At 45.6% G+C, this 115,343-nt stretch carries 107 protein-coding genes (2 of these 107 cut by a window edge); 43 read left to right on the forward strand and 64 right to left on the reverse strand.

Annotated features, from left to right (window positions below; all coding sequences use genetic code 11):
• The 6 genes from PBN151_RS00530 to PBN151_RS00555 form a co-directional block, all read right to left on the reverse strand.
• On the reverse strand, positions 1 to 2,068 hold the 5' portion of the coding sequence (locus PBN151_RS00530) for a DUF5696 domain-containing protein (RefSeq protein WP_139295246.1). Its footprint begins 581 nt before the window's first position; only the first 2,068 of its 2,649 coding nucleotides appear in the window; it begins with the start codon at positions 2,066 to 2,068; the stop codon falls past the left edge of the window.
• A gap of 4 nt (positions 2,069 to 2,072) precedes the next feature.
• The gene (locus PBN151_RS00535; protein ID WP_083544746.1) at positions 2,073 to 4,184 is read right to left on the reverse strand and encodes a YIP1 family protein; all 2,112 of its coding nucleotides are present in this window, start codon (positions 4,182 to 4,184) and stop codon (positions 2,073 to 2,075) included.
• A 16-nt stretch (positions 4,185 to 4,200) separates the two neighbouring features.
• Positions 4,201 to 5,091: a carbohydrate ABC transporter permease gene (locus PBN151_RS00540; protein WP_021254471.1), complete on the reverse strand. Its 891-nt coding sequence runs from the start codon at positions 5,089 to 5,091 to the stop codon at positions 4,201 to 4,203.
• 1 nt (position 5,092) lies between these two features.
• Positions 5,093 to 5,992 carry a carbohydrate ABC transporter permease gene (locus tag PBN151_RS00545; RefSeq protein ID WP_227774342.1) on the reverse strand — a complete coding sequence of 300 codons (900 nt, stop codon included), beginning with the start codon at positions 5,990 to 5,992 and terminating at the stop codon, positions 5,093 to 5,095.
• 66 nt (positions 5,993 to 6,058) lie between these two features.
• A complete protein-coding gene (locus PBN151_RS00550) occupies positions 6,059 to 8,977 on the reverse strand; it encodes an extracellular solute-binding protein (protein ID WP_175560579.1) in 2,919 nt (972 codons plus the stop codon).
• Positions 8,978 to 9,065: 88 nt separating this feature from the next.
• Positions 9,066 to 10,475 carry an ABC transporter substrate-binding protein gene (locus PBN151_RS00555; RefSeq protein WP_072727239.1) on the reverse strand — a complete coding sequence of 470 codons (1,410 nt, stop codon included), beginning with the start codon at positions 10,473 to 10,475 and terminating at the stop codon, positions 9,066 to 9,068.
• A 306-nt stretch (positions 10,476 to 10,781) separates the two neighbouring features.
• Here PBN151_RS00555 and PBN151_RS00560 point away from each other — a divergent pair, with 306 nt between their 5' ends.
• Positions 10,782 to 11,219, forward strand: coding sequence for a GNAT family N-acetyltransferase (locus PBN151_RS00560; RefSeq protein ID WP_072727240.1), 438 nt, complete (start codon positions 10,782 to 10,784; stop codon positions 11,217 to 11,219).
• A 101-nt stretch (positions 11,220 to 11,320) separates the two neighbouring features.
• On the opposite strand, the gene PBN151_RS00565 is transcribed toward PBN151_RS00560, so the two are convergent.
• The 3 genes from PBN151_RS00565 to PBN151_RS00575 form a co-directional block, all read right to left on the reverse strand.
• A complete protein-coding gene (locus PBN151_RS00565) occupies positions 11,321 to 11,653 on the reverse strand; it encodes a hypothetical protein (protein ID WP_021254466.1) in 333 nt (110 codons plus the stop codon).
• A 94-nt stretch (positions 11,654 to 11,747) separates the two neighbouring features.
• Entirely contained in the window at positions 11,748 to 13,172 is a 1,425-nt protein-coding gene (locus PBN151_RS00570) for an extracellular solute-binding protein (RefSeq protein WP_072727241.1), read from the reverse strand.
• 276 nt (positions 13,173 to 13,448) lie between these two features.
• The gene (locus PBN151_RS00575) at positions 13,449 to 14,513 is read right to left on the reverse strand and encodes a nucleoid-associated protein (RefSeq protein WP_021254464.1); all 1,065 of its coding nucleotides are present in this window, start codon (positions 14,511 to 14,513) and stop codon (positions 13,449 to 13,451) included.
• 150 nt (positions 14,514 to 14,663) lie between these two features.
• Here PBN151_RS00575 and PBN151_RS00580 point away from each other — a divergent pair, with 150 nt between their 5' ends.
• The 3 genes from PBN151_RS00580 to PBN151_RS00590 all read left to right on the forward strand — a co-directional run bounded on the left by PBN151_RS00580 (position 14,664) and on the right by PBN151_RS00590 (position 17,118).
• Complete coding sequence (locus PBN151_RS00580) at positions 14,664 to 14,819, forward strand: DUF1540 domain-containing protein (protein WP_005548696.1); 156 nt, start codon at positions 14,664 to 14,666, stop codon at positions 14,817 to 14,819.
• A gap of 289 nt (positions 14,820 to 15,108) precedes the next feature.
• Positions 15,109 to 16,269 carry a DUF3298 and DUF4163 domain-containing protein gene (locus tag PBN151_RS00585; protein WP_072727242.1) on the forward strand — a complete coding sequence of 387 codons (1,161 nt, stop codon included), beginning with the start codon at positions 15,109 to 15,111 and terminating at the stop codon, positions 16,267 to 16,269.
• Positions 16,270 to 16,563: 294 nt separating this feature from the next.
• Complete coding sequence (locus PBN151_RS00590) at positions 16,564 to 17,118, forward strand: acyl-CoA thioesterase (RefSeq protein WP_083544749.1); 555 nt, start codon at positions 16,564 to 16,566, stop codon at positions 17,116 to 17,118.
• 140 nt (positions 17,119 to 17,258) lie between these two features.
• Here the strand turns inward: PBN151_RS00590 and rplT are convergent, their stop codons facing one another.
• From rplT to PBN151_RS00610, 4 genes are all read right to left on the reverse strand, one after another.
• A complete protein-coding gene (rplT, locus tag PBN151_RS00595; RefSeq protein ID WP_021254461.1) occupies positions 17,259 to 17,618 on the reverse strand; it encodes a 50S ribosomal protein L20 in 360 nt (119 codons plus the stop codon).
• 44 nt (positions 17,619 to 17,662) lie between these two features.
• Positions 17,663 to 17,863 (reverse strand): 50S ribosomal protein L35, encoded by a 201-nt coding sequence (rpmI, locus tag PBN151_RS00600; protein WP_005548700.1) that lies wholly within the window; start codon positions 17,861 to 17,863, stop codon positions 17,663 to 17,665.
• 62 nt (positions 17,864 to 17,925) lie between these two features.
• Positions 17,926 to 18,426, reverse strand: a complete 501-nt coding sequence (infC, locus tag PBN151_RS00605) for a translation initiation factor IF-3 (protein WP_065290379.1) — start codon at positions 18,424 to 18,426, stop codon at positions 17,926 to 17,928.
• Between the two features lie 287 nt (positions 18,427 to 18,713).
• Positions 18,714 to 19,952 carry a glycosyltransferase family 2 protein gene (locus PBN151_RS00610; RefSeq protein ID WP_021254459.1) on the reverse strand — a complete coding sequence of 413 codons (1,239 nt, stop codon included), beginning with the start codon at positions 19,950 to 19,952 and terminating at the stop codon, positions 18,714 to 18,716.
• A gap of 853 nt (positions 19,953 to 20,805) precedes the next feature.
• Here PBN151_RS00610 and PBN151_RS00615 point away from each other — a divergent pair.
• Together PBN151_RS00615 and PBN151_RS00620 are read left to right on the forward strand one after the other, a co-directional pair.
• Positions 20,806 to 21,339 carry a phosphatase PAP2 family protein gene (locus PBN151_RS00615; RefSeq protein WP_021254458.1) on the forward strand — a complete coding sequence of 178 codons (534 nt, stop codon included), beginning with the start codon at positions 20,806 to 20,808 and terminating at the stop codon, positions 21,337 to 21,339.
• A gap of 94 nt (positions 21,340 to 21,433) precedes the next feature.
• Positions 21,434 to 22,627 carry an MGDG synthase family glycosyltransferase gene (locus PBN151_RS00620; protein WP_072727707.1) on the forward strand — a complete coding sequence of 398 codons (1,194 nt, stop codon included), beginning with the start codon at positions 21,434 to 21,436 and terminating at the stop codon, positions 22,625 to 22,627.
• A gap of 103 nt (positions 22,628 to 22,730) precedes the next feature.
• Here the strand turns inward: PBN151_RS00620 and trmB are convergent, their stop codons facing one another.
• Complete coding sequence (trmB, locus tag PBN151_RS00625) at positions 22,731 to 23,453, reverse strand: tRNA (guanosine(46)-N7)-methyltransferase TrmB (RefSeq protein WP_021254456.1); 723 nt, start codon at positions 23,451 to 23,453, stop codon at positions 22,731 to 22,733.
• A gap of 233 nt (positions 23,454 to 23,686) precedes the next feature.
• Here trmB and mnmL point away from each other — a divergent pair, with 233 nt between their 5' ends.
• The 5 genes from mnmL to PBN151_RS00650 all read left to right on the forward strand — a co-directional run bounded on the left by mnmL (position 23,687) and on the right by PBN151_RS00650 (position 27,422).
• The gene (mnmL, locus tag PBN151_RS00630; RefSeq protein WP_072727244.1) at positions 23,687 to 24,655 is read left to right on the forward strand and encodes a tRNA modification radical SAM protein MnmL/YtqA; all 969 of its coding nucleotides are present in this window, start codon (positions 23,687 to 23,689) and stop codon (positions 24,653 to 24,655) included.
• A 1-nt stretch (position 24,656) separates the two neighbouring features.
• Positions 24,657 to 25,244, forward strand: coding sequence for a tRNA 5-(aminomethyl)-2-thiouridylate-methyltransferase MnmM (gene mnmM / locus PBN151_RS00635; RefSeq protein WP_072727245.1), 588 nt, complete (start codon positions 24,657 to 24,659; stop codon positions 25,242 to 25,244).
• 106 nt (positions 25,245 to 25,350) lie between these two features.
• On the forward strand, positions 25,351 to 25,746 hold the full coding sequence (locus PBN151_RS00640) for a VOC family protein (RefSeq protein ID WP_072727246.1): 396 nt from the start codon (positions 25,351 to 25,353) through the stop codon (positions 25,744 to 25,746).
• A 21-nt stretch (positions 25,747 to 25,767) separates the two neighbouring features.
• Complete coding sequence (locus tag PBN151_RS00645; protein WP_072727247.1) at positions 25,768 to 26,736, forward strand: type I phosphomannose isomerase catalytic subunit; 969 nt, start codon at positions 25,768 to 25,770, stop codon at positions 26,734 to 26,736.
• A gap of 173 nt (positions 26,737 to 26,909) precedes the next feature.
• Positions 26,910 to 27,422, forward strand: coding sequence for an aminoacyl-tRNA deacylase (locus PBN151_RS00650; RefSeq protein WP_083544751.1), 513 nt, complete (start codon positions 26,910 to 26,912; stop codon positions 27,420 to 27,422).
• Positions 27,423 to 27,477: 55 nt separating this feature from the next.
• Here PBN151_RS00650 and PBN151_RS00655 read toward each other — a convergent pair whose 3' ends face one another.
• Entirely contained in the window at positions 27,478 to 29,331 is a 1,854-nt protein-coding gene (locus PBN151_RS00655) for a helix-turn-helix transcriptional regulator (protein ID WP_072727248.1), read from the reverse strand.
• Positions 29,332 to 29,520: 189 nt separating this feature from the next.
• Between PBN151_RS00655 and PBN151_RS00660 the strand changes: the two genes are divergently transcribed.
• Positions 29,521 to 30,351 carry a type II CAAX endopeptidase family protein gene (locus tag PBN151_RS00660; RefSeq protein WP_072727249.1) on the forward strand — a complete coding sequence of 277 codons (831 nt, stop codon included), beginning with the start codon at positions 29,521 to 29,523 and terminating at the stop codon, positions 30,349 to 30,351.
• A gap of 184 nt (positions 30,352 to 30,535) precedes the next feature.
• Here PBN151_RS00660 and PBN151_RS00665 read toward each other — a convergent pair whose 3' ends face one another.
• Entirely contained in the window at positions 30,536 to 30,850 is a 315-nt protein-coding gene (locus PBN151_RS00665; protein WP_072727250.1) for an ArsR/SmtB family transcription factor, read from the reverse strand.
• A gap of 205 nt (positions 30,851 to 31,055) precedes the next feature.
• On the opposite strand from PBN151_RS00665, the gene PBN151_RS00670 reads away from it, so the two are divergent.
• The 6 genes from PBN151_RS00670 to PBN151_RS00695 all read left to right on the forward strand — a co-directional run bounded on the left by PBN151_RS00670 (position 31,056) and on the right by PBN151_RS00695 (position 37,203).
• Complete coding sequence (locus tag PBN151_RS00670) at positions 31,056 to 32,276, forward strand: MFS transporter (protein ID WP_083544752.1); 1,221 nt, start codon at positions 31,056 to 31,058, stop codon at positions 32,274 to 32,276.
• A gap of 167 nt (positions 32,277 to 32,443) precedes the next feature.
• A complete protein-coding gene (locus PBN151_RS00675; protein WP_072727251.1) occupies positions 32,444 to 33,118 on the forward strand; it encodes a response regulator transcription factor in 675 nt (224 codons plus the stop codon).
• Entirely contained in the window at positions 33,115 to 34,500 is a 1,386-nt protein-coding gene (locus PBN151_RS00680; RefSeq protein WP_072727252.1) for a sensor histidine kinase, read from the forward strand. Before PBN151_RS00675 ends, PBN151_RS00680 begins: the two co-directional genes overlap by 4 nt.
• A 345-nt stretch (positions 34,501 to 34,845) precedes the next feature.
• Positions 34,846 to 35,760 (forward strand): ABC transporter ATP-binding protein, encoded by a 915-nt coding sequence (locus PBN151_RS00685; protein WP_072727253.1) that lies wholly within the window; start codon positions 34,846 to 34,848, stop codon positions 35,758 to 35,760.
• The gene (locus PBN151_RS00690; RefSeq protein ID WP_072727254.1) at positions 35,757 to 36,470 is read left to right on the forward strand and encodes an ABC transporter permease; all 714 of its coding nucleotides are present in this window, start codon (positions 35,757 to 35,759) and stop codon (positions 36,468 to 36,470) included. Before PBN151_RS00685 ends, PBN151_RS00690 begins: the two co-directional genes overlap by 4 nt.
• A gap of 1 nt (position 36,471) precedes the next feature.
• Positions 36,472 to 37,203, forward strand: a complete 732-nt coding sequence (locus PBN151_RS00695; protein ID WP_072727710.1) for an ABC transporter permease — start codon at positions 36,472 to 36,474, stop codon at positions 37,201 to 37,203.
• Between the two features lie 110 nt (positions 37,204 to 37,313).
• Here PBN151_RS00695 and PBN151_RS00700 read toward each other — a convergent pair whose 3' ends face one another.
• The 5 genes from PBN151_RS00700 to recQ form a co-directional block, all read right to left on the reverse strand.
• Complete coding sequence (locus PBN151_RS00700; RefSeq protein WP_072727711.1) at positions 37,314 to 38,258, reverse strand: DUF2167 domain-containing protein; 945 nt, start codon at positions 38,256 to 38,258, stop codon at positions 37,314 to 37,316.
• 257 nt (positions 38,259 to 38,515) lie between these two features.
• On the reverse strand, positions 38,516 to 40,324 hold the full coding sequence (locus PBN151_RS00705; protein WP_072727255.1) for a B12-binding domain-containing radical SAM protein: 1,809 nt from the start codon (positions 40,322 to 40,324) through the stop codon (positions 38,516 to 38,518).
• Between the two features lie 174 nt (positions 40,325 to 40,498).
• Positions 40,499 to 40,975 carry a DUF5680 domain-containing protein gene (locus PBN151_RS00710; protein WP_083544754.1) on the reverse strand — a complete coding sequence of 159 codons (477 nt, stop codon included), beginning with the start codon at positions 40,973 to 40,975 and terminating at the stop codon, positions 40,499 to 40,501.
• 100 nt (positions 40,976 to 41,075) lie between these two features.
• On the reverse strand, positions 41,076 to 41,438 hold the full coding sequence (gene csaA, locus PBN151_RS00715) for a chaperone CsaA (protein ID WP_072727713.1): 363 nt from the start codon (positions 41,436 to 41,438) through the stop codon (positions 41,076 to 41,078).
• A 173-nt stretch (positions 41,439 to 41,611) separates the two neighbouring features.
• Complete coding sequence (gene recQ / locus PBN151_RS00720) at positions 41,612 to 43,429, reverse strand: DNA helicase RecQ (protein ID WP_072727256.1); 1,818 nt, start codon at positions 43,427 to 43,429, stop codon at positions 41,612 to 41,614.
• 270 nt (positions 43,430 to 43,699) lie between these two features.
• On the opposite strand from recQ, the gene PBN151_RS00725 reads away from it, so the two are divergent.
• Positions 43,700 to 44,728: an RluA family pseudouridine synthase gene (locus PBN151_RS00725; RefSeq protein ID WP_072727257.1), complete on the forward strand. Its 1,029-nt coding sequence runs from the start codon at positions 43,700 to 43,702 to the stop codon at positions 44,726 to 44,728.
• Between the two features lie 254 nt (positions 44,729 to 44,982).
• Here PBN151_RS00725 and PBN151_RS00730 read toward each other — a convergent pair whose 3' ends face one another.
• A complete protein-coding gene (locus tag PBN151_RS00730) occupies positions 44,983 to 45,453 on the reverse strand; it encodes a GNAT family N-acetyltransferase (protein WP_072727258.1) in 471 nt (156 codons plus the stop codon).
• 165 nt (positions 45,454 to 45,618) lie between these two features.
• On the opposite strand from PBN151_RS00730, the gene PBN151_RS00735 reads away from it, so the two are divergent.
• The 6 genes from PBN151_RS00735 to PBN151_RS00760 all read left to right on the forward strand — a co-directional run bounded on the left by PBN151_RS00735 (position 45,619) and on the right by PBN151_RS00760 (position 51,817).
• A complete protein-coding gene (locus PBN151_RS00735; RefSeq protein WP_083544755.1) occupies positions 45,619 to 46,662 on the forward strand; it encodes a hypothetical protein in 1,044 nt (347 codons plus the stop codon).
• 96 nt (positions 46,663 to 46,758) lie between these two features.
• Entirely contained in the window at positions 46,759 to 47,292 is a 534-nt protein-coding gene (locus PBN151_RS00740; RefSeq protein WP_072727259.1) for an RNA polymerase sigma factor, read from the forward strand.
• On the forward strand, positions 47,292 to 48,701 hold the full coding sequence (locus PBN151_RS00745; RefSeq protein WP_072727260.1) for a DUF4179 domain-containing protein: 1,410 nt from the start codon (positions 47,292 to 47,294) through the stop codon (positions 48,699 to 48,701). Before PBN151_RS00740 ends, PBN151_RS00745 begins: the two co-directional genes overlap by 1 nt.
• Before the next feature lie 130 nt (positions 48,702 to 48,831).
• Positions 48,832 to 49,044, forward strand: a complete 213-nt coding sequence (locus PBN151_RS00750; RefSeq protein WP_021254431.1) for a hypothetical protein — start codon at positions 48,832 to 48,834, stop codon at positions 49,042 to 49,044.
• A gap of 178 nt (positions 49,045 to 49,222) precedes the next feature.
• Complete coding sequence (locus tag PBN151_RS00755; RefSeq protein WP_072727261.1) at positions 49,223 to 50,455, forward strand: aminopeptidase; 1,233 nt, start codon at positions 49,223 to 49,225, stop codon at positions 50,453 to 50,455.
• 183 nt (positions 50,456 to 50,638) lie between these two features.
• A complete protein-coding gene (locus PBN151_RS00760) occupies positions 50,639 to 51,817 on the forward strand; it encodes an MFS transporter (RefSeq protein ID WP_072727262.1) in 1,179 nt (392 codons plus the stop codon).
• Between the two features lie 169 nt (positions 51,818 to 51,986).
• On the opposite strand, the gene PBN151_RS00765 is transcribed toward PBN151_RS00760, so the two are convergent.
• The 4 genes from PBN151_RS00765 to PBN151_RS00780 are packed head-to-tail and all read right to left on the reverse strand — an operon-like array spanning position 51,987 to position 56,225.
• Positions 51,987 to 53,126 (reverse strand): toxic anion resistance protein, encoded by a 1,140-nt coding sequence (locus PBN151_RS00765; protein ID WP_072727263.1) that lies wholly within the window; start codon positions 53,124 to 53,126, stop codon positions 51,987 to 51,989.
• 23 nt (positions 53,127 to 53,149) lie between these two features.
• Complete coding sequence (locus PBN151_RS00770) at positions 53,150 to 54,835, reverse strand: vWA domain-containing protein (protein ID WP_072727264.1); 1,686 nt, start codon at positions 54,833 to 54,835, stop codon at positions 53,150 to 53,152.
• A 12-nt stretch (positions 54,836 to 54,847) separates the two neighbouring features.
• Positions 54,848 to 55,588 (reverse strand): hypothetical protein, encoded by a 741-nt coding sequence (locus PBN151_RS00775; protein WP_227774244.1) that lies wholly within the window; start codon positions 55,586 to 55,588, stop codon positions 54,848 to 54,850.
• Positions 55,589 to 55,640: 52 nt separating this feature from the next.
• Positions 55,641 to 56,225: a helix-turn-helix domain-containing protein gene (locus PBN151_RS00780; RefSeq protein WP_072727265.1), complete on the reverse strand. Its 585-nt coding sequence runs from the start codon at positions 56,223 to 56,225 to the stop codon at positions 55,641 to 55,643.
• A 291-nt stretch (positions 56,226 to 56,516) separates the two neighbouring features.
• Between PBN151_RS00780 and PBN151_RS00785 the strand changes: the two genes are divergently transcribed.
• Complete coding sequence (locus PBN151_RS00785; protein WP_139295248.1) at positions 56,517 to 57,338, forward strand: AraC family transcriptional regulator; 822 nt, start codon at positions 56,517 to 56,519, stop codon at positions 57,336 to 57,338.
• On the opposite strand, the gene PBN151_RS00790 is transcribed toward PBN151_RS00785, so the two are convergent.
• Entirely contained in the window at positions 57,279 to 58,526 is a 1,248-nt protein-coding gene (locus PBN151_RS00790; RefSeq protein WP_227774246.1) for an MFS transporter, read from the reverse strand. The two genes, PBN151_RS00785 and PBN151_RS00790, sit on opposite strands and share 60 nt — an antisense overlap.
• Positions 58,527 to 58,723: 197 nt before the next feature.
• Entirely contained in the window at positions 58,724 to 61,015 is a 2,292-nt protein-coding gene (locus PBN151_RS00795) for a hypothetical protein (RefSeq protein WP_072727268.1), read from the reverse strand.
• Between the two features lie 345 nt (positions 61,016 to 61,360).
• On the opposite strand from PBN151_RS00795, the gene PBN151_RS00800 reads away from it, so the two are divergent.
• From PBN151_RS00800 to PBN151_RS00820, 5 genes are all read left to right on the forward strand, one after another.
• The gene (locus tag PBN151_RS00800; RefSeq protein WP_072727269.1) at positions 61,361 to 61,630 is read left to right on the forward strand and encodes a YciI family protein; all 270 of its coding nucleotides are present in this window, start codon (positions 61,361 to 61,363) and stop codon (positions 61,628 to 61,630) included.
• 100 nt (positions 61,631 to 61,730) lie between these two features.
• Complete coding sequence (locus PBN151_RS00805; protein ID WP_072727270.1) at positions 61,731 to 62,360, forward strand: DJ-1/PfpI family protein; 630 nt, start codon at positions 61,731 to 61,733, stop codon at positions 62,358 to 62,360.
• On the forward strand, positions 62,357 to 63,295 hold the full coding sequence (locus PBN151_RS00810) for a helix-turn-helix transcriptional regulator (protein WP_072727271.1): 939 nt from the start codon (positions 62,357 to 62,359) through the stop codon (positions 63,293 to 63,295). The genes PBN151_RS00805 and PBN151_RS00810 overlap by 4 nt, the downstream gene beginning before the upstream one ends.
• Positions 63,296 to 63,370: 75 nt before the next feature.
• Positions 63,371 to 64,135: an effector binding domain-containing protein gene (locus tag PBN151_RS00815; protein WP_072727272.1), complete on the forward strand. Its 765-nt coding sequence runs from the start codon at positions 63,371 to 63,373 to the stop codon at positions 64,133 to 64,135.
• A gap of 132 nt (positions 64,136 to 64,267) precedes the next feature.
• Positions 64,268 to 64,747 carry a DinB family protein gene (locus PBN151_RS00820; RefSeq protein ID WP_072727273.1) on the forward strand — a complete coding sequence of 160 codons (480 nt, stop codon included), beginning with the start codon at positions 64,268 to 64,270 and terminating at the stop codon, positions 64,745 to 64,747.
• A gap of 87 nt (positions 64,748 to 64,834) precedes the next feature.
• Here PBN151_RS00820 and PBN151_RS00825 read toward each other — a convergent pair whose 3' ends face one another.
• The 3 genes from PBN151_RS00825 to PBN151_RS31680 form a co-directional block, all read right to left on the reverse strand.
• Positions 64,835 to 66,325, reverse strand: a complete 1,491-nt coding sequence (locus PBN151_RS00825) for an erythromycin esterase family protein (protein ID WP_083544757.1) — start codon at positions 66,323 to 66,325, stop codon at positions 64,835 to 64,837.
• 339 nt (positions 66,326 to 66,664) lie between these two features.
• Positions 66,665 to 66,832 carry a hypothetical protein gene (locus tag PBN151_RS31675; protein ID WP_227774249.1) on the reverse strand — a complete coding sequence of 56 codons (168 nt, stop codon included), beginning with the start codon at positions 66,830 to 66,832 and terminating at the stop codon, positions 66,665 to 66,667.
• Positions 66,829 to 67,077 (reverse strand): hypothetical protein, encoded by a 249-nt coding sequence (locus tag PBN151_RS31680; protein ID WP_072727274.1) that lies wholly within the window; start codon positions 67,075 to 67,077, stop codon positions 66,829 to 66,831. Before PBN151_RS31680 ends, PBN151_RS31675 begins: the two co-directional genes overlap by 4 nt.
• Positions 67,078 to 67,395: 318 nt before the next feature.
• Between PBN151_RS31680 and PBN151_RS00835 the strand changes: the two genes are divergently transcribed.
• The 6 genes from PBN151_RS00835 (at position 67,396) to PBN151_RS00860 (ending at position 73,089) form a co-directional block, all read left to right on the forward strand.
• On the forward strand, positions 67,396 to 67,797 hold the full coding sequence (locus PBN151_RS00835; RefSeq protein ID WP_072727275.1) for a gluzincin family metallopeptidase: 402 nt from the start codon (positions 67,396 to 67,398) through the stop codon (positions 67,795 to 67,797).
• 60 nt (positions 67,798 to 67,857) lie between these two features.
• A complete protein-coding gene (locus tag PBN151_RS00840) occupies positions 67,858 to 68,814 on the forward strand; it encodes a hypothetical protein (RefSeq protein WP_072727276.1) in 957 nt (318 codons plus the stop codon).
• Positions 68,815 to 68,819: 5 nt separating this feature from the next.
• On the forward strand, positions 68,820 to 69,938 hold the full coding sequence (locus PBN151_RS00845) for an ABC transporter permease (protein WP_072727277.1): 1,119 nt from the start codon (positions 68,820 to 68,822) through the stop codon (positions 69,936 to 69,938).
• 200 nt (positions 69,939 to 70,138) lie between these two features.
• Positions 70,139 to 71,098, forward strand: coding sequence for an ABC transporter permease family protein (locus tag PBN151_RS00850; protein WP_139295249.1), 960 nt, complete (start codon positions 70,139 to 70,141; stop codon positions 71,096 to 71,098).
• A 1-nt stretch (position 71,099) separates the two neighbouring features.
• Positions 71,100 to 71,768, forward strand: a complete 669-nt coding sequence (locus tag PBN151_RS00855; RefSeq protein ID WP_072727279.1) for an ABC transporter ATP-binding protein — start codon at positions 71,100 to 71,102, stop codon at positions 71,766 to 71,768.
• 43 nt (positions 71,769 to 71,811) lie between these two features.
• Complete coding sequence (locus PBN151_RS00860) at positions 71,812 to 73,089, forward strand: ABC transporter substrate-binding protein (RefSeq protein WP_072727280.1); 1,278 nt, start codon at positions 71,812 to 71,814, stop codon at positions 73,087 to 73,089.
• A 78-nt stretch (positions 73,090 to 73,167) separates the two neighbouring features.
• On the opposite strand, the gene hflX is transcribed toward PBN151_RS00860, so the two are convergent.
• The 4 genes from hflX to PBN151_RS00880 form a co-directional block, all read right to left on the reverse strand.
• On the reverse strand, positions 73,168 to 74,439 hold the full coding sequence (gene hflX / locus PBN151_RS00865) for a GTPase HflX (protein WP_072727281.1): 1,272 nt from the start codon (positions 74,437 to 74,439) through the stop codon (positions 73,168 to 73,170).
• Positions 74,440 to 75,361: 922 nt separating this feature from the next.
• Positions 75,362 to 75,946 (reverse strand): TetR/AcrR family transcriptional regulator, encoded by a 585-nt coding sequence (locus PBN151_RS00870; RefSeq protein ID WP_072727282.1) that lies wholly within the window; start codon positions 75,944 to 75,946, stop codon positions 75,362 to 75,364.
• Between the two features lie 46 nt (positions 75,947 to 75,992).
• Positions 75,993 to 76,616, reverse strand: a complete 624-nt coding sequence (locus PBN151_RS00875) for a hypothetical protein (protein WP_072727283.1) — start codon at positions 76,614 to 76,616, stop codon at positions 75,993 to 75,995.
• 277 nt (positions 76,617 to 76,893) lie between these two features.
• Complete coding sequence (locus PBN151_RS00880) at positions 76,894 to 77,439, reverse strand: hypothetical protein (RefSeq protein ID WP_072727284.1); 546 nt, start codon at positions 77,437 to 77,439, stop codon at positions 76,894 to 76,896.
• 285 nt (positions 77,440 to 77,724) lie between these two features.
• Here PBN151_RS00880 and PBN151_RS00885 point away from each other — a divergent pair, with 285 nt between their 5' ends.
• Positions 77,725 to 78,639: a polysaccharide deacetylase family protein gene (locus PBN151_RS00885; protein ID WP_072727285.1), complete on the forward strand. Its 915-nt coding sequence runs from the start codon at positions 77,725 to 77,727 to the stop codon at positions 78,637 to 78,639.
• Positions 78,640 to 78,661: 22 nt separating this feature from the next.
• Positions 78,662 to 79,948, forward strand: coding sequence for an MFS transporter (locus tag PBN151_RS00890; protein WP_072727286.1), 1,287 nt, complete (start codon positions 78,662 to 78,664; stop codon positions 79,946 to 79,948).
• Between the two features lie 89 nt (positions 79,949 to 80,037).
• Here the strand turns inward: PBN151_RS00890 and PBN151_RS00895 are convergent, their stop codons facing one another.
• Positions 80,038 to 80,355 carry a MazG nucleotide pyrophosphohydrolase domain-containing protein gene (locus PBN151_RS00895; RefSeq protein WP_021257581.1) on the reverse strand — a complete coding sequence of 106 codons (318 nt, stop codon included), beginning with the start codon at positions 80,353 to 80,355 and terminating at the stop codon, positions 80,038 to 80,040.
• 73 nt (positions 80,356 to 80,428) lie between these two features.
• Here PBN151_RS00895 and PBN151_RS00900 point away from each other — a divergent pair, with 73 nt between their 5' ends.
• The 3 genes from PBN151_RS00900 (at position 80,429) to PBN151_RS00910 (ending at position 82,472) form a co-directional block, all read left to right on the forward strand.
• A complete protein-coding gene (locus PBN151_RS00900; RefSeq protein WP_044355891.1) occupies positions 80,429 to 81,022 on the forward strand; it encodes an LOG family protein in 594 nt (197 codons plus the stop codon).
• A 481-nt stretch (positions 81,023 to 81,503) separates the two neighbouring features.
• A complete protein-coding gene (locus PBN151_RS00905; protein ID WP_072727287.1) occupies positions 81,504 to 81,914 on the forward strand; it encodes a YjdF family protein in 411 nt (136 codons plus the stop codon).
• Between the two features lie 219 nt (positions 81,915 to 82,133).
• Complete coding sequence (locus PBN151_RS00910; RefSeq protein WP_072727288.1) at positions 82,134 to 82,472, forward strand: RNA polymerase sigma factor; 339 nt, start codon at positions 82,134 to 82,136, stop codon at positions 82,470 to 82,472.
• 212 nt (positions 82,473 to 82,684) lie between these two features.
• Here PBN151_RS00910 and PBN151_RS00915 read toward each other — a convergent pair whose 3' ends face one another.
• On the reverse strand, positions 82,685 to 84,433 hold the full coding sequence (locus PBN151_RS00915; RefSeq protein WP_072727289.1) for a protoglobin domain-containing protein: 1,749 nt from the start codon (positions 84,431 to 84,433) through the stop codon (positions 82,685 to 82,687).
• 208 nt (positions 84,434 to 84,641) lie between these two features.
• On the opposite strand from PBN151_RS00915, the gene PBN151_RS00920 reads away from it, so the two are divergent.
• A complete protein-coding gene (locus PBN151_RS00920) occupies positions 84,642 to 86,270 on the forward strand; it encodes a gluzincin family metallopeptidase (RefSeq protein ID WP_072727290.1) in 1,629 nt (542 codons plus the stop codon).
• 171 nt (positions 86,271 to 86,441) lie between these two features.
• On the opposite strand, the gene PBN151_RS00925 is transcribed toward PBN151_RS00920, so the two are convergent.
• The 27 genes from PBN151_RS00925 to PBN151_RS01060 all read right to left on the reverse strand — a co-directional run.
• On the reverse strand, positions 86,442 to 87,494 hold the full coding sequence (locus tag PBN151_RS00925; RefSeq protein WP_072727291.1) for a hypothetical protein: 1,053 nt from the start codon (positions 87,492 to 87,494) through the stop codon (positions 86,442 to 86,444).
• A 71-nt stretch (positions 87,495 to 87,565) separates the two neighbouring features.
• The gene (locus tag PBN151_RS00930; RefSeq protein ID WP_227774251.1) at positions 87,566 to 88,477 is read right to left on the reverse strand and encodes an ABC transporter permease; all 912 of its coding nucleotides are present in this window, start codon (positions 88,475 to 88,477) and stop codon (positions 87,566 to 87,568) included.
• A complete protein-coding gene (locus PBN151_RS00935) occupies positions 88,413 to 89,384 on the reverse strand; it encodes an ABC transporter permease (protein ID WP_227774254.1) in 972 nt (323 codons plus the stop codon). The genes PBN151_RS00930 and PBN151_RS00935 overlap by 65 nt, the downstream gene beginning before the upstream one ends.
• Complete coding sequence (locus tag PBN151_RS00940; RefSeq protein WP_072727293.1) at positions 89,341 to 90,396, reverse strand: ABC transporter ATP-binding protein; 1,056 nt, start codon at positions 90,394 to 90,396, stop codon at positions 89,341 to 89,343. The genes PBN151_RS00935 and PBN151_RS00940 overlap by 44 nt, the downstream gene beginning before the upstream one ends.
• Positions 90,397 to 90,423: 27 nt before the next feature.
• Complete coding sequence (locus PBN151_RS00945) at positions 90,424 to 91,599, reverse strand: radical SAM protein (protein WP_072727294.1); 1,176 nt, start codon at positions 91,597 to 91,599, stop codon at positions 90,424 to 90,426.
• Complete coding sequence (locus tag PBN151_RS00950) at positions 91,596 to 92,771, reverse strand: hypothetical protein (protein WP_227774256.1); 1,176 nt, start codon at positions 92,769 to 92,771, stop codon at positions 91,596 to 91,598. Before PBN151_RS00950 ends, PBN151_RS00945 begins: the two co-directional genes overlap by 4 nt.
• 31 nt (positions 92,772 to 92,802) lie before the next feature.
• Positions 92,803 to 94,263, reverse strand: coding sequence for an ATP-grasp domain-containing protein (locus tag PBN151_RS00955; protein WP_072727295.1), 1,461 nt, complete (start codon positions 94,261 to 94,263; stop codon positions 92,803 to 92,805).
• Entirely contained in the window at positions 94,256 to 94,519 is a 264-nt protein-coding gene (locus tag PBN151_RS00960; protein ID WP_083544760.1) for an acyl carrier protein, read from the reverse strand. The genes PBN151_RS00955 and PBN151_RS00960 overlap by 8 nt, the downstream gene beginning before the upstream one ends.
• Before the next feature lie 221 nt (positions 94,520 to 94,740).
• Positions 94,741 to 95,613: a sugar phosphate isomerase/epimerase family protein gene (locus tag PBN151_RS00965; protein ID WP_021257595.1), complete on the reverse strand. Its 873-nt coding sequence runs from the start codon at positions 95,611 to 95,613 to the stop codon at positions 94,741 to 94,743.
• A gap of 182 nt (positions 95,614 to 95,795) precedes the next feature.
• A complete protein-coding gene (locus PBN151_RS00970) occupies positions 95,796 to 96,866 on the reverse strand; it encodes a Gfo/Idh/MocA family protein (protein ID WP_072727296.1) in 1,071 nt (356 codons plus the stop codon).
• A gap of 55 nt (positions 96,867 to 96,921) precedes the next feature.
• Positions 96,922 to 97,785, reverse strand: a complete 864-nt coding sequence (locus PBN151_RS00975; protein ID WP_072727297.1) for a sugar phosphate isomerase/epimerase family protein — start codon at positions 97,783 to 97,785, stop codon at positions 96,922 to 96,924.
• Between the two features lie 459 nt (positions 97,786 to 98,244).
• Positions 98,245 to 100,356 (reverse strand): endonuclease MutS2, encoded by a 2,112-nt coding sequence (locus tag PBN151_RS00980; protein ID WP_072727298.1) that lies wholly within the window; start codon positions 100,354 to 100,356, stop codon positions 98,245 to 98,247.
• A 554-nt stretch (positions 100,357 to 100,910) separates the two neighbouring features.
• Positions 100,911 to 101,867 (reverse strand): helix-turn-helix domain-containing protein, encoded by a 957-nt coding sequence (locus PBN151_RS00985; protein ID WP_083544762.1) that lies wholly within the window; start codon positions 101,865 to 101,867, stop codon positions 100,911 to 100,913.
• A 187-nt stretch (positions 101,868 to 102,054) separates the two neighbouring features.
• The gene (locus PBN151_RS00990) at positions 102,055 to 102,276 is read right to left on the reverse strand and encodes a hypothetical protein (RefSeq protein WP_139170625.1); all 222 of its coding nucleotides are present in this window, start codon (positions 102,274 to 102,276) and stop codon (positions 102,055 to 102,057) included.
• Positions 102,277 to 102,311: 35 nt separating this feature from the next.
• A complete protein-coding gene (locus tag PBN151_RS00995) occupies positions 102,312 to 102,989 on the reverse strand; it encodes a dCTP deaminase/dUTPase family protein (protein ID WP_227774258.1) in 678 nt (225 codons plus the stop codon).
• An 84-nt stretch (positions 102,990 to 103,073) separates the two neighbouring features.
• On the reverse strand, positions 103,074 to 103,376 hold the full coding sequence (locus PBN151_RS01000; protein WP_072727300.1) for a DUF1653 domain-containing protein: 303 nt from the start codon (positions 103,374 to 103,376) through the stop codon (positions 103,074 to 103,076).
• 30 nt (positions 103,377 to 103,406) lie between these two features.
• Entirely contained in the window at positions 103,407 to 103,571 is a 165-nt protein-coding gene (locus tag PBN151_RS01005) for a hypothetical protein (RefSeq protein WP_227774260.1), read from the reverse strand.
• Positions 103,572 to 103,758: 187 nt separating this feature from the next.
• Entirely contained in the window at positions 103,759 to 104,241 is a 483-nt protein-coding gene (locus PBN151_RS01010) for a hypothetical protein (protein ID WP_072727302.1), read from the reverse strand.
• A gap of 184 nt (positions 104,242 to 104,425) precedes the next feature.
• Entirely contained in the window at positions 104,426 to 105,418 is a 993-nt protein-coding gene (locus PBN151_RS01015) for a phage lytic cycle repressor MrpR family protein (protein WP_072727303.1), read from the reverse strand.
• 201 nt (positions 105,419 to 105,619) lie between these two features.
• Entirely contained in the window at positions 105,620 to 106,798 is a 1,179-nt protein-coding gene (locus PBN151_RS01020) for a DUF262 domain-containing protein (RefSeq protein WP_072727304.1), read from the reverse strand.
• Between the two features lie 501 nt (positions 106,799 to 107,299).
• Positions 107,300 to 108,052: a peptidoglycan recognition protein family protein gene (locus PBN151_RS01030; RefSeq protein WP_227774263.1), complete on the reverse strand. Its 753-nt coding sequence runs from the start codon at positions 108,050 to 108,052 to the stop codon at positions 107,300 to 107,302.
• Between the two features lie 37 nt (positions 108,053 to 108,089).
• Entirely contained in the window at positions 108,090 to 108,347 is a 258-nt protein-coding gene (locus tag PBN151_RS01035; RefSeq protein WP_021257608.1) for a hypothetical protein, read from the reverse strand.
• A complete protein-coding gene (locus PBN151_RS01040) occupies positions 108,334 to 108,681 on the reverse strand; it encodes a hypothetical protein (protein ID WP_021257609.1) in 348 nt (115 codons plus the stop codon). The genes PBN151_RS01035 and PBN151_RS01040 overlap by 14 nt, the downstream gene beginning before the upstream one ends.
• A 142-nt stretch (positions 108,682 to 108,823) precedes the next feature.
• Positions 108,824 to 110,758: a CBM96 family carbohydrate-binding protein gene (locus PBN151_RS01045; protein ID WP_072727306.1), complete on the reverse strand. Its 1,935-nt coding sequence runs from the start codon at positions 110,756 to 110,758 to the stop codon at positions 108,824 to 108,826.
• A gap of 24 nt (positions 110,759 to 110,782) precedes the next feature.
• Positions 110,783 to 113,311, reverse strand: a complete 2,529-nt coding sequence (locus tag PBN151_RS01050) for a discoidin domain-containing protein (protein WP_072727307.1) — start codon at positions 113,309 to 113,311, stop codon at positions 110,783 to 110,785.
• Between the two features lie 22 nt (positions 113,312 to 113,333).
• Positions 113,334 to 114,959: a discoidin domain-containing protein gene (locus PBN151_RS01055; protein ID WP_072727308.1), complete on the reverse strand. Its 1,626-nt coding sequence runs from the start codon at positions 114,957 to 114,959 to the stop codon at positions 113,334 to 113,336.
• Positions 114,960 to 115,343, reverse strand: partial view of a hypothetical protein gene (locus PBN151_RS01060; RefSeq protein ID WP_072727309.1) — the final stretch only. 981 nt of this gene lie beyond the right edge of the window; only the last 384 of its 1,365 coding nucleotides appear in the window; its start codon lies beyond the right edge, outside the window — the gene reads right to left on this strand; its stop codon occupies positions 114,960 to 114,962. It abuts the gene before it with no gap.

A 115,343-nucleotide genomic window follows, 5' to 3' on the forward strand; every position in this document is an offset into this window, starting at 1 on the left:
GACGCAATATGGGTTCATTCAGATTGAAGTTGGAATAGATCTCGCTTCCTGAATCCTGAATAGAGACACCATCATCCGCTGGCAGCTCTGCATGCTCCAAGTAACGGCTCATGACGGTTGGATACAACGCTGGCGACAATAATGAATGGGAGAATGCTTCGTAATTTTTCTTGAAATTAGCTGCATTGAATCGGAAAAACTTCAGCGAGATTCGACCAAGCGATTGTACGCTGTCCTTGGTTGCGTTCCACCCATCATCATTGTATACGCGTCCAAGCGAGAACTCCGGATACAGGGTTCCCCCTCGGGCCTGCAGCTGTTCACGCAGCCGGTTCAGTCCATCTCTTCCACCCAGCTCACGAACCGCCTTCACGTTGTTCGGCAGCTTATGCTGAATGCCTCCGTTCATCCATCCGGCATAATTCATCTGAACATTGGAGACTCCCCTAGTTGCAAGCTCCTCCACCATCTGACCGGCTTCATCGAATGTGGTGAGCGGCACTGGCGAATCATAAGAAACGCCCAAGAAGGTCTTTACTTTAGAAATCGAACCGATCGCCTCTACGTAAAATGGCGCATCCGCTGGCTTAACAGCCTTATCAGCCTGTTCGCGCAGCGGCTTCAGCTGGTATTTGCGCATTAAATAATCCCGGTATGCATTCGCCATCCCCGAATATCCTGCCTCTTCGCGATTCTGGAACATGTAGCGAATTTGCAGCTGTCCTGCGTATGGCTCTGCAGGCGTCTTAATAAGCTCCTCCCTGGCATTCAGCATCACTTTGTCCTTCGGCAATACGGTGAACTGGGGGCCAATCCAGTTATATTCATGCTGCCTTCCACTGACATCTGCATAAAGGGTCGACATCGCATCTCCGTCCTCGATGACCGCTAGAAAAGAGCTCGTGTCCCGCTTCATGCCGTAAATAGGCATACGAACCGTCTCATACGTATTCAACTGCTCTGTCTTGAAGAAGCTTGGATCCTCGCCATATACAGGAAGGACTAATCCTTGCGCGTAGTTCTTGCCATTATTGAAATGAATAAGTGAGCCCGAACCATCCGGCACGAACAAATAGCCATTCTCCTTCTTACCTGCCGCACCGAAGGAGGATAGAACATCGAGGGTATGCAGCCGGTATGGGGGCTGCGCCTTGATTGCCGAGGCATCCACACTCACCAGCAGGTGCTCCTCATCAAGCTTGTAGCGAAGCGGCACCGTAAAGGATGCACTGCCTCCGCCCTCTCCTTCAATTACACCGTTCTGCTCATTGTCGGACTTCAGATCCTCTTCGGTATATCCAGCCTTCTCAATCAGATCAAGCACTTTCTTGAGCGCTGACTTCGGAATCTCTCTACGTTCATAGATCCCCGTATCCTCATTGAGACGGAAGCGGGTCAACATCTGATTCCGATCCTTCTGGTCGAGCTTATTCAATATTTTCTCTTCCAGCCGCTGCTTGCTAATCTTGAGTGGAATCGCTTCTGCGCCGCGTTCCGGATTACCAAATTCATAGACGACGGTCATGCCGTCCGACTCCGATTGGATGGTGAAGGTCTTATGGACAACACTGTCATTGAAGCTGTCATAATCCTTCGTCTGTCCATTCGGCATTAAGTAGGTAAGTGACAGTTGGGCGCCAAGCTTGCCCTTGATTAACGGGCTGGCCATTCCGTCTTGTTCTCGATCCTGTGGATTCGTCCACCACACCGCAGCACTTCGAAGATCAATGACAGCAGCTTCTGCCGTGCTTTTGTTCACGTACAATTCCAGGACATCTGTTGCTGCCACTCGTTCCATGGTAGCTACCTGTTGTCGGGCTGCAGATAACTGGGTACTTGATGCCAGCGCAACCGTTCCCTTGATCGCTCCTAGCGATATGGATACACCGAAGTCCGGCATCGCTGCATCTCCCGTGCGCGGCAGGCTTCTCGGTTGGAACAGAACGAACAGGAGCAGCAGCACAGCCATAATCGCCCCAGCTATGCCTATGGTTCTCCATTTCCACTTCCGTCGCCGTGTGGGTGCGACAGTTCCAGAATCACGAGACTTGCGTAATGAGATTTTCAAGTCGTCACCCCTCTCCGATCCGGAATGAGATTTCTTGATATACGGTGGATACGAACATTATCATTTGCTGCCCCAAGCTGAATGCTAACAGACCGAGGAACAGGATGATCCCGATAACGACGAAGGTCAGGCCCATCGTGACAACTGTCTTCGATGCCGTATATTGATGCACTGTCAGCATGCCGACGAACAAGAGCAGGGCGCACCATATATAGCTGATCGATTCTAGCAAGTAGTAGAACGAGGTTTCCTCTTGCGTCATGATGTTGGATAGAATCAATAGTGGAATTTGCATGACAATTAACGGCATAAGCGCGTAGCCCGTTGCTGTTACAATCTCCTTGAACTTGCCCTCTCCATCCATTAACGTAGTCAATGACCAATTCGCAATACACCAGAGGAAGAATGGAATGACGGCAACCTGGACTTCCATCCATATACTGAACTGTGTCTCCAAGCTCTGAAAAATAATAAACCCGGTAAATTGCCGCTTAATAACCGATAAAATGATGAAGATGAGAAGCAAGAGCAGGGAAAAGCCCCAATGACCTGCCTGTTCATATTTCAATTCCCAGAAGGACTTGAATGGCCTAAACATCAGCTTCCAAGCAAATCGAATCTTACCTGGTTCAGAAGCAAGTCTGCCCTTCAACATCTGATTTCCCATAATCAGGCCAACAACGAGCACAATGCACAAGGTTGCGATGAGTCCGAATTGATCCCAGATCAACTGCTTGCGATAACTCTTGAATGCACGCGAGTAATAGTCTGGGCGCATCCCCTGGCGAAATTCATGGATGGCCTCCTCAGATTCGCCAGCCCGCAGCTTCGCCTTGCCAAGGCCAACATGCGCCATATCCAAGTTATTGTTCAGCTTCAATGCTTCTTCCCACGCGGCCTCGGCTTCTTCCTCATTGCCAACCTCCGTCAATTCAACCGCCTTGCGCAGTACGCGTCCATAACGAGTTGGCTCGAACACAATAATCTGATTCGATCCTTTATCAAGAATAAGCACCTTATCCCCTGACATCTCCAAGTCAATTGGAGCCTTGAATTGGCCAAACTTATCGCCATTCTGCCCGAAGATGTACAGCAGCTTGCCTTCCTTGTCATACGTAAAAATGCGGCCGCGCTTATTATCGAGCACACTATACATGCCAAACTTATCAGCAGTAACCGCAATTAAAGTGGAGAATCCGCCCATTGTGGCGCTGTTGCTGAAGTACAGATCCCCCATCGGCTTTTCGTAGCCCTTGCGCTTCAATACATCCACCCCAGAAGGGTTCAGGCGGCGAACGGGCTCGGTAGACATCTCATCGGCAGTGGTTACGTACATGAAGCCTTCATCATCCAGTGATATATTATTGAACTCGACTGGGATGAACAGTGCCATCTGCTTGCGCTGCTCCTTCGTCGCAAACTGCTTCCAGAACAGCTCGATCGGGTTATACAGAACTGGGTTCACGCCAATAAACCCATTGAATTCCCCTTCAGGCGACAATTCCATAATGCCGTCAAATACGCCCTTGCTCACGACATAAAATCGTTTCGTTCGGTCAACGACCAGCTTAATCGGAACATATTGCAGATCCGCCCGTATCATGTCCGACTTCGGCGTTCCCAGCGCACGTACGAAATTCCCCTCTGGTGTCAGCTCCACGATTCTCGCCTTGCCGGTATCCGCCACATAGATGCGATTGTCTTCCGTCACGAATAGGCCTTGCGGGCGTTCGAACGTATCCGTTGTCCCCTGGTTTGTAAACTTGCTTACAACCCACTTGGGCTTCAGCTTATCGCTCAACGCGATCAATCGGTTATTCCCTGTATCGAGAACATACATCGTCCCATCAGGGCCAATAGTCATATCCTCCGGCGAATTCAATGCGCCAACGCCAAGCGCTTCACCCGTCCAGCTCCGCGACGGTTCATATGGAAGCGGCGCCTTGATCGGCTTGCCGTCATATCCATAGTTATAGCCTTCATAGGGAGCCGCAGATGCTATGGCATCGAACAGAGAAATTCCCAGCATGGCGCAGATGACGAAGGCAAGCACGATTCGATATCCCGCCTGAGCAAGGCGGAACGGCAATGTTTGGTTGGGTTGATATAATAACATACGCTCCCTCCTTGGCTTACTCTTTCATGCCGGACGTCGACATCGTCTGCAGTACATTGCTCTGTGTAATGATGAAGATCGAGATTGGAACAGAGATGAGAATGAGCGTTGCTGCCATTGATGGCCCTGTACGGATAATGCCTCCCGCTAAGATTTGGCTGAATGCATAATCCAATGTCTTGAGCGTCTCACTGTACAGGAACAGTGAACCGGCCCCGCCGGCTCCCCCTACATTCCACAATCCTTGGAATGAGAAAATAATCAAAGTCAGCCATGCCGGCTTCACGATTGGCATGACAATGCTCCAGAAGATTCTCCACTCCGAGCATCCGTCCAGCTGAGCTGCTTCCAGCAGCGCATCCGGCACCTGCTCCATGAACTGCTTCATTAAGTACAAGCCGAGCGAGGAGCCAACCGCCGGCAAAATAATGGCCCAATACGTATCAACCAAACCAAGCCATGACATCGTCATGTAGTTCGTAATTTGCGTTACGGTCGCAGAGAACATCAAGGACAAGACGACAACCGTGAACAGAATCCCCTTTCCGGGGAACTTCTTCTTCGCAAGCGGGTATGCCGCCAGTGAGGCAATAATGACATGAAGCGCAGTACCGACAAATGCGATGAACAGCGTATTGAAAATGTATCTGGAAAAGGGCACCCATGTGCCCGACATGAGATGAAATAAATCCGCGAAGTTATTGAACGTAGGGTTGCGAACAAAGAAGTTAGGTGGAAATTGCAAAATTTCATTGATTGGCTTGAACGCATTATTGATGACGAACACAAGCGGCATCGCCATAAAAACACCGATGCAGCTCAAGAATAAGAACAGAAACACATCACCGGTACGAGAACGATTCACCTTGCGTCCGATACGCAGTCTCCATCGAAATATACGTCCCATCTTAATCCCCCACCTTCCGCAGCAGCTTCTGCACAATCAAGTTCGAGCCAAGCATAATCCCGAACAGCACCGTGGCAATGGAGGAGGCATAGCCCATCTCATAGCGCAGCGATCCGAAGTCCATTAAGTGAGTTACAATCGTATGCCCTGCATACTGCACGCTTGGGAATCCGGCGAGCGTCGTCGCCACTTCTGCCACAGCGAATGATGAAGTAATCTGGATGACTGCACCGAACAGCAGCTGAGGTCTCATGGAAGGCAGTGTAATGTACCATAGCTCCTGCCATCGATTCTTCACCCCATCGATAGCTCCCGCTTCATATAAGCTCTTATCCATACCCTGCAAGCCTGCAATGAAGGCTAGGAAGCTGGTGCCTAAGCTTAACCATAGCTGTACGATAATAATGATCGGCATAATATACTTCGTATCCTTCAGCCAGAGAATCGGCTCCAGAATGATGCGCCACTTCATGAGGAAAGCGTTGATATACCCGTAAGCATCGCCGCTGAACAACAGTGTCCAGACGATGAACGCATTGCCGGATAGCGCTGGAGCATAGAACACGAGGGTCGCGAATGTACGCACCTTCGGCGACAATTCATTGATAATCCAAGCCAGTACAAAGCAGGCAATATAACTGACTGGGCCAGTGATTACTGCGAACATCAGCGTATTTTTCAGGGCAATGAGGAACACATCATCCTGTACGAACAACCGAGCATAGTTTTGCCAGCCTACCCATTTCGGAAGTTCCAGCATGTTGAAATTGGTAAAGCTAATAATGAGCGACAACACTACCGGCAAGACCGTAAAAGTAAAGAAAATGAGGAAATACGGCGCGATCATTGCATATAATGTTCGATTGCGCCGCACCTCTGCCAATTTATGATTCAGGCGCATTCGCAGTTTAGAGGCAGGCTGCACCGACTTCGCAGATGCTGGAACAGGTCGATTCACTTCCATCGGCTATTGCTCCCCCTCTCGGATTGGCAAATTGAATTCTTTGCGCTTAATGGTCAATTCCTGATTAATAATGCGTACATATTCTTCTAGCGTCTCACGTACATCCGTTCCGTTATTGAATACCTCGAAGAATGCATTCTGCAAGTGGCGATCGAAGGAGTAAGAACCCGGAACCGCAGGCTTCCCAACAATCCATTTCCACTGCTCATTCAGTGTCGCCACTTCCTTCGCAGACCATGGCAGCCGCTTCAACGCCTCAACATTAGCCGCCGTATATCTGCCAGATTCGCCGAGTATAGACTCCATCTCTCTTCCGAAGGAGGATTGCGTATCCGCATTCGTCCACCAGCTCATGAACTTCCAAGCCGCTTCTTTATTCTTGGCTTTCTTGAACATGACAGAGCCCGTTGCTGACGACAGACTTTCCCGATGTACAACGTCGTCTGTTCCCTTCACACCCGGAATTGGAGCGAACCCCCATTCCCCACGAATCTCGGGAGCAAATACAGCTAAGGTATTGAATGTCGTGTAGTCTGCAATGCCAAGCGGTATCTCGCCCGTTCGGAAGCGATTCACAAACTCGAATTCGCGCGGCAGCTTGTAATGGGTATACAGCTCTGTCCAGCGACGGAATGCCTCCATTCCTTCCGGCCTGCCAATCGCAGTTGCAATGCCATCACCTTCGTAATAGCTGCCGCCCAATTGATAGAGGAGTGTATCGAAGGTCGGATTCGGCATTAGCCCGATTTGCATATTTCGCTTCTGCAGCTCCGGCACGAACGACATCATTTCTTCCCACGTATCCGGCACCTTCATGCCTAGCTCGCTAAGTACATCCTTGCGATAGAACAGCATTGGGAACAACTGCGTTTCAGGGATAGCAAATATGCCGTCCTTGAACTTGAAGCTCGCAAATGCACTGTCATGGAATCGCCCATATACCTCTTGGAAATTTGGATATTGGCTCAAATCCTCTAGCGCATTTCGCATCGCGAAGTCGATCACGTTGGCCGTTGCAATCGCTACGTCCGGCCCTTTGCCCGCAAGTGTTGCAGGAAGCAGCACATTCTCCCCGACAAGCTGCAGGTCAACTTGAATGCCGGTCTCCGGCGTGAAATAACTGTCAATTAAGGTTCGGATCAACTGTGCCTGATCGCGTCCGCCAGCTACCCATACCGTAATGTCCGTCTTCTTCCCGCCGCCTCCCAGATTGTAATCATCGGTGAAGGAATACCAGAACGACGATAATTCATGCTTCACGGATGCCCACAATCCCGCTCCCGCTTCAGGCAATGCCGTCTTCGGCGAGCTTACAAACAGATAATCAAGCGTTAACGGTTGCGTGTTCACACTAAGCATCCACGTTCCTAGTGACATAATGCCATCTTTGAAGCTGGTCAGCCGGGATGTAATCGTTTCTGGATGCTCGCCAAGATCCTGCAAGCGATAGCTTGTCGTTCGAAGTACTGTTGCATTTACACTAGCTCCCCCTGCTAGACGATCCATCTCATCCGCAACAAGCGACAATTGCTTGCTCTGCGCAAGGAACGTATCCGCCATCGTCGGGATCAAATCCTCAAGCGGGTAATCGCGAAATTGATCTGGAGCAGTGCCCGTAATCATAATCATTTTGCGATACAATCCGTTCAGCTCTTGAATGCTATCCTTCACGATGCGAACCATATCTGCGAGATCGCCCATCGTTACTTCCAGCCGCAGCTCATGCTGACCCTTCGTCAGATAGAATAAATAAGGCTTCCCCGTGCGCTCATCGCCTGCTGCCTTCACATCCCATGAAGTGCTCGGTGGAAACGTAATCTTTGCCGCTTCGGCAAATGGAAGCTCGCCATCGACCATCAGCTTACGTGTCACCTTAAGGCCGCGAGCTAAATCCTGTTTGTATTTGAAACCGATCTCATATAGTCCATCCGCAGGCACCTCTACCTTCCATGCGATCCATTGCCCGGGTGCCTTCCAATGGTCGCCTCCAATGGCATTCATGCGAATGCGGGATGCATCATAGGGCTCCACATCCGGGCCAGAGCGATCGTTAATCGGATATAGCGATGGGCTTGACTTATGGTAAGCCGACTCTCCTTGTACTTTAATCAGTGCATCGTTTGCCGGTTGATAGCCTTTCTCTGCATACTCCTTCTCTATGTCTGCATAAGACTTGGCTACACGCGGTTCCAATGTCACGCGCTCTACCATCATCGGTTCTCTTATCCCAATAAATTGGAGCGAATGCTCCCCCTCCGCCAAATAAATGCCAAGTGTGTCGGCATAGTATCCCTCTGCATCATTCAAGCTTCGTTCCGTCCAACCAGGCTGTTCGACTTGACGCGGTCTTATATCGTTATCGTTGCTGTCACGTTCGACGTCCTCTCTCTCATTGCCCCAAATTCGCGGATACAGCATCCGTTCCGCTTCTGCAAATGGAATATTTCCGTCCACCCGCAGCTCTCTCTCGATTGGGGAACCTGTTCCACTCTCAGGAAAATAACGAAGCTTCACATCGTACCATCCTTCTTCCTCCACATGAAACGTCCAGCCGAACGTCCCCATCTCCCCACTACGAATCACTTGTCCTGTTGAGCCCTCGTACGACGACTCTATAGGACTTCCCTCGCTTAGCGAATGATCCAATTCGCTCGCTAAGAGTTGAATCGGCTGCGATGCGATTGCAGATGGATTCCCCACTTTCTTCTGGTACGACTCATAACGAAGCAGCCCTTTCGGATTGGAGTCCGAAGAAGCACTTAGCCGCTTTACTGCACCGCTTGCTAACGCTGGTTCAATTGTTGAGCTCCGCGAGTCATTCGAGAACAGGGCTGCTCCTGTCCAAATGGCCCCTGCGGCAACTGCGACTCCCAACATCATGCTGATTCGCCGCTTCCATGTTGAGTCCATGTGTTTGCCCACGACGGTCTCTCCTTTCTCTCTCCAATCTTCTAACGCTACCAACATAAAACCCCCGCTGTGAGGCAGCGGGGGATGAATAACCGCACAACTATTTTTTGTTCATTATGGTATCAATCTGCTCTTGGGACGATTTCTTTATCTTCTCAATAGCGGATTCCGGTGTATCCTTTCCTTTGACAAAAGCTAGAACCGCTTCGGTGTATTTCTTGCCAAGGTCGCCGATATTGTCGTAATAGAGTGGTTGAACCTTCTCTGCCAGCGCCTGAGCAATCTCCACATCCTCTGGGCTTTGCAGCGAACTCTCGAAGCCCTCCATCCGGAATTCTTCTAATTGATCCCATGGCACCATGTCTTCAAAGATTTGCGCCTTCTCTTTGGCCTTCTTCACGTTAGCCGGCATGAACCACATCGTGAAGTTTGTAATCGGGTTTGCATAATCGGTTGCCTTCGGCCCTTTCGGATAATATACAAATCCATATTCATCCGTCATATCTTGGCGTGTAGAACCTTCCCAGATCTCTCCCGGCACGAATAGCGCTTTCCCGCTGTTGAACACTTTCTGCGATTCGTTGTAATCTTCGAAGTTGCCATTGCGGTTCGGCATTGCCACCTTGTGTGTCGTGTATAAATCGCCTAGGAATCGGAGCGCTTCCATTGCGTTCGGCTCACCGAGTGTAAATTGCAGCTTGCCGTCCTTGTAATCAATAATGCTTCCTGCATTCGAGTACACCGCTTGACGGGCTTGCACCGGCGCGTAGGATACAATTCCCCATTGATCGGTTGCACCGTCTCCATTCGTATCCTTCGTTGCTTTCTTGGCCATTTCCAAATATTTATCCCATGTCCACTCGCCCTTCTTCGCGAGCTCTTGCGGATCTTCCAGACCTTCGCGCTTCAGCATGGAGCGATTGAAGAATATGCCTGCTCCTGCTCCCGAATCTTCTAAGATCCCGTAGGATTTTCCTGCAAACGAGGAGAACTCCTTAATTCGCTTCGGCCATTTCGGATCGTTATAATCGAATAAATCGTCTACCGGCAGCAAATAGCCTTTGTTCGGCAAGTTAGGAAATGCCAAATATAAATCGAGGATAACAAAGTCCGCCGGCGCTTCTCCCGATAGTGCGCCTTGTGCAATCTTCTCTGCTCCTTCGCCCCACGGCACGGTAATCCATTCAATTTTCGTATTGTATTTCTTCTCTATTTCTTTCATCCGCTTATAGCGAATATCTTCAGCATTTGATTTGCCTTCCTCTAGCCCTTTGCCCCATGTCAGGAATCGTACTGGCTCTCCACCCATATCAAACGCGGGCAGCTCCTTTTTCTCTGACTTGGGTTCTTCCTTTGGTTCCTCTTTTTTTGGTTCTTCCTTCGGAACCTCTGTTTTGGGCTGTTCCTGCGGCGATTGAGCTGTATTCCCCCCAGAGCCCGAGCATGCAGTGACGAGTAGCATCGTTAGTGCAACAAGCATAATTGCGAACGCTTTCATTTTAGGTTTCATTGGTATCCCCCCTGCTTATTATGAACCCTATTCATCTGCTAGATAGCGATAGACAATAACCGCTAGCCTCGATTCATCCCCAACAGCTTCTCTCTATTTAGAATGATCATCCATAATGTCTATAAATTTTGGATGTATCCCCCTTAAGGTTATTCACATTATATGCTTTTATCTCTGGAAGCATTTTGACTATAGTTCACAGTAGTCGGCTTTTTTTCCGAAATCTCATGAAAAAATAATCGATGATCACCGCTCGATCATGAAAGTCATAAACTAAGAAAAACAAACGGAACAGAGGGAATGCCTATGATCCGACTTCGACGGCCTGCACTGGACGATGAAGCAATTATACAGCTTGTGAAGCGGGAGCTGCTCCCACACTCCCATCTGATTGCGAGCCATGAGCAATTATTGAAGGAAATTCCTGAACGGTTGAAGGTAGGGCCAACGTATGTCGCCGTTGATCGTCATAATCGAGCGATAGGATTTGTTCATGTATATGTAAGAGAAGGTACACTCATTATCGATATGCTGGCCGTTGCTCAAGATTCGCAGCATCGAGGCATCGGAAGGCAACTAATGAGAAAGGCTGAGCAATACGGGAAATACAAGCGCTGTACCCAAGCACGCATGATGGTCGATTACGGTAATGTCCAGGCAGAACGATTCTATGAACGCAGAGGGTATCGGTTCATTCGCTTTGTTCCCGCCGTGGTGTGCCATGAGATGGGAAAGAAATTGTAAGAGCGAGTAGCCCGGGCATTTGCCCGGGCTCACTGTCGACTCTTCTCTGCTTAGCAGGTAACTACGCTCTTCTATTTGCAGATCTTCCTTATGTCCGCATGTTATCTATAGTATCCATATCCTCCATAAAATCCGCCATATGACCCTGGTCCTCCGTACCCGGAATATCCGTAGCCGCCACTATACGGATATCCGCCTCCATAGCCACCATAGCCGCCAAATGCAAAAGGCGCCGTGCCGATTGCCAGCAAGTCAAATAAAACAAGCGGGATAATCGCTTTCGTCTTTACTTTTTTCCCTTTGCCTTGTTCCAGCACAAGCCGGTTGCCCTTCACCTCAAGCAGCTTGCCGCTTACGACGCTCCCGTCTTTATGCTTCACATAGATTTTCTGGCCGATTAAGCTTCTAGCCTGTTCTTTCGTCACACCACGCATAATACTCCCTCCTTCACCGGTGTACCCTACATGGTATGTCCGTTACGAACATACGGATTGGATATTGGCCTTGAATCTATGAATCTGTGCCACTTTACTTTGTATTTACCACGGAATCAATAATATTTTGCGCAGGCTTTTTCATTTTCTCCACTGCCGATTCAGGCGTATCTTTCCCTTTCGTAAATGACACGATGGCTTCATTGTACATTTTCCCTACATCACCAATGCCATCATGATAGAGTGTAATATTTTTCGTAGGGATATCCATAGCAACATCCACATCCTCAGGTGTCTGGAACACCGACTCGTTACTTTCTCTTTGGTTGTCCTTCAATTTATCCCACAAAATCCAATCCTCATAAATTTGCGCTTTCTCCTTCGCCTTCTTCACATTCGCCGGCATGAACCACATCGCCATGCCCGGGTTTGGACTTGTGTAATCAGTTCCTTTTGGACCTTTCGGGAAATATACATAGCCAAATTCATCGGCCATTTCTTTGCGGCCCCATGCCTCCCAAATTTCTCCGGTCACGAATAGCGCCTTGCCTGTATTGAACATCGCCTGGGTATCCTCATAGTCTGCCATGCTGCCGTTTTTGTTGGGCATAATAACCTTGTCTGTTGCAAATAAATCATAAACGAAACGCAGCGCTTCCATCGCATTTGGCTCACCCATTGTAAAAGTAAGCTTGTCGTCCTTCGTCTCCACGATGCTGCCGTTATTCGAATAGATGGCCTGACGGGCGAAAATTGGCGCATATGATACGATTCCCCATTGATCGATTTTTCCGTCGCCATTTAAATCCTGTGTCGCCTTTTTGGCCATTTCCTTAAAATGATCCCAGTTCCATTCATCCTTCTTCACGAGTTCATGAGGATCGGTCAGACCAAGCTTTTTCAGCATCGTTCGGTTATAATACATCCCGGCACCGGAATCAATGTTCTCGACAACTCCATATACTTTATCCTTATAAGCGCCAGAGCTGCGCAGCGAGGACGGCCACTTCGGATCATCGAAGTTGAATACATCATCGACTGTACGCAAGTACCCTTTTTCCGCTAAGCTTGGGAAGGCCAAGTACATGTTCATCAGCACAAAATCTGCCGGAGCCTCACCAGACAATGCGCCAGCAGCAATTTTGCTCTGACCCTCGCCCCAAGGGACAACGATCCACTCAATCTTCGTGTTGTATTTCTGCTCAATCTCCTTCATTCGCTTCAGACGCTCATCGCCCGCATTGGATTCGCCTTCCTTCGGCAAGCCACCCCAAGCCATAAACTTGACGGGTTCACCGCCCATATCAAATGCAGGGAGCTCTTTCTTATCTGGCTCTTGAACGCCTGGTGTCTCTTCCTTCTTTGTCTCCCCTTTCTTCTCCTCATTCCCTTGGCTCTGCGCTTCCTGCTTCTCCGGCTGCTTCGCTCCTTCTGTTGTTCCTCCCGCTCCGCCGCACGCAGATAAGAGCAGCATCGATAGCGTGACCAGCATAATTGACAGCGTTTTCAATTTTCTCATAAACTCAAGCCCTCCTCTTATTCTTTCCCTTCCTGTCTTCCCACTTCAAGGAAAAAATCATCGATGACATGACTTGATACTACATTCGTACCTATTGTTTTGAATTGCGATTTCTGCTGCTTCCTAGAGTTACATTATATTCAATCTGTGAAATTAACATTTTAAATATATTGCAATAAATTCGGCTTTTTGTTCTAAAACTACAAATATCCATGCAATCAAACAAAAATCCATACCAATTCTGGTATGGATGTAGTGGAATGAATCATACTCACTCTATTCTTCTTCGTTAAAGAATACTTTGTAATAGTGCATGCCACGCTCTTCATCATAACCCTTTTCAATGAAAGGAAAGCTCTCTGGCTTGAGCTTCATATCGATCCCCGTGTCTGTACGGATATTGTTCTTATGAGAGCGCTTGGCCTTCTTCAATGCAGGCTGCGAAATTGGAATTTCCGTAATCGGAGGCAGCTCATTGGCCTCCTCAAATGTTTCCTTATATGCCTTGAACAACGGTACAAGCTCAGGTTGCCCGATAACCTCTTCCGCGAATGCTTCCTCTTCGAATTGCTCATGCTTCGCAAAGTACTCCATCGTACTATTAATGAACATCAGCTTGTCCTTCTTCTCAGGGCGCTCTTCCGCAGCCGGAACGATGACATCTTCATAGAATTGCGTGCACATATCGATTGCCTTGTCCGTTAAATAATGCTCATCCTCAAGCAGCTTCACATTGAGGAAGTCCTCCATCCAATATTGTGCTGCCTCTCCGCCTTTGCCCGCTGACGTGTCAACGATGCCCAATACGTAACCAGAGTCCGCATACACGTTCAAAATAATGCAGCCCTTGTCGAGTTTGCGAATATTAATGCCCTGCTCCACCTGGAGTCCCAAGTCATCGGATGCTAGCTCATCAATTCGCATATATACATCCTTATTTTCGGACTTAAAGATCCCGATCGCATCAATACTGAAATTGTTGTACAAAATATTGTTCAGGTGCACAACGTACAGCTCGCCAGCCTTTATTTGCGGATGCGAGGATTGCTCATACAAATGATTCAGCATATGAACCGACTGTTCATGGAACGAGCCCGCCTGCTGGAATGTGCGGCTCGCATAGGTATACATTTCATTTAAAGGTAACTCAGCTTCATGATGGAACGTATAATGCATGTCAAACTTAAAGCTGGAGATAAAATATTTAAGCAGCGTCTCGCGTACGTCGTCATTCGGTATATGGTACAGTTCGTTCGATACACGAACTCCTTCATCTTTGGATTGGTTGCCCACCTTATGAATCACCATCTGGTGAATGTCTACCTTGGATAGATCGATCATGTAATTCCCACTCCTCTTCTCGAAGTCACATTCCTCTATTGTAACGAAAAAGGATAGGATTCGGAAACTACAAAATGATAGAAACTTCTCCTAGATGTATAAAAAGAGGTGCCCGCTGGCGAAGTTAGTAAGGAGAGGAGGTGAATAACGATGGCTAAGGACGTACTATGTGAAGTAAACTCCTGCAAGTACTGGGCAGCAGGCAACAAATGCGCTGCAACTTCTATTTATGTGGTGAACAATCGTGGCAAGCAAGCTGGCGATTCCGGTGACACGGACTGCAAAACATTCGAACCAAAGCTGTAAGGAGAATGGGGCGGCCGACACGCCGCCCTTGCTTACGCACGAATCACTCACAGTGATAATTATTCTCAACTATGGATGCGTTTATACACATCTATACACAATCCCCCTATTCCCTACGTTGTTCATCAATCATGAATACATCGTCATACATAAGGCGCTTTCAATGAATAGTTTGTTTCTTTTTCCCGCGTAATTGTTATTCTGCTGTAAAGTCTTCGATCTCACAAAGGTCTATACTAATAGAGCAGTCATCACAGAAGATCGTACACACGAAGGGATTGAAACATCAATGAACACGAAAAAGACAGTTGTTACACTTGCACTCTCCTGCACAATGATCGCAAACATGGGCACAGCAGCTTACGCGGCCCCCGTTGCAAGCAAAGCAGTCACTCCTACTCAAACAACAGCGACTCCATTAAACAATACATATACAACAAACAAAGTTGGGCTTGGTCTTACCTTGAAACAATTGCAGCAAAGCAAAGGCAAAGGCAAAATCGAATATACAGGCAAAAAAGCTACGATGATCGAGTACAAAGAAAAATGGTTCAACTTGAAACAGCCGATTACTGCTCAGTACATGCTGGACGATAACCAAAAAGTGTTCCAAGTTACGCTCGTATTTGACAATGAGATGGCAAAACAATTGACTCCGCAAATTTCCAAAGAGCTGGGCAAAGCATCTGAGCCAGTTTTGGATAAATCGGTACCTTCCGATTATGCGGCAAATTGGAAAATGAACGGCGTACTCTTTGATCTGCAAGGCTTTGGCAAATTGTCCGAAATGTACATATCCGCAATTCCAACACCAAAGGCAGCGAAGCAACCGATTAAAGCCACAAATAAATTTGTGCATGTCAATATGAGTGTACCTGTTCTATCAGGCTTGAAAGACAGCAAATACGAGGAGCAGCTAAATGATATTTTGATGCGTCATGCGATGAAGGAAAAAGCTGAAGTCTATGAAGCTTCCAAAAAAGTCGCTGAAGTGGCGAAAAAACAAAAAGCTTCCTTCGAACCGGCCGTGTTGAATTCTGAATTCCGCTTCGTGAAGAGCGGCAATGTCATGTCCCTGATTACCGACACGTACAAAATCACGAGCGCAGAGGCTAACGGCACCAGCCGTACGGACACGTATACCTTCCTGAATGAAGAGAATGCGCACGCCCTGCAGCTTGGCGATCTGTTCAACAAGGATACCGATTATAAAGCCTTGCTTGGCAATGTCGTTCGCAATCAAATTGCTCTGAAGAAGAACAAAGCTGATTTTAATTTCGAACAAATTAAAGAAACACAAAACTTCTATGTATCGAACGGGTGCCTCGTGCTGACGTTCGACCGTTATGAAATTGCTCCTGGAGCAGATGGCCCACAAAACTTCAAAATCCAGCTTGCTTCGATTCAGTCGAAGCTGTCTGACTCTTTCAAGCAGGCACTGAAGGCTTAATGAGAGCTTAGGAAGGCATAACCGGCCTCATTAGCCAATTGAGCACACGAGCAAACAGCAATAAGCATACTCTAACCGCAAATTTTGTTGGACTGGCATTCATTGTGTCAGTCCTTTTCTTTTTATGCTGAATTTGAATATGAGCTCAACTGTATATCAAGGTTATATCTATTGTATCTTGCGCCTGGCTCATTCTCTGCTCCAATCAAGACCTGCCTGAATGTCATTTTTTTCTTCCGCATGAATGAGACTGAACCCTTTATAATATACCTATGACTTCTTAGAAAGGGCGTAATGAAGGCTATGTCAGAACAACAATCAACAACTTCTTCACTTCCTGCACCCAAACACTGCAAGGAATCCCGCGTCTTCAAGACCGGTCGTGTATTCCCTAACGACGTCAACAACCATCAGACGCTGTTCGGCGGTAAACTGATGAGTCTGATTGACGAGACAGCATCCATCTCCGCGATGCGTCACTGCCGTCATAATGTCGTGACTGCATCCACGGATTCCGTAGATTTTCTACGGCCGATTCGTCCCACAGATTCCGTCTGCCTAGAGTCCTTCGTCACTCGGACAGGCAAGACTAGCATTGAAGTATTCGTCAAGGTCATTGCAGAGCAGCTATATACCGGCGAGCGTGTTGTTGCCGCTACCTCCTTCCTGACCTTCGTAGCACGTCATGAGGACGGCTCAGCTGCGTTTGTGCCCCCTGTTATCCCTGATACAGAGGAAGAGAAGCTGCTTCATGAATCGGCCACAGAGCGAGCAGAGCTTCGCAAAGTAAGACGTATAGCGAGTAAACAGTTAGCGGATAAGCTAACAACGAGCAAGTACTGGGAGTAAACAACACAACACTTTACTCCTTTCAATAACGAGAAAAGGAAGCATACGATCTGCAAATGATGCTTTCTTATCCCTATATGAAAAAAAGCAGCGTTTCGAATTAGTTTCGAAATCGCTGCTTTTCTTATATCAACGCACTCTTACGCGTTAACTTTTTCTTTTGCAACTGTAGCCAAGGAGTTGAACGCGTTGATATCGTTCACTGCCAAGTCAGCCAACATTTTGCGGTTCACTTCAACACCAGCCAATTTCAGGCCGTGCATGAATTTGCTGTAGGACAAGCCGTTCATGCGAGCCGCTGCGTTGATACGAGCGATCCACAATTTGCGGAAGTCACGCTTCTTAACGCGACGATCGCGGTAAGCGTACAGCAAGGATTTCATCACTTGCTCGTTAGCTGTTTTGAACAATCTGTGTTTGGAACCGAAGTACCCTTTTGCCAATTTTAATACTTTTTTATGACGACGACGTGTCGTAAATCCGCCTTTTACTCGAGCCATTTCGTATTAACCTCCCAATCGATTCGATGTTTCCGTATAATTGCTTATTTCAAGTTAGCCAATTGTTGCTTCATACGACGAACGTCGCCTGCTGCCATTACTGGGCTAGTAGCAAGAACGCGCTTCGTGCGGTTCGATTTGTGGGAAAGCAAGTGATTGCGGTACGCTTTGTAGCGGCGCACTTTACCTGTTCCCGTAATTTTGAAGCGGCCTTTCAAGCTGCTGTGCGTTTTCATTTTAGGCATTATCGTTTCCTCCTCAAGTTCGGTATTCTTATCCGCCGCCTTCTTCTGCGCGGCGGGCCGAATTAGCTGTTCGTCTTCGGCGCCAAAATCATAATCATGCTGCGGCCTTCCAGCTTCGGTGTACGTTCAACGATGCAAAGCTCAGTTGCTTCTTTCAGAACGCGCTCCAACACTTTCTTCCCGATATCAGCATGCGTGATTTCACGTCCGCGGAAACGAACAGAGCATTTCACTTTATCTCCGTCACGCAAAAACTTCAAGACATTGCGGAGCTTCGTATTGAAGTCGTGCTCCTCGATATTGGCGCGGAACCATACTTCTTTTACATCGACGATCTTCTGGTTCTTGCGCGCTTCCTTCTCTTTCTTCTGTTGCTCATAACGGAACTTTCCGTAGTCCATAATACGACATACAGGCGGTTTTGCCTGCGGAGCCACGTTTACCAAGTCCAAGTTAGCGTCGTAAGCCATTTGCAGTGCTTCGCGGAACGGCGTAATGCCAATCTGCTCCCCAGCTGCACCAACTAAGCGAACCTCTCTTGCACGAATGTCCTCGTTAATCAAATGATCCTTGCTAATGGTGTGCCACCTCCATAATCGAATTTCCTGCATCTAACTGGTTATCGCATAAAAAAGGGATGCAAGCTCATCGAGCCCACATCCCTCACATAGACATTCTAATCTAGTGAGCACTGCCTAGGCAGTGCGAGTCATAACCAGCCAACAACATGTCGGTCAGGTGAGAAGCGTGGGCTTCTTCTTTCCAATTGCAATATGTGTTTCAAATACTTGAATAATATATCACAGTGAACTGAACCAAGTCAAGCCACTGTTATTATTTTTTTCACGCCTTACACTTGCTTGCCTTGCATCTCTTCCAAGCGCACAACTCGTGTATGCTCAGTATGGCTCCATACCTTGTTGTTCTGAGTGAAGAATGCGTAGAACGTAATCGGCCACCAGGACAGCAAGAATACTGGGAATGTAATCAGAGATGCATAGATGCGCCAAGACTTGACGCCTTCCAAAATCAATGCAAGTACGAATACAGCACAGGACAGCACAAGTGACACAACCGGGACCCACTCAGGCAGGTACTGGAAGAACGTTGCCACATTCGGCCCATTGAAGAATGCTGCATCTACCCACATGAACGCCGTCATGAGGAAGGTAACCAACACGGTATACACCGTAATTGTGTACAGCGCCATATCGAACTTCGCCAAGTTGCGCTCTTTGATGCTCTGCCACAGCAGCGGGAAGAAATAACGACGCGCTACGGTAAAGTGACCTTGCATCCAGCGCAAACGCTGACGAGCCGATGCCTTGAATGTAAGCGGCTTTTCATCAAACACGCGCGCATTATAGTTCAACACTGGGTTGATGCCGTTTTTAACACAGCGGGCAGTGAACTCCAAGTCCTCAACCAAGCTCGTTGCACCCCAGCCCATTTCTTTCAGCAGTTTGCTCTCGAAGCACATTCCTGTACCGCCGAGGAAGTTAGCCATGTTCAAGTTCTTACGGGACAACTGCCATAGACGGTTGCAGTACCAGTATGTTACGCCATAAGCGGCTGTAATCCAAGAATCCTCCGGATTCTTCGTATCGATGTATCCTTGAATAACGCGTGCCCCCGAGCACAGATCGTTGTTCATTTCAGTCAAAAAGTCTTTGCTTACCAAGTTGTCAGCGTCGAGCATAACAACTGCATCGTATTGACGCGGCATTTCCCACAGATTCTTCAACATCCATTCGATGGCATGACCCTTGCCTCGTTGATGCGGATTATGACGCTCGCAAGCGTAAACGCCATGTTCTCTTACGATATCAGCTGTACCGTCCGTGCAGTTGTCACAGATGACAAACACGTCGTACATTTCTCTTGGATAATCCAGCGCCTTCAGATTTTCAACCAATGCTCCAATAACGGCTTCTTCATTGTGCGCTGCTACGAGCACAGCGAAGGATTTTTGCGGTTCGTATACTTTTTTCTCTTTTTTGCGGTAAATACCGAACAGCGACAAGGTAAACTGGTACACCCCAATCGCGGCCAGCAGAACCTGCAAGACGATAAATAACGTATCCACCATGCTTGGTGTCCCCCTTTTAAATAACCCCTACTTCAATTTCATTGTTGCGTCAACGAACATGGCGCTCTCTTTTTATGTATGAACGCATGCTCATCAACTCTATATATGGTTTACCCCGCTGAAAACGGTCGATCACGATTTTCTAATGTTTGCTTTCATTTGTCAAAACCTTTTATTGGCTTTCAACGCTTGAATATGAACATTATCGCCGAAGTTACTGTGCGAAGTCGCATCGAATCATGCTTTCCCGCAAGGTTATGTTATATTTTCATCCAAATGCTAAGAAATTATGGCTTTTGACCCCCTTTTCGTCAAAATTTGCTGTTCTTTCAAAGCTGATCCAGGATCCGAAAGACAATGAGAATGGAACAATTTACTTTTTTTGTGTTAGGGATATGCCGCCCTCTCTTTATTATGGACGTATTACAACGGAAGAAAGTTTCAGGTAATGTTTATTACCCGTTTGGAATATATGGAAAACATGTCTCTGGCATTATCTTCATACAGCATTGCCAAAGATGCTGATGAATAGAACCCTTACCATTCATAACCTCTGTCATAGCGGATTCACCACATAATCCTACCGTACATGCTACACCTTTCATTACAGGGCACTACAGCAAGATAATCGGAGAAATAGGCATTCTACGTGCGTAATTCGCGATTTTGCAGGCAGTATCACTTCAAGGTAAAATAGGAATAACTTGTTGAAATGCTCGGCATTTGAAAATATGATTAAAGATGCTCTTTGAACTTGTAGCGACTTCAGATAAAATTCACAAACCCATCATCTTCTGTTAATGTTACGCTGTTACGATCATATTATTAAATACCGGATAACGGAGGAACCGACATGACCCGTGTTATCGCGTGGCTGGGTAATCGTGAGCGTCAATTATTCTTTTGGATTAATCACCGGCTGCATCACCGGAGCATGAATATTATATTATATACATTGACCCATCTGGGCGGGGCAACCTTTACGATTGCCTTTACCTTGCTGCTTGCCTGGCTGGCGCCTAATCCATGGAATATCGTTGGCTGGCAATGTGTTGCTGCGCTTGCCGTAAGCCACCTGCCTGTCGCCTTAATTAAGAAGTGGTATCCGCGTGTGCGTCCACACTTAGCATTGCCTAATATACGCACATTCCGCAAGCCGCTTGTTGACCATTCATTTCCTTCTGGACATACGACAGCCATATTCTCAGTCGTTGTCCCGCTCATAATAGCTAACCCGACTCTGTCATGGGGACTTCTGCCGATTGCATGTATCGTCGCACTGTCCCGTATGTACTTAGGACTTCACTATCCATCCGACTGTCTTGCTGGCGCATTCATCGGTACAGGCGCTGCCGTAAGTACTGTCGCTTTATGGCCTATTGTGTAATTACGGACATCAGGTATAGTAGGGTATAGAAATTATGAGAACCATTATATACCTAGAAGATCGAATAAAAGGGTGAAATACCGTGCATCAAGCAATGACATTTACACTTCCCTCCGGTACCATCACACTTGGTGCCGAGCACGAAGGAAAGAAGCGTATACTGCTGCTGTCAGAGCGTTTCGGAGCTGGTCACACCCAAGCTGCCCATGCACTTGCTGTCAGCCTTCGCAAGCTGTCTCCGCATGTGCAAACTCGTGTGATGGAGCTTGGGAGCTTCCTTAACCCAAAGACAGCTCCGCTCATTATAGAAGCATATCGCAAGACTGTGCTTGTACAGCCGAAGCTGGTAGGCTTTATGTATAAGACACAGTACAATAGATCGCTAAATCGACTGACTACAATGGCGCTGCACCGGGTATTCTACACTCATGCTATGTCCGTTATGCGTCAGCTTAAGCCTGATATGATCGTATGCACTCATCCGATCCCAAGCGCTGTCATTTCCCGATTGCGCAGGCTTGGACTTAATGTCCCGCTCTGTACGGTCATTACCGATTATGACGCGCATGCAGCCTGGGTGAGTCCGGCTGTGAATCGCTATTTCGTCTCAACGCCAGAGGTGAAGGAGAAGCTAGAACTGCATGGCGTAAGCAGCGATTCCATACAAGTGACAGGGATTCCTGTCCATCCGAATTTCTGGGAGCCGCATGATGGAATGGGCAAATCATCCATCCGCGCCCGCTTCGGGCTGAAAGACATGCCGACTGTGCTCGTCATGGGCGGCGGTTGGGGAATGATGGATTCGACACAATCCACAGAGCTGCTCACCCGCTGGCGCAAAGATGTACAGTTTATTTTTTGTATCGGGAATAATGAGAAACTTCGCCGTCGTATGCTGGAGAATCCTCGCTTCCAGTATGAGAATATTCATCTGATGGGTTACACCAAGGAAGTTGACCAATTGATGGATGTGTCCGACCTGCTCGTTACCAAGCCAGGCGGGATGACTTGTACCGAGGCGCTGGCCAAGGGAATTCCGATGCTCTTCTATCAGCCGCTTCCCGGCCAAGAGGAAGAGAATGCCCACTACTTCACGGAGAAGGGATATGGCGAGTCGATCGAGTCTGCACATACGATTACGAAATGGATGAATCTTCTTGTACATCATTATGATGAGGTCTCCGCACGCCGCTTAGAGCATGAGCAGAAGGCATCTCGTTATCATCCTAAGGTATGTGCGGAAGCAATTCTTCAAATGATGAATGTGCCATTTACTTCAATCGAATAACAGTAAAGCCGCTATCAAGCATGCGGATGATGAAGCACTGTCATCCATCATTCATGCAGAATAGCGGCTTTTTTGATCGTCCATATATGATTTCGACCCGGAATTAACGGGATGCGTAAGGCTCATTGTGAGGCAAGGAAGAGCGGTACTGCTTGTATGCCTGATCCCCAACGAGCACCTCGACACGATGAATATTCATGCCTTTGCCCATAAATTTCTCTTCGTACTCTGTCATAACATGCTCTTCATTGATGCCATCACGATGCAGGTTCAAGGAGATATTCCGCATTTGAAGCCCCATCTCTGCGAAGGAGTTCAAGGAAAACTCGAATAAGGTCTCTGAATCCGTTTTGAAATGAATCTCACCTGTATTGCTCAATGCATAACGATACTTCTCAACAAGACGCGAATGGGTCAAGCGACGGCGTGCGTGCTTCTTCTTCGGCCACGGATCACTGAAGTTCAAGTATACGCGCTCAAGTTCGCCTTCTGCAAAAATTTGCTCCAAAAATTCGACATTCGCGCGCACCAGCCTCAGGTTGGACGCTTCCTGCATTCCTGCTTCTTCGCGAAATAATCGAGCCTTCTCACATCCGCGAGCGATCAACTCATCGTACATATCCACGCCGATGAAGTTGATGTCTGGGTACTTCAAGCTCATCTTACTGATGAACTGCCCTTTTCCCATTCCCAGCTCAACATATATGGGGCGGTCATTTCCGAACGCCTCACTCCATTTGCCCTTCAACTGCTCCGGCTCAAGCACGACCAAGTCGGTTTGCTCTGCAAGCAGCTCTTTTGCTCCTCTTTTGCCACGTAAGCGCATGTGTGCTTTCCTCCATACTGATTATGCTCCAAGCCCTTATTGTGCATGACAAGCGATAAAAAGTAAAGACGGCGATGCAGGCAAATAAGAACAACAGAGCTTGCCCGCTGTCTTCGCTTTTACGGCTAAATCTGCTACAATAATACAATGGGATTGTTATCGATAAGCTTTCGTTTATTGACAGCGCACGTTTCGCATAACAATCAACTTATACTGCAATTGAAAGGGCTTGTATGCCATTGGACGGCTTCATACACACACAATCGACTTCCCCCCTCTTGTGGGGAGACAAGCGGTTTCATACATGGAATTATGAGATGCGCGAGCAATTCGGAGAAAAGGTATTCAAAGTGATGCTCGACGCTGGGTTTACCTGTCCGAATCGGGACGGAAGCATCGCGATTGGCGGCTGTACGTTCTGCAGCTCGCGTGGTTCCGGAGATTTCGCCGGTCGTCGGCGCGACGATCTGGTCACTCAATTCAACACCATTCGAGACAGACAACATGCGAAATGGCCAAACGCCAAATATATCGGCTATTTTCAAGCTTATACGAATACGTATGCACCAGTGGACGTATTGCGAGATTACTTCGAAGTCATTCTTGAGCAGCCTGGTGTCGTCGGCTTGTCCATTGCGACACGGCCTGACTGTTTGCCGGATGATGTTGTCGAATACTTGGCAGAGCTTAATAAGCGCACGTATTTATGGATCGAGATGGGACTGCAGACAATTCATGAATCGACATCTCAGCTTATTAACCGCGCGCATGACACGGCATGCTACATCGAAGCCGTAGAGAAGCTGCGCAAGCATAATATTCGCGTCTGCACTCACATCATCTACGGACTACCGCAAGAGACGCATAGTATGATGCTCGAGACGGCCCAAGCTGTCGCTCAGATGGATGTGCAAGGCATTAAGCTTCATCTACTTCATCTCATGCGCAAGACCCCGATGGTGAAGCAATATGAAGCTGGATTGCTGCGCTTCCTGGAGATGGATGAGTATATCAAGCTTATCGTCGATTCGCTTGAAATGCTTCCTCCGGAGATGATCGTCCACCGCGTTACAGGTGACGCACCGCGGGACTTAATTATTGGACCGATGTGGAGCATGAGAAAATGGGAAGTGCTCAATGGCATTGATGCGGAGCTGAAACGGCGCAATACGTGGCAGGGCAAGTATTGGAGGGAGTCATAAGATGGGATTTCTATCTGTACTTGGCTATGCTCAGCAAGTGGTGAAGGAGCGCGTGCAGCCCGGTGAACGCGTAATTGATGCAACGATGGGAACAGGAGTAGATACCCTATTCCTCGCCCGCCTTACTGGATCGCGCGGCTCAGTAGCCGCCTTCGATGTCCAGGATGAAGCGCTCGAGTTGACTCGCAAGCGGCTTCATCGTGAGCTAGGCGAAGACGAATGCGCAAATGTCAGCCTGCTTCAAGCCAGCCATCATGCCATGAATAAATTGCTGGGCGAAGAATGGTTCGGTACGACCGCTGCCATTATGTTCAATCTTGGGTATTTGCCTACGAATGAAGCAGATAAGCGCATTATGACCGTCCCTGAGACGACACTTACAGCACTCGACAACGGTTTATCCATGCTGCGGCCCGGCGGAGTGCTTAGTATTGTACTCTATCCCGGACACAGTGGCGGCGATGATGAGGCCGATCAAGTGCGAGCTTGGGCGGAGTCTCTTCCAGCTCGTCTTGGGCAAGCCGTTATTTATCGAATGCTGCAGCGTCCAGATGCACCTTATGTCATTGCGGTAGAGAAACGAAAATAACATCTGATCGCGTGTAGAGCCTTTCCCACTTGGATTGGCAATTGCAGCTTCCGCTTCGATATCTGTCCCACCATCCTGTTCACCATGTTGAAGGAGTTGTTGTCAAATGGCAGTTCGCAAAATGGAGCACGTTGGGATCATGGTTCGCAATATAGAACAATCCATTCGATTCTATGAGGAAGTCATCGGCTTGAAGCTGAAAGGAACCCTTCTTCATACGAATGGTGTCATTCGCCTCGCCTTTCTCGGATGGGACGGTGCTGACGAAACGGAAGTTGAACTTGTAGAAGGTTATCCTGGAAGCTTAACGGAAGAAGGCAGGGTTCACCATATCGCCTTCACTGTTGACGATATAGAGGCTGAGTTGGCTCGAATGAAGAGCCTGCCTCATGTTGAGCTTATTGATGAAGAACTGGTTACCTTGCCGAACGGCAGCCGCTATTTTTTCTTTAAGGGTCCGGACGGCGAGAGACTTGAGTTTTTCCAATCAACTAGATACTAGACAACTCGGGAGTGAGAGAACATGACAAGACCTTATCCATTGAAGTTTCAACCAGAATTTAAAGAACGCGTATGGGGCGGCCGTGCTCTGACGCAATTCGGATTGGATTTGCCAGAAGGACATATTGGTGAAGGTTGGATGATCGGCGATCATCCGAATGGTACGACGAAGGTCGTTAACGGTGAACTGGCTGGACTTGGCTTGGACGAAGTACGTGAACAATACGGCAAGGAATGGTTCGGCTCCAAGGGCTTCTCTGAGAAGAACGGCCGATTCCCACTGCTTATCAAGCTGTTGGACTGCAATGATGATCTCTCAGTTCAGGTACACCCTACTGACACGTATGAAGGTCTGCCGCAAGGCGAACTGGGCAAGACAGAGATGTGGTATGTGCTGGACGCGAAGCCAGGCGCGAAAATCATTTACGGCTTGAAGGAAGGCATTGATCGCGCAGCAATGGCAGAGGCGATCGAAGATGGCCGCATTATGGAGGTTCTCCAAGAAGTATCCGTACAGGCCGGAGATACCTTCTACATTCCAGCTGGTACGGTTCACGCACTATGTGCGGGCGTCGTAGTCGCTGAGATCCAACAGAACTCCGATACCACTTACCGCCTGTACGACTACAATCGTCCAGGTCTCGACGGCAAGCCGCGCGAGCTGCATATTGAGGATTCCTTGAATGTCATCGCATACGAAGGCGCTGGCGCAACTCGCATGTCTACAAATGGCGCTGTCGCTAACGAGTGGCTGGTGCTTGCGGAGTCTCCGTACTTCCGTGTAGAAAAAGGCATCGTTGAGAAGCCATGGGCACTCGCAACAACAGAAGAGAGCTTCGTCATTCTTGTTGTATGCGAAGGAACAGGCACACTTACAACTGCTAACGAGCAAATCGCTTTCAAAGCAGGCGAATGCTTCCTGCTTCCTGCCAACCTTGGTGAATATACGCTTGATGGCAACTGCACTGTATTGCGCTCTGTTGCTCCTTAATGCACGCATAATTGACTCGGCATCCGATTCCTTACGGGGAGACCGGGTGCCATTTTATTAGCAAGCGGCCTACACTTGCACTTACACTTGCACTTACACTTGCACTTACACTTGCACTTACACGTTCACTTGCATTTACACGAGCTCTTTTTCTTTTGAATGGAGGAACATAGATGAATGCGAATAAGGAATATCTAGAAAATCCGGAACCACCACAGTCAACAGATGAATATGATAACAAGCTTATTTCCTATCTCCGCGCGAATCAAATGGCTGCGGAACATCTGCGTCTACATACACTGTGCCATTCCGTTGAGGATGCTGCTCAAGCGGTGCAAGCCGATAAAGCTGATTTTGTTAAAAATGTCTGCATGATCGATGGTGAAGGTCACTTACTTGTAGCCATCGTCAAGGGCGAAGACCGCGCAAGCACCAGCAGAGTTGGCAAGGCACTGCTTATTCCCCCTCCACGCTTGGCGCTCGAGCAAGAAATGCTTCAGCTAGCCGGATATCCTGCCGGCGGGATTCCTTCCTTTGGCTTCACAGCCACATTTCTTATCGATCCGAAAGTTCTGGAACAGGAATTCGTATATACAGGCGGGGGCTCCCCCTATTCACTGACGCGAATCTCCGTTCAAGAAATGGTGCGTGTCAATCAAGCTATTGTAGCACGAGTACGAAAATAACTGTCCAAATATACAAATAAGCGCCTAGTGACTTCACTAAGCGCTTTCTCTCATTTTATACAAGACGTGCTTGCCGTGCTGCATTCGCGGCGGACATCCGATCGTTTACTCCCATCTTGGCATATAGGCTTGAGATATGATTGCGGATCGTTCCTTCGGACAAATAGAGAATCTGAGCAATTTCACGGTATTTCTTTCCTTGCGCCAAATAATAGAGCACCTGCTTCTCACGTTCAGTTAAGCCGAATGGATCTTCACTGCTTTCTATGCATGGCCCCACACTCCCTGCCGCTTCACTTCGATCCTCAGCGTGATCCATTTGCAATAATTGATCGGTCATCAATCGTGCGATCGGCTGCGATAGGAGCGTTCCCCCTTGATGTACAAGACGGACGCTGGCAAGCAGCTCCTTCGGATGCATGGACTTTAGCAGATACGCTTCCGCTCCCGCATCAATCGCTTGTACGGCATAATCTGATTCCTCAATCGTTGTCAGCAGAATGATCTTCACATCCGGCCATCGCTCCTTCATCACACGAACAGCAGCCAAGCCATCCATTCGCGGCATTCGAATATCCATGAGCACGACATCAGGATGCTCGCACTCCATATATTCAATCGCTTCCTTCCCATCCACCGCTGCACCTATGACATAGACATCATCTTCTTGGCTGAATAAATAGCACAAACTCTCACAAAAGAGCTGCTCATCATCAGCAATGAGCAAGCGGATTGGCTGATCTCCCTCTATTGGTAACTTACGCGGAACCTTGCATACAATCTCCATGCCGTTCCCCAATGAAGTACGCACCATTAAGCGCCCACCATAAGCATGCAAGCGATCCTGCATGGATGACAGGCCATAGCCAAAGGTTAGCTTCTCTTTGCCTATTCCATTGTCCCGAATCGATAAGCATACTTCTGTCTCGTCATAGATAAGGTTAACCTCGATCGCTGATGCTCTGCCATGACGCACTGCATTTGTAGCGGCTTCCTGCACACAACGCTCTAATACCATACGGTGTGCATAAGGAACAGAATAGATGATGCCTTCTGTTTTTATATAACATTTAATTCCAGTTTGATTGCGAAGCGTGTCCAGCAAGTGCTTCAATACCTCATCCAATGTTCGCTCCCCTTCTTCAGAAGGAGCGATATCATGAATGTGATGTCGTATTTTTTCAAAGCTGCTCCGTGCGTGTACAATCACACTCTCAAGCCTACTTTTTGCTTGTTCAGGGTCGTCCCCCATAAGAACCTTGACCGATTCCAACCCCATAACAATCGATGCATGTGAATGACCTAATGTATCATGCAATTCGCCAGCTACGCGATTGCGCTCCTCCTGAACTGTAAGCCGCTCCACTTGCTCCGCATATTGACGAATAATATTGAATTGATGCTCATTCTCTTGAAGCAGCTGCTTCATTCTTCGTTGCGAATGCAGAAACACATGAAAGCCAACACCGATCCCGAACAATATGAAATGATTAACAGACGAGTCCAAAGCCTGAAGCCAAGATAACTTACCACTCCATACACCAATGAAAGGAAAAAGTCCTACAATCGAACCTCCCCACCATACATTCTTCCTTGACGTCATAAATCCAATGAGAAGTGCGGGCAGCACCATATTGTCGAGATACACAGGCATCGACAAATGCATGGAAATGTTAATGCCTCCCGACAAAATTATTTCCGAGGCAATAAATTTCGACGGGTGAATGCTGCCAGGTCTCCAGAACCACAAAGGCAGCGCAGAACACAATATAAACGGTACGATTGTACGTCCGCTATGAACCATATTAAAGTTCGGTGATATGACAATATAAACTGCCCCTGATACAATCCAGAGAATGTATAAGCCCATTAGTGCTGTGTCGATCCAATGCCATTGTCGTTGCTCCATTCACTTGCCTCTTTCCACGTAATTAACATACTTCTCTAATCACTCAGCCAGATATATTTACGGCATTTTCTACATCCAAGATAGATAGGATATTCATATGACAGCATTTCAGATGTTCCTCACTGGGAGCACCATCCTTATTGTAATATGATAGGCCCATGAAAAAAAGCGAAACCGGAGGAATGCAGCATGTTTTCTAATTTACACAGCCATACAAAAGCACTGATTTACACAGCAATCGTCTTCATTCTAGCTATAGGCGTCAGTATCGTTCCGAACACCAATTCCTTACTGTATATGCTGACTCCAACAGCGGCTGCCTTAATTATGCTCCTAATAGTTACGAGGGATGGGCGATCGCGTTCCGGTTGGGCCGCGCTTGGATTACGAAAATGCGGGTTCAAATGGTGGCTCCTATGCACCATGGTTCCAGCTGTTATTGTAGCCCTAAGCTATGGATTCGCCTGGGGAGTTGGTGCCCTAGTCATTGATGTCCCCCCCACCTATGCAGGCTATGATTGGACGGCCTTCCCGATCGTTGTCGCGATACAATTTGTCAGCGCCGTACTTACGAGCTCACTTGGTGAAGAACTTGGCTGGAGAGGTTATTTGCTTCCGCTTCTTGTAAACAGCTTGGGAGAGAGAAAGGCGTTATTCGCCACGGGCCTGATTCACGGACTATGGCATATCCCAATTATATTGCTATCTCCCATCTACCACCAAGATCAAAATCCGTTTCTCGCATGCTTATTCATCGTCGTATCCTGCCTGTTCCTAGGCCCTGTCATCGGATATATTCGATTGCGTTCATCCAGCGTATGGACAGCTTCTATATTCCATTCGGCACATAATGTAATGTGGAGTGTTCTGCGCGGCATGGCAGTTCCGACTTCAGGCATTGCTCTATATGTAGCAGGTGACAACAGCATCGTTGTCATTCTCTGTTATATGCTGCTTACGGTATGGGGCATGAAGCGATTGAGCCACCAAGATGCCGATGTTCGATCCATAAACACATAATAAACTGAACATTGATGTTCCAAGAGAGTAGTAACAAGAGAGTTCGTCTGACAGATAAATAAAGACGCCTCCAAAACCACTGTACTTGTGGGTTGGAAGCGTCTTTGTTCATGCATGTTCATACCCATGACGAGCTCCGTTCTTCAACTTTGGCCTTTACGAGACCTTTCCTCTGTCTGCCGAACTACGACGTCATATCCTTGGCTTGGGTCAGGATTACTTGCATTAAACCAGGAAAGCGTGCTTCGAGCTCATCCTTGCGCAAACAGATGAATCGCTGTGTTCCCTCCATTCTAGTTCGAATAATGCCTGCTTCGCGCAGTACTTTGAAATGATGGGACATGGTAGACTTGGACAGTGATAAATCGAATCCCCCGCAAGTTTGCTCCGGAATGCTCATCAATTGCAGCACGATACTCATTCGAATCGGCTCGCTGAGCGCATAGAACACTTGCGAAAGTTCAATATGTTCGATATCGGGATGAAATAATGTTCTCATGTCATTATTGTACCGAAATGATTGACATCATTCAATAGTTCGATTACACTCGAACTATTGAACAAAGGTGCGCACCTTCATATTCAGTGAATCTTACCTATATTCACTATCATTTGTAACCTATGAATCATCTCGATTAAGAACGATCCCTTGTGTCCATCATTGCCGCATGAGATCGTGTATTCATTACAGGAGGCCAGTTACAATGAGCAACACGATGAATCAACCGCATGCCGCATCATCATTCCGTCCTATTATGTCTTTATTCTTTGCCACGATGTTCATCATCGGTACAGATACCTTTATCGTATCTCCTATGCTGCCAACACTACGAGAAGTTCTGCATATCTCTGTCGAACAATCAGGATGGCTTATTTCTGCTTATGCACTCGGATACGCCCTTTTCGCCCTAATCGCCGGACCGCTATCCGACAGACTGGATCGCAAGTCTTGTCTCCTCGGAGGGATGCTGGGATTCTCCCTGTTCACAGCACTGTGCGGTTCAACAACAAGCTTCACCCTCTTATTCGCCTACCGCGCCTTGGCGGGAATAAGCGCGGCAATCGCCTCGCCGCAAATATGGGCATCCATCCCTCAATTAGTAGCACCGCACAAGATCGTCAAAGCGATGGGCGCCGCAACTGCTGGCTTAGCCGTCTCGCAATGTCTCGGCGTACCTCTTGGCAGCCTGCTTGCCGCGAGCAGTTGGAGACTGCCCTTCTATGCCATCGGAGTAACTGCGCTGCTCATTACCATCATATTGGCGCTAAAGCTCCCTTCTATCCCACCAGCGACGAAACAACGAAGTTCGCTGAGCTCTCTTGGACGACAATATCGCGCTCTTTTCTCGCGCCGCAGCACCACCTTTGCTTTTCTCGGATATTTTTTATATCAGCTAGGTACTTTTTCTACCTTCTCCTATCTGGGGAATTGGCTCGCTGATGACTTTTCTCTTACTGTACAGCAAACGGGACTATTCATCCTTGGCTTTGGGATCGGAAATTTATTCGGCAGTCTTCTCGTCTCGAGGGTGGAACGCACGCTCGGCATTCGGCGAACTGTTACATATTCACTCCTTGGCATGATTGCGATGTATGTGATCGTCATGACCAGCCATCTTATTGCATTCATTAGTATCGCTTATGCGCTGATCGCCTTGTGCGGCGGCATGCTGTTCCCTCTCTTAATGGGAACTCTTCAGAAGGATCAGCCGAATGCACGTGGCACCGTATCCGCGCTGGCGAACAGCACGATGTATTTCGCAACGATGCTTGGATCCGTTCTGGCTGGTGTTCTCTATGCACGCGTCGCGGGGTTTGCTTCCATCGTAGTTGTTACGATGCTGTGCTATACAGCTTCCCTGTTTATCTTCCGCAGCCTGCTGCACAGCCCGCAACCGATCAATAATCAGGCGGCGATGCAGTAGAAGTAGATTCGGCCTGCCTCCTATTCGGTACTAGTAGCGAGGGCTGATGTAATCTAGGATGAACTACACGGCTATCGTCCAACTATTGCATTCTTTCTCTATCTCTGGTTTCATTTGAGCTATAATGTTCAATGACACGAAGACACGATAGGGAGAGATCGTTCATAATGAGTCAACGGCTATTATACATAGAAGATGACAAAGAAATCGGAACATGGACCAGCAGTTATTTGCAAGATAAAGGCTATCAGGTAATGTGGCTGCTGTCCGGCGAACATGCACTGGTGCATGCACCTGATAGCGATCTGATCATACTTGATGTGATGCTTCCCGGATTGGACGGCTTTACGGTGGGACAGCGTCTGAAACGCGAATATCCGAGTACGCCCATCTTGCTGCTGTCAGCCCGCACGTCTATTGACGACAAGCTGCAAGGGCTGCAATTCGCCGATGACTACGTAACGAAGCCCTTCCATCCGGATGAGCTCGCTGCAAGAGTGGAAGTACTGCTGCGGCGCTTCGAGAAGCAGTCCCCTGCTTCCATCGAATTGAAGCATCTACGTATTTCGCTGCACGATAATCACATTGTGCATGCCTTGACCGGTGAAGAAATCACACTTACCGGCAAGCAGCACCATATATTTGCCTTCATGCTGCGTCATGCCAATCAGATCTTAACAAAGGAACAAATTTATGAGAGCGTCTGGGGTGAACCCTACATGGAGGGCGATAAGACACTCATGGTTCATATTCGACATCTGCGGGAGAAAATCGAGAACGATCCAGGCCAGCCGGAAATTATTGAAACGATTCGCGGCATCGGATATCGGGTGAAGCTATGAATTCCCGTATTCCACTGCGCAAATCACTGCTGATCCGGTATTTGACGCTAGTATTTGTCGCGCTCATGATATGGCCGATTATTTTTCCATTAACCTCTACGATTCTCTATTATGTATCTCTCTTGCAGAATGGAGGGGAACCCGTCGAGAATCGTTATGCGGTAGCGGCTAAGTTGGAGGAGCGGTGGCACCAAGAAGCTGCTCAATTCAAGCAAGCCGACCGTGCCGCGATTGAACTAAGACTGCATGAACTGAAGAAGGAGTTCCCGGAGGCCAAATTATTCTGGGTTGATAATAGCGGTACTACACGACTTCAGCTTCCTGTACAGCCCAGCTTGCCAGCACAATGGAATGCTGGGGACGCCATTACCTTTATGAAGAAGAGCTACGATGGAGATCCGTTCACTGTCGTAGCTTTTATCGGGCAGGATCCGAAGCAGGGATTCATGGTTATGCAAATTGCTCGAAATTTGATGGTATCAGATAGACAGGGATACAGCACAACACACGCTCTTATCATCATCGCCCTCGTGTTTTTTCTATTTACAATTGCCTCTTGGTGGTTCTTCTACAGGCTTCGGGGCCGGCTTGTGCGGTTAGGCAAGGCGATGGTTCCCGATAACGCCAATGGCTTGCCTTCGCCGATTGAGATAACGAAGTGGGATGAAATTGGTCAATTGGAGCATACCTTCAACCAAATGATCAAGCAGCTTACCTCCAGCCGTCAACGGGAACAAGAGGAAGAAACGCTGCGCAAGGAACTGATCGCTAATTTGTCCCATGATCTTCGAACACCGCTAACTACGATTCGGGGACATGCCCATTCGCTCCAACGAGAGCCACTGTCTGAGCAAGGTCAACAGTCGCTTGTTCTTATCGATAAGAAGGTCAGTGATTTGGGACAGCTTGTTGATAATTTATTGGCGTACACGCTGCTGTCTGCTCACAAGTATTCGCTGAAGATGGAAGCAACGGATATGCTGCGGCTTGTCCGAACTTCTGCGGCGAGCTGGTACCCGATTTGGGAGAAAGAAGGCTTTGAGATTCATATTGAGCTCGCGGAGCAGCCCGTTACTTGGAGGATCGATTCACAGTGGATGACGCGCATCCTCGATAATTTATTTCAAAATATTGTGCGCCATGCCGCAGAAGGCCGGTATATTGGAATTGCGATTCATGCGCATGGAGAGAAGACTGCAATTGTGATTGAGGATCACGGACCTGGTATGAGCGCTGCGTCCGCAAGTAGAGGCGTTGGCCTTGGGCTGACAATTGTCGAGTTGATGACCGCAGAAATGCAGCTGCAATGGGAAGTAACGAGCAGTCCAGAAGGAACAAGGATGAGGATAGAGCCTATGAAGGCAACTAGCGTCCCAAACTAAAGGACAAACTAAAGGGAACTCAATGAAATTATGAAATCCAATGAATTCATTGAAATCAATATACTATAAATTCTATAAACTCAATAAACCTTATGTAACATAAGAATCAATTGAACCCAACTGAATCCAGACCAATATAAATTACTTCCACTGCGGAAAGCCGAACTAACCGAAAGTATCCTTATGAATAAATGTACATCCCCTACTACGCCCATGGACGTGATCATATTCATGGGCTTCTTTCTCTCCTTTTTTAAACAGATCCTTTCTTAAACAGAATTTAAACAAACAGCCGCCTTTGTTTTAACCTTCGACCTGTATCGTTAACTGACGAGGTGATATACATTGAGTGAAACAATCATTCAAACCGAAGGGTTGACGAAAACATATGGCGACCGCCGAGCAGTCGATCAGCTTCGGCTTACGATTAAACGCGGCGATATATACGGCTTCCTTGGCCCGAACGGCGCAGGCAAGACAACGACGATCCGCATGCTGCTTGGACTCATTCGCCCTACGAAGGGCAACATTCAAATATTCAACAAGAACTTGCACTCCCATCGGCTGGAAATCTTGCGCAAGGTCGGATCTCTGGTTGAATATCCATCGTACTATGCTCATCTGACTGGACGGGACAACCTAGAGGCCATACGCAGAATTATCGATGTGCCGAAGTCGCGGATCGATGAAGTGCTTGGCATCGTTCGTCTCACAAACGATGCCAATCGCCCAGTTAAGGGGTATTCGCTTGGCATGAAGCAGCGGCTTGGCATCGCCGCAGCTATGCTGGGCAGTCCAGAGCTGCTCATCTTGGATGAGCCGACCAATGGCCTTGATCCTTCTGGTATTCTGGAAATTAGAGAGCTGATTAAGAGCCTTCCCCATCAGCACGGCATTACGGTTCTTGTATCCAGCCATCTATTGAGTGAGATTGAACAGATGGCTACGCGCGTAGGCATTATTCAGCATGGACGTATGGTCTTTCAGGATTCCATCAGCGTATTGCAGGATCAGGCGCAGCATCGTATTCGATTCGCGGTCTCGAATCCTGTCAAGGCAGCGAATCTGCTCGCTGCATCTGGATGTGCTGTAGAGCAGCAGGAAGGAAGCGTCTTGATGAACTACATGCCAGACAGTCAGGTCGCCTCCCTCGTTGATCTGCTCGTCCATAACCAACTGTCCGTGTATCGAGTAGAAGAACAGCGGCAGTCGCTGGAAGAGATCTTCCTCTCAATGACTGGAGAGGGGAACAATCGATGATCGGGAAGCTGCTGTCATCTGACTTTGTGAAAATACGCCATACATGGATATGGCTGCTCATTGTCCTAGGGCCTGTCGGCGTCATCAGCCTTCAAGCGATCAATTACAGCTTGCGCTACGACTACCTCGTATCGAAGCTGAAGGATCAAGTATGGATCGGCCTACTCAGCGACATTAAAATACTGGCGGTTCTCGCCCTATTATTTGGCATTACACTCGTGACATCCTTGATCGCAAGTATCGAGCATCGCCAGCGATCATGGAAGCAGCTGCTTGCCCTTCCCGTGTCTCGATTCAGTGTATTCTCATCCAAATATATTCTGAGCTTGTTCATGATGTTCACTGCATCGCTGCTGCTTGCTGTCGGATCAGTTCTGCTCGGTCTGCTTCTCGGCTTCGGTGCGGACATCCCTTGGTCTCTGCTGCTCAAGAACAGCTTCTATCCATTCTTAGCGGCTATGCCCATACTCGCACTGCAGCTATGGTTATCTACCGTTATCAGCAACCAAGCCATTCCACTTACTTGCGGAATTCTAGGCACGATCGTATCCGTGTATTCGATTAGAATGCCGGATTGGATGCCGTACAAGTGGCCGCTGCTTGTAAATGAAGCCAATATTCCAGAGTACTCCGTCATCGCAGGTATCTTGATCGGCTTCGTCGTCTTTCTGTTCAGCCTTGTTCACTTCATTAGAAGGGATGTGGATTGATGTGGCAACATGGCTGCGATTATTTCAATCTGAACGTTTAAAGTTGGGCAAGTCCCATATTGGACTGCTTACTCTGATCAGTCCTCTGCTGGCCATGCTCGTCGGCCTATTCATTTCTGAGCAGCAGCCGCCCGAAATCCAGTGGCTCTATTTATGGTCGACGATGTCAATCGCGCACGCGATGTTGTTCTTACCGCTGTTGGCTGGTGTGTTCTCTGCATTTATATGCCGGTACGAGCACGCGGGAGGCGGTTGGAAACAAATGCTTTCCTTGCCTGTGTCCCGCTCCAGCCTATACTTGGCGAAATTCGCCCATGTTACACTGCTGCTGGGACTAACACAAGTACTGTTCCTGCTAGGTGCAATTGCTGTCGGCTTATTAAAAGGATATACAGCACCTATCCCTTGGACTGAACTTCTGAGAGCCTTCTCCAATGGCTGGCTGGCTACATTGCCTGTTGCCGCGCTTCAGCTGTTCGTGTCCGTATCATGGTCAAGCTTCGCGGCTCCGCTTGCTATTAACGTGATGCTGACACTGCCGAATATGCTCATCGTCAATTCGGAAAAGTACGGCCCCTGGTATCCTTGGGCACAGCCTGCACTCGCGATGAACGGCGTGGAGAAATACGGGGCATTCAATGTCTCGCTCGGCACTCTTTTGTTCGTCATTGTCGGTGGATTCCTGCTCTTTCTACTTTGTGGTCTTATTTATTTCAACCGCAGAGACATGTAGCTTTATGAGGATATCCTGCTTCTTGTAAAGACGTAGAAAAAAGAGGCAGATAGACATCATTGTCTAGTCTGCCTCTTTCCATATAGGATACGATCCTGTTCATTTTGAATTTATGACATTGGCGGCTGTTGAGATGGAGGCTGCTGCGAGGACTGCTGAGTAGCCGATTGTTCATCACCTGCGGCAGATTGCACGTCCTCTTCTTCCTGCTCCTTGTTGCGCTTCTTGCCTGTTAAGAGCTTCCACAAGCCTGCAATGACAGCCACAATAACGATCCAGAACTTTTTGAACAAGCCGAGCGCCAATGCGATTAATCCAACTTTTTTGGCAACGGCAACACCCGCTCCGCCAAGGATAAGTCCAGCCAAGCCGTACTCCGCCACCTTGTCCGTCGATTCATTGAAATCCTCATAGCGCTTGCCTTCTTTGATTTTTAGTGTAGACAAGACCAAATCATTCATTTCCTTGCGCGATGCTTCTACTTTTTTGGGATCACAAACCAAGATCGCCGACACATAACCCTCTCGCGTCAATATACGCTCGTTATAATTGACCATTGAAGCATTGTCTTTGTCATGCAGTAATAGCGACCATACAACTCTACGTGCCGTTTCATCATATTTAGGCGCTACGTCCCAACCATCCACGAATAGATGATTTTCAGGGGTCATTTCTTTGTTTGCTTCTTCTTGACCGTCTTTGTAACTTTGCAGCAGTTCATCTGCATCGATCTCATTTTTATCGCTATCTTTGATATGTCCGGAATCGGTGTACTCAAAATACAAAAACCAGCGCCCGTCTTCTGGTATAACCGTACCGATTTCGGAGCCGGAAGGTTTGCCGCCATTTCTCGTAATCATGGCTTTCGTTTCCGTGCCATTTATGTATTCCATTCCTTTTTTCAAAGTCACGGTCGCAATGCCTTGATCAAGCTCTACCGCCTGTCCCGCCCCGACAGTGTAGTTCGCAGTACCCTCAGCATGTGCAGGCATCGATCCTGTCATAAGAAGTGCAGCACACCCCATTATGACGGCTGTTTTTTTGAACCATTTCATCACAATCTTTTACCTCCTAGAATATCTCTCTATTTTTCTCTCGACAAACTATACCGGAAGAAGGAATGTATGAAAATAAGTACATATGCCCACATTTTGATTATACAAAGTGACAAACCGTAATTTTCTTGAGACTTTTGGTATGTTTTTCATTTCCAGATCCTACCCCATCCTATTTTATTTTTGCTGATAGGACTAGACGAGAAGAGATAAAAAAAGCAATCTTAGGTCTAATACCTAAGATTGCTACTAAAGTCCTATTCAACAATAACCATCATGGATTGGTTCACCGTAAACAGCAACGGTTTTTCATCATCTGTCTGCTGATACAAGAAAATGCCGTACACTTCATCTGCTAACCCCTCGTCGGTTGTCTCGAAACCATGTTCCGTATGTTGGGACATTCCGAGTGAACGGCTGCGAACAACTGCCTCTAGCGGGATCATCTCTACAACAGCGTGCTTATGCAGCTCCTTCTCCGAAAGACCTAGAGCTGCGAATTGCTCAGACACAAGCTCAGCCTGTACTGCCGCCCATTGCAGAACGCGCGAAGCCTCCTCTTTCTGAAGCTGTCTGTTCCACCATACTTTGCGCGGCTTATACTTATGGTTCATGAAGTAGTCGAGCTTCATTAACCCCAATGCCACATGCGGCTTTTTGAGTCCGTGCGCGGTTAAAAAGGCATGCAATCTTACGAACAAATCCTCTAATTGATGTCCAATCTTCTGCCAGCCATTTGCTTCCCAGAAGTCGCCGAATGCTTGGAAGAAATCAAACGGTGAGTCGAATTCGATATGCATCAAATACTCCATCGTCCGATCCATGCGATGTGCGTTCCAGTACTTTTCCAGTACGTCTTCCAAACGTTTCAATCGCACGACATCACGGAACGGAAGCGCATCATTCGACAGCATTTCGTATGGTGCATGATCCATGAAGACATAGCCGTACTTCTCAGCATCCAGACGAAGTCCTGTACCACGCAGCATCTTCAAGAATCCGAGCTGCAATTCCTCCGGACGCAGTGCAAATACATCGTTGAATGTCTTGCGGAATGTATCGTAATCCTCAAGCGGCAGCCCTGCAATCAGATCCAAGTGCTGATCGATCTTGCCGCTGTCCTTCACCTTCATTACGGTTCGGGTCAGCTTCGTGAAGTTCTGGCGCCGCTTCACAAGCTCATTCGTTGGATCGTTCGTCGATTGGACGCCGATCTCAAAGCGGAATACGCCGGGTGGTGCATGCTCAGCCAAGTAATCAAGCACCTCTGGGCGCATAATGTCCGCCGTGATCTCAAATTGGAATACACAGCCGCGATGGTTCTCAATGAGGAACTGGAACATCTCCATTGCGTAATCACGCTTGATGTTGAACGTCCGATCGACGAACTTAATGAGCTTCGCCCCATTGTCGATCAAGTACAAGATGTCCGCCTTCGTGCGTTCAATATCGAAATAGCGAACGCCAACCTCGATACTGGATAAGCAAAATTGGCAGCTGAACGGACAGCCGCGGCTTGTCTCGAAATAGACAACACGCTTGCCGAGGCTCGGAATATCCTCCGCAAAGCGGTGGGGGGATGGAATTTCATTCAAGTCCAGCTTCGGGCGGGGCGGATTGATAACAACCTCGCCCTGCTTGTTCCGATACGCCACCCCGAATACGAAATGATATTTCCCTTCGCCTTCGATCTCCCGCAGCAAATGAAGCAGCGTCTCTTCTCCCTCACCCATGACGATGAAGTCAACATCCGACAGCCGCTCCATCCATTCCTTCGTGTCATAGGACACCTCGGGGCCGCCAAGTACGATGCGAATCTCCGGCCGCACCTTGCGCAGCATGTTGACGACCTTAATCGTTTCCTCAATGTTCCATATATAACAGGAGAACCCGATCACATCCGGCTCTCGCTGATACAGATCCGAGACGATATTCATCACCGGATCCTTAATTGTATATTCGGCAATGTCGACATCGAACTCGCCTTCACAATGCGCCTTCAAGCAGCGTATCGCCAGCGAGGTATGAATATATTTAGCATTTAATGTTGCAAGTACGACTTTCATCTAAACCTTCCTCTCATCAGACACTACCTTAAAGTGACCAAGCTGCTCGATCAGCCTCTACCATTATAACCAAAGTAAAGGCAGATCTCGACATGCATCCAAGAAACCACCTTGAACAGAAAAGCAAGCTGCGGGCAGCTTGCTTTATTCTGTGTCAATGCAATCGAAAACGGATTATTGAATCATGCCGCCACTATAGCGCAGCTCGTAAACGCTATGATCTCCCTTGAAGATAAGCTCCTTGCCAGAAAACTCACGCAGTGATCCTGCAAACTCATTCTGGTATTGATAAGGTTCACGCTTATATAGACTAGGGCCACGGAATAACGATGCAGCATCCACCAATCGTAACGCTTCCCGCAGAAACTCATAAATCGATCGAGTATCATCTGTATCTGCATCAGAAACGACAGTACCACCTGAATATACCATCGACCATATCGGACGATTCTTGTATTCGACGATCTCTTGCCCTGCGAAAAAGGCTGAGCCAAAGTAAATATCCCGATATACGTAGTCTCCACTGCGGTATTCCAACTGCACGGAGCCAGGTAATATCGGTTGGACAGATGTGTTATTGTCCGCTGCAGCATACGTGCGTTGCTTCGCATCTACTAAAAAGTTCGCAAGCTCTTGATCATTACTCAACATCGTGTACCTCTTCTCTGTTTTTCAAATCAACCTAAGCAAGATTAAGGCTCCGCTACATTACAAGAGATACTCCTTATCGTAGTGATACGGATCTATCCATTTATGCAATCGGTGTACCGTTCGGAATGATTTCGTCAGTATTTAGTAAAACAACATCGCCTTCTCCAGGCACACCACCCAATACAAGCACTTCAGAGTCGAAGCCAGCGATACGGCGCGGCGGGAAATTCACGATAGCAACAACCTGTCTTCCTACCAGCTTGTCCGGCGTATACCGAGCTGTGATCTGTGCACTTGATCGCTTCGTGCCGAGCGGCCCGAAATCGATTGACAGCTTAATCGCGGGCCTGCGTGCCTTCTCGAACGGTTCTGCCTCCACAATCGTTCCAACACGTATATCGAGTTTCATAAAGTCCTGAATGCTTGCTTCATCTTTGATTCGTTCCAGATTCAATTCGTGCATCATGCCTCAGCTCCTTATACACGCTATTCATCGCATCAATGTTTGTGTCCGTTCTTCAAGACTTCCTATCTTCCTAATCTATCTTCATATCTGCTCTTGTATTTGTCCTCGCATGTCCATATACGCCACTCGTTACATCGCTTCTTACCATTCATCTTCATTAGCCCCAAGATCTATTCCATATCGTAGCGACCTGCTTCTTCTTCCCGCTGCTGGAAAAATTCAAGGAACGGCATGCCGAACTGCTTCAGCTTCGCTTCCCCGACCCCTTTAATACGGAGCATGCCCGCTTCGGTCGTCGGCTGCAACTCCGCCAATTCCCGCAGCGTGCTGTCATTAAACACAATGTAAGGCGGTACTCCAGCCTGGCTTGCCAATTCGCGCCGAATGAGACGCAGCTGCTCAAATATCGTCTCATCAATGGCAGTGCCCGCCTTCGGTTTCAACGACTTCGCAACCCGCTGTTCAACGGTTCGCTTGCCCTTCAATACATCCGCTGCCAGCGGCAACAGCCGCACGACCGGATACTGCCCTTCGCTAAGCTGCAAGTACCCCTCGGCAATAAGAACATAGATGAGATCCGAAATTTCCTTCTCCGCCAAATGCCGCATTTCGCCATGCGTAGACAACTTCTCAAATCCGTACTGCATGACCTTCTTGTTGCGCGATCCCTTCAGTACGGAAGCGACCATAGATACGCCGAATCGCTCACGCATCCGGTAAATGCAGGAGAAGATTTTCTGCGCTTCAATCGTGATATCAATCGACTCACGCTCGTCCTTGCAATTTCCGCATACGCCGCATGGCTGCTCTCCATCTTCTCCAAAATAACGAACCATATAATTTTGCAGACAGCCGGTCGTATAGCAATAATCGATCATGACTTGCAGCTTCTTATATTCATGCGCCTTCCGTTCTGGAGTCGCCTCGCTTTGTTCGATGAAGAACTTCTGCGTCAATATATCCTGCGGATGGAACAATAGCACGCATTCGCTCGGCTCACTATCGCGTCCCGCGCGTCCTGCCTCCTGCACATAGGCTTCCATATGCTTCGGCATGTTGTAATGCAGCACATACCGCACGTTGGACTTGTCGATGCCCATGCCGAACGCGTTCGTCGCTGCAATGACACGCACATCATCATAGAGGAAGGCTTCCTGCATTTTCGCCCGCTCCTCATCTTCGAGTCCAGCATGATAGCGGCCAGCAGCTATTCCTGCACGTCTCAGCATGTCATAGATGTCCTCGACTTCCTTCCGTGTCGACGCATAAATAATGCCCGATTCGCTCGACCGCTGCCGGACATAATCAAGCGTGAACGCCTTCCGCTCCTCGCCGCGCAGCACCGTAAACGACAAGTTATCCCGCTTGAATCCCGTAACGACAAGTTCGGGTTCCAGCAGTTCCAAGGAATGAATAAGATCCTCCGTTACTTCCGGCGTCGCGGTTGCGGTAAATGCCGCCACAATCGGACGCTCGCGGCCACTCTGCACAAGTTCCTGAATGAAAGGTGCGATTGTCCGATAGCTTGGACGAAAATCATGTCCCCATTGTGAGACGCAGTGGGCTTCGTCTACCGCAACCATCGATATCGGAATGGATTTCGCGCGTTCCCGGAACCATTCTGTATCTAACCGCTCCGGCGCTACATAGAGCAGCTTAATGCGTCCTTCCTGCGCCTGCCACATGAGACGGCCCGCTTCCCCCATCTCAAGCGTGCTATTGATGAATCCAGCCTTGACCCCCAAGCTGTGCAGCGCATCCACCTGATCCTTCATTAATGAAATAAGCGGCGAAATCACCAGCGTTACCCCAGGCAGCAGCATCGCTGGAATCTGATAACAAATTGACTTTCCCCCGCCGGTAGGCATAATCCCCACCGTGTCCTTGCCTTTGGCAAGATGTTCAATAATTTTCCGTTGTCCATCGCGGAAGCCATCGTAGCCATATACTCGCTGCAATGCGCTTCGCGCTTGGTCCATTGTAAACATGTGCGTAGACTCCTTTTCCCCGTTCCCTTGCGGCAACCCGTTGTTCCTGTCCTTCATTATAACATGGGCTTTTCCTATGAGGTAATAGCTTCCACTTCACGGTTACCTGCCCATATGTACGCCGTTTCGCCTATTCTGAATAGAATCTGCCCGAACTTTCTGCTATAGTGATAGCATTCCATAGAACATGTCCTACAGCGCGCCATCAGCGCCATCTATGAAGCGCACTGTTCTGTATAGAGTTGTCACTCAATCAAGGAGGTCTTACGAATGCGTAAGCGAGAGAACCATAAACCGAGAAAAGGCCCGCAGAAGAATCAACCGGCGAAAGCTTACCAATCCGCCAAACCAGTCAAACCAACTAAGCCAACTAAACCGACCCATCATACACCACCGAAGGCTCGCGAATATACGGTTCAGGAACCGGCCGAATTGCTCAGCTTCTTATTAAATACGGTGGAAAATATGGGGCGAAACTCCATCAAATCCGCACTTGCCCGCGGTCAAATTTCTGTCAACGGACAAGCCGTAACAGCCTACAATTATCCGCTTCAGCCTGGACAAGTTGTAACCTTGTCGAAGGAGAAAATCGTTGAAGCTCCTCCATTTGTAGGTTTGTCGATACTGCATGAGGATGAAGATATCATCGTCATCAACAAGGAAGCCGGTCTGTTGTCTATTGCCTCCGAGCAAGAGAAGGAATTGACTGCCTACCACCAGCTGACGACGCATGTCCGCTTGCAGCATCCGAGCAACCGGATATTTGTCGTACATCGTCTCGATCGGGATACGTCCGGCGTCATGATGTTCGCTAAGAAGGAAGACATCAAGCAGCAACTGCAAAATAATTGGAAAGAAATCGTACAGGAACGATCCTATGTTGCGCTAGTTGAAGGCAAGGTTCGCCAGCCTCAAGGTACAATTTCCTCCTGGCTGAAGGAAATGAAAACATTAAAAATGTATTCCAGTCCGTATCAGAACGATGGCCAGCATGCGGTTACGCACTATAAAACACTGGAAGCCAACAGCGCTTACTCCCTGCTGGAGGTTCATCTTGAAACAGGGCGCAAAAATCAGATTCGCGTTCACATGGAGGATCTCGGTCATCCGATCGTAGGTGACAAGAAGTACGGCGCCAAATCAAGAGGATTGGGACGACTAGGTCTGCATGCACGCATCCTGGCATTCACTCATCCAACTTCAGGCAAGCCAATGCGATTCGATACAGGCATTCCGAAGCCATTTACCCGCTTATTGCAGCAAGACGGATCTGCTCCAATCAGAAAAGATCGCCGCTAATTTTCTCAAATTAGTTTACGAAACGATATCGTAGACGAAACAAATACAAATAGCCGATCTCCTTACATATAAGGGATCGGCTATTTTTTCACCTATTTAGTTGGAGCCCCCAATCTCTAACCCATCAGCAGCGCGTCTCATACCTCACCATGCCTTTTGCCTGCCCTTAGCTGCCTCTTCCATAACACTTATGAGCGACATAAGACCAGTCAGAAGATTGGGTATCGGGCCTCCTTCTCTTCTGTTGACCTGATTTACAACCGCTTGCTCATCTTGTAATTCAGCAAGTCTACTCCTCTGCGCTGCACCGTCTGAGCTTGAAGGATGCAGAACCCGTGCCGCTCGAAGAAGGGGACGGCCGTAATACTTGCATCTGTTCTCATTTCGGACAGCCCCAGCCTCCTCGCTTCCTGCTCCAGCTTGGACAACAATGCCGTTGCAACACCTTGCTTCTGAACATCCTTATGAACATAGAGCCGATCCAAATACCCGCCAGCATCCATATCGCTAAATCCGACCAATTCGCCGTCCCGAATCGCTACATACGTCATGTGCTGGCTTAACGACGCTGTCCAGCGAACCAGCTTCTCTTCCTGTTCATCGGCCGGCGCCCAGGCTTGTAATTGTGCAGCAGTATAATCTTGTGCGTTAACGGTGTGTACCGTATCGAAGAATAAGGCGACAATCTGCGCGATATCTTCTAATTCAAATGATCGTATATGCATGATATTCCATCCTCCTTCCGTTTCTACCTTACCAAAAATAAACGCACCCATTCATTCATCTATTCTATTATAAAATCATTTTTTATTTTCTCGTGAACCTCCTCACCATTTCGAGCTATCTAATGGGTACATCAACCAAAACCAATCTATTCAGGAGGATTCAATATGAAATCTTATAAACTCATGCTCGCTGCTATCACTGTAAGCTTGCTCACCACAAGCCTGCCAGCTAACTTCACGCTTTATACCGCATATGCGGCGGAACAACAAACCAACGAAGCTGCAAAAAAAGCGGCAATCGAAGCATCGGCAATGGACAAGCTTGATCCCGCAATGCTCGAAAAAGCAAAGAAGGCTCTGCAGGAGCTAGCTCCTAAAAGAACGATGGAACTAACTACTTTGCACAGTGGTGCCGAGGCAGGCTATGAATATCTCGGAGAGGATCGGCTGTTAATCGAAGACAAAGACAATCGGGCGCGCGTTATGATCGGCAAGGCAAAGGGCGATATTTTAGCATGCGAAATCAACTTCACATGGCAAGAGCTCGATACTTCGCTTCAGTCCGTGATCCAAAAAGCAATGAAAAGTTTGGATGCACAACAGAAATTCAAGATTACGCAAATTACTCGTGTTAAAACCGATACAGACATGAACCATTGGACATTCAACGGCAGCAATATTTCAGGCGTGATTGATGCAGTCACAGGCAAAGCAACATACGTGTCAACAGATTACGCCTTGGCGAAAATCGATTCAAAGTGGAGCGCGCTAGCCAAGAAAACAATTCAATCCCTATCAGGAGACAAAAGCAAGCAGCTCCGCAATTTCGTCCAAGTGTACATAAACATGCAAGCAGAAAACCAAAAAACAGCCTCTTTCTCCGATGAAAGCGGCCGCTATCTTATCAAAATCAATGCTGTTACAGGCAAGCTGATGTCCTTTGCCAACTCTGAGGAAATTACCCGTTATGCATCGGAAGAAGCACGCAAGAAGGCATTCGCCAAGCCTTTTTATACGAGTGACAAAGCCATTGCAGCGGCTGCTCCAACGGTCAAGCAATATTTCGACCTAGACTTGAAAGGCTATCAGGTTCACGTCAAGCAAGAACAGTATACATTCACAAAACAAGGAAAACCAAGCGTCTATGGTAAGATCAATGAGAAAGGAAAGTTCTGGAGCATGTCCCTTACTGCTCCAACAGCATCCTGAACAAATGAATCAAGCATATAGGGATTGCGTCTCGGCCTCTATCGCACACCATGATACGGGTCTTGGCGCCCACTACAAATAAAGGAGATCACCACTGTGCAGCAGCCAGAACAACTCGCAGCACGAGCTTGCAAGGGGGACAAGGAAGCATTTGGCACACTCATTCGCGCCTATGAAGCCCCCCTATACAGAGTGGCCAAGTCAATTGTACATTCCGATGAAGATTGTGCAGATGCCATACAAGAAGCCGTGCTCAAAGCATATCGATCCATCCATTCGCTGCGCGAGCCGAAATATTTTAAAACCTGGCTCGTTCGCATCCTTGTGAATGAATGCCGAACATTGCTGCGAAAGAAAAAACAAACCATACCCTTCGTTGAGCTCCAGCATTCGAAAGCCGAAGCTAGCGAGTATGAACATATCGAAACACTGGAAATCGTCAATGCGCTAGAAGAAGACCTTCGAATCGTTGTAACACTGTTCTATATTGAGGATTTGCCGCTTAAGGAGGTAGCCGATATGCTGGATCAGCCTGTCGGCACCGTGAAGTCTCGCCTGTTCCGCGCCAGAAACAAGCTCGCGGACATGCTTCATATCTCACGTGAGAATGGAAAGGAGCTAATGATTTAATGAATTCGAATATCGACGAACAAATCCGTACGCACCTAACCGGAAATCTCAGCTCCGAAATCCCAGAGCTCGTACGATCACGTTTGGAGCAAACGCTGCAATTGCTGGAGACAGAATCCATGCCGATGCAGCATCGGACTCATTCCCGCCATCGGAAATCTTGGTTCGTTGCGGCCGCAGTCGTGCTCGCAATAGGGGGAACATTAGCTTCCGGATTCATTTCACCCGCTATGGCTGAGACGCTCAGAAAGGTGCCGTTCATCGGTCAAATCTTTGAGGCACTCGGCGATAACGCCTTGAAGGATGCGAATCGGAAAGGATTGTCTCTTCCCGTTAATCTGAGCGCAACGGATCAAGGCATTACGCTGACCATTACCGAGGTGTTGTATGACGGTGTGGAAATTAAGCTTGGCATACAGGAAAGCTCGATGAGCAAGCTTCCTATTATTTTGGATCGGTCGAACAGATATGAAATTGTGAAGAGCAGAACTCAGGAGGATCCAGCACATGCCCTGGATATTTGGTCCCATGCTTGGTCAAATGTGCGCTCGGAAACCTCCACGCAAAACATCGGAATATTATCGTTTGAGTCGATGCTCGGCACGGAACCGGATCGAGACGCCAAAATATCGAAAGAATTCCCACTGCCGATCACGATTAAGAAGGTCGGAGATGTGGAAGGAAACTGGAAATTCGAAATTCCCGTCAAATGGAATGCGTCCCTGACGAAAAAAATCCCTATTAATAAGACCAATAAGGCGCCTGACGGCATTGGCTCCATCACGCTTCAGTCCGTTGTTACTTCGCCGCTAGGAACCGAGATTCGATTCAAGACCGCAGAAGCCTACCCTTCGACTTCTTCTAGCTGGAGCGGATTCAACAGCGACTATATGGTTGTGGATGAGAACGGATATATTATTTCATCTGCAGGCGGTTCAGGCGGGCCAGGCAATCAAATGCAAACGAATATTGCAGAGATGATACATACGAAAAAGTATGATCCAATACCCGAGCGCTCCAAGACGCTCATATTCAAGCCCTATAAATCGGGAAGACGGTATGGCGATGCAGCGATCACGCTGAATCCAAGTGCGCTTCCACTGACGCTGCAGCAGGGAGAGGTTGGCTCCGTTACGGTGAACAGCATGGCATTCGAAGAGGACAGAGTCATTATTCAATATGATGTGAACGGCAACGACCCTGTAGGCCAGAAACTTGCCATGGAGTTCATCCAAGACGGAAAACGAGTATTTAGCGACAATTCCAAGCTGCTGCGTGTGAACAACAGCGTATATTCGTACGTTGGCGAGTATCCGTTCCAAAAAGACATGCCCATTAAGCTGTATTCAAGCAAGCTGCGTAAAGCGACCTTTTATAAGGAGCTTGAATTCCAAGTCCCGTTACGGTAAAATCCGATAAAGTACAATTGAGAAGTAAGTTTCGACAACTCCTACTGTTCATTTCAGCAAGAATCGTTCATAATGGGGATGAGATGGAGTCAACATCTTACCGATCTATTTGCCGCACGGGGGTGATACGATGACTGAGCACATGGAGAACCAGGGTAATGCTGAAGCAACGGAGAGCAAGAAAGTAAGCTTGGCGGATGCCGCGAAGCGCATGCTGCAGCAGAAGAAACAGGCCCAAGGGAAATCGCAAGGCGTGCACAAGCATCAGGAATCTGGCCAACCAACAATGAAGAGCCAGAATACGAAGAAGATTAACAATCAACGCAAGCGTATGGGTGTGTAAGCCTATAGAGGGGGGGGATTTCAGAATTCATGTTCTGAGGTTCAGCCCCTTTTTCATGCTACAGCCGACATGCTATTGCACCAGAAACTTTGCTGCACCCCCTCCAATAATGGTATATTGAGAACATACTGAGGAATGACTTCAGATTTATGAATTCAAGGAACAGAGGTGGCTACCCATGGTAAATTTCGAGCAACAATTAGAAAAATATGCTGAACTTATCGTAAAGGTCGGCGTCAACGTACAAAAGGATCAAGATGTATTCGTTAACAGTTCTATCGAAGTCGCTCCACTTGCCCGCCTCGTTGCCAGCAAGGCATATGAAGCAGGCGCACGCAACGTACATATCGATTGGTCGGATGAGGCTACAACTCGCTTGAAATTCGAGAAGGCATCAGACGACGTGTTCACTCAATTCCCGGAATGGGAAGCATTGAAGCGCAATACCTTCGTGGATAAGGGTGCTGCATTCATCTCTATCGTCTCCTCCAGTCCAGACTTGCTGAAGGGTGTGGATCCACAGCGGATCGGTAATAACCAAAAGGCATCTGGACAAGCACTGGAGCACTTCCGTCGCTGCGTACAAGCGAACAAAGTTAGCTGGACAGTTGTTGCAGCTTCTTCCCGCGATTGGGCAGCCAAAGTATTCCCTGGCATAGCTGTAGAAGAAGCAGTTGAGAAATTGTGGGAAGCGATCTTCCAATCCATCCGCCTGAATTCCGACAACCCGGTTCAAGCCTGGACGGAACATAACGAAACATTGCATAAGAAAGTTGAAGTATTGAACAGCAAGCACTTCCACAAGCTGCACTACACAGCTCCTGGAACGGACTTGACGATCGAATTGCCTGAGAAGCATCTATGGGTAGGCGCAGGCAGCGTCAACGAGAAGGACGTGCCGTTCATGGCGAATATGCCAACAGAAGAAGTATTCACGGTGCCTCATAAGCTGGGCGTAAACGGCTATGTATCAAGCACGAAGCCCCTTAGCTATGGCGGCAACCTGATCGACAACTTCAAGATCACGTTCGAAAATGGCCGCATCGTGAAGGTAGAAGCTGAACAAGGCCAAGAGATCCTGCAGCAGCTCGTCGACACAGACGAAGGCTCGCACTTCTTGGGTGAAGTGGCGCTTGTGCCGCATCAGTCCCCAATCTCGGAATCGAACATCTTGTTCTACAACACGTTGTTCGATGAGAATGCATCCAACCACTTGGCTATCGGAAGCGGCTATGCATTCAACGTAGAAGGCGGAACGAAGATGTCTCAGGAAGAGCTGGAAGAGAGCGGTGTAAACCGCAGTATTACGCACGTGGACTTCATGATCGGCTCTGCGGATATGGACATTGACGGCATTCTTAAGGATGGCACAACAGAGCCAATCTTCCGCAAGGGCAACTGGGCAATCTAATATTGGGCAAGCAAAGCAGTAGAAGCATAACGCTTCTACTGCTCTTTTTTATCGCAATCACGTATTGCTCTCCCCGTTCTACTGCCGCATAATGGGAGAATAAGACAGAAGCAAGAGCGGAAGCTCACAAGATTCCTCCTCTCTCGCTCTAAATCTATTTCAGAATCCGAGGTGTCCTCCTCCATGCGCATATGGCACGATTTCAAGCTATTTCTGCGAATAAAAGGCGCTCTGCATCTCGTCCTTACCTTGTTCCTGTACGGCATCGGCATGGGGATTCTAGCCCCCATGAACGCGATTTATTTGCGGGAATCATTAGGGCTTGGCAAGGTAGAGATTGCATCTATTTTTGCAATTTCCCTATTTCTGAACATGGTGCTTACGATTGGTGTCGGCATTGTTAGCGATTCCATGAAACGCAAGAAGACGATTCCTCTGCTCGCGTCTATCGTCTGTATGATTGGCCTCGTCATCTATATGAATGCAGACAGCTATGCGCAGGCGCTGATCGGGATGGCTCTCGCCACTGCTCCTTCCGGCATGATTATGGGACAGCTGTTCGCGATGGCGCGGAATCATGTCACACGGCTTGCTCCTGATATTGTAGAAATGGCGCAAATCTGGATGCGCGCCACGTACAGCGTCGGATTCTTTACCGGGCTGCTCGTCGGAGCCAACCTGTACTTGCTGGCGACCTTCCACGGTGTACTGTGGGGCAATCTTGCAGGATACGCCTCCTTGTTCCTGCTGCTCTTGTTCTATAAGGAGATTACGCTCGATTCGTCAATTGCATCCGCCAAAGCAGGCGAGCCCTTCTCCCTCATCATGCTCATTGCCATTCTGCTCCTATCGTGTGCGGATGCCATACGCGGCTTGTATTTGCCGCTTGTGGTGAACGAGCAATTCGGCGATCCGCGGTTAATGTCCTTTATTTGGAGCATACAAGCTGTATTCGAGCTCCTGTTCATGACCATGGCAGGCTATTGGGCAGCCAAGTATGGCAGCAAACCCATTATCATGCTCGGGGGCTTATTTGCACTCATTACCTATATTGCTTACAGCACGAGCGATTCCTTGACGGTGTTTTTCCTCATGCAGCCTTTATACTCTTTCTTCGTTTCGGTTCTATACGGCGTAGCAATGGGCTACGTACAGCGCATGTTTATACATAAAGCAGGCTTCGGCGCTAGTTTGTACGTGTTCATTTCGCAAACAGCATCCTTAATTGGCTACTTTCTGCCGCTCTTCATAGATGGTGTCACGCCGCAAATCTTCTGGATTCCGGCTGCGCTTATCGTTGCTTCCATGGGGTTGATGACAAGAGCGCTATACGTGGGGAGGCAGCAACAGCTGTCTGCGTAAGGCATTATGTCAGTTGATGTTCTTCGTTGCGGCATTCCTGCCATTTCGATTTCATACGCCCCTGGATCGATATTGCACGGACTATGTTGTATATGGACGAGAAAAAGACTGCCCGCAGGCAGTCTTCACTTTGTTCCTTCCCAACTCAATATATATGAATTATTTATCATTACAGGCCGAGCTTCTGTCCGCGTTCCCAGCGCTGAATCTGCTTCTCGCCGTTGTCCGCAAGCTCCCGGAACTGGTCGATTGTATCCCGCATCTTAGGTAGGGCTTCCTGCTTGTAGGAGCTAATCGAATCCAAAGCAGATAGGACATCCGTAAACGCCTGCTTCAAGGTTTCCGCAGAAACATTCGTTTGCAGGGACTGCTTATGAATTTGAACACCTTGGTCTTTAAGCATCCGCGAAGTACCCGCAATCAGCTCATTCGTCGTTTGATTTAGCATTTCAATTTTTTGAAGCACAATCTTCTGATTATATAAGGCACTGGCTACGGTTACCGCAATCTTCAGGGCAGAGATCGTAACGTTCTTCGCACGGTCGACACCGCGAATCAGCTCTTTATTGTTGCGAATGACAACCTCCATCGCCATAATCCCCTGTTGGTTGACGACCATCATCTGCTGCATATCCATGACACGCTGACGAAGCGGGAACAGCACTTCTTCCGTAATGAACCGAATTTTCTCCGGATCTTCATTGCGGGATTGCGCTGCTTCAATCTGTGATTGAATCGAGTCATCCATCAAGGAGCCCAGCTCGATTTCTTTCTTCAGCTTCTTAGTCAAGTCACGCAAGGCAAGCTGTTCAATTTCGAGGGTCGTGTTGTCATTTTTCAAGGTAACTTTCCCTTTATCCAATGAAGTTACGATTTCCGCAATCATGGTATCTGCCTTCTGGTACTTCAAGAAATACGTACGAAGCGGATTGAACAGCTTCCCTAGAAACCCCGTTTTCGTAAAGTCAATGACGCTCGGATCGAGATCCTTCAGCTGCTGATGCAGCTCGACCAATCCCTTCGCAACAGGGCCTCCTTCGTCCCCTTTTTTCGATAAATCGCCTACGGAAACCTGTAAGGCATTGTTCTTCGTCGAAGAGGAACGCATAGTGTTCATGCCGAAGCTATCTATCGATTGCAGAATATCCTTTCGATTCTCTAAGGAATCCAGATCTAAATTCATAATTGCTGCCACATTCGAATCCGCTTGTGCTTGAAGCTTCGCAACTTCCTCAGGAACTGGTTTTACCTCTTGCTCAATTTCCTTTTGAATTTCTTCCGGACTTGCAACTTCCATCGTAAATGACATTGGAATCCCCCTTTAGACTCATGCTACATTTGCACGTTGAACAGGTTTGCAATTTTATAGACTACATCATCGGTATCTGCATTGATGCTCGCTGCCTCGTTAATGCTGGAGATGCTCTGCAGTGCTTGAATATCCGCATTATAGCCGATAGTGTAAATCGGAACTTTAAACGTTTCGATAAGCTCCTTAATGTCCTTAAGCGAGTGACCGCGATTCGTCTCGCCATCACTCAGCACGAAGATCATCGGCTTGATATTCGGATTGACAGCCTTCTCTTCTTGCAGCATTTTCAAGGCAACAATAATCCCGTCGAAGGTAGCCGTGCCGCCATCTGCTTGAAGGCTGTTGACCGCACCAACGAACAAGGAGCGCTGTGTGGTGTCATACTTCTTGATCGGCAAATTAATCGTGACATCATTCGAATAGGATACGAGACCGATACTGTTGTCTTTCCCTAAATTCTTTTGTCCTTTAAGCAGTGATTCCTTCAGTCGATTCAGCGGTTCTCCCGCCATGCTTCCCGATACGTCAGTAACAAAGACAGCCGCGATTGGCTTGCCGCCATTTTTCTTGTCTTTCCACAATTTCTGTGCGGAGGCCAACAAGCCGCCTTTCACAACGGGCATTTCCGATTTATAATTATCGAGCTCATTGAAACCTTTTGCTTGCGCCTTTTTCTGATATTTCTCCTGCAACGCGAATTCTGCGAACTTCTTGACGATGTCTAATTTCCCTTTCGGAAGATTCCCAATCGCATACAACGGGTTGTCATGTCTAATTCCGAATGGTGTGAACACGTACTCATTTTTCAGTTCATCCGTATTGATGTACGTTTGATACTCCAGTACAAACCCATCCAGCACACCTGACTTCGCTGCATCACGCATTTGTGTCGTTGTCGAAGCGAGAAACGGGATATTTTCTTGGAATTTCTCAAATCCTTGAACTGCTTTATCACTCAACAAATTCGACTTGTCGAATGTACTGAGTGCCGTAACTAGAAAATTAATTCCTGTAGAACTGGAGAAAGGATCCGTATACCCCATACTGAACTCATTGTTCGAGATGGCTTCCGTCACGGTTTTAACATTTACCGCCCCGTATGAGGAGATAAGCGCATCATGTTTGGATTTGGAAATGACAATGCCGGGAACATTGCCCACGAGTCGCTTGCTCACAAGCTCCGTCTTTACCCCGCTAGCTTTGACCATCTCGCCAAGCAGCTCATTCGAAGGTGTATAGGCATCAGGCACATATTTGCCGGATCGGATATAATCCGCAGCTGTACCGGAAGCAATATTGCGAATCTTCACAGAGACAGGCTTCCCGTTCACTTGGATCTTCGCATTATTGAACTCGGTTGCCACATCCGCCAGCCAGCTGTCCATGCCTGTGCCGCCTTTTTCCGTTGACGTGAAGATCTCAACAAATTGACTCGTCGTATTCTTCACCGTAATCGGGAACTTCGATATATCCGGCAGGGTATCGCCCACATCGGCTGGACTAATATCGATCTGTCCCTTTACTGGAGCTTCGGTCGACACAGATACGTTCGCATAGAGTTTATTCAACTGTTTGGCCGCATCTTCTGTCGTAACCTGTGATTTGCTTTTTCCTAGGTTGGAGGTCAACGTTACCCCTACATAAATGAGAATAAATACGAAAATTAAAGCAAAGACAGATATCACTAACTTCTTCTTTCCCGCCATTCGCTGCACCTCTCACGCTTTATAGTATTTGGTTTGCTTGATTAATGCGTCCAATTCCTGCATGCATGTTAATTGTTCAATATCCTCAGGCTCCACATTGTCCAAGCTGGATATCTCAAGCAGAAGGCGATCCAACTTGACTAAGATCTCTTCATTATTCGTAAGAGCGTTTTTCATAGATGTGAGGTAATCGTTATATACTTTTGCTTTCTTCTGGGATAGTTCAATAGATAGGCCTGACATCTTGTGATTGGCGACCCGATCGAATTCAGTCTCGTCAAATACACTAAGGATGTTCAGGATATTTCGAATATTTTGGTAGAATAAGTTCTCCACATCAAGTGCAACGGACGCGAACTTAGAGAAGCTTATTTCTGACTCGTTAAATCTCTGCTTCAGTACTTGGAAAAACGTACTCTTCCGCTTCTGCATCCGTTCCATCTGTTCCAGCCCAATGCGGATCTCTTCTTCAATACCCTTGGTTTCTCGATATTGGGACAGGCGGTCTACATACTCTTCATGCGTTCTAATTTCTTTCACAGGTATGACAACAGGCTTCTTGAACAAGAACTGATAGATTCCATTAATGAGAATCCCTGCACTGGCTACAAGCAAGGTAATCCCCGTTGCTGTGGAGAGAGCGCTCGCTCCGATCTGCACGCCTAAAAAGCCTGGTGAGAGTACGAGGATATTTACAGCAGCTACCACTAGCATTAGACCTAATAGCTTGATCACATTTGTGTTGGACAACATTCCATCCTCCTCTGCAAATCGTATAGGAACAAGTTACGTGTACGCTGGTGTATTAGATTTCAAATGCCTTACGATGGCGCCGTGCAATAGTCGATAAGGAGTTGTGATGTGTGTCATGAATGTCATCAGATTGTTCTAGAATGATTCCTTCTTGAACGAAATACGTATGGATTTCCATCCACTGGTTTTTCATCACTGCATTGTATCTACGTTGCATTCCAGAAAAAGTAACAAGCAAAATGCCATCCGATTTGCGAATCTCGTGTGGATAGAACTCGCCGCGCTCCAAGGCTTTGCGAATGGTCGCTCCCCCGCCATCAATCCCCCACAGCCGAGCTGCTTCCGATAATCCGAATACTTCATTGACACTGATCCCATTCGGCGAGTAAGAAGAAAGAGGTCCTTGAATCATCGCAAGTCCGGCTGCATCAAAACGCTGCTTATGCCTATGCAGGCATTCCCCATGATCATCATATGCCGTTACGGAAATGACTACTTCCCCATCATGTTCTAAGAATCTGCGAACCATGTGCAATTCCGTTAATGCTGTGTGCTGATCTCCAGCAGGAAATATGGATGCAGGCCACAGTCTTTCTCCATTCGGCAAAATGACCTGAAAACATGTTAGTTGCCCCATACATTCCTCCACGAATGTTCCAAGTTATGGTTCAATATTAAGAAAATAATACCATCGTCACGAAGTCGTGACAATGCAAATATTGGATGCCATTGGCCTATAAGGAAGAAGAGAATAGGAAGTGCTTACCTATTTAATAAATGAATCTAAGACTAAAGTCAGCATATCTTACTCAAGAAAGAACAAAACCCTCTACGAATAATAATCGTAGAAGGTTCGCTATTTGAAACAATAATCGTATTTGACATGGTAAACTATAATGTAAATTTCAGTATAGTGATGGTGATGTAATTGTCTATCATTTTACAAGCTACACAGGGTTTGTTACTGTCCACAAATCAAAAAAAATGCGAAAGCAAATGGCGAAATGACTGTTCTTATAAGCTTATCTATTCTATAAAAGGATCTATGTATTACCAGACCGAGAGAAGCGACATTTTCTTATCTAACAATGAATTTATTCTTTTTAACCCAAATGAGTTGCATAGACAAATTTCAGTGGATAATCATAAATTTGTAATAGAACTTGATCCAACATTTTTAAATCAACTGACGGCTGATATTTCATGTATTAAAGATAATATTTCTTTTGCTCTTACTGTTCAAAAACATCCATTAATCCAGCAATGGGTCCATTTTATAAATGATTATGTACAAATAGAAGAAGGTAACGAAAGTCATTCAGTAGAGTTATTTTTAGACCATAGCTTCACTCAGTTAGCATTAATGATATGTAAAGTTATGGTTGGTACACATTCGTCTGACATTAACATACAGCCATTTAAAGAAATTCACCCTGCACTATACAAAACAATGAACGTTATAAAAGAAGACTTCCAGCATGCCTGGAGCCTAGATGAAATGGCAGGGGTTTTAAATATAAGCAAATTTCAGTTTGCCCATCTTTTTAAGGAGTACATTGGAATTTCGCCCTTTTCGTGGCTTCAGCTATATCGCATGATCAGAAGTCAATACATGCTTATCCATACCAAGAAATCGATTGTAGATATTTCATATAGTTGTGGATTTTCTTCCATCTCTGTTTATAATCAGCTATTTAAACGTCTCTACGGAATCACGCCTAGTGTTTTTCGAAAGAAATATGCGAAATAAATAGACAAACGAGCCGATAACCATCATACTTCCACAAAAAACAAAAATATACCGAATTTCCACAAGAGAGGATAGTGCGCCAAACAAGCTCAACGAGAGCACATTAGAACCATATAAGAGAACTGCATTGAAACTAAAGGCTCTGCCTAATTTATTGACTGGTATCCATGTTTGAATAAGATAAACCCGTGCTAAACCAGAAATAGGAAGTCCAATGGCTGCGATTAGTATACCAATAAAATAGGTTGATAGATGAGTTGCAAATCCTAATACAAGTATACCAACACCCCATACAATAGAACCGATTAGATAAGTCGTGAGGGTCAGTTTTTTCCAAAGAAAAGGGATGACGATATTGACTGTAATCACACCAGCACCATACCACCCCATTAGAAGACTGTAAAGTTGCTCACCATTACTTTTGGTTTCTATTAGTTGTAACAATAATCCGACCTGCCATACCCAAGTATGAAAGAACACAATCAAAAAAGTTACAAACAACAATGTTCTGATCGTATATTCGCCTTTAACCCAGTTAAGAAAATCTTTTATAGAGCTAAAAATACTGTCAGTTGTTTTCAACAGGTTATCCGTAGCATCGTTATTTTCTTTCCAATGAAGTTTTAAGATGAAAAATGCACTGATTAAATACGTTAAGGCATCAATTGTGAAGAAATGAATGATTTGTCCTGAATGTAACAGACCAATACTAAATATTGGTCCAAGCATTTGTACACCTCTTGTCACAATATCAAATAAGCTATTTGTAGCTGTTCGATCTTCTACAGAAGTAATGAGAGGCAACACAGCTCTGTAAGCTGGATTATAAAAGCATCCTAGACTTTGAATTAGGAAACTCACAACGATTAAATGCCAAAAACCTAAGAGATTCATTTGATAAATAAAGACCAATGAAAGAATAATAGGTACTCGTATAATGTCTATCCACAGTAATAAACGTTTTTTGTTTACGGAGTCAGCAATTACTCCGCCAGCTAGTCCGAATAAAAGGTATGGAGCAGCTTGTGTAATAGCCATAACTGTGGTCAGAATGCTGGATTGTGTTCGTTCATAAGATAGAAAAAGGAAAGCAAGTCCTGTAATCACATTTCCTAATTGGGAAATCCCTGCTCCCGCCAAATAGAACAAAATCATTCGATTCTTCAGTACACTGCTATACACTGTCATCACCTCATCTAAAAAATTACAGTGTATCCTTCTCTTCTTCTATCTTCATCTTGCTGCGTTTTCTTTCAATATTTACTTACCTCAGCAATAAAATATAGTCCGAGCAGATACGTTCTACCCCGGATGCTAGATATAAAAAAACAGATAAAAAAGGTCAACCAGAAATATCTGGCTGACCTTATTATAAGCTACATAAATCAATTCGCCTTGGCATGTGCAATGATTTGATCTTGATTATTCCACAAGAGATGACGCAAATTGGATTTGGATCCCTCGATGAAATAGAACGGAATCTGGTTCTGCTTCGCGATCTCCACACAGTCCCAGTATGCTTGATGCGATGTTGCCGTAAGCAATAAGAACAGTGCGGACGAACGCTTCAGATCATGGAATATCCGCTTTGGATTTTTCCCATTCTCATGTACGAGAGTAGCCCCCGTCTCCGCCACTACCTCTTCAAACCATTTCTTCAATCCACCGACAATCGTAATTTGGTGGCCTTCTAGGAATGGCTCTGGCTTCTCATATTCCTTCTTCGCTTGTGCCTTCGCAGCACGTGCGACACTCTGAACTGCTGCGCCGCTGCTCGCTGTACGCTTCGCTTCCAGTTCGGAGATGGGCTGCGCCCGATATAAGCGGGACAGGCGCGCTACTTGCTTCCCAATCTCTACGTTAAATGAGCAAGGATCCCCATCCTTCGGTGTACGAATGGCCACATCCCGTTCATGCAGCGGGAAGCGGTGCTGCGGGTCATTCAGATCGACGCAATACCAGGTAAAATGCTCTCCAAGGTGCACATAGCCATCATATTGAACAATGGAGCTGTTACTGTCATCCCCTTGAAGCAGCAGTTCAATCTCGTATTGCGTTGGATCATGCTGCTTCGGACGGCACAATACTCCTGCTTCGTGCTGCAATTGATGCTGCAGGACAAGACTTTCGGTAATATTAAACGTCTGTCCCGTCTCCAATACAATATACCCGCCATGATCACGGCGGAAGAACGTCCCATTCAGCCCGCTCTCGTCAGTTACAGACAAGCCATCAGGGTAGGAGCCTCCTTCCAATGCCGCAAAGGGTTCTGCATACCCGCTGCCTTCACTTCGCTCCAGAACCGCAGTGCCGCTGCTTTCTAATGCGCAAGCCGATTCTGCGTACGGCATTGAATCATGGCGCTGCCGTGCATGTATACTTGCAGAACGCTCCTCGCATTCTTCCTGCTGAGCCAATTCCGAATGCTCACGAATAGAACCGCTTCGTTCAGCAGGATGCTCATTCCGTCTCTCGATGAATTGCTCAAGCTCATCAATGAGCGCAAGAGACTCTCGTATCTTCTGTCTCCCATCCTTGCCGGATTGGACGACCGTATTGCGAGCCGCATGAACGGTGTCTTCCACATCGGTATACAGCAATTGAATGATATCCCGAATAGAGGAAGTTAACGACTTGGGACGAAGTACCTCAACTGTCGCAGCAGCAGCGGATTTCTTGGCTTGTGCAACCTGCCTGTTCAATTCATCGTTGTCCGCCCTTAGCGCGTTCACCTGTCTGCGCAGTTGGTTCAGCTTCTCCTCATGTCCAAGCAGCTCACTGCGTACGGACTGCATCTGTTCTTCTCTCGCGGCTAGCTCCTGCTGCATCAGCTCGGATTCCTTCTGCAGCTTGCTGCGCTCCTGTCGAATCACTCGCAGCTCTTCGTTGCGCTGCGCAAGAATTGATTCCAGCTCTTGAATATGTAAGTCCTTATCCTGCTGTACTTGTCCGCTCTCCTGCTGAACAAGCTGAAGCTGAGCATCGATATCAGTCAATTGGCGATTCAGCCGATGAATCTGCTTCTCCGTCTTCCCCAGCGACAGTTCAGCCTGCTTGCGCAAATGCGTCTCATGGTTCAATTTCTTCTTCAATTCAATGATTCGCTGCTCCAATTCAAGTGAAGGTTCTGTGGATTCCACAGACGGCTCCACTTCTGCAGGCAATGAGGTGGACTCATCTGTCAAATGCAGGACGGTATTGCTGGAGCCTTCCGAGCTTCCACCCTCGCTCTCCAGTTCCTCCATGGACTGCTTCCACAACGCTTCCTGCTCGGTTCGGCCTGGATGGAAGTAAAGCGACCAATAATAATGCCAAAATCCATGTTCAGCAATAATTGCTTCACGACGTGCAAGGAACGATTCAAGAGTATTCTCATCTTCCTCTTCTAGAACGATCATAAGCTGCTTTATCAACGAGGTAATCAATGTATATTTACGATTAAAATGATCTTGTCTGGATTTTACGTATTTGCGTATCTCTTTAATAAATAAAATAGTGGGCATGCTTTTTGAGGTGCGAACCGAGGGTAAATGCAAATCTACCGCCATTTCTCGCCTTGCCGCACCCGACATTTCCTTAAACAGAGCTACTAACTTATCCATTGATATAGTCTGTGTCAGCTCTTCTTCTATAAAGTCTTTGTACTTTTGTACTTCTTCTGCTATTTCAGTTCGCATTGAAAACCCTCCCATGGATAAAAATCAAGATGTCTATCATCTGCCGTTCATTGAACTCGATGCAGTCCCTAAGAAGAGTTGTCATTTAAATTAGGATCTTTTAGAATACAGGTACTATTACTATAATTTATATCATAGAGAACATAGATTTCAACTGCTCTTACAAGAAAAGTAATCGCCCTTTTCCGCACTGCAACCGCCTTTTTCATCTAATGCTGTCGATTTGTATTCCTTGACGTCAGTTGAATGATTTTTTCGTCGAAATATAGAACCCCTTCCGCATGCTCGTCCATTTGATATAATGAATTCAAGAACGACTAAGGGAATAGGAGAGGAGTATCCAACATGGCTTATTTTGCAGCAATCTTGGAAATGCAGGATGAGAGTAAAAACTTGACGTATCGTCCACATCACTTGGAGTACTTGGAACAGCTCGGCAAAGAGGGAAAGGTATTCGCCAAGGGACCGTTCGGAGATGGCTCAGGGGGTATGGTCATTTATATTGCTGACAATGTGGAAGAAGCTAAGCAATTGGCTGTGAATGATCCCTATGTGCAGGAAGGCGTACGCAAGCTGGATTTGCGCGAATGGAAGCTGCAGCTCGTTCAGGCATAAACCGCTTCAGGATTCGCTTGCTGTACGAATCGCAATCATGCCCCACTGGGTTGTCCCGGTGCGGGCATGTTTTTTCTATAGAAGAAGGAGATGAACCCAAATGAAGCAGCATTGGAATGTAGGAATTGTCTTATTTGATGATGTTGAGGTGCTGGACTTCGCAGGCCCTTTCGAGGTGCTGTCAGTTACAACCTATCCCGATCAAAATCCTGATACGACTGCGTTGAAGCCATTTCAAGTACGCACGGTATCGGAGCATGGCACTATGATTACCGCACGCAACGGACTGAAGGTCATTCCTGACTTCAGCTTCTCCAATGCGCCGCATTTTGATATTGTCATCGTCCCCGGAGGGCTGGGAGCAAGAAAACGGGAACTCCATAATCCCCATATGATCAAATGGATTCAGGATCGAATGCAGGCTGTCGATTTTATGACCTCGGTATGCACAGGATCGCTGCTGCTTGCAGAGGCAGGTCTTCTGGATGGCAAGCGAGCTACGACGCACTGGGCCAGTTATGATTGGTTAGCGGATCAGTATCCAGCGGTTGAAGTCGTGCGAGAAGTGAAGTATGTTGCAGATGGCTCCATCGTGTCATCCGGCGGGATTTCCGCTGGCATCCATATGGCGTTCTACCTTGTCCAGCAGCTTCTTGGAGTAGAAGTCGCCCGAACAACTGCCAAAGTTATGGAATACGACATTCAGTTCGAGCCAAGCAGCGCAACATGAAGATCGACCGCTTACTATCTATTGTCATTCTCCTCATCAACCGCAAGATGGTACAGGCCAAGGAGTTGGCTGACCGCTTCGAGGTATCGGTGAGGACGATCTATCGAGACATCGATACCATCAATCAGGCCGGCATTCCAGTCGTCACCTATCAGGGAGCAGGAGGAGGCATCGGCCTAGCAGAAGGCTACCGCCTAGATCGGAACCTGTTGACCAACGATGAGCTTGTCGCCATTGTTACTGCGCTCCAGAGCATCTCCTCCACCCATCCAAGCAGCGACAATGAGCTGCTGGTGGAGAAGCTGAGCAGTATCATACCGCCTGCCGATTCGGCACAGTTCCAATTGAGGACGCAGCAATTCATCGTCGACTTCTCCAATTGGGGCAGCAACGGTGTTCAGGAGCAGAAGCTGATGGTGCTGAAGGATGCGATTGAGCAGCAGCAGGCGGTTACCTTCACGTATTGCAATGCAGGCGGGAAGGTATCCTGCCGAACGGTAGAGCCCTATACACTGGTGCTGAAGCACAAGCGTTGGTACCTGTATGCGTACTGTACGCTGCGTGCCCAATTTCGCTTGTTCAAGCTGTTCCGAATGAAGGATTTGCTGGTTGAAGACAAGTTTTTCGTCCGCCAAGAGGTCTCGATTCACGATCTCCCATGGGAGCAGGAATGGCATGCGCCGGAACGAACCGAGAGAATCGTCCTGCGCTTCGATCCAGAGGTACGCCATTTGGCAGAAGAATGGTTTGGCGTAGAGGATCTGCAAGAGGATGAAGCAGGGGCGCTTGTCGCATCCGTTCCATTTCCCGTAGATAATTGGCTGTATGGCTTTATTTTAAGCTTTGGACAGCATGTGGAAGTGCTTGAACCGCTTCACATTCGTAACCAGATTGAACAGATTGCTTCTCGTATTGTTGAAAAATATAAAAAGTAAACCGGGAACCTGACAGAGAGTTGTCAGGTTCTCCTCTTTATAATGAGGCTATCAACGATACAGGAGTGATCGATTATGAATCAATTGATATGCCAAAGCTGCGGGATGCCGCTGGCGCAAGAGAACCAGTTCGGAACAGATAAGGATAATAAGCTTGTACAGGAATATTGTATTCATTGCTATAAGGACGGGGCGTTCACGAATCCCGATCTCACCCTCGAAGAGATGATCGACATCTGCGTACCATTTATGGTACAGGACGGAATGGAAGAAGCCGCTGCCCGCAATATGATGCAGCAATTCCTGCCGAACTTGAAGCGCTGGAGCATCGCGAACGGGGATGAAGCAGCCTCTTACCAGCCGATCCGAATCGTAGAGCTGGATGCGATGAAGCTCGCCGGTATTGCAACGCGCACGACGAATGCTAATGAAATGAGTGGCAATGGCAAGCTGGGTCCACTGTGGGGACAGTTCTGGTCAGAGCAGATTGCTGCACGAATTCCGAATTCTACAGATCCTGGAACAATATACGGCTGCTACAGTGACTATGAGAATGGGGCTATGGGTGAGTATACGACGCTGATCGGTGCTGCAATCGATCGGGATGCTGAGGTTCCTGGCGGATTGGAAGTTGTTGAAGTACCAGCAGCCAAATATGCCGTATTCACGACAGAACGCGGCCCTGTTACTGAGGTTGTTGCCCGTGCTTGGCAGTCTATCTGGAAATGGTCACTTACCTCTGGCGAGGAGCGCACCTTTACTGGAGATTTCGAGCGCTACGATGAGCGAAGCGCCAATCCAGAGGATGCACAGGTTGATATCTATATTGCGATTCGTTAAAGTTCGGCAAAATTCAGTTCGCAGCAGGGCGACCTCTTACGGGCCCCTGCTCGTAATTGGTTACTTTACTCAAAAGTGTCACTACATACTTCGACTGTTTACCTATCAATTTGATAACTGGAGGCTTTGATTATGATCACGTTAAATGAACAAACGCTTCTACGATATAAGCAATTTACAGATTGGACAGATACCCTACATCACATCAACGAGCACATCTGGTCACAACCGATCGCAGAAGGAAAAGCAACCGTTGCAGAAATCATTTCACATCTGATGAATTGGGATAAGCACTTGCTCTTTACCGTCATCCCTTCGATCCAGAATGGAGAAGGAATGGTCTTTCCTGATTTTGACCCGTTTAATAAGATTGCTTATGATTATGCCAATTCGGGAGTTTCCCAAGAACAGCTTCTCGACGAATTCAAGCAAACTCGCCATCAGCTTGTTGAAGCTCTATTAGCTGATCCTGACCTGACTGCCAAGCAGGTTACCGCGAACGGCGCAGCAACCTGCCCATATACAGGCATCCCTTACTCTTTGCTGTATGTCATTCATGAATTCAACGATCACGACAACCATCATAGGAAACAAATTGAATCGGTAATATAACGCGCTACAATGACTCAATCAACAATCGTAATACTATGACAAAACGCCCGTTCAATGGGCGTTTTGTCGTTTGATTAAATAGCAGATCTAGGGTTGATCTTTGCTCGGCAAATAGGTAGGCATCTTCACTTGCTTGATCATCAGCACGCCATCGAAATGTCGTCGCAGCTCTAGTGGCATCGGCATCATCACCTGATAAGATGCAATGGACCTCTCGAACATCCATGAATTTCCCCGCTCATTTTCCCGATATCGCAGATCCATGAACACATAGGGCTGTTCGGCAGCTGTAAGAATATCCTCCATCGATCCAGGAATAATCGGTGCCAAGTGAATAGGCTCCCTCGTATTCTCTGCCGCTTCACCTTCACCCATGAAGAGAGCGATGACGTAGCTTTCCCGCCGCAGTGCTTCAGGCATAAGCTCACCCATACTCTTCGGCATCGAATAGATAAGAGACTGGGCCTTGCTGATATGACCGTTATGTCCCCATACGATGATTTTTTCTTCTGGATATATGTCAGTAGCCAACCATGCCAAATTGCTGGCCATGGCCCGATCCCGCCATTCCATAATGGCCTGTGTTCCGCTATAATCGCCTTGTTCCGTTAATCGATTAGACTCGATGCTCAGTTCATTGAACTCCTGAATAACCCGAATGCGATCCTGCAGTGCGCGCTGCATCAGCTTGACGATATGCGGCTCATTGGGATACTCCCGCTTCAAGGCGTCAGCATTGTTCGGTACAGCTTGCAGCAGTTCTTCGTACACCTTCATTAACACCGGCTTCGCCTTGCGGTAGCCGTTCAGATCCGTACTCTTTCTCCATTTCTGAATCTCTTGCTCCGCTTGTATCGCTCTATTCTTCAGCGATTTGTTCGATATCCAATCTGCATCCTGGAATAACGAAGACTGCACCTGAATATCGAAGCCCGCAAGCCGCAGCGGAGCGTCGCTCGCGTGTGTTGCCTTCATATAGTCGAACAGCGGCTTTGTCTCTTCTGCCCACCATACGCCAAATATAGATCGCTTCATCGTCTGCTGTGCCGCATTCTTGTTCACTTGTCCTTGCGCGATCGCAGCATCGCCCAATCCACTCTCAAAGGCAACGACATTGTACCCAAGCGTCTGATGCAAATATTGAATCATGCGCGTTTTGGCCAAACTGAACTCAGCAACCCCATGCGAATTTTCGCCCAAGTAAACGATGCGCTTGTCAGCCAGCAGCGGAATTAGCATATCTAGATCACTCATGTTGTCTTGCACAATCGCTCCACCGTTCGGAGACCATTGTTCCGGTTGTATGTGGTTCCAAGCATAAGCATGATCTGCTGCCCAGCGCTTCCATTCAGATAGTGCGGCTTGATAAGTTCTTGCCGTCTCTTCTTGCTGTTTATGCACCGTCTCCACCGCAGTCCCTTTTATCGATAGGGAAGTATGTTTCTCCGTTTTCTCCGCCTCTCCATGTACAGGCCCCTCCGCCATCACAACCGAAGTGTATGCAGACGAGAGCACCGTTAGGGTGATCAGTAGAACGAGGATGCGTCGATGCTCCAAGTTATATCCATGTATCTTCACGAACTTCAGATCCTTCCTATCCCCATGAAATCTCTTCTTGTGTAATCATACTGAATCTGTTCCCTGTCTTCTTGACAATTTGTGCTCTCCTTTCAATATTTCGATAGGATAGCAGGAGAATTTAGATCGGATTAGCACAAAAAATATGCGTAATGTCCCGGCAGAGTGGTTCGTTTTCATTGACGAAATCGAAGTATACGCTCTCGACGGGAAAACAGCGGACGCAGTAAAACTGCCACAAGAGGCGATATGAAGAAATAAGAAAAAATAATGCAGAAGGAAGAGCCGCCTCCAGACAACTGTCTGCGAAGCGGCTCACTGTGTGCTTCTATGAACTTGTTAAGACTGCAGTACATATTGGGCGAACTTCTGATAATCGCTCTGCTTACATTCCAGTACAAGCTTCGTGCCCTGCTCCTCATATTCAGTAGCAAGAACATGCGCATGCTCGTTCAAGTAAGAGACATGCTGTCCTTCGTGATAGGGAATGAGCATCTCACACTTCACGTAATTTCGGAACACCTTGCCGCGAATCGCCGCGACCAGCTCATCCAGCCCCTGCTTGCCCTTGGCGAAATATACAAGGAATTGTCCTGCGATTCCGGTATTTCGCCATCCTTCAAATCGATCTTGTTATAAGCATAAATCATCGGAATCTCCTCGATCCCAATGGCCTTCAGCGTCTCATTCGTAATGCTGATGTTCTCTAGCGGAATTTGGCTATGAGCTACGTGTGAGCATCTTGCACCCAATTGGTTATTTTCATAACAAACTTATTTTCTTCTGCATAGCGACAAAATATCAACAACTTAAACCGGTAGCATTAGTACAAGAATAGAACAAAGAAAATATAGAGAAACTCTGAACATTATTTGTTATCAATTTTCTCTTAATATTTCAAGCATCTTCACGAATATTTATCTTAATAGTAGTATGTGGTAAATTATTGAACACAAAAACTAGCGACAGGACTTGACATCCTCAATATAGTTTATTGTCCTATTATTTGGAATAACTTAATTATTTTCTCACCCTAGACTCCAATAGAATTCAAAAAGGAGATGTATAGGATGAACAAGAAGTTAGTTACCGTATTGACCTCAGTATTTTGTTTTTCACTGATGTCAGTGACTGCATTTGCAGACACAACAACTCAAAGCTCTCTCGGAAAGTACACTGTAAAGGGTGAATTGAACGTTTCAAATCCAATTTACGCAAATCCATCAGCTTATGCAAAAACCTGGGTGCATGAAGGAGTCTCCTTGTACTCCCTTGAAGCAAAAGTCACCGTAGTTAATAGCGATAAGACCAGCGTTTCTAAATCAAAAAGTGGAGAATCAACAGATAAAGTCCAGACTGATAGTCAATATGCAAATACCTTTTCATCAAGTGATGTAAAATTTTACGGCAGCCATAAGGTTCAAGATAAGAATGTAGGCACTTGGCAGGATGGTACTGATTACAAGTTCTAATATACGCTGCAACTCTCAGGAGAATATACACTCCTGAGAGTTGGTTTATACGGAGGAATTATGAATTATAAAGTCCGACTCATAAAATTCATTTTTCTAGTAGTTATGCTAACTTCCTGTTCCCGCATCACAGATATGGATGTTCAATATTCCAAAGTAACCGACAACCAACTCGGATATGGTATTCAGATATTAAACACAAATAATGAAATAATAAAAGAATTTAAACATGAAGTTAGTGAAAACTTCGACTTTAAGGTCAGATTTTACAATAGATCCGGTCATCCAAATCAATTCAAATTGATTATGTTACTAAATTATTTAGAAATAGATTATACTTCTACTGATAAACTATTTAACAATAATGAGTATTTTTTTCTTGAAAATGATGCAGACATTGTAATTCCTTTGTCAATCCCTGTTACTTACAAAAACCATTCATTCGCTCCATTAATAGTGTCAGTGGTTGCTGGACCACAAAAACATGCTGGTGACCTAGGTGATACTTCTGATTTTTATGGAGTTAGCCAAAGAATTGATTTAACTCCACAAGATAATATGTTGAAACCGTTCGAATCGAAATCTATAAAATATTCAAGTAATACACGTATCCTTATCTCTAAAGACCCTTCCAATGTATATGAAGGTATATTAATCAATCAAGACAATTACTCTGAAAATGAGTTTTTTAGACTCCCTCCAAATGAACTAAAAACAAAACCAAATGAAAATGTCAAACTGAATGTAAGGGTAAATGGTCTCGCAAAAGATTATCTAGCTTTTTTCTTATTAAATTGGAAACAAATCGAAGTTAACGAGAATGAAAATTGGTGGTATTTTAGAAATCCAGAGGTAGATACAGCTTATAAAGAAATAACGATTAAAGCACCAGAGCAACCAGGGAAATATGAAATTAGTGCATACTTGGTATCTAACCCTTGGCTTATTAGAGACGACGATAACAATGTTTCTTTCACTATAGACACTTCTTTTAGATTTACAATACATGTGGAGTGATTTATATGATCAATAGGTATCTAAAAAATATTATTTACAATAAAGGTCCTGTTTCTTTGATGATGTTAGGCTTTATTATTAGCGCCACCGTAATTATTACTGGATTAAATATAAAAGATGGAATCAAAAACAAACTTTTAGAAACATCATATGGTCCAATTGAAAATATAAATTATACACATGTTAATTTTTCAAAAATGAAATATGAATTTATTAAACCAACTCTATTAAAATTATCAACTATCGGCGCAGAGTTTGCAGAAATACACGTAGGCCTAGATAATGGATTAATTGGGACTGAACAGAATAAACATGTTCTAATCGCTGTGAACTACAAGGAATATCCTGAATGGAAGCTTCCTTTGCTTTCAGGAAAAATTATTAGTCCAAGCGATATTCGCGACCAAAAAAAGTACATAATGATCGGACGTAATATATATAACAAATTTTCCAAACAAATAACCAACAACTCCCTCCTTATAAATGGATTGGAGTATAAAATAATCGGTGTTATTGGCAAAAAAGACAAGCAAACTGCATGGGATGATAGTATTTATTTACCAATTTCAAGCTTGCCAGACAATCTTCTATTCACTCAACCAACTTATAATGTTTTGATAAAAACCAATGGCACTTCTCCATCAAAAGTAACTGAACTGATTCAGCAATATGCCTCGAAGAATCCTAATATAACTATTAATGTTTCAAACATAGCTGTAAATTCTCAATATCAAAATAGTATTTATGGAGTATTAATTGTTGGCGGAACAATACTTTTAGTAGCTATACTAAACCTCATTAATCTATCTTCTTTTTGGTTGTACGAACGACATCGTGAGTTTTCCCTGAAGATGATTTTAGGAGCCACAAAAGGTAAAATTATCTTGGAAGTTATATGTGAATTATTTATTATGACAGTTGCCTCTGTATCAATTGCTTTACTTCCTGGATTGGCTTTCAGCAAAGCATTGGTATATATTTTTGATATTGAATCTATTATTTTGTCTCTCTCGAACATCTTATCAACTTTCCTTCTTCTTTTTCTTAGTACTGTAATTAGTGTAATATGGCCGTTAAAAACAATTATAACCCCTGATTTTTCTAGAATCACCCGAATGAGATGACGTAAGAAGGTGAATAATTCATGAACCTAAAATATCTATATAAATACAATATACAATATAAAGGTCGATGGTTTTTCGTAATGTTGCAACTCATTATAAGCATCACATTTATTAATTGGGGGGTACATTCGTATATAAGCAGTTATAAATTATATAAGAATGTGCTCTCTATTTCTCAACACAATGATGTTCGAATTTTTGTGAATAATGAAAATGAATCTAAATTACGCTCATTCTATGACTTTATTCAAGACCTGCCGGAAGTAACTTCTATTGCCACATATCTCAATAGAACAAATTATATTCCTGAACTTAAAACTGACACTGAGCTCTTTTTTGTTAGTAATGAACTTTTATCCAAATACCACTTAGAGCCTTTTCAAAGTTCAACAGACATATACATTAGTGAAAATCTTAATAATACAAACTTACAAAAATTGAATCTCCCTATCGCTGATGATAAAAAACAAACTGTAATACATCGTGAATTCAATATCAAAAAAAACCTTTCTTCAAACATAATTCTATGGAACGGAGGAACAACTTCACTTCAAGGAGCGATTTATGACAAGCAAAACTTCATAATTGCTCCAATCCAAAACGAACAGCTTAATGGAAAAAAATATATCGAAAGAATGTCCTATAACTCAATTATTACCTTACAAAAAAACTCTTCATTCGAACAATTCAATTCAAAAGTCAACGAATATCTTTCATTAAATAATATTTCAGCTAAAGTTTATACTATAGAGCAAATGATTGACCAAATAAAAAAACAAAACTCAACACTTATTTTTATTTCTATCTCATTAGGAATTATATTAACATGTCTTTCCATGATCGGATTTATCGGAATCATTTTTATGTCAATAAAAAAAAGGCTAACTGATTTAGCTATTTTGTATATACATGGCTCAAGTATTTCAATATTATTACTTTCTTTATTTTTTGAGTTCACATGTCAGCTCATTATTGCTTCATCTATTTCCTATTTTATTTCTTATTTGTTAACTCATCTGATAAACGATACACCAATATCTCTTTTAACGTTTGGGATTTCATCCTCTTTGTTCTTCATTATTGGAATAATCATTACATTTTTTATTAGAAACAAATTATCTCGTACAGAATTAATTCGCAGCATTAAAGAGGTGTATTAATGTGGAGAAACTAATAATCGATAGTATTTCAAAAAGTTTCAATAAAAGAGAAAAAAGAAATATACTGGATGGAATAGATTTCAAAATCACAAAAGGGGAAATGATTGCAATTACCGGACCGTCGGGTTCAGGAAAATCTACATTACTTAATATAATTGGTTGCATAGATTTCCCTGATGAAGGCTCTATTTACGTAGATAATATTGATGTCAAAAGCCTGACAATGAAAGAAATAGCTCTACTACGAAATCAAACATTCGGATATGTATTTCAAAATTTCTTACTACTGCCTCAATATACCGTATACGAAAACATTGAATTGCCTCTTTATTACCGAAAAACGAACAAAAAAACAAAAAAGAAGGATATAATGGAAACAATACAATATCTGGGTTTATCTGAATTTTATAATAAGTATCCTTCCGAGTTATCTGGAGGACAACAACAAAGAGTTGCTATTGGTCGTGCCTTAGTTGGAAAACCCGATATCATACTTGCGGATGAACCTACGGGCTCACTTGATCAGGAAAACGGTAAAATGGTGCTTAATTACCTAAAAGACTTAAATTCAAAAGGCAGTTCTATCATTATTGTAACACATGATCACTTTATCGCTAATCAATGTAATCGTATCATAAATCTTGTAGACGGAAAAATCAAAGACATATAGAAAGTGAGTGAGGAAAATAAGAAAAATAGTTATCATTTCACTTTTGATAAGTACTTTGATATTAGGATGTAGTCAAAATATAGAAGTTAAAAATGACGAAAAATTAATCATTGGGCTAGTTTTTGGAGACACAAATAATGAAGAATTCCAACGTAGATTTGTAGAACCATTTTTAATTTTACACCCAAATGTCGATATAAAAGTCGTATCTGCGATAACAGAAGATCCAGCGACTCATAACCCTAATGGCCCTTATCAAAATGTCTTAAATTTACTAACAGGTACTGAGCCGGTTGATTTATTATTTATGGATTCCTCATTATATCAAATACTGTCTCAACAAAATCAACTTAAGGAGTTATCTCCCTTTATCAATAAGGATAAATTTGATATTAATTCTGCTAAAACTTCAGTTATTGATTACTTGAAACAACTTGGAAACGGAAATTTATATGGCCTATCTCCTTCCTTTCAAACAAAGGTTGTTTTTTATAACAAAATGTTGTTCCAAAAAGCTAATCTTGAACCTCCTCATGATTTAATGACTTTGGAGCAATTATTTCAAAAAGCAGAACTATTATCTTTACAACTAAAAGAGGATAATATTTATGGAATAAGCTTTGACAGATACAACGACTCTAACTATTTCAATATTATAAACAACTATTTATCCAGTTTAAATGTGAGAATGTATGATATAGACCAAAAGAAAATGACAGTTGCAACTGATACTTGGAAGGAAAGCTTCCAGCTAATTGATTCATTATTCCAAAAGAACATTACACCAATAAAATCTGAAGGAGAAGACCTATTTCTTAACAATAAAGTTGGAATAATCATAGAAAACTATAATTATTTTAATTCACTAAAAAAACAAATGCCCAGCAATTTTGACATAGTTACTTATCCAATTCATACCGGATCTCCTCATGTAGGAAGTGAAATTACTTTTAGCAACATTATCGCCATTAATGCCTATTCTAACAATACTGAAATAGCATGGGAATATCTCAAGTTTATTCACAGCCAAAAATGGGCAAAATCAAATAAAGACATACCTAGTGAATTATTTACATTTTATAATCACAAGGAAGATACCGTATATAATATCGATGCTTTCTATAAGTTGCAATCTTCTATATCAGCAAATTATCAGTTGGACTTATACAATAATTTCAAAATAATTAATGATATTAGAATGATAATCACCGAAGGGAACAAACAAATAGAATCTGCAAGGAATAAAGAAAAATCAATCACAGAAGCACTTAACGAATGGGAAGATTCGGGAAATGAATTATTGAATAGAAATACTAACTAATTTTTTCTATTCTAAATAGTTTTGATCTTCTTGCAAAGTCACTTCGTCTCCTATTCGAAGTGACTTTGCATTTAATCACTACTTTTTCACATATTGAGCGAACTTCTGATAATCGCTCTGCTTGCATTCCAGAACAAGCTTCGTGCCCTGCTCCTCATATTCAGTAGCAAGTACATGCGCATGCTCATTCAAGTAAGAGACATACTGTCCTTCGTGATAGGGAATGAGCATCTCACACTTCACGTAATTGCGGAACACCTTGCCGCGAATCGCCGTGACAAGCTCATCTAGCCCCTGCTTGCCCTTGGCCGAAATATACAAGGAATTGTCCTGCGATTCCGGTATTTCTCCATCCTTCATGTCGATCTTGTTGAAAGCATAAATCATCGGAATATCCTCGATTCCAATTGCCTTCAGCGTCTCATTCGTAATGTGAATGTGCTGCTCATACTCCGGATTGGAGAAGTCCACAACATGCACGAGCAGGTCGGCTTCTCTCACTTCCTCCAGCGTAGAGCGAAATGCCTTCACAAGATGATGCGGCAGTCTGCTGACGAAGCCAACCGTGTCGGTCAGGAGGAATTCCTTCTTATCCTCCAGCTCAATGTTGCGGACAGACGTTTCCAATGTTGCGAACAGCATATCCTTTTCAAATACGAATTTGTCCTGTGATCCCGTAAACTTTCCAACCAGTGCGTTCATTACCGTGGATTTGCCCGCATTCGTGTAGCCGACGAGCGAGACGACAGGGATCTCTGTCTTCTTCCGCTTCTTACGTTGAATTTGGCGATGCGCTACGAGCGTTTCCAATTCCCTGCTCATGGCTGTAATTTTCTCTTCAATCCGGCGACGATCCAGCTCAAGCTTTGTTTCACCCACGCCCTTGTTCTTCGTGCCGATACCGCCGCTCTGGCGGCCAAGTGATTCACGCAAGCCAACAAGACGCGGCAGCATATACTGCAGCTCTGCCACCTCGACCTGAAGCTGCGCCTCACGAGTCTTCGCGCGCTGTCCGAAGATGTCCAGAATGAGCAGCGTCCGATCCACGACCTTGCAGTCTAGATCGGCTTCCAGATTGCGCAGCTGCGAAGGCGACAGCTCATCATTGAAAATAACAAGATTGGCTTCTTGCTGCTTCAGCATGATCGTAATTTCCTGTATCTTGCCTGTGCCGATGTAATGCGACGTATTGATGCGGCTCAGATTCTGCGTCACTGTCCCGACTACTTCGACATCACATGCGCTCGCCAGGTTCGCCAGTTCCTCCATCGAATATGCAAAGTCTGGCTGATGATTCATATTCACGCCGACCAGTACGGCCTTTTGCGGTTCGATTGTTAGTTGTTCCATAAAGTTATTCCTCCATGTTTCTATTTATTTTGTTCCTATCATGCCTGGTTCTCATACAACTTGATGCACAAAAAAACACAGGCATCCCGCCTGCGCTTGGAGTAATCGTATTAATTCTGGATCGCAACCTTCTGTATCCTATTACACATAGGATCCTTGCGGCTAATTAGATCGAACTCCCACCTTGATAGGGGCGATTCAATCCAATTGGAACAACCCAATGGCCAACTGTACAGTCTACAGCTATTACCGCTGTTCGCAGTTAACGCTGCCAGCATCCACTGATGCACACAGCTGTATTCGCATTATCAGACACATGCACCCCAATTGCCCCGAACCAGATAACACGATCAGGAACAAGCAATACATGCGACGACAATGCTCAAAGAGACATACTTCTCTCCTTCAATAGCGGCAGACACGTGCAATGGGCACAACAAAAGAAGGTAGGCACGATCCCTCCCTCTTCTGTCGCCAACCATTTTATTAGGTTCCGTAGCAACAAGGCAGACCAATCCCGATTACTCTGCACACAAGCAGAGCTAATGAGCACTATTCAGTTAGTGACACATGCGTTCAATCGGATTCTTCCTAGGCGGAAGATGGTTGCCTTATTTACCACTGTGAACCCTCCGTTCTGTCAAAGTTATCCTCATCCTAACACAGCCAAAGTATTGAAGCAAGTAGTTATCTGCATAAATCTTATTCTCCTAGATTCATACAACTAACTAGAGCTAAGGACAAAGGCATCGAAATCGATAGGGAAATCGGATTTATTCTCGTAATACATGCTGTATGTACCAGGCGATAACGTAATGGACGGAGTGCTAAAAGTTCCGTTGACACTAACTGGGACAAAGCTGCCGTTATTAGCTCCAAGTAATTTGCTGAAGCAAAAGTTATTATATGTACAAAATAATCGTCAGTGCTTCGACGCACCTGCTACATTTCCGTACATCACAATGGTCAGCACCATATCGAAAACTTCGGAAAACCGGTAGCGGCTTTCAGCCAGGTAATCTGTATCAGTCAACGATTCGATCGCTGCAAAGATGATATGTGCCACAACCCCTTGATCGATATTCTTCCGAAAATAACCTTGCTCAGCACCGTCCTCTAATACCTTCACCAAATGATTAATAATGACGTGCTTGCGCAAATTCTGAAATTTCTCATTTAAAACGGGCACGCTGTGCTTTATATCCTCGATCGCGGATCGCTCAATACCGTTCAATCGCTCTACCATCAAGGCCATAAAGGTACGCAGCTTCACTTCAGGCTCCTGCTTGCTCGCAAGCAGCTCATGAATGTCTGCCTCAATTTCTTGAAATAGCTTCTCGATCACGATTTCCAGCAAATCGTATTTCGAATCGAAGTAGCGGTACAGCGTAGCCTTGCTCATCCCAATCCCCTGCACGAGATCGTCCACGGATAGATTGGAGTAACCGTGCCGAAAAAACTGGGATGCAGCATGCGTTAACAGTCTCGCTTCCGTCTTTTTGCTCATGTCAGGTTCCTCTTCCGTAATGATAATGATATGAAGTAATTTCATTTTAAACAAGGGCAGCAATTAACGCAATCGGAAGCAGGACGACATAAGGAATGATCAGGAGTAGGGTTACCTTCCAGTCCCCCGTCAATCTTCGCAGCAGAAGCGGTCCAAGGAGCCAATATAACTGAGCGGTGTATAAGCCCGGAAAATATTCGCCGAAATAAAGGCTCCAAGTGGTGTGTGCGATGGCATTGCCGAGCGCTCCATAAGCTGTAAAGAACAAAACGGGAATAAGAAGAACGGGCTTACGCCGGACAAAGGCAAAGATAGCGGCAAGAGCGAAGCAAGAATAGGAGATCATGTTCAACACAACAAAAAATTGCGCGGTATAGGGTTCTCCACCATAAATAAGAGGAAAGCGGGTTGAAAATCCGGTAGAGAATTCTTCGGAAAAATGAATGAACTGCCAGGCTAGAACACCGAAGTAGAACGGCAGAACTTGCAATGGTTCACTCGGTTCAACTTTCCTCCTATACAACGTAATAAAAATCGAGTATGCAAACACGATCCCAAGGGCAAATGTGACGATTAGCTCATACCCTGAACTTAGATAGCAGAAGAGCACAAACAGGATAGCAGACAGAAATGTAGCGACTACGAAGTCTTTTTTCTGAATCCAAACCATGCAAATCCCTCCCTATTTCGAAACTATTTATACTAATTTAGTTTCATGTTATCAATTTATCTCCCCACAAATTGGATGTCAACCTATTTTGTTCTTAATCACATTCATTTTTTATGAAGTCATTTCAACTTAAGGACATCTGCCATTCTTTTTTACCTTGAAAATAACAGAAAAACAGCTCGATCAGCCACGAGCTGTTTTTCTTATAGGAGTTTATTTTTTCAGAGCAAGTAATGTCGTAATTAAATAGTTCTTGATAATCTTAGATGGATCATCACTACACCAGCTCCCTCAGCCAATAAGACAAGAACTCCCGAATACGTTCATCCCTCTCAGACTGCAGTACTCGACGGAACATCCAGCGTACCCGCTCTCTTACCGTCCTATCCCGCTTCGCACACAATCCTAGAAGATCAATACAATGCAGCCGCTCGGCCGCGCGCCCATTCTCAAGCAGGTGGGCATATACAGCAGTTCCTCGGGCAACTTCCCGCTTGCAAGCATCTGCCAGACGCGGATTTCCGTACTCCAACTCAAGATCTGCCGGCTCGCCGGACGCAATGAGAACAAGCAGCTCCAGCATGTAAGGACGCGCCGTATCCGTCGTATTCTGAATCATGCTTAGCAAGCAAATGGATGTCGGTACAGCCACTTCATACAAGGCGCCCTGCACAACCACAATTGCTTCTATTGATTCACTGGCCAGCTCCGCTTCTGCTGTTGTCGAAGCATCCTTCAACTGAAGGAGAGCCTCAGGCAGCCGTTCCGCTGCTTCTGCCCCCCGATATGTCGTCCAAGGTATGCGAATGATATCCCATGTCATCGTTCAGCCCTCCTTCTAGGATGCCATCTCTTCTATGATTAACATATTAGAGATGCCTCCGAATCAGAAGCATATCTGCGTAATCGAAGGATGCCCCTAAGCGATAACAGATACCCTATTGTACTTCCCACTTTCCATCGCGCATGAGAATTCGATACTCCCGTGAGTAAACCATCATTATATCTGAGCGCAAGTGCAAGTTGCCGCCGACTCTCGAATATATTTAGTTGCATAAACACGAATCGATTCATGCGGATCGATCAATCACACATGGAGGCGAAGGCCATGAACGTCATGAGAGCTTTGGGGTATGAGGAAACCGATCGTCTGCTCATCATTAATGCCGACGACTTCGGTATGTGTCATGCAACGAACATGGGGATTATGCAGCTGCTTGAGGAGGGATCGATTTGCTCCACCTCCATCATGATGCCATGCGGCTGGGCCAAGGAAGCAGCGAAGTGGAGCGCCGCTCATCCAGAGCTGGACATCGGGGTACACCTCACCTTCACGAGCGAGTGGGAAGGGTATAAATGGTCGGCGATGAACCGTTCACGAGACATCTCCACCCTGCTCACCGAGGAGGGCTACTTCCCTGAGGATTGTCTAACCGTCGAACATCTCGCCGATCCTGAGCAAATTCGCTGTGAAATGATTAGTCAAATTGAAGCGGCAAGACGTTTTGGCATCAATATTACGCATGCGGATAACCACATGGGCAGCTTGTACGGACTCGCGTCGGGACGGGATTTCCTTGACGTAGTATTTGATGTATGTGCAGCGTATGGACTGCCGTTCCGCATGCCAAGACGTATTGGCGGCATGAAGCTGAATCCAGAACTCGAGAAGATGGCGAAGAGGCGGATCGATCTGGCAGATGCCAAAGGGGTTGTCATTCTTGATACACTGCTCGGGCTCCCTTATGAACGGATTCCAGGAGAGACATATGCTCAGGTCAAAGCCAAGGCGGAAGCACTCCTACGCGGTCTTCTTCCCGGTATTACCGAGATGTACCTCCACCCCTCCATCGTATCTGATGAATTAAAGGCCATTACTCCACATTGGGAGAAGCGCGGCATGGAATGGAGATTATTCCGCGATTCAGACATCAGGCGTGTCATTGCAGAAGAAGGTATTCAACTCATTCGTTGGCGGGATTTGCGGGATGTACAGCGCGGCCAGCTCCCACCGCTTATGTAGGAACAAGGAGGAGGGTCATACCATGAGCATTGCGATATCCCCTGCACGCAAAGCTGCCTTCGCTTCAGGAAATATATCTGCCAACTTATTGGCCCAAATGTTCGCAGCCTATATTGTCTATTATTACGTTGACATCCTTGGCGTCCGTCCAGGACTCATCGGCATTGCGATGGTGATCCACGGACTCGTCGGCGCCTTTCTCAATCCATTGTTCGGCTATATGTCCGATCAGTTTCGTACGAGGTGGGGCCGGCGCATTCCCTACATGGCATTTGGAACGATACCGCTTGCGGCTGTATTTACCCTCATCTGGTTCCCACTTGCTTCCGGTAACGGGCTGTTCTGGTACTTCCTTGTGTTCGTGCTGCTGTACGATATTCTGTATGTACTCGTCATCCTCAATTATTCAGCCTTGTTCCCGGAAATGTTCGTTACGATGAAGGAGCGAGCATCTGCCTCTTCGTGGAAGCAAATGTTCGGCATACTGGGGATGATTGGAGGGGTAGCAGCACCACCGCTAGTCTATACCGAATACGGATGGGGGGCTATGGGGCTTACCTTCGGAATCATATCCGCTATATTTCTGGCAGTGATGATCTGGGGCTCGAAGGAGAATGAGCAGGCATCTGCTCGCTCAATCGGGTTATGGAAAGCTATTGTGTATACGTTCTCTAACCGTTCTTTTGTCGCCTATGTACTGGGCGGTTTCTTCGTGCAATTGACCTTTGCTCTTCTGACCGCGGCGATTCCGTTCTTCACCAAATATGCACTGCACGCAAATGAAAGCGCCAACACAATTATGCTTGGGCTGGTCTTCGTTACTGCGATCCCGTTCGTGTACGTATGGGCGCATTGGACGAAACGCTACGGACCGCGCAAAACGATGATTGCTGCCATCGTATGCTATATGTTTTCCTTAGCTCCACTTCTGTTCGTCTCATCGGAACTCGGTGCCTATATAGCAGGCGCATTCATCGGGTTCAGCCTTGCTGGACTTATCATCCTACTCGACATTCTCCTCTCTGAGGTCATTGACGAGGACGAGCGCACGACAGGGGCACGACGCGAAGGTATGTATTTCGGGATGAATGGATTTATTATTCGGTTCGGCGTCTCCCTGCAAGCCATTATTATGAGCACCGTACTCGAATCCAGCGGCTATGTTGCCAATAGCGCGCAGCAGCCTGACGCAGCCATATTGGGGATTAGACTGATGCTGGCAGGCATCCCAATCGTTGCACTCGTATTCGCCATCATTTGCTTTGTTATCTATCCGATTCGCAGCTCGCCGCAAAGGAATGGATCTTAGCAATTTACACTTTAGACTCTTAGCTTTGCTTTTGCTCTTACTCTTGCTCTTACCTTGCCGATAGTTCTCCCTGGTGTTTCCTTACCGAATCAACCGCCGAAACGCTTCGTCAGCTTGTCCATATGGGCTTGTGCAATCTCACTCAAGTCGATGTCATACTTCTCCGACAGCACAATGACATTCGCCAGCACATCACCGAGCTCTTCCACCAGTTCTTGACGCAGTTCATCGCGGCTGCGCTCCCCTTCATCTGGACGGTCACGGCCAATTTCCAGCGCCCGAACAACACGTGCAACCTCTCCCACTTCCTCCATGAGGAAGCCGACGCGAATAAAGGAATTATATTGCGACCATTCCCGCTTCTGATAAAATTGCTGCACCCACTGTTGAAATGGTTTCATCTCCATTGTAAATTAACTTCCTTTCCTAACCAATGATGTCTATACTTAATGAAGTATACCAGATGAGGAGGCATTACTCGTGAAAAGATTATGTGTGTATTCCGGATCCAACTTGGGGACGCACCCCAACTTCGCCTCTAGCGCGCAAGCTCTAGGCCGTGTACTTGCTGAGAAGAACATTGAACTTGTATACGGCGGCTCCAAAGTCGGTCTCATGGGCGAAGTAGCCAATGAAGTGCTGCGCCTTGGCGGCAAGGTAACAGGCGTTATGCCGCGCGGATTGTTCCGAGGTGAAGTTGTACATACCAACTTGACTGAGCTCATTGAAGTAAAAGATATGCATGAACGCAAAAAAACGATGATCGATCTGTCTGACGGATTTATCTCGCTGCCAGGCGGATTCGGAACATTTGAAGAGCTGTTCGAGGTCATTAGCTGGGCACAAATCGGCATTCATCAGAAGCCAATCGGCGTACTGAATGTGGAAGGCTATTTCACACCTATGCTGGAAATGGTTCGGCACTCCATCCAAGCAGGATTTGTGAAGCAAGAGCATGAATTGCTCATCCTTGCTTCCGCTGACCCTGCAGAGCTCGTTGAGAAGCTGCTTCAATATACACCGCCGGTATTCGGCAACAAATGGAGCCAGCTGGATTCTGAATCCGATAAATAGCTTCTGACTTTTCAACCTTGTCTAACATGATATACGCGAAAAATAGGTAACGCATCAACTCGTACAACTCATCATCCATGTTCATCTGTGGAAGCTCCAACGCGAGCTCCTCCACAGATCGGATGTGGTTCCCCCGTTTTCTTCCTGATGCATGCTCGAAGTCAACTAATTACTGTATCCGCCTATCCGCCCAATCACCCCATCCTAACTTTCAGTATTTTTATTTCTCTATTTTTGCTTATTTCTTCTCACTTCTAACTTTCTAACTTCCTCCTTTCCCATCTAAATTTCATTCCTACCTGCTTATTTCAATGACATCTTCATCTTGGGAACTCCATTCATTTGCGTTATACTCAGGTAAGAGTGTAAAAACACGGTTTTCGGTTGGTAGTCCGAACGTTCCGGCATGAAAATGTTTGGGATCAGTAACCTTCCCCCCTTGGGATGTCCCTCACTCTTTATGACAAAGGGGGAATAGAGTGTGAAGTTAACCGTATTTTTTGAAGGTCCGTTCTGGATCGGAGTCGTCGAGGACACTGTCCATGGGCGTCTGAAGGCTTGCCGCCATGTATTTGGAGCAGAGCCAAAGGATGCAGAAGTGCTTGAATTCGTGGAAGTATTCATGATGCCGCTAATGGAACGGATCACGCAAACTGCTGTGAGCGCCCAAGAACCGCTGCGCCGCATCAATCCGAAGCGGCTGGCAAGACGTGCCGCAATGGAAATGAAGCAGCGCGGCATATCGACGCAATCCCAGGAAGCACTGCGTCTTGACTGCGAGAGCAGGAAGAAGGAGCGCGTATGCCGCTCTCGGGAAGAACGCGAAGCCTTGCAGGAGAAAAAACGGAGCATTCGCATTCACAAGCGGAAAGAAAAGCATAGAGGCAGATAATCTGCTGCTATGACGCAATCGCCCCGCGCAGCACTACTGTGTCGGGGCGATTGTTGTTCATGAACGCAACGTGTCAGAAGAAAATAAAATTAATGAGGGAGGACTCCGGTTCTCCTTTTTTTCGTGAACTTCGCAAAAAATCTTTCTTGCTACGATGAGAAGTTGCAAGTGAGAGCCTCGTCTATATCTATGAACAGACAACGACGAAGGAGGAGAGCCATGGGCTGCACCGAGTCAGACAAAGACATCATCGAGCAAATTCTTGCAGGCAAGCTGGATTTATACGCGATTCTAGTCAACAAGTACAAGCAGCGAATATACGGCCTGCTACGAGGGATGGGAGCAACTCATGAAGATGCCCAGGATATTTCGCAGGAGGCATTTATTAAGGCATACCGCAAGCTGGCGGATCATGATCGAAGCAGAAGCTTTGCGTCATGGTTGTATACCATTGTTGTTCGTACCTATCAGGATCGATTTAAACGCAAGCAGCTTGCACTGGTCGAATGGGAACAAGAAAAAACAACCTATTTTTTCATTCAATATCTTCAAGCATAAAAAAATCGGGTCAGGCATACACCGTGTCGTATTGCATGGTGTTGCCTAACCCGATTTTACATTTCCGATTACAATATATGTTCATTTATTCATTAGTTATATACAACGTAATTCCACCCGCGAGAATCCAGCCGCATCCCCGTTCAGTACCTCTTCATCTTATACTTACGAGACAATCCAAACCGAAATCCGCTTACATCTCACCCTTGCGATTAGGCATGCTGTTTTGCAGGGCGACGCTCCAGCTGAGTTCTCAGATCATCCAACTGTGCCAACAGCTGCTGCGAGATCTCATTCATTCGCCGATAGGATACTGTCGCTGCATCGCGGTTGCCATCATCCATCTGACGAGCAGCTTCACCTGCCAAGCGATGAAGCATCTCATGCTGCCCCACCATATCCTTGAACAGCGGAAGATGGGCCACTGGCGAATCGCTTCGCTGCTGCTCTGTTGCAATCCATTTGCCAAGCCGGCATTGATGGAAGTCCTCCATGACAGCAGGATCACTCTCATCGAAGCCGAGAAGCCGATTATACGTGCACCATTTCCATAGTAGATGATCGGTCTTCATAATTCGAATCCATTGTGCATCATCGATATGACGGAACCATTCAAGCGATTGCTTGCGCAATGTCTCAACCGATTGGCTGGTTGTATAGAGATGCTGACCGGTAGCATTGGCCATAGACATCATTTCTTCTGTATTCTTCACAATGCCAGTCATGCTGGCGGTAATTTCTTGTGTAGCATCCGCTTGTTGTTCGACAATAGAAGCGATGGCATCCTCCGAAGAACCTACCTCTTCGACCGACTGCATCATACGATCCAACTGCTCGAAAGCGCTTTTATTTTTATGATGCTGGATATCCATTTGCTCCGACATATCCCGAGTCCGCGCTTGCACCGCTGTAGCCATGCCTTGAATGCTCTCAATGACATCATACACATCATGAACGGCCTGCTTCGTTTGATCAGACAGTTTGCGAACTTCCCCAGCCACGACAGCGAAGCCGCGTCCTTCTTCCCCAGCACGTGCTGCTTCGATCGAAGCGTTCAACGCGAGCAGTTGTGTCTCTCCAGCGACCGTGTCGATTAACTGTACGACGTCCGTTAACTTCTGCATGGAACGCTGTAATTGGTCAAAGCGAGTGCGTGTATCTAAGAACAAATCATTCATCTTCTCGAAGCCTTCGATCGTCTCTTCAACAATCTTCCGATTCTCCTGTAGCGCCGCAATCATATTCACCGTATTCGTAGCAGAATCTGCCGTCTGCACGGACACCTCTTCGATGGAAGCTGTCAATTGCTCGGTAGCAGCCTGAATGTCCAAAACATCTTGAAGGGATCGCTCAGCAGCGATCAACAGTGTGTGCAGTCCATCAGACTGAATTAACATTTCCATAATGTCGCTATTGTTGTCCATCAGGCGATATTCCGTTGCAGACTGATAGGATTCCAATACAATTTGGGCATCCAGCATCACAATCCGGTGAAGCGCCATTAAGATCGCAGATGCATCATTTGAACGGAAATCATTCACGATGATGGGAACCAAGTACTCATATACGCGCAAGAACGAGGCAATGAACCATTCCGGCTCTAATTGTATGCGGCTGTGCACCTGCCCAATTCGCTCTCTCATTCGCACGTATTCTGCATCGAATGCAACCTGAGGGATCGATTGCAAATAGGCGATAAACGTTCCCTTGAGCCTTGCCCTAGTACTGTGCTGATCAATCATTCGCTTCATTTCTGGCAATCCGAACAGTAAATCATAGTGGCGGTCTGTGATCGCTTCTGCGTACTTTTCCATGTAGGGAGCCAAACGACGCAGACATTCGGCATCTTTCGATGTGATTTGTAAGAAATTCATCTTTGTTCGTAGGGAATCCAATACAACATTATCGGATTCGGTTATCGAGTGAGGTAACATCGGTTTTCGGAGAATCACCGAATTCATCCCTTTCTCTCTCTAGTGGTTGTTGATGTTTCCATAATTAATAGAATGCATATCCCCCTAAGTAATAGTACCATATCATTGATCATGACAAAACTGTAAGCTAACGTAAGTCAAATCAATAGATATGCTCCCTATAAATCTACTACAATGGAGTTAACATACAATTATGAACAACCTTACCTATTTATCGGCGGAAGGAGGGCCACCTATGAGCAACACATCGCGATTCCAACCGCGTCCAACACGATGGAAACTAGCTGTTACCTTGCTTGTCATCTGCCTGATGGCGCAGCTGCTAGCTGGGTGTGCGTTGGGCGGCAAGAGTGAGGGCAAGGCGAAGAAGGAGAATGCCTCCACCTCACCGATTCAGTATCAGATAAATGCCAATTGGAATGAGCAGACTCGAACGATACAATCGCAGGCCGTCGTTACGATTCGCAACGTATTCAATCGCAACCTTAAAGAGCTAGTCTTCCATTGGTTCGCCGACAGCTACCGCAAGCCAGAGACGATGCCTGTTCAGTTCAAGCAGCGCAACGAACAAATTCGCAATCAATCTCCTCAGGATGATGCCCATAACAGCCATAGCATCGATGATCGGTTCTTCGGGGGAATAACGACGAAGAAAGTAACGACTTTAGAGGGCAAAGCACTGCAATTTAAGCATGCAAACCAATCGATGACGGTCACGCTTAACAAGGGGCTTGCTCCTAATGAGACCGTATCGATTCGCATTCATTATGAAGTCCAAGTCCCGTATGGCGCACAGCGGTTATCCTATACAGATGATTATGTTGGCGGTACTTACTGGACGCCGCAGCTAGCCGTCTTCGATTCGATTCAAGGAGGTTGGAACCGGGTTCCGAACAATCCGAAATATAAGAGTGATTTCTTCTATGCTGCGGATTACGATGTAAGCTTGAATATGCCTGCCTCATGGAATGTGGCGATGACGGGCAGCTTGATTGACCAGCGTGTGGAGAATGAGAGGAAGATTGTTCATTCAAACGTGCAAAATGTCCGTCATTTCGGCTTCTACGCAAGCCCGAAATATATAGAGACGAAGGTCGATCTGCCTAGTGGCGGACAACTGTCTGTATTCACCTTCGAGCAGCCGGACGAGGAACAGATGAAGAAATATACAGCAGCGCTGCAGGATGCAATCGGATTCTATTCCGATAAGATTGGACTGCTGCCAATCAAGCATTGGAAATTCGCCGAAGCCCCATTCCCCGAAATGACGGACAGCTTGAACGAAGTAATCTTGTTCAACCGTCTCGGTGCAGCGGGTAATGAGCAAGGTGTGCTGTCACAGGATGTGCTGCGATCGATTGCCAAGCAATGGTTCTCACTTGCGATCGGACATAATGCGCTTACTGAAGGATTTTTGGAAGAAGGATTATCTGAATTCGCAGCGCAATACTATCGTCACGAACAGGAGGGAGCACCTTGGGCGATGTCGATATGGAACGGACAGTATCCAAATCTATCATCGCTGGATACATGGAAGGATCCAGATGCTGGAGCCCTCGTCATCCCATCCGAGCAATGGCCAGCCGTACTGTTCCAGAAGCAGGTAACGACTCCCGCGTTCCATGTTGGCCAATATTCTGAGCTGCTCTACCGCGTCAAGGGCGCTGCCCTAATGGTGCAATGGGTACAGAAGGCAGGCACCGAGGCGCTGGACATCGTCTGGCATAAATATTTCCAACGCTACAACGGACGGATGGCTACCATAGACGGATTTACGAATCTGATTGGCAGCACACTTGGAGATGCAAGAAAGTCAAACATGCAGGAACTGCTGTCGATGACAAATCCGAAGCCGCTTGCGTAAGTGTTTATCGAAGAATGATGGTAGAACACTCTGAAATCATCCTTATCCTATCAATGAATTAAGGGGCAGCATTTGCTGCCCCTTTTGCATGCTTATTGGTCGTCTGGGACTTGGACTCAACTGCTTGGACTGCCCCTCCGTCATCCTGCATTCATAAGCGGATATTCTGTTCTATCTCCGAAGCTGGGCCTCTTGTCCAAGCTCTACATGACCGCTTGCGAGCCACTCTTGCTCAAGTCTGTACAATTCCGTGCACATCCGATGAACGACCTGACCATCCACACGACCGCTTTGTACAGCCATTAAGAACACGTTCTTCAACTTATCCGCCCTGCGGGCAATGTCTCGCAGCTGCCGTACCCAAGAATGTTCACTTGACACCAAGGTCTCTGCGAAGCAGGAGTAAGCATAACGGGAACCTGCTAGAAATTTGAACGCATGAGAATGACAGTCGTACAGCTCCGTCCATTCTGGGAAGAATTCCGGCTCCGGCTGATTCACCGTCCGGCAGATCATGTCATAGAACGTTGCATCGTCATGAAGCCCTCGCTGCCGCTCTAGGAAACGCTCCATGATCTGCCCCTTATCCGCTGAGTCATTCCGCTCGGGCCGACGTACAAGAAATACCTGTCTATCTTCTAGATGTACATACGGACTATCTACCATTCGACGGAAATCAGTCTCAGATACGAATCCTTCGAATTCGGGATAAGTATCACGCACCCAGTAACCTGCCCCGGCTGTGCAATCGGCCAGCTCAGAGTCTAGGCTAGACGTGCTGGATAGACCCTGAACCCACACCGAATGCACCGATTCTGGATGCCCGTAGAATCCTGGCTTCACATAGGGCGACTCACCGCATACGATCCAGAGAAAGGCCGCTTGTTCTGAATAGTCGACGTCTTGTAAAATGGTATCAGCATCTTCATATGTCGCATACTGCACTTCCTCATAGGCAACTCCGATTAGCCCCAGTTCAGACGGAACAAGGCACGGGGATTCATACAGCCATGGAAGCTTCTTATTTACATATAAGTGCTCATAAACCGAGCGCGTGCTCTCCCACGCATTGTAATACAACAGCTCAACAGGAACTCCCCACTCCTGAAGCGCAATCGATACTTGAACATTCCGACAATCGAGAAAGCCTTGTTCATAGCGCTGTCTTTCTTTCACTTGCCTCTGTGCCCGTTCTTGTTCTTGTTCTTGTTCTTGTTCAGCCATTCAAATTCACCGTCCTTCAGTACTTCCGTCCCTTATGTCCTCCCTACCCTCCATATAATTCCTTTCCTCATCTAGCTTCCAGCGCTGCTATATCCAACTACAGCCCGCTTCCAGCACCATCTCGTTATGAGAAGCAGCAGGAGCGGTGCTGCAATAGCCCACACAATATCCCATGCGGCCAGCTCATGAAGCACAAACTTCGGAGCATAGTTGCTAATTAGAAAAATCGGGATCACGTACACGCCGATACGCTGCAGCCACCGCGGAAAAATATCTAAAGGCATATTGTTCGCGTCCCAAATCGAATGGGCAATCTCGGTCACTGCACCAGTCTGAACGAAACGAAACGCAAGCAGCGCAGGCAGCAGCATGATGCCATACGTGACAAACAGCGCAGATAACAGCAAGATGAAGAAGCCGAAGATATTGCCATCCAGCGGCAGATTCGCGCGATGCCAGCCGATGCCGATCATAACCGCACCGGCGATGACATTCGGGATAGGCAGACCAATATCGACATAGCGCAGCGACACAAGAAATTGCAGCGATATCGGCTTCGTCAACATCAGATCAAGCGTCCCGTCACGCACATATTGCTGCAGTCGAATGAAATTCACGTAGAACAGTCCCATGTAGAGCCCTGTCATCATCGTATAAGTGCCAATGAATAGAAGAATATGATCTGGCGTCAAGTTTCCGATATGCAGATCGGTCTGATACACAATTAGGATATATAAGGCCTTGGCACAGAGGAAGGCGATCTCCACGGCAATGCCCATCCAGAAGTTGAACCGATATTCCATGCTTGCAGCGAGGCAATTCTTTACGAACACGCCGTATAAACGCAAGTAACTTCTCATACCGTCAGCCCAAGAACGACACCAAGATAACGAATACCAGCTTGTTCTCATCCCCTCTTCAACCTCCCAGCCCGATGTACCGCTTAAGCCCAGCTCGCCAAGCGAGATGTGCTGCTCCTGCAAGCAGAGCGATCCAGCCGCACTGGATAAGCAGTCCCGTTAACGCTTCTCCCTCGCTCAATCGACCGTTCAGCACATTGACCGGGAAGTAAATGGTGTACTTGAATGGGAGCAAGTTGAACCATCCATTAAGCGTATCGCCGAATACCTCAAGCGGTACGATGCCGCCACTTAGAATTTGTACAAGTAGACCCGTGATCACGAAGAAGTACGAGATCTCTGCAAGACGAAACGCTAAGGCGCATATGGCGTAGGAGAGTAGAAACTGTACGGCTGCCGCAAGCAAAAGCGCAGCAGCAAATAAGGCGATGCGGCTTGAAGACAGCACAGCATGACCATAACGGGAAGCGGCGAACAGTACGGCTGCAACTAAGCCGAGCAGGATACTGTCCGTCACGACGCGGCTCCCGGCATAAGCTGATACCCGATACCAGAAGTAACTAATGGGACGTATTAAATAAGTGTTCAGCCCGCCGCTCTTAATGTCTTCGGCGATTGTGTGTTCCAGCTGTGTCATGACGAACTTCGCAATAAGACCGGATAGAATCGTGTACATGATCATTTGTCCGTAGTCATATCCGTAAAGTGTGTGCTGCTCCGAATTGCGGTACACCGCGCTCCATATCAGGGACTGAATGCCGATCGGAAAGAAGAGACTGATGAGTCCAATGAGGAACTGGAACCTATATTCGAGCGAAGATTGAAATCCGATCCCGAAGGCGGCAGCATACTTGCCGTATTTCCTCCGATTGGATGTAGATTCCGCCCTATCCTCGCTCCGTTGATTAGGATCGCCCTCATTAGGTTTATCCTGGCTATGCTCATTCTGACTATGTTCTTCCTGTCTGCACTCATCCTGATTACGGCTATCCTTCTGCTGCATGTCGTTCTGCTCCGGAAGCTTCCCCATTTGTCTCTTCCCCTTCTCGTTCTGCACATTTTGCTTCATATAGTTGTTCGATGACTTCCTCGATTGGAACGTCCTCGACCGTCCAATCCTCAACGAGATCATGATCCAGCAGCAATCGTGCCAGCGGCTTCACCTCATCCGCTGCCACTTCCAATTCAGCCGACATTCCTTGATGCTCCCGCACCTCGGCAAGAAGACGAACAAGGTCTTGCAGCTGCTCAGGCGGAACGAATGCAGTAAATCGTACTTTCATTCGCTTGCGCCGTCCGAATGATCCGCTCATCCGCGCAAGCGCCCCGTCATAGGCAATTTCTCCGCTATGAATCACGAGCGCCCTGCTGCATACATGCTCGATGTCACGCATGTAATGACTTGTTAAGAGGATTGTCGCTTTCTTCTCCTCCTTGTAGGCCTTTAGGAACTGGCGAACATTTTGTTGTGCGGCAAAATCGAGGCCGAGCGTAGGTTCGTCAAGAAACAGCAATTGGGGGCGATGAATCAGCGCTGCAATCATCTCCATTTTCATCCGTTCACCTAGCGATAATCGCCGCACCTGCACACCCAGCAAATGCGCAACGTCCAGCATTTCCGCAAGCTCATCCAACGTTTTGCGGTACTCCAGATCGTCCACGCCATAGATGCATTTGTTCAAATAAATCGATTCATTCGCCGGCAAATCCCACCATAGCTGACTCTTCTGCCCCATGACAATCGCGAAGCGGCGCTTGAACGCTTGCTGGCGCTCCCACGGGACGTAGCCGAGTACACGTGCTTCCCCATCCGTTGGGTGCAAGATACCAGTCAACATCTTCAACGTAGTGGTCTTTCCCGCCCCATTCGGACCAATGAATCCGACCGCTTCTCCCTGCTCAATCTCAAATGAAATAGAAGAAACAGCATGACGGTACAACTGTTCCCGATGAAATAGATTCCGAATGGAATGTGTTAGGCCACTCTGCTTGCGGTAATAGGCGAATGTCTTGCTTAGTCCTCTGACCGTAATCGCACTCATGGGAGACCTTCCCCTTCCCGTCAGCGTTTAAGCGCCATTATTATACAGGAGCACGCACTTCGAACATACCGGCGTTAATCCGCAGGACAATACTTCGCGCTGCTTGTTGTAGCTCTCTCCGTGGAAGACTTCTTTCAAACTGGAATCACGCAAATCCGCAATTGTGAATTCCGGGAAGAACTTGCATGGATTCACCTTGCCGTTAGGCAGCACATCCATGCGCGTAGATAAGGCCAGACACTCCTTCCGGCGCATGCCCGGACGATCGGTGCCGAGAATGAACTCTCGCACCTCATCCGCTTCTAATGCAGGTTGAAAACGAATGCGATTATTCCAGACGCGTGAACGCAATTTCTCCATCTCCGCAAGCAGCGGCTCTAAGTTCTCCGGCGACAAATGATACGTGAACGAATGCCAGCTCTTCTTCATCGGATCGTGGGCCGCTTCCAGCCAACCGAAATGCTCGGCAAAGTACGTATCCATTCGCTCTGCAACAGCCTCCGGGATATACCATGGGAAAACAAAATAGACAGAATTGACCCCCACTTCTTCGAAATATTCCATGAACTCATATAGTCGAGTTACCATCGCGTCATTGATCGTCAGGCTGATCGATACATCCCCCTTGAACTCACCAGAGCGCTTCTTATCCAGCAACAGCTGTATAGCCGCCGTTACCTTCTGGAAGATCCCTCGTCCGCGAATCGCATCATTCTCCTCCTCGAATCCTTCCAGACTAGCCAGCAGTGTGACACCCTCCGGCAGCTTGAGCAGCGAATCCAACTTCTGCTCGACCAGCACCGCATTTGTGCAGATCGTCGCAATTCGAGGATCTGCCGCCAGCAGCTCGCACAGTTCATCCAGCTTCGAGTACATGAGCGGCTCGCCGCCCCACAGGAACATGCGCGAGAGGTAAGGTCTCGTTTCTTCAAATATTTTCTCGACTAACGAGAATTCGATTTCTCTCCGTGCTTCCCGACGCTCGAATTCATGATGGTAACCGTCGGGATTCCACTCGAAGCAGTGCTTGCAGCGCAAGTTGCAGCCATTGTTCAATTTAATGCCGATATCCCTTGGCAGATCGAAGGCAAAGGATGGATCCTCCTTCAGACCTCGGCTTCCCGTGCTCATATTATGAAGCGTCTGCTTCAAGGAACGGAACTCTGTCCGCGTTAACGTCGCACTTGTCTTCGGTTGCGTCATGTATATATCCCTCCGAAATCAGATAGTGAAAGCGTTTGGCTTTTTAAATTACAGTGCAGCTCATACAGCATTTCCCAAGCACAATCCGCCTCTAGCCAGCGGTCATAGGAAATGCCGAAGCCGAGCTGTTCCCATAGCTCTGCATTTGCCCGTTCGTGTTCACCGAATGGCTCAAGGTAAATCAGCGGGGTGGCGGATGACAGCGAATCAATGAGTGTTCCGCCACCAGGCTTGCTGACGATGGCCAAGCTGTTTCGAATCACCTCATACAGCAGCGGCCCGTTCGTTCCCCGTTCGTAGGTTAGCGGTTCATTCCGTTTCCATTCAGCCATTGGCGGATAAGCTGTATCAATTTGATTGAATAGATTGGTTAGAGTGGTTTGAGCAGTTCGAGTGGCTTGAGCAGCCTGCATAGTCCGATCATACGACAGTGATTCCTCCAGCCACGGATGCCAATTCGGATCGGTCATATAGATTCGGTCGCACGGCAGCGCATCTTGCACTTCCTCTGAATGGTATGCCACGATGGCAAGTGAGTAATGTTGCTGGATATTCGTAATCTTGCTCCGATAAGTACCGATCCCCCAGCCACCTCCGTGAACGACAATCCGTCTCTCGCGCTCTGGATAGGGAACGAAATCTGCATCCGACATGGTCAACTTGGCATGAAGTTCGCTTGTACCCTCTCTCCCCAGTCTGTACAGCCAATGATGGCGATAGCGGGGGTATACATCTTCATATGGACGGTAGGACGGCGTATCGACTGCATCCAGTCGTAAGAACTCTGCGCGTATTGGCTCAGGATGCATCATCTTCTCATATCGCTGCAGAACAGGTATCCAGAACCCTGTCACAGCAAGGAAGACCGACCTTCCCTCACCTCTCCATCGCTGAAGCAGATTGGCTACGACCGCTTCATCCAGCGTCAGACCAATATCTCGCGCCATTCGGGTTCCCATCTTAGCTGCCTCGAAGCTATTGTGAAAAAGCTGCTTCGTGCGAATCATGTTGCGGCGTGTCTCCTCAGGGAAGAGGCGCTCCAGCACTTCAGCTTCTGCTGGAATCCCGCGCCGTCTAAGTTGCTCTACAAGTCGAATCCCCGGTACATAAGCACCGAGTGAATTTCCCGAGGTCAGAATGGTAATGGGTGAAGTATTTAGCAGTGTGAACACCTACTTTGCGATCGATGCTGTTCCATCTTATCTATGAATAAATCCGGTAGCCGAATGCCAAAAGCGCTTGATGAAGCTGATTGCCTAACGCTTCACTCCCGGCAGCGTTATCCGCAACAAGTGACACATACCAGCGTCCTGAGCGGTTATGAACAGTTGGTGAGAAGAGAGTGTTCGCAGACAACGGCATCACGCCCGTGCGACGTTCCGGTGTGTATAACAGTTCAATTTCATCCAATTGCATCAACAATTGCTCGAATTGAGTGCTGGAGCTAGACAAATCTTGATCGGCGGTTCCTGCGGTTCTTGCGTCTTCTTCTGCCATGCTTGCAGGCCGCATTGTCGATTGCTGCTCCCGTTCAGGGAGCCCAAGCTGAAGACATGTCAAGAAGCTGCGCTTCCCCCAGCGTTCCAAGTAGGCATCTAAGCAATGGTTCAGCATTCCCATGGAATGTCGAGCGTTAATCTCCACTACTGGATACACTTCACCGTTTTCCAGCAGCATAGAGTCAATGCATACGGGCCCGAAATAGCCGTCAATATACATCTGAGCGGCCAAACGTTCCATATGTTCGAAGTAACCCGCTTCTGCCAATCGATTCACTAGATGTGTATCCGCTGCATATGAACCGCCATAATTCAGCTGTCTATTCACCATTCGCTGTACGCCGAGCAGTTCCGTCCATCCGTTCGATGCGATATGCAATTGGCAGGAGAAGTCCGCCTGCTTATTCAGCCAAGGCTCAACGATCAACTGTACCTGCTTGCCTGCCCTCTCCTGAGCACGTAGATAATCAGTTAGGCGAGTAAGAAGTGCCGAAGCGTCGACGACTAGATTCCCGCTGCCTGATACTCCGTACGGATCCTTCAAGATGAGCTTGCCGTGACGGTTAAGCAATTCAGCGCCGATTTGCTGCACGGCATCCACTCCCTCTGCAAGTCTGCCTGGAGGGTTCAAATCTAACTGCTGTGCAAGACGAAGCGAATACGCCTTCGAGTTCACCTGTTTAACGGCTTCCGCATCAGGAATTGCGCCGTCCAGGCCATACTTTTGAACAAACGCCTCCGCAGAGGGAATAACCGCGTAAGCAGCAAGCGGGAGTTCCCGCATCAATCTCTTCCATTTCGGCTCTGTGCATTGCTCCGATACGAGTTGGAATACATCCTTATTTCTCTGCTCGTTCCCGTTCGTCTGAGCGTTGCTGCATGTCAACGAGCGGAAGTAAAATCCTGCATCATGCAAATAGGCAGCTTGCGCCGCATTCCGTGGATGACGGGTCACGGCGAGGCCATCCTCTCCGCACAATGGGAACAGCAGCTCGTCCATATAATCGGCAGCAGCGTGCTCTTGTACTGGCCGAAGCGATGGCAGCTTCGCCAGCTCAGAAGGGCGCCAATAGGCTTCCGCATCGAACATGCCCATGACAAGACGCGGCCCATCATAGAGTGGCATAGATCTTAGCAGCAGTTCCTCCGGCAGAGGACTACGCATGCAGCTGCACCTCGGCGCCGAGTGATTCGAGTAACCCTAAGAACGCTCGAGTCGTCTGCAAATGCTCGTAATCGAATCGTTCAAAGTCCATTTGCACGTTGAACTGCTCCTCCACCTTCAACATAAGCTGAATCAGTTGAAGAGAATCGAGGCCAACCTCATCGATCAGGTTCGTCTCAGGAGTAAGCTTTATCTCCCAAGAAGCATCTTCTTTCACTTCGCCCACCATGCGTGCCAACTTGTCGATCGCGTGCACATTACCACTCCTATTCTCTGTACAAAATATCGAACTACCCTTCTTACCTTATGTAAAAGCACACATGAAATATGTCAGTCTATTTTTATGACATCGCTTTCATTTCATATTTTTACAGACTACCTTCCCTATAAACGAAAGATCGCCCCATGATAGACAAAAGAAAAAAGAGACAGAAGCCGCATAACTTGCGACATCTGTCCCTTCTGAAACTCAAACTATTATCTATAACGCTTAATGAAATCCACAGCCTTGCGGATGTCTACTTCAGGTGTTTCGCCTGCTTCACGCTCAATCGTCAAATAGCCTTTGTAGCCGATATCAACGAGTGCTTGGAAGTAAGCGTCGAAGTCAACCTTGCCTTCGCCAAGCGGCAGCTCTTCAAATGGGCCGCTCGTTGCCATTTCCGCAATCTTCTCATGCGACATTGGCTCGAAGCCCAGCATGCCGTATACGGTACGCGGGTCAACCTCACGCAATCTCACGCCATCCTTCACGTGTGTGTGGACGATGTAATCCTTCAGCGTATGTACGCCTTGAACCGGATCATCCCCTGTAACCATGACCATATTCGCAGGGTCGAAGTTGACAGCTACTCCTTTGCCGGACAATGTATCGAGGAAAGACTTCAAGTGTGCAGCAGGCTCTGGGCCTGTCTCAATAGCGAAGTGTGCGCCAAGGCTGTTCGCATATTGGCTCAACTCCTCACAAGACTGCTGCATCGCTTCGAAAATATAATTCTGCTCATGCGGCACGATACCGATATGCGTCGTTACCACATTGGTTCCCAGATCAAGAGCCAAGTCCAGAATACGCTTGGACTTCTCCACCTTATCCGGATTCGCCTCCTTGTCTTGGAAGCCGTGTCCGCCCAAGTCACCGCACAGTGCAGATACGTGCAGACCGAGTGATTCGATATAACTGCGCATTTCTTTGCGCGCTTGAGGCGATAGGTTTGCCGGATCCATTTCTCCGCTAACCGCATAGATTTGGACACCGTCTGCGCCCACTTCCTTAGCTTTCACCAACGCTTCCCGCACAGGAATGCGGAAGCTGTCTGTAATGACTCCGATAGGGTTCGTAATTATCGTCATGAAATTTCACTCCTTCAATTATAGTGGTAGTGCATTTTGTCTTTCCGTGACATCTATGATTCAGGTTCATACTTGAACTTGGTTCAGACATAAATCATGCATTGCCTAACACGGATAGCCTCAACTGAGAACTAACGCAACACCAAGCTCTGGATCCATTCATGCATCGATAGAAGCTTCAATTAGGAATAAACAACTTCTGTCCCTTTTGTGCTGGACTCGTAAATGCCGCACAAAATCTTCATCATTTCTACGCCATCTTCTGCAGGGCAGATCGTCTCTGTGCGACCTTGCACGCAGTCGATGAAGTGATCGACCTCGCCTTGGAATCCATTGTTAAAGTCAAATGTCAGATGATCGATTTGCGGCGTCATGTTCAAGATCGTGTTATGCTTTTCGCCAATGATCTTCAGCTCAGGCTCTACTTCAGCGCCACCCTTGTCGCCAAATAATTTCACATACATATCATCCTTCTGCACATGAAGCGAGAAGCTGCAATCAACCGCGAGCGATGCGCCGTTCTCGAAGCGGATAAGCGCATTCGCCATATCCTCAACCGTATTCACTTTGCCACCATCATAATCCGCTGCCTTATAGAAGTCCAGGTGCTCGATATGGTTGCGATTTCCAAGCTTATAATACGCATTGCCGCTTACCGATTTCACCTTCGGCTTGCCCATCAAGTACCAGCACAGGTCGATTACGTGAACGCCGATATCGATCAATGGGCCGCCGCCGGAACGTTCCTTATCGCTGAACCAGCCGCCTGGGTTGCCAAGACGGCGAATGCAGGATGCCTTCGCATAATAAATCTCGCCAAGCTCGCCTTCGTCAATGAATTTTTTCAATACACGTGTATTCGTGCCATAACGGCGCACATAACCGATTTGCAGCGTCTTGCCGCTCTTCTTCTGTGCTTCTTGTACCGCAAGCGCTTCCTCAACTGTCATGCAAAGCGGCTTCTCTACAAGTACATGCTTGCCTGCTTCGAGCGCTGCAATCGCAATTGGTGCGTGGGAATTATTCCATGTACAGATGCTTACTGCATCAATATCTGGATTCTGAAGCAATTCATGATAATCCGTATATACGATCGCATCTGGAGCTTCGTACTTGACTGCCTTCTCCTTCGCGCGTTCCGCATTCAAATCGCACACAGCGATAATTTCCGCTTCACTATTGTTCTTATAGCCATTAAAGTGCATTTCCGAGATCGAACCTGTACCAATAACCGCAACTTTTATTTTACTCATCGATTAGTCCTCCTAATTTTGAACTGTATGTTTCATCCAGAATGATCTGTCGAATTTATACTTCTTCCCAAATGCGGCGGGCATTGTCCATCGCAATTTTCGTGCCTTTGAGGCAGTCTTCCATCCCTTCGAATTCAATGCTGACATAGCCGTCAAATCCAGATGCCTTCACCGCGCGAACGATATCGTAGATTGGCAAGTCTCCTTGACCCACGATTGCACCGCGCAAATAATTGCCATGCAGAGAGCGGAACCAGCCTTGACCAGGATTGCGATCGGCTGGACGAATATAGAAGTCCTTGAAGTGAACCATCGACGCCAATTCAAGGTTGTTCTTCACGGCAATGAGTGGATTCTCGTCTACACATACGAAGTTGCCTACATCAATGGTCGTTCTGTAGTTGTCGCGATCTACGGCAAGCACGAGACGCTTCACACGCTCGCTAGCTTGCGTATAGAACCCGTGATTCTCCACGCTTGTAACGATGCCATACTGGGCGGCATAATCTGCAATTTCCCGGCATGCTTCTACAAGCTGAGGGAAATCCTGCTCGAAATAAGCTGCACCTGTCTGTTCAAGCGGACGCGATGCCACATCATGACGCATAAACTTCACACCAAGGCGATTCGCAACATCAACATGCGACTTCACACGCTCGATTTCACGCTTCAATCCCTCTTCGTCATGACCTGCAAAGTTCGCGCCAATGCAGTAATTGGACAACTCAAGCCCAATTCGTTCTGCTGTTGTACGAATCTCTTCTACACGCTCTGGATGGTTGACCAGATCCAAATCCAAATCCACGATTTCTGCGTGATCTGCGCCATTCTCCTTCATCCATTCCAATGCTCCGGATATACTTAGACGTTTGTCCTGCAATGCAGCATACAAACTATAAATGCTAACTCCTAATTTCACAGCAGCCCACTCCATTTCATCGTTGTCTTCGGTTAATTTTTTCAATTCTCTACTTATTTGCAAGCGGTTACAACGAATACTAACTGTCTCCACTACATTATAAAAAAGTTTGTACGCCGCACATTGCACTATAGTCCACAAATATTGGACTTTCTTTCACAGATGCAGTTGAGGATGTGAGATACTCCCATTTGTTTCTCTAATACAGGAATATACAGGGAAAAGGAGACAAAGATGCGCATCCCCTTTGATATCAATGGAGCATTTGTTGTTCAATCTTCTCGTTCGCAAATTGGAACAAAAAATGATCGAAAGCATATATCCCCGCATTCTTGGCAAGCAATTGCTTCTGCCCAGGACGTTTGTCTCATTTTACAGAATATTTTTGTTTATGTCGGATCCACCACGAGCAGAGGCCCTCTAATAAAATAGAAGGCCTCTTCACATGGCGTTTTCTCATTATTCAGATGGATACTCAATCGTGATGCCCTCGACATGCTTGCGGGACATGATCTTCTTTTTCTTGCGATTCTCCTTCGACTCGAACACAATGTCCATGTCATAGTCCTCCGGGTACAAATCCCGCTTCTCAATGTACAGCGTCAGGCGTTTCTTGTTAATTTTCACCTTCTGGCGCTGAATAAGTACCCCTACATTGCCGCGTAAGTCTTCTTCTTCATACACGATGCCCGTACGCTTCAAATATGCAATGTGGACGCAGTCCCCTTTTTGCAGCTTAGCGGGAGGGTTCTTGCTGTTATCGGAATCCTTAGAATCCTTAGATCTCATAGACTCCTTAGCACCCTTTGCATGTGTTGCATGTCTTTCCTCTTCCCTGCCCACAGGAAGATTTGCACAGCCATCCCTCTTGACGAGGTTTGCTGTCTCAACAGCCCTAGCTTCATCCTCATCTCCAGCATCATCTCGGTCTGAACCCTGTTCTCCTCTGGAAATGGAGATATCTCCGTTGGGAGCTTCAGCCTCAGAAATTGCAGACTTCCCATCTGATGCAGCAGCAGCATTCTCAGCTCGGAAGGTTCCTGCACTAAGTGATTCTGTAACATGCTGTGAACGGCTAATAATATCGGCTGACAGACCCAGCTTCGCAGCAATGAGGAAGGCATAGCTGCTTCCAGCTTCCCCAATGCGCAGCTGATATCGCGGCTGCAGAGTGTCTGCATCGAATTCCATCCTTGCATTTTCAAAGCCCGCCGTAGCAGATGCGAAATGCTTGATTTCATTGAAGTGCGTTGTGGCAAGTACAATTGCTCCTCTTCTCCGCAGCTCCTCCAATATGGCGATCGACAGACCCACCCCTTCACCAGGATCGGTGCCGGACGCCATTTCGTCAAATAATACAAGCGTGGACGCATCGGCTTCCTCAAGAATATGAATCACATTCGTAACATGGGCCGAAAATGTACTTAACGACTGTTCCATGCTCTGGCCGTCTCCGATATCTACACATACGTTGCGAAATACGGAGAACAGACTGTTCTCTTGGGCCGGCACCAGCAATCCAGATTGCGCCATAAGCGTAAGCAGTCCCACTGTTTTCAAGGCAACCGTCTTGCCGCCCGTATTCGGCCCCGTAATAATCAGGCAAGAGTAGCCACGCCCGATTCGAAATGTAAGAGGCACCGTATGCGCGCCTAGCAGTGGATGCTTCGCATTACGGATGTCAATGATGCCGCAATCATTCAACTGTACCGGTCGACCATCTATCGCACGGCTGTATTTCGCTCGCGCGAATAGGTAGTCATATACCCCGACGGTATCCACATTTATCTTAATCTCAGGTGTCGATCTTTCCAGCAATTCGGTTAAATGGCTCAACACCTTCATTTCCTCTTGCGACTCTGCAATCCGCCACTGGGCGAGATCATGCTGAAGATGGGCAATTTCTGTCGGCTCCATATACACGGTTTGACCGCTTGCTGATTCATCCAACACGGTGCCGTGGAACTGCTTGCGCAGCTCCTTCTTAATGGGCAGCACATATCTGCCCCCGCGCATCCCTACCAGATGCTCCTGCATTAGTGTTCTATGCTTATTCATCAGACCGTCAAGTCTTTGCTTAATGCGACTCTCCACCTGCATAACCTTCCGCCGGACTCTGCTTAGCTCCCTGCTCGCCTCATCTGTAATTCGACCATGTCGAATGCAGCGCTCAATCTCTTCCCTTATGCTCTCCAGTTCATACATCGACGCAGCATATTGACTTACTGTAGGGGCAACCGCATACTTCGCGCGCATATACTTCTTCAATTGGGCGCAGCTGCGCAGAAAGACAGCCACATTCGTGAAATCATCTTCCGAGAATACGTAACCTGTATTCACGAGCGAGATAATATGCTCAATCCCTTGTAAGGTCGGCAGCGGTACACTCGCCCCCTGCTTCAGCATATCACTTGCCTCTGTCACTTCTGCCATCGCTCTTCGTACCTCATCGGTATTCGTGAGCGGACACATCTTCTCGACGTGGCTTTTTCCCGCATAAGAAACCGCATATTCCGATACTTTTTCTTTAACCTTATGATAATCCAGTCTTTGCAGCATTGTTTCGTTCATGCCTCTTGATTCTCCTTTGATTGTTGTAGGAGAGCAGCCGCATATTATACCTCACGGAAAGAGGGATTCTGTTCACGGAAAACAACAGCATGTATCGTTCATGCCGGGTATCATCTGTATAACGCAAAAAAGGCAGAGCATGCGTATGTGCATACTCTGCCTATATATTCCTTGTTCTCATCAGTAACTGTCCCAGGCCATGTTTGAGTGCCCCTATGGTGGAGTGCACACAATTCACGATAATTACAAAAAAACGTGCTGCATACAGCACGGATCCGGGCAGCAAGAGAATGGAATGCTGGCGTAGATTTGCTTATCCGCTGTTCTTAACTCGTTTCCGGAGGACTAATAACAGCATGCTCAAATAAACGTCACGCTGGACGTTTGTTCTCAGGGTTGTTCCTATGACGAAATTCGAACATACACCTGCAGCAAAACCGTTGCCTCACTATGGAATTGACTAGTTAAGAACGCTCACCAACATTAAAATCTCCCCTTGCTTCGTAATATCTCTTAGTATACAGAATCTTCAAATGCATCGTCAAGCAGCACGCTTATGACAATGGACTCGCAAGCGCCTGCTTCTTATATTTCGAAGGCGACATGCCGGTATGACGCTTGAACATGCGTGAGAAATAGGCCAAATCATTGAATCCAGTGCCGAAGCAGATTTCAGTGACAGACTTATCCGTCGCAACGAGCCAATGCGCTGCCTTGCTCACACGCAAGTCGATCAGATAGTCGTTGAATGTTTTGCCTGTAAATCGTTTGAATAAGTAACAGAAATACGTTTTAGAAATATTGAATTGCCTGCACAGACGCTCAAGCCTAAGCTCCTCGGCAAAATGCTCATGAATATAGTCCATCACAGCCTTCATCATCTCTCGGTACTTCTCAACACGCTCGTCCTCTTCACTCGGCTTATCTGCCAGCTTGGAATATTCACGAATGATGACAGAGAGAAGCTTCAATAAATTTGCTTTGAGCACCAGCTCGTAAAATCGCTTTGCCCCCCGGTACTCTTCCAACATTTCCGTAAGCAATCGACCGACTTCCATATCGGTCTCTCCGGTCAAGGCTACCTTTGGCGTCACGTGCTTCTCATCGATCAGAAACTGCTCCAAATAAGAAAAATCGAAGCACTCTCCGCTCCATTCCGATTGCTCAAATCGTTCGTTGATAAAATGAGGCAGGAACTCACATCCGATCACTTCCATTCCTTGATCAGGAATCATATCGACCCGATGTACGGCATAGGGCGGAATGACGAATATATTCCCCTTCACCATGTTATAAGTCCGATGATTAATGGAATGCTTGAACTCCCCTCGAACAACATACCAAATCTGTATATAGTCATGGGTATGGTCCCAGATACTCCCTGACGTATGATCCAGCTTATACATTTTGCAAGGCAAATGAGCTTTCATCTGCTGCTCGGAATGAAAGACAATGACATCACTCGGCAAGTCAACGCCGACACCCGCCAGCTTCTTATTCTTATCCCCCATGTGCATCACCTATCACATCATAAAATGTGCTGACATGTACATTCCCAATTCATATCGATGGAGCATTTTCGCAATATGTATTTCAATAAAAAGCATGATATTCTCTATCATTTGGTCTTAAATAGTTTCGTCAGTCAAAAGCAAAAAACCTCTTCTCTTAGATAAGGTTTTTTGCTTTTGTATGTTATTACATTTTGATATGTTTATTGAGTTTTTGAATTAATTTTTTTGTCTTTTCCTCAATAAATGCTTCTGCTTTATTACTGTCATTATCAAACAAATCCACAGCTTTTTTAATAATTTTATCAACTTGATTTTCATTCACTAGATGTATCGCACTCTTCCCCATCTTAGAAGCCGAAATCAATGATAAATAAGCCATTAAGTCCATTACTTCTCGTTTTGTCATTTTGACCATTCAACATCCCTTATTAAATATCTTTTTTAATTTGAGCTTAGATTCATCTCAATAGCAGGTATTTTGCGGAGTTGTTCATATGTAATCTCCTTAGTTCTTACTTTAGGACATATTTCTATAACTGCCTTAGCAATGGCTTTTGTTGCAGGGTAATAAATTTTATCATTGGTTTCAATAATTTCATTAACACTCGATGTCAGAACAACGTCTTTGGATCCCGAATTAAGAATGGCAATAAACCATTCATCACGGTAATTAGCGTCAATGATTCCTGATAGGACTGATAAGGAACAACTCGAGGCATTATTATTTTCTTTCAATACAAGTCTATACTTATTTAATAAAGAAGATGCGATTCCTGTAGGCAAAAATACGACTTCGTTCGGCTGAATGCTTACAGGATCTTCAACTGATTTTCCTTTTGGATTCAACACTGCATTTTTAATATCTACATAAATATCATAGCTCGCATCGGCATTCATGGAACTGGGCAAGACTGCCGTTTCTCTTACCTTGGCAAACAATACTGTATCACATGGCTTCTTATTACGAGTTGTCCGCTTATCCTTATCAACATCCCATACGTTTACGCACATTGTTTTGTATTCATTGTTTATTTTTTCTTCAATCACTAGCTCATATTTCTTTGCAGAAGGATTAATATTAAGTTCTTTCACAACCCCGAATCTTTTTTCTTTTTTCATCCACACAGTCTCACCAATTTTGTAATAGCGCTTTTTATCATACTCCACAATATTCACCTCTGTACTTTTTATAGTTTTTGATGATTAATAATCACTTCTTCTTTGATTATACGGAGAGAAGCGTCGTTCTTCTTGTCCATCTATCATTACTGAACCCAAAAATAACTCTTTAGGTTGTACCCAATGTCTGCCTTGAGCATCAACATAAAGGGCAAGTGATTCATTCGAATCCACATGAAAGGCGCCTTTATAAAGAAATACATTTACATGTTTCCCTGATTCAGTATGTATGGCCTCAAAGTATTTTTCCGCTTGCTTGTGGCTAATACCCGATTTCACAATGCCGAGCAAATAACATTCATAACCTTCATAATGTCGATAAAACATAACATAGCCCTCCCTTTTCCTAATAAGTGTTTATGCCTTTGCTGAAGACGTAACATACTCATTCATTCGTCGTTTAATAATTCGTGCATGTACATCATTAAAAATGACCGCAATTAGAACCTTTACGTTGTGATCATCATCCTTCAAGAATAAGTTAAAACTATTTATACCTTCTTCCAATTCATATTTGATCATGTTCGTCACCTCCATCCTTCAAATTACACATAGATAATAAAGTACTTTATTTTGTTTTTGATTGTAAATAGATTATATTCCCTACTAGATTTTCCGTCAATAGCTTTTTGTATCGGTTTTGATCCGATACATTTACGTCGTATTTTTATCCATCATCGATTTGCCTCTCATTTAATTTTTTTTAGTCTTATATAATCGCTCTTTTCATTTGATCTTTATAATCCTTATTTATATGTAATTGCTCAATTATAGTCACAATCTCTTTTACATTAAAGTCATTTCTATATGTAACAACTGCATCGTACAGTTGTTTTAAATTTATTTTCTGGTTATCAATCCAGTGAAGAACCTGTTCTATTTCCTTATTATTTTCTATATTAGCAAATAATCTGTTTATCAATGTAATTTTTTCTATTTTTAACTTACATTCTTTATATAGTTTTTCAAATTCGTGATATTCTTTATAGGATAATTTTTCTTTTATATATATAATGAATTTATGAACAATCATTGGTTTTGTCATATCACTACCGGATAGGAATATAAAATTATAAAATTGCTGTAATGTTGCTTCATCGACAATGACTAACTTTAGGTCGTCTAACATTTTTCCTTTAAATCCCATACCGAATTCTAACTCACGCAAAATATTGCTGTCATAGTTATCCACTATTTCTCCCCCATTACAATGATGTTTACAGTAAAATAAGAACATATGTTTGTATTTTTATATTCCAATTATATCCCATTCAATACTTACCGTCAAATTTTTGTAGGAAATTATAGCTTCTCATTTAGCAGGTTTTTCATCTATGTTTAAGAAATAGACGCACTAAAAAACGCAATGGGATAACTTACTCCATTGCGTTCTTTATCTCGTCTATTTCGTGAGGATATAACGACCTAATCATTTCTATATTCAAAAAATCTCGAAGAGACCATTTATACTTCATATTATAAAAATCGCATATTTCTTCGAGCTGCTTCCTTTCCAGTCTTCCATCTCTTTTTAAAACTTGTAATGCCAAGTATATCATACCACTCCGTACAATATTTTTAGTAGTAAGAGCCTCGCTGTATTCCTCTAATCCATCTACTTTTCTAATCGTTTCCAGTCTATTGTAAATCGTATAGAACTTGACTTTATCCCGATTCTCATCATTATTATTTATTGCACCTTTTAGTATATAGGTTGAGCTCGGTAGTGGGATAGAGTCTCTGACTTTACTTGAAAAATCAATTCCCCCATTCGATTTATAATATAACTGCTCCTGATTCGTCAGTATCGCCATTCTAAAAATAAATGGATCAATTGGAGAAATGATTCGAGCTATATTCCCCTTCTCATCTCTTATATAAATTTTATTCTTATCAAAGTCAAAGTCTGAAATTTGTAAATTTGTTAATTCCTTAACCTGGGTGCCTTGAATACCGTTCCATAATGCTTCAATGATAAAACTATCTTGTTTATTCACTAAGGAATGGATAATTGCCTGTTTTTCATCATAACTTATATATTGTTTATACTCTTTTACGAAGGAATAAAAATATTCTTGTCTTCGTTTTAATGGATTCGTAAAATTTCTTGAGTAACTATGATCCATCGCCCATTGTATGTAGGAAGATAGAACATTACAATACGTCCGAGCACTCTCTTTTGTTTTTGGTTTAAGCATATTTGCGATAAAATTTTCAATTTCATCATCACGAAAATCATATATATCCCGTTGGAGCTCTATTTCTGTATCCACTGCTTTTTTAAATAATCTTGAGTAAACTTCTCTTGTATCTAAATTATCGAATTGCTCAAGATATTTCATTTTAATTTCTGCGTTATAAAAATCCATCTCTAACCTCCTTTATACATTTTATGCAATGGACTTTAACTAAATAAAGTACTACCTATTTTTATTATATATGACACTTCAATAAAAAGAAAGGGTACTGAGCACCACCCCAATACCCTCCCATGTCAACTTTTTTCTACACTAAATATCAAACGAAATCTATCTCTCACATTCTAATCCATTTCTACATTTTGTCAATAATCATATGCGAAGTGACCTGTCCAATTGTACGATTGCTTCCTCTACTTCCAAATTAGATTGAACAATAGATATAAATCGTTCTAAAGCTACTGACATTTCCGTAATTCTCTTCAGTACGTTTTCCTTTTTAGGTGCCCCTGCTTGACACGACTTCCCATATTCACTCTCTACGCGATAACATGTAACCAAAAAACTCCGAATAAACTCACCGTATAACTCCGGCTGCAATAGCTGATTCATTGCTACCTCTGCACACCAAAAAATAATCGGTATGTGAGTCTTTTTCAGTGCTTTTTTTCTTTCATTTGAATCGAACGAAGCAAAAGCATCCGTAAGATACATTGAGATTTTCTGTATTTTCTCAACAATGTTTTGATCCAAAACCTTCTCTGTTTTCTTTAAGTCAAGAACATATTCTTCTATATTTTTTGCACCAAAGCCCTTTATTTTATCTATCCCATCTTCAAACAACATCAGGATTTGAAGTATCATTTCTTGATCTACAAACCGTACTCTGGCACGTTTGGATAAGCCTACATCTTCTTTGAAGAAGTGTAGGTTTGACATATCATTAATAGACTTGATTAAATCGCTATGCTTCGCTCTTGTTAACTCTATTCTGGACAGTGGTGTGCCGCTATTTTGCTTTACGAACATCTTATCGCGTTCTTCATCCGTCATATTTTCTATTTTGACGATAGTGATGGATTCATCTAATATTTCATCTTGCATCTCTTGAGGCAGATCTTTGAATTTACATCCTGCAATTTGATGGCCATATACATCCTCTGTATTTTTATGCAATTTCCATGCGCCGTCAATAAAACTCATTATCGTTGTTATCCGTTGTTTCCCATCCAAAAACCACTTTTTCCCGTCATCTGAATCCTGAATAAGCACGGGTGGAATATAATACCCATAAATCAACGAATGGATTAAGTCGCTCCGCTGATGATCATTCCAGGTTGCATTCCTTTGGATTGCCAGATCAAACCGAAGAACAATCTCATCCTGTTGATTCTGACTGATCCATGTCCGATCTCTTCTCCATTCTTTATAGAGACTTCTGATCGTATAATTCCTTGTAGATTTTTCGATTCGCGTTTTTCTATAAAACCGCTCTGTATTCTGATAAGGTTGTTTACCTAGTTCATTATTGTTGGTATCAGCTTGATTCATAACCTAACTATACTCCTTTTTTTCAGAGTTAGACATGTTCAAAGTAATAAGAGGCATAATGACCATGCAATATAGAGTATAAATCTACTGTATTGCTTAGTACTCATCACATTTTTCTAGAGCAACATTATATCATCATAAACCTCATTCATGTATTACTTCTTATTTAGAATCAACAGATATCAACTTCATATTGAATATTGATGCTTATTTATTTCTTTTGGTCACATACAACTCACCGGACAACTGGATGGTAAGGCTCACAATTTCAGCTACAATTTTGGAATTTGTTCTTTCTTTGAAAAATGGCGGGAGCCGATTATATATCGTGCATACAATCTCTGGCTCCTTATTTTGAATTGTTTTAACAATTGATATGATAATGAATTCGATGATTCTATTGTATAGCTTATTTGGTTTTATAAGAATGATTGTAATAAACGCAATTGTGAGTAAGAATGCAACTATAATATACTCCATTTTATCACCCTCTTTATACTATTATTTGATTTTGCGATATTCCATAATCATATACGCCCATACAGGGAGACTTTCTTCCACACGAGCTTTCCAATAGTCAGGACTAGAAAGAATTCCTTCCTTTGCTAGTCGGTCAATAGCTTTATGTGCTTCTGCTACTGCAAGTTTGTCCAATTTCTTCACACCTTTCGATTCTTCATCTGATTTATTCATTTGAGTGCATGACTTCAGTTCATTTTGAACATCTTGAATGAAATGTTCTTTACTAATTCCCATGAGCTTTAAAGCATTTTTAAAAGGATCCACTTTGCGTTCTGGATCCAGTTCATCATGTCCTGCTATATGTTTACTAGGATCGAGTTTGAATGTATGGCACAAATAGGCGTGATACCATACATACCGTTTGTAAGCTTCTAGATTATTAACGGCGCCTCGCTTATGCGAATAGCATAATTCAACTCCTATCGCAATATCGTTCGCGTCACCCCCGTATAATTCGTTGTCCTTCTTTACGTTATATCTTACATGCCAAGCTTTTTCAGGCTTAGCCGTTGTAGCTGGAATACATTCGATAATTTGTTTATCGTCGATGAATGTATGGGCCGATGCGGACATTTCATTATGTGAGTTTTCATAATATCTTACATTGGCTGAAGCAGAACTGCCATCATTTCCGGTATCATGGCTTACGATAAATCCAACATAGGGCATCGATAATCCTGGCCGTCTTTGTGTCTTAGGTGTAATGTATTGCTTAACAATTTCGTATTTCATTTTGAACATCATTCTTTCCCCCAATACTATCTACTTCTTATGGCAAGTTTTCTGTCTCCGTTTCAGAGAAGCTACTTTTTGATTTTTTTTTGCCGGGCGCGAACGCAAACGATTCCACACATTTAATGCCTGTAAACGCCCCCAGCTCATAAGCGAGCAGCATCAGCATATTGTCCGATATGTCCCCGATTTGCCACGCTTGGTACAAAGCCATACTTAGTGTGCAAAAAAATCCGATAATAAGTGCTGAAACTTTGGTTTCATCCAACGATAATCCATCTTTAATCCATTTCATGTTGACCACCTCGAAAGGATTGTAGCTCTACACGCAAATCATCGACTTTTACTTGCAGTCTTTTATTTTCTAAAGTCAGTTCGAGATTTGTTTTGTGAAGCTGAGCGACTTCCTCGCTAAGTACTCGAATCTCTTCCCTTGCTTCCTCCAGATCGGTTTTATAGCTATTTATAATCTCTTTCAGCTCTAATCTAAATGCTTTCTCATCTTCGCTTAGTGCCTTTCGGTCGCTAATCGTAACATCCTTGCGATTGGTACTCCTTGTTGCAACGAATGTAAATATAGCTGTTACTAATGCTGTAATAACCGGAATCAGTATTTGCAATGCCTCCACACATAACCACCCTCTTGCTTAATGCATCGTTTATCTTTCTAATTTATAAAGTGATAAGGACCCTAGAAATTCATCAAGAGAACATAAAAAAGAGGAGGTTCGAAACCTCCTCTTTATCGTTTTAAGTTACTACTTCTTCATTTTAGATAATGAAATAATAGGCCCCACCTGTTTGAGATCTAATGCCAAACCTTGCATGCAAATCATTAACATCCCTTTGACGACAAGTAGTCTGAGACACAAGATCTTCGTCCGCTTGATATCTTCTAAATAGGTACCCGAACAGCTCTGGTCTGCTGCTCGTCATCTCAGCCTCAACTTCATGGATTGCTTTGATATCGATTGTGGCATCTATATCCTTGTACACATTTACTGTAAGGACTGAATCGATTATGGAATGACCTCTAACATCAATGCTGGAATTAAGATTAGTCACGATTTGAGCTAATACGGTTGCAACCAATTCAGGGCTGCTTGAAGCTATGCTTGTCTCGATATCCTCATGCTCATAAACTTCCATATAACTCTCTAAATCACTATCGCCCTTAATATAGATAAGCATCTCTGAATGAAGCTCTGGTCTGTTGCTCCACATTACGGAAGATTTATCGTCATATTGTTCCGGCGTCGGTACACTTATAAATGCTGAAACATCATCATTCACTAAAGGTTTTGCCTGAATGATTCCTTCAAATGAGTCGTTGTAGCTAAACACTTCCATTACTGAACCAAGTTCAGGTTTGTTGGACTCCATTTGCGATTCTATATTTGCCCGTGGATCATCCTCAACAAAGGCTCTGGTCTGTAATGTCGCTTGGAGAAATGCATTTTTATCGACAATCATTTCAGATTGGAGCTCAGGTCTAGTCGCATCTATTTGAGTCTTTACGTCAGAAGATTGCAGTAACGATCTTACCGTTAAGCTTGCATCTCGATAGCTTTTAGCCGTCTTATATACAAACATAGAAGAATGGAGCTCCGGTCTTGATACATAGATATCAGCGTCATAGTCCATAAGCATCGGTACATCCGCCCGGTGTACATATAGGGAAGAATCCATCCAACTAAAACCGATATTGCTATTAACGTTGATCCTAGCATCCAGGTCGGCAAAACCACGTCCAATGACAAACATCTCAGCATCAAGCAAGTATCTAGTTGCCGTATAAGATTTAGATAAATCAATATATTGGACAAATAGTTTCGGCTGCTTATACCCTAACTCCCTAGTGAAAAATGTTACATACGAGTTTGCTTGCGATCTGATGCCTATACCATAATTCGGTTGTTCGTCGCGATACCATTTTAGTACAATATCAGTCATGTCTACTTCGATGTATCGCTCTTGTTTATTGTAAAGGAACTTGTTTGTTATCAGACCCAGGGGCATTGGAGCATTTGCTGCTGTGATACCGATTTCATTCCAGAACTCTTTATTTGTCGTAAATTCGAGATCCATGCCTTCCACTTTATCATCAGCACAATATAATCTTAACGTAGCCTTTTCAATTAGTTTTTCTTTACCTAAAGCATGCAAATCAAATTCAATAAAGGATTCGAAGTTTTCAATATTTGCATAGTCCCTCGTATCCCTACCAACAAACATTTGTTTTTCAGTGCCCCAGTTCTGCGACTGATACCTTACACTATCTCTCGTAAAAGCATCTTTTACAGGTGCTATCTCTTGAATAATTCTAGGCGCCTCAAACAGTTCATAATCTCCATACATTCGATTGTTGGGCGCTACTTCGATGACACTTTCCACGAAACTTCCGGCAATCGCCTCAATTGTGGATTCCTTATCACTGATCCCCTTATACATGATCATCGCAAATGAATCTAACTCTGACTTGTTTTGTACGCGGACTATGAGAGAAGAGTTCAAATCACTATAGGCTTTCTTATATACAAACATATAGGAATCTATATCTGAGCTCTTGCCTGTATACAGTACATATTTGCCGGCCATTGTATTGATTGGTTCATCGTAATGTCTAACATACATGCTTGATTCTACATCATCATGCGCATAACCTACCCAAAGGTTCGCATTAAAATCATAAACTTCCTCCTGCACCTACCATCACTCCATTGTATTGGACTAGATTTTTTGAGCCCGCGCTCTAATTTCAAATTTTCCGCTCGGAACCGAATTAGCTGTCAGCTCAGTGGCCAATCTGGCAAAGAACTCCACGGATTGATTGTAGTCTAGTATTGTATTCCAATTCAGCACTTCTTCTGGCGTGAATGGGAATTGCTCCTTCGATAATTCGATTCTAACTCCGTTAGGTAAATCAGCATTAATTCCCTTCACCTCAATATTCGTAACCTTGTGGCCATACATGTTCGTTAGTGTAATCTTATTTTCATAAGAGATCTGTCCTGCAACGAGCGTGCCCGCATTCCAGTATTTCAGGATTTCTCCGATATCTGTTGTGTAGTACTTTCCTAAGTTGTCGCTAAACATCAATCCTGCATAGGTTCCGATAAAGTGAGTCGTCCATGAGTCTACACTGCCCCAATAATCCTTAAACTCTACAATAAGCGTGTTCTTTTCACCAATTTTGACTTCCGTGTTTTTAATATTCAGGGCAATTCCCTCTGGAGAACCATGTAGATTCGTAAACTCGCCTGAGAGCGGATAATAGGGTTTATCATTGAGGAATACACGATATTGAACAAGTCCCAAATCGTAGTCACTCAATGTGCCTGATAGCTTGTTTCCGATAAATGAAAGGTTAATGGTTGAAGTTGTATTTAAGATATACAGGGCTAAGTCGCTAACACGCGCACCTTTCATGTAAGTGTTTATGCTGGCTTTAATGCTATCTATATCCACAGATCCTTTTTCGTTAAGCTTAGTATCGAACATGAACCCAATTTTAATAAACCCATAAATAGCCTTAGCTTTGAAATCCTCAGTTCTTAGAGATTCAAAATCCCAAGTTCGCATGCCATTTCTCTTCATATCATTCTCATCTGTGATATCGAGATTCTTCCATTCACCTTGATTAAAGGACTCCCATTTCATGCCGTTGTCGAATGATACAAATAATCGAATGTTGTCTTTGTAATCTTTAGTTAGCTCTATTGAGAACTTTTCAACATCTTCGTTTATTGATATGTTACCTAAAGGAATAGAAATTTGACTCAGTGGTGTGAATTGAGATCTCACAACACTTCTTGACGCATTCTTTGCAACATAAAGCTTGTTGTTGTCTTCGGACATATCGGAAAGTAAATCGTGCGTATATCTCAGCAGTTTAACCTTCGGGTTAATGGCAGAGAGCAAACTCCAATCTCCCTTCTTAATCTGGTTTAGATCACTTATTCCATGTTTATATACATACTCAGTATTAGTTGGCTTTGAAAGTTCGATCCACCCACTGTCGCTTAGATGGAAGAGGTTAATTTTCCTTAAAGCGACTCCAAGCACAGCCCCATTGTTCTCATAAAATCTCCATCTGATTTTTTTATATTGGTTCGTATTTGGAAAATGATAGGTTCGAACTTCGTCTTTATTCCAATTCACTTCGTTTCTGCGTTTATCCAGCGTTATCCATCTCGAACCATTCCAAGCCTCCAGATCCCATGCTCTTGGTGACTCGCCTACGTTCTCTTCTCTGGATTTCAATGCGTAGGTATTAAATAAAGTTGGGCTAATAAATTCATAAGACAACCATGACCTTACCTGAGTTTTTGCCGTAACCCATGCTGTATTGTCTAATCCGTCAAATACGCGAAATGCTTCATATGCACCCTCATGGGGACTTGATGCTGCAATGCCATTAGAGTTGTTTGTTGTCATGACAGGTACTAAACTTGTAAGTTTTTTCGTTTTTTCGAACAAGTCAAATGTTTTATACTTGTTGTCATGATGGATTAGAAATCTCTCGTTGCTTGCCTCTTTCCCAACTACCTTTTCTAAATCTAAATATGCTATATTAGCATTATCTTTTGTGAATAACATGTAAGAGCCAATCGAACAACAACCTAAAATAACTGATTCATAATTGTAAAAAGTAAATTTCAATTTGGAGAACTCTTCAGCCCCAAAATTCTCATAGTCCGGTATTTTGGCATAATAAATATGTGCCGGAGAACTTCCCCTGTATACAGAAACAATAAAAAATTCATTTGTTATTGTAACTCCTAATGGATTACCATCTGTAGCTAATGTAACAACAGCTAATTGCTTACCTGTTGTTGCATCGAAACAATAGATGCTTTTTTTATAGTCTGCCATATATAATAGGTTGCGTTTTTCATCAATATGAAATGAAGATGCTCCATTATCCAGAATGTTGACTCCTGGCTTCACTAGTGCATTTAGTGTTTCGCCTGTGTGGATATCAACTTCTTTTATCATGTATGGATCATCAGACAATCTGACAAAAAGCTTCCTACCATCCGTGCCAAGACCGCTTCCCCATAGAGGATTCATCAGTTGGAGCTTTCTTTTTATAGTCAAGGAATAAAAGTCCAACACATACACGTAATTTTTCTTATCGTTAGGAGAAATAAACACCTCGTCCTTTATTCTCGTAATACCGCGACATTTTTCGGGCATTACGGTCCTAATATTCCCTTTAATCCCATCAAAGCTGTATGCATATAATCCTTTTCCCATCTTTAATCACACCCCTATGTGTTTACCTAAATAACTCCCTTGTATTCTTCAAATCTATTTCTAAGCTGTCTATATGCAAACTATCCACCTTTTCAGAGGTGTCATTTGCGAACTGCTTTTCTTCTATTTTTTCTGCAATAGGGTTAACATCACTATACTCAAGCACTTCAATGTCATTCCCTTGATAATCATCTATTGGGGAGTACTCTGTACCCAACTCAACTTCTGGCTTCCCATCCTCAGAATAGATACTTAATTCAACATTATTTTCAAAATAATCAGCTAATGATTTCTTTTCATTATCCTCAACAATGAACTCAACCTCTTCCGCTAAAGGACTTTCTGTGTACTTCAAGATTTCAAATTCATCACCAACAAGATTTGAAAGATATTTTCCTTTTTCCATCTCTTTGATTAAGACTGGCTGACTTTGAGGAATCTCAGTGAATATTTTCACTTCAAAGTCACCATCTAACTGACTTAATTCCGCTGCTGTCAGGGCTTCTACTTCACTTTTAGACATTCCATATGTTATGAAGTCCTTGTCTGTTATATCCCTCCTGATTGTCTCCCAACCTTCTTCGACAAATTTCATCAACCCAATTCGTTTAACACCAACTGAATATTCATATGGTGCTGCTTTATGATAGCCATCACCAAACTCAATTTTGTAGAATTGAAATGTTGGTTTTACTTTTTTGAAATCTACATATCTAATGTGACTACCATTTGAATAATTGTATCCATCTCGATTTACATCCACTGAGTTGTCATCACATTTGTAAATCTGTGTCCAGTTGTTGTTATCGTTTGAGCCAAGAATCGTCCAATACTGGATTCCAAAATTGACACTATCCGCAATTCGTAACGCTTCAAGCTCAAGTCTATCTATGGTTGTAGGTACTCCAAAATCATATGTAATGAATCGCATTTGGTTTTGACCATTTACACTCACCCAACCAGAATCGACCTCATTGTTAAAAACTTTCCACAAAGAATTAGGGTGATTTATATGTGTGTCACTACAATAAATATGTTTGCTATTTTTTTCAGCTTTAGTTAGATCAATATATTTTGGTAATTGGTATCTTTTATATTCACCCGATTCATCCATGAATAAAATTTTTTCGGCTTTTGTTTCGTATGTTTCAATTTCGAATTCAATCGGGTAGTGCATTTCCCATGTTGCATTAGCTGGATAATTATAAATATCAATAACACTACCATCCGCGATTGTTTCATAATTTACTTTGAGGCATCTTGAGTACACCCAAGGAACATAAGTTCTATACCAACCGCCTTCAGCTGGAACTTTAGTGTTTTGATCGAAGATGATTGCTAGAAACGTTTCTTTAGGACAGGTAATATCAATGCCCTCAAAATAATAAATGTCATCCCCATATTTGCCGTCATTAATCAGCTCTCTAGCTAAGAGAGTTTTATATTCTCTGTACCTATTTGTCTCTTGCAGGATAGCAATTTTCATTTTTGTTTGGATGTTTGGTAATCCTCTAAATTTAATTGATTTCAATCTGCATAAAGACAACTCATTAATTGGGACTTGGAGAAAGTACATTTCTGTCTCAGTGGTGGTTGTGTATACTTTTACAGGGTGATTGAATCCATGCGAATAAACTTCTTGCTTCATTTATTCCACCTCATCTAACTTGATTTTTTGTATATTTTCTGTTGCTTTAAACGGATAACTAAAAGCTCTTCCTTCTCCCAACGCTTCATCTTTTTTACTCCAAACAAACTCTTTGATATAGGGCTTGTCGAATTCTATTTTTTGCCCTTTTTGCATACCATATAGCATGTAATCATTAACGGATACTTTTTCGGGAAGTACTGCTATAACATTTTCATATTCCATTTTGGAAACGATATTCTTAAACCCTCTAGGCATAAATTTTGCCTCTGTAAGAAGCTTATTAGACGTAGCCCCGCCACAAAAAATTGGTATAACCGGTTTTGGCAACTCTCTTACTTTTACTTTCCCCATACTCTTCCCATCGACAATAACTTCGAAAAT

The sequence above is a fragment of the Paenibacillus sp. NAIST15-1 genome, assembly GCF_001894745.1.
In the GTDB taxonomy this organism is placed as follows: Bacteria; Bacillota; Bacilli; order Paenibacillales; family Paenibacillaceae; genus Paenibacillus_B; species Paenibacillus_B suaedae.

What these genes read in the sequence shown, in the direction of transcription:
- trmB (WP_021254456.1), bottom strand. Translation starts at nt 23,453, where the DNA reads ATGCGCTTACGTGGCAAAAGAGGAGCAAAAGAGCTGCTTGCAGAGCAA.
- PBN151_RS00680 (WP_072727252.1), top strand. Translation starts at nt 33,115, where the DNA reads ATGAATTCCCGTATTCCACTGCGCAAATCACTGCTGATCCGGTATTTG.
- PBN151_RS00925 (WP_072727291.1), bottom strand. Translation starts at nt 87,494, where the DNA reads ATGGCTGAACAAGAACAAGAACAAGAACAAGAACGGGCACAGAGGCAA.
- PBN151_RS00690 (WP_072727254.1), top strand. Translation starts at nt 35,757, where the DNA reads ATGATCGGGAAGCTGCTGTCATCTGACTTTGTGAAAATACGCCATACA.
- PBN151_RS00845 (WP_072727277.1), top strand. Translation starts at nt 68,820, where the DNA reads ATGATCAATAGGTATCTAAAAAATATTATTTACAATAAAGGTCCTGTT.
- PBN151_RS00610 (WP_021254459.1), bottom strand. Translation starts at nt 19,952, where the DNA reads ATGGTGGATACGTTATTTATCGTCTTGCAGGTTCTGCTGGCCGCGATT.
- PBN151_RS00920 (WP_072727290.1), top strand. Translation starts at nt 84,642, where the DNA reads ATGAGCAACACATCGCGATTCCAACCGCGTCCAACACGATGGAAACTA.
- PBN151_RS00655 (WP_072727248.1), bottom strand. Translation starts at nt 29,331, where the DNA reads ATGGAGCAACGACAATGGCATTGGATCGACACAGCACTAATGGGCTTA.
- PBN151_RS00820 (WP_072727273.1), top strand. Translation starts at nt 64,268, where the DNA reads ATGATCACGTTAAATGAACAAACGCTTCTACGATATAAGCAATTTACA.
- PBN151_RS00945 (WP_072727294.1), bottom strand. Translation starts at nt 91,599, where the DNA reads ATGACGCAACCGAAGACAAGTGCGACGTTAACGCGGACAGAGTTCCGT.
- PBN151_RS00575 (WP_021254464.1), bottom strand. Translation starts at nt 14,513, where the DNA reads ATGATCGATCTATCCAAGGTAGACATTCACCAGATGGTGATTCATAAG.
- PBN151_RS00735 (WP_083544755.1), top strand. Translation starts at nt 45,619, where the DNA reads ATGAAATCTTATAAACTCATGCTCGCTGCTATCACTGTAAGCTTGCTC.
- PBN151_RS00555 (WP_072727239.1), bottom strand. Translation starts at nt 10,475, where the DNA reads ATGAAACCTAAAATGAAAGCGTTCGCAATTATGCTTGTTGCACTAACG.
- PBN151_RS00590 (WP_083544749.1), top strand. Translation starts at nt 16,564, where the DNA reads ATGAAGGCTATGTCAGAACAACAATCAACAACTTCTTCACTTCCTGCA.
- PBN151_RS00940 (WP_072727293.1), bottom strand. Translation starts at nt 90,396, where the DNA reads ATGAGTGCGATTACGGTCAGAGGACTAAGCAAGACATTCGCCTATTAC.
- PBN151_RS00660 (WP_072727249.1), top strand. Translation starts at nt 29,521, where the DNA reads ATGTTTTCTAATTTACACAGCCATACAAAAGCACTGATTTACACAGCA.
- PBN151_RS00885 (WP_072727285.1), top strand. Translation starts at nt 77,725, where the DNA reads ATGAACGTCATGAGAGCTTTGGGGTATGAGGAAACCGATCGTCTGCTC.
- PBN151_RS00675 (WP_072727251.1), top strand. Translation starts at nt 32,444, where the DNA reads ATGAGTCAACGGCTATTATACATAGAAGATGACAAAGAAATCGGAACA.
- PBN151_RS00780 (WP_072727265.1), bottom strand. Translation starts at nt 56,225, where the DNA reads ATGGGGCAACTAACATGTTTTCAGGTCATTTTGCCGAATGGAGAAAGA.
- PBN151_RS01035 (WP_021257608.1), bottom strand. Translation starts at nt 108,347, where the DNA reads ATGAAATGGATTAAAGATGGATTATCGTTGGATGAAACCAAAGTTTCA.
- PBN151_RS00890 (WP_072727286.1), top strand. Translation starts at nt 78,662, where the DNA reads ATGAGCATTGCGATATCCCCTGCACGCAAAGCTGCCTTCGCTTCAGGA.
- PBN151_RS00875 (WP_072727283.1), bottom strand. Translation starts at nt 76,616, where the DNA reads ATGGTTTGGATTCAGAAAAAAGACTTCGTAGTCGCTACATTTCTGTCT.
- PBN151_RS00545 (WP_227774342.1), bottom strand. Translation starts at nt 5,992, where the DNA reads ATGCGCCTGAATCATAAATTGGCAGAGGTGCGGCGCAATCGAACATTA.
- PBN151_RS00540 (WP_021254471.1), bottom strand. Translation starts at nt 5,091, where the DNA reads ATGGGACGTATATTTCGATGGAGACTGCGTATCGGACGCAAGGTGAAT.
- PBN151_RS00580 (WP_005548696.1), top strand. Translation starts at nt 14,664, where the DNA reads ATGGCTAAGGACGTACTATGTGAAGTAAACTCCTGCAAGTACTGGGCA.
- PBN151_RS00770 (WP_072727264.1), bottom strand. Translation starts at nt 54,835, where the DNA reads ATGGCGGGAAAGAAGAAGTTAGTGATATCTGTCTTTGCTTTAATTTTC.
- PBN151_RS00915 (WP_072727289.1), bottom strand. Translation starts at nt 84,433, where the DNA reads ATGAATTCGGTGATTCTCCGAAAACCGATGTTACCTCACTCGATAACC.
- mnmL (WP_072727244.1), top strand. Translation starts at nt 23,687, where the DNA reads ATGCCATTGGACGGCTTCATACACACACAATCGACTTCCCCCCTCTTG.
- PBN151_RS00965 (WP_021257595.1), bottom strand. Translation starts at nt 95,613, where the DNA reads ATGACGATAATTACGAACCCTATCGGAGTCATTACAGACAGCTTCCGC.
- PBN151_RS00840 (WP_072727276.1), top strand. Translation starts at nt 67,858, where the DNA reads ATGAATTATAAAGTCCGACTCATAAAATTCATTTTTCTAGTAGTTATG.
- PBN151_RS00805 (WP_072727270.1), top strand. Translation starts at nt 61,731, where the DNA reads ATGAAGCAGCATTGGAATGTAGGAATTGTCTTATTTGATGATGTTGAG.
- rplT (WP_021254461.1), bottom strand. Translation starts at nt 17,618, where the DNA reads ATGGCTCGAGTAAAAGGCGGATTTACGACACGTCGTCGTCATAAAAAA.
- PBN151_RS00730 (WP_072727258.1), bottom strand. Translation starts at nt 45,453, where the DNA reads ATGCATATACGATCATTTGAATTAGAAGATATCGCGCAGATTGTCGCC.
- mnmM (WP_072727245.1), top strand. Translation starts at nt 24,657, where the DNA reads ATGGGATTTCTATCTGTACTTGGCTATGCTCAGCAAGTGGTGAAGGAG.
- PBN151_RS00800 (WP_072727269.1), top strand. Translation starts at nt 61,361, where the DNA reads ATGGCTTATTTTGCAGCAATCTTGGAAATGCAGGATGAGAGTAAAAAC.
- PBN151_RS00760 (WP_072727262.1), top strand. Translation starts at nt 50,639, where the DNA reads ATGCGCATATGGCACGATTTCAAGCTATTTCTGCGAATAAAAGGCGCT.
- PBN151_RS00955 (WP_072727295.1), bottom strand. Translation starts at nt 94,263, where the DNA reads ATGCGTAGTCCTCTGCCGGAGGAACTGCTGCTAAGATCTATGCCACTC.
- PBN151_RS00790 (WP_227774246.1), bottom strand. Translation starts at nt 58,526, where the DNA reads ATGACAGTGTATAGCAGTGTACTGAAGAATCGAATGATTTTGTTCTAT.
- PBN151_RS01000 (WP_072727300.1), bottom strand. Translation starts at nt 103,376, where the DNA reads ATGTTTTATCGACATTATGAAGGTTATGAATGTTATTTGCTCGGCATT.
- PBN151_RS00705 (WP_072727255.1), bottom strand. Translation starts at nt 40,324, where the DNA reads ATGAAAGTCGTACTTGCAACATTAAATGCTAAATATATTCATACCTCG.
- PBN151_RS00665 (WP_072727250.1), bottom strand. Translation starts at nt 30,850, where the DNA reads ATGAGAACATTATTTCATCCCGATATCGAACATATTGAACTTTCGCAA.
- PBN151_RS00620 (WP_072727707.1), top strand. Translation starts at nt 21,434, where the DNA reads ATGACATTTACACTTCCCTCCGGTACCATCACACTTGGTGCCGAGCAC.
- PBN151_RS01005 (WP_227774260.1), bottom strand. Translation starts at nt 103,571, where the DNA reads ATGATCAAATATGAATTGGAAGAAGGTATAAATAGTTTTAACTTATTC.
- PBN151_RS00700 (WP_072727711.1), bottom strand. Translation starts at nt 38,258, where the DNA reads ATGAAATGGTTCAAAAAAACAGCCGTCATAATGGGGTGTGCTGCACTT.
- PBN151_RS00645 (WP_072727247.1), top strand. Translation starts at nt 25,768, where the DNA reads ATGACAAGACCTTATCCATTGAAGTTTCAACCAGAATTTAAAGAACGC.
- PBN151_RS00970 (WP_072727296.1), bottom strand. Translation starts at nt 96,866, where the DNA reads ATGAGTAAAATAAAAGTTGCGGTTATTGGTACAGGTTCGATCTCGGAA.
- PBN151_RS00565 (WP_021254466.1), bottom strand. Translation starts at nt 11,653, where the DNA reads ATGCGTGGTGTGACGAAAGAACAGGCTAGAAGCTTAATCGGCCAGAAA.
- PBN151_RS00670 (WP_083544752.1), top strand. Translation starts at nt 31,056, where the DNA reads ATGAGCAACACGATGAATCAACCGCATGCCGCATCATCATTCCGTCCT.
- PBN151_RS00640 (WP_072727246.1), top strand. Translation starts at nt 25,351, where the DNA reads ATGGCAGTTCGCAAAATGGAGCACGTTGGGATCATGGTTCGCAATATA.
- PBN151_RS01015 (WP_072727303.1), bottom strand. Translation starts at nt 105,418, where the DNA reads ATGGATTTTTATAACGCAGAAATTAAAATGAAATATCTTGAGCAATTC.
- PBN151_RS00835 (WP_072727275.1), top strand. Translation starts at nt 67,396, where the DNA reads ATGAACAAGAAGTTAGTTACCGTATTGACCTCAGTATTTTGTTTTTCA.
- PBN151_RS01055 (WP_072727308.1), bottom strand. Translation starts at nt 114,959, where the DNA reads ATGAAGCAAGAAGTTTATTCGCATGGATTCAATCACCCTGTAAAAGTA.
- recQ (WP_072727256.1), bottom strand. Translation starts at nt 43,429, where the DNA reads ATGTTTACAATGGACCAAGCGCGAAGCGCATTGCAGCGAGTATATGGC.
- PBN151_RS00570 (WP_072727241.1), bottom strand. Translation starts at nt 13,172, where the DNA reads ATGAGAAAATTGAAAACGCTGTCAATTATGCTGGTCACGCTATCGATG.
- PBN151_RS01020 (WP_072727304.1), bottom strand. Translation starts at nt 106,798, where the DNA reads ATGAATCAAGCTGATACCAACAATAATGAACTAGGTAAACAACCTTAT.
- PBN151_RS00755 (WP_072727261.1), top strand. Translation starts at nt 49,223, where the DNA reads ATGGTAAATTTCGAGCAACAATTAGAAAAATATGCTGAACTTATCGTA.
- PBN151_RS00895 (WP_021257581.1), bottom strand. Translation starts at nt 80,355, where the DNA reads ATGGAGATGAAACCATTTCAACAGTGGGTGCAGCAATTTTATCAGAAG.
- PBN151_RS00765 (WP_072727263.1), bottom strand. Translation starts at nt 53,126, where the DNA reads ATGTCATTTACGATGGAAGTTGCAAGTCCGGAAGAAATTCAAAAGGAA.
- PBN151_RS00725 (WP_072727257.1), top strand. Translation starts at nt 43,700, where the DNA reads ATGCGTAAGCGAGAGAACCATAAACCGAGAAAAGGCCCGCAGAAGAAT.
- PBN151_RS00985 (WP_083544762.1), bottom strand. Translation starts at nt 101,867, where the DNA reads ATGGGGGATAAGAATAAGAAGCTGGCGGGTGTCGGCGTTGACTTGCCG.
- PBN151_RS00870 (WP_072727282.1), bottom strand. Translation starts at nt 75,946, where the DNA reads ATGAGCAAAAAGACGGAAGCGAGACTGTTAACGCATGCTGCATCCCAG.
- PBN151_RS00810 (WP_072727271.1), top strand. Translation starts at nt 62,357, where the DNA reads ATGAAGATCGACCGCTTACTATCTATTGTCATTCTCCTCATCAACCGC.
- PBN151_RS00710 (WP_083544754.1), bottom strand. Translation starts at nt 40,975, where the DNA reads ATGTTGAGTAATGATCAAGAGCTTGCGAACTTTTTAGTAGATGCGAAG.
- PBN151_RS00980 (WP_072727298.1), bottom strand. Translation starts at nt 100,356, where the DNA reads ATGAACGAAACAATGCTGCAAAGACTGGATTATCATAAGGTTAAAGAA.
- PBN151_RS00535 (WP_083544746.1), bottom strand. Translation starts at nt 4,184, where the DNA reads ATGTTATTATATCAACCCAACCAAACATTGCCGTTCCGCCTTGCTCAG.
- PBN151_RS00995 (WP_227774258.1), bottom strand. Translation starts at nt 102,989, where the DNA reads ATGAAAAAAGAAAAAAGATTCGGGGTTGTGAAAGAACTTAATATTAAT.
- PBN151_RS00745 (WP_072727260.1), top strand. Translation starts at nt 47,292, where the DNA reads ATGAATTCGAATATCGACGAACAAATCCGTACGCACCTAACCGGAAAT.
- PBN151_RS01030 (WP_227774263.1), bottom strand. Translation starts at nt 108,052, where the DNA reads ATGAAATACGAAATTGTTAAGCAATACATTACACCTAAGACACAAAGA.
- PBN151_RS00560 (WP_072727240.1), top strand. Translation starts at nt 10,782, where the DNA reads ATGATCCGACTTCGACGGCCTGCACTGGACGATGAAGCAATTATACAG.
- PBN151_RS00750 (WP_021254431.1), top strand. Translation starts at nt 48,832, where the DNA reads ATGACTGAGCACATGGAGAACCAGGGTAATGCTGAAGCAACGGAGAGC.
- PBN151_RS00650 (WP_083544751.1), top strand. Translation starts at nt 26,910, where the DNA reads ATGAATGCGAATAAGGAATATCTAGAAAATCCGGAACCACCACAGTCA.
- PBN151_RS00795 (WP_072727268.1), bottom strand. Translation starts at nt 61,015, where the DNA reads ATGCGAACTGAAATAGCAGAAGAAGTACAAAAGTACAAAGACTTTATA.
- PBN151_RS00935 (WP_227774254.1), bottom strand. Translation starts at nt 89,384, where the DNA reads ATGGGGAAGCTTCCGGAGCAGAACGACATGCAGCAGAAGGATAGCCGT.
- PBN151_RS00775 (WP_227774244.1), bottom strand. Translation starts at nt 55,588, where the DNA reads ATGTTGTCCAACACAAATGTGATCAAGCTATTAGGTCTAATGCTAGTG.
- PBN151_RS00815 (WP_072727272.1), top strand. Translation starts at nt 63,371, where the DNA reads ATGAATCAATTGATATGCCAAAGCTGCGGGATGCCGCTGGCGCAAGAG.
- PBN151_RS00585 (WP_072727242.1), top strand. Translation starts at nt 15,109, where the DNA reads ATGAACACGAAAAAGACAGTTGTTACACTTGCACTCTCCTGCACAATG.
- PBN151_RS00990 (WP_139170625.1), bottom strand. Translation starts at nt 102,276, where the DNA reads ATGACAAAACGAGAAGTAATGGACTTAATGGCTTATTTATCATTGATT.
- PBN151_RS01050 (WP_072727307.1), bottom strand. Translation starts at nt 113,311, where the DNA reads ATGGGAAAAGGATTATATGCATACAGCTTTGATGGGATTAAAGGGAAT.
- PBN151_RS00880 (WP_072727284.1), bottom strand. Translation starts at nt 77,439, where the DNA reads ATGACATGGGATATCATTCGCATACCTTGGACGACATATCGGGGGGCA.
- PBN151_RS00910 (WP_072727288.1), top strand. Translation starts at nt 82,134, where the DNA reads ATGGGCTGCACCGAGTCAGACAAAGACATCATCGAGCAAATTCTTGCA.
- csaA (WP_072727713.1), bottom strand. Translation starts at nt 41,438, where the DNA reads ATGCACGAATTGAATCTGGAACGAATCAAAGATGAAGCAAGCATTCAG.
- rpmI (WP_005548700.1), bottom strand. Translation starts at nt 17,863, where the DNA reads ATGCCTAAAATGAAAACGCACAGCAGCTTGAAAGGCCGCTTCAAAATT.
- hflX (WP_072727281.1), bottom strand. Translation starts at nt 74,439, where the DNA reads ATGGAACAACTAACAATCGAACCGCAAAAGGCCGTACTGGTCGGCGTG.
- PBN151_RS00615 (WP_021254458.1), top strand. Translation starts at nt 20,806, where the DNA reads ATGACCCGTGTTATCGCGTGGCTGGGTAATCGTGAGCGTCAATTATTC.